Origin of the sequence: Paenibacillus sp. UNC217MF (genome assembly GCF_000686865.1) — a bacterium.
GTDB classification, from domain to species: Bacteria; Bacillota; Bacilli; order Paenibacillales; family Paenibacillaceae; genus Paenibacillus_B; species Paenibacillus_B suaedae.
The window spans coordinates 115344-230686 of the sequence record NZ_KK366027.1 but is presented as its reverse complement, the minus strand read 5'-3'; the positions used below and the strand labels follow the sequence as shown (position 1 = coordinate 230686).

The 115343-nt window shown below is 43.2% G+C and carries 97 protein-coding genes, 1 pseudogene and 1 riboswitch (1 of these 99 only partly in view); of the genes and pseudogenes, 23 read left to right on the top strand and 75 right to left on the bottom strand.

Features of this window, described 5'->3' with window-relative positions:
• Nucleotides 1-381 precede the first annotated feature (381 nt).
• From BP95_RS0117115 to BP95_RS0117090, 6 genes are all read right to left on the bottom strand, one after another.
• Complete coding sequence (locus BP95_RS0117115) at nt 382-1956, bottom strand: sigma-70 family RNA polymerase sigma factor (protein WP_028532810.1); 1575 nt, start codon at nt 1954-1956, stop codon at nt 382-384.
• Between the two features lie 306 nt (nt 1957-2262).
• A complete protein-coding gene (locus tag BP95_RS30710; RefSeq protein WP_051614118.1) occupies nt 2263-2529 on the bottom strand; it encodes a hypothetical protein in 267 nt (88 codons plus the stop codon).
• 17 nt (nt 2530-2546) lie between these two features.
• Nucleotides 2547-3755, bottom strand: a complete 1209-nt coding sequence (locus tag BP95_RS0117105; RefSeq protein WP_028532809.1) for a hypothetical protein — start codon at nt 3753-3755, stop codon at nt 2547-2549.
• A gap of 14 nt (nt 3756-3769) precedes the next feature.
• The gene (locus BP95_RS0117100) at nt 3770-4597 is read right to left on the bottom strand and encodes a hypothetical protein (protein ID WP_028532808.1); all 828 of its coding nucleotides are present in this window, start codon (nt 4595-4597) and stop codon (nt 3770-3772) included.
• On the bottom strand, nt 4594-5283 hold the full coding sequence (locus BP95_RS0117095; RefSeq protein ID WP_028532807.1) for an ATP-binding cassette domain-containing protein: 690 nt from the start codon (nt 5281-5283) through the stop codon (nt 4594-4596). Before BP95_RS0117095 ends, BP95_RS0117100 begins: the two co-directional genes overlap by 4 nt.
• The gene (locus BP95_RS0117090) at nt 5276-5698 is read right to left on the bottom strand and encodes a GntR family transcriptional regulator (protein ID WP_028532806.1); all 423 of its coding nucleotides are present in this window, start codon (nt 5696-5698) and stop codon (nt 5276-5278) included. Before BP95_RS0117090 ends, BP95_RS0117095 begins: the two co-directional genes overlap by 8 nt.
• 412 nt (nt 5699-6110) lie before the next feature.
• Between BP95_RS0117090 and BP95_RS0117085 the strand changes: the two genes are divergently transcribed.
• Nucleotides 6111-8027, top strand: coding sequence for an N-acetylmuramoyl-L-alanine amidase (locus BP95_RS0117085; protein WP_028532805.1), 1917 nt, complete (start codon nt 6111-6113; stop codon nt 8025-8027).
• Between the two features lie 652 nt (nt 8028-8679).
• On the opposite strand, the gene BP95_RS0117080 is transcribed toward BP95_RS0117085, so the two are convergent.
• The 4 genes from BP95_RS0117080 to BP95_RS0117065 all read right to left on the bottom strand — a co-directional run bounded on the left by BP95_RS0117080 (nt 8680) and on the right by BP95_RS0117065 (nt 14702).
• Nucleotides 8680-9024 (bottom strand): hypothetical protein, encoded by a 345-nt coding sequence (locus BP95_RS0117080; protein ID WP_028532804.1) that lies wholly within the window; start codon nt 9022-9024, stop codon nt 8680-8682.
• 140 nt (nt 9025-9164) lie between these two features.
• Nucleotides 9165-10757 carry a SagB family peptide dehydrogenase gene (locus BP95_RS0117075; RefSeq protein ID WP_036667245.1) on the bottom strand — a complete coding sequence of 531 codons (1593 nt, stop codon included), beginning with the start codon at nt 10755-10757 and terminating at the stop codon, nt 9165-9167.
• 43 nt (nt 10758-10800) lie between these two features.
• A complete protein-coding gene (locus BP95_RS0117070) occupies nt 10801-12750 on the bottom strand; it encodes a TOMM precursor leader peptide-binding protein (RefSeq protein WP_028532802.1) in 1950 nt (649 codons plus the stop codon).
• The gene (locus BP95_RS0117065) at nt 12747-14702 is read right to left on the bottom strand and encodes a putative thiazole-containing bacteriocin maturation protein (RefSeq protein WP_028532801.1); all 1956 of its coding nucleotides are present in this window, start codon (nt 14700-14702) and stop codon (nt 12747-12749) included. Before BP95_RS0117065 ends, BP95_RS0117070 begins: the two co-directional genes overlap by 4 nt.
• A gap of 101 nt (nt 14703-14803) precedes the next feature.
• On the opposite strand from BP95_RS0117065, the gene BP95_RS33165 reads away from it, so the two are divergent.
• From BP95_RS33165 to BP95_RS33985, 3 genes are all read left to right on the top strand, one after another.
• On the top strand, nt 14804-15013 hold the full coding sequence (locus BP95_RS33165) for a hypothetical protein (protein ID WP_139170683.1): 210 nt from the start codon (nt 14804-14806) through the stop codon (nt 15011-15013).
• A gap of 513 nt (nt 15014-15526) precedes the next feature.
• Nucleotides 15527-15748 (top strand): hypothetical protein, encoded by a 222-nt coding sequence (locus BP95_RS33990; RefSeq protein WP_231515133.1) that lies wholly within the window; start codon nt 15527-15529, stop codon nt 15746-15748.
• A gap of 92 nt (nt 15749-15840) precedes the next feature.
• A complete protein-coding gene (locus BP95_RS33985) occupies nt 15841-16203 on the top strand; it encodes a cytochrome P450 (RefSeq protein WP_231515132.1) in 363 nt (120 codons plus the stop codon).
• Nucleotides 16204-16379: 176 nt separating this feature from the next.
• Here BP95_RS33985 and BP95_RS0117050 read toward each other — a convergent pair whose 3' ends face one another.
• The 21 genes from BP95_RS0117050 to BP95_RS0116950 form a co-directional block, all read right to left on the bottom strand.
• Nucleotides 16380-16952 carry a uridine kinase family protein gene (locus BP95_RS0117050; protein WP_028532799.1) on the bottom strand — a complete coding sequence of 191 codons (573 nt, stop codon included), beginning with the start codon at nt 16950-16952 and terminating at the stop codon, nt 16380-16382.
• A 71-nt stretch (nt 16953-17023) separates the two neighbouring features.
• Nucleotides 17024-17839, bottom strand: a complete 816-nt coding sequence (locus BP95_RS0117045) for an ABC transporter permease (protein WP_021255639.1) — start codon at nt 17837-17839, stop codon at nt 17024-17026.
• Nucleotides 17840-17841: 2 nt separating this feature from the next.
• Complete coding sequence (locus BP95_RS0117040; protein WP_028532797.1) at nt 17842-18651, bottom strand: ABC transporter permease; 810 nt, start codon at nt 18649-18651, stop codon at nt 17842-17844.
• On the bottom strand, nt 18648-19637 hold the full coding sequence (locus BP95_RS0117035; protein ID WP_028532796.1) for an ABC transporter ATP-binding protein: 990 nt from the start codon (nt 19635-19637) through the stop codon (nt 18648-18650). The genes BP95_RS0117040 and BP95_RS0117035 overlap by 4 nt, the downstream gene beginning before the upstream one ends.
• A gap of 122 nt (nt 19638-19759) precedes the next feature.
• Nucleotides 19760-20902 (bottom strand): radical SAM/SPASM domain-containing protein, encoded by a 1143-nt coding sequence (locus BP95_RS0117030; RefSeq protein ID WP_021255637.1) that lies wholly within the window; start codon nt 20900-20902, stop codon nt 19760-19762.
• A 196-nt stretch (nt 20903-21098) separates the two neighbouring features.
• Complete coding sequence (locus BP95_RS0117025) at nt 21099-21353, bottom strand: acyl carrier protein (RefSeq protein WP_021255636.1); 255 nt, start codon at nt 21351-21353, stop codon at nt 21099-21101.
• A 19-nt stretch (nt 21354-21372) separates the two neighbouring features.
• Entirely contained in the window at nt 21373-22299 is a 927-nt protein-coding gene (locus tag BP95_RS0117020) for a Gfo/Idh/MocA family protein (protein WP_028532794.1), read from the bottom strand.
• Nucleotides 22300-22327: 28 nt separating this feature from the next.
• Entirely contained in the window at nt 22328-25624 is a 3297-nt protein-coding gene (locus BP95_RS30700; protein ID WP_051614117.1) for a beta-ketoacyl synthase N-terminal-like domain-containing protein, read from the bottom strand.
• Nucleotides 25617-29453, bottom strand: coding sequence for a type I polyketide synthase (locus tag BP95_RS32015; protein WP_051614116.1), 3837 nt, complete (start codon nt 29451-29453; stop codon nt 25617-25619). The genes BP95_RS30700 and BP95_RS32015 overlap by 8 nt, the downstream gene beginning before the upstream one ends.
• Nucleotides 29454-29483: 30 nt before the next feature.
• Nucleotides 29484-30743 (bottom strand): ACP S-malonyltransferase, encoded by a 1260-nt coding sequence (gene fabD, locus BP95_RS0117005; protein WP_021255632.1) that lies wholly within the window; start codon nt 30741-30743, stop codon nt 29484-29486.
• Nucleotides 30744-30756: 13 nt separating this feature from the next.
• The gene (locus tag BP95_RS0117000) at nt 30757-34497 is read right to left on the bottom strand and encodes a non-ribosomal peptide synthetase (RefSeq protein WP_028532793.1); all 3741 of its coding nucleotides are present in this window, start codon (nt 34495-34497) and stop codon (nt 30757-30759) included.
• 31 nt (nt 34498-34528) lie between these two features.
• A complete protein-coding gene (locus BP95_RS0116995) occupies nt 34529-37636 on the bottom strand; it encodes a cyclic peptide export ABC transporter (RefSeq protein ID WP_028532792.1) in 3108 nt (1035 codons plus the stop codon).
• 15 nt (nt 37637-37651) lie between these two features.
• Entirely contained in the window at nt 37652-38902 is a 1251-nt protein-coding gene (locus tag BP95_RS0116990; protein ID WP_028532791.1) for a macrolide family glycosyltransferase, read from the bottom strand.
• Nucleotides 38903-38925: 23 nt separating this feature from the next.
• A complete protein-coding gene (locus BP95_RS0116985; protein WP_051614115.1) occupies nt 38926-43440 on the bottom strand; it encodes a non-ribosomal peptide synthetase in 4515 nt (1504 codons plus the stop codon).
• Between the two features lie 114 nt (nt 43441-43554).
• Complete coding sequence (locus BP95_RS0116980; RefSeq protein WP_021255627.1) at nt 43555-44580, bottom strand: hypothetical protein; 1026 nt, start codon at nt 44578-44580, stop codon at nt 43555-43557.
• Between the two features lie 240 nt (nt 44581-44820).
• The gene (locus BP95_RS0116975) at nt 44821-47205 is read right to left on the bottom strand and encodes a polyprenyl synthetase family protein (protein WP_028532789.1); all 2385 of its coding nucleotides are present in this window, start codon (nt 47203-47205) and stop codon (nt 44821-44823) included.
• A gap of 328 nt (nt 47206-47533) precedes the next feature.
• On the bottom strand, nt 47534-48403 hold the full coding sequence (locus tag BP95_RS0116970) for an anti-sigma-V factor RsiV (protein WP_028532788.1): 870 nt from the start codon (nt 48401-48403) through the stop codon (nt 47534-47536).
• Nucleotides 48400-48906 (bottom strand): sigma-70 family RNA polymerase sigma factor, encoded by a 507-nt coding sequence (locus BP95_RS0116965; protein WP_028532787.1) that lies wholly within the window; start codon nt 48904-48906, stop codon nt 48400-48402. Before BP95_RS0116965 ends, BP95_RS0116970 begins: the two co-directional genes overlap by 4 nt.
• Nucleotides 48907-49262: 356 nt before the next feature.
• Nucleotides 49263-49823 carry a hypothetical protein gene (locus BP95_RS33600; RefSeq protein ID WP_197035301.1) on the bottom strand — a complete coding sequence of 187 codons (561 nt, stop codon included), beginning with the start codon at nt 49821-49823 and terminating at the stop codon, nt 49263-49265.
• A gap of 35 nt (nt 49824-49858) precedes the next feature.
• The gene (locus tag BP95_RS33595; RefSeq protein WP_197035300.1) at nt 49859-50224 is read right to left on the bottom strand and encodes a hypothetical protein; all 366 of its coding nucleotides are present in this window, start codon (nt 50222-50224) and stop codon (nt 49859-49861) included.
• Nucleotides 50225-50498: 274 nt separating this feature from the next.
• Nucleotides 50499-51626, bottom strand: a complete 1128-nt coding sequence (locus tag BP95_RS0116950) for an NAD(P)/FAD-dependent oxidoreductase (RefSeq protein ID WP_028532786.1) — start codon at nt 51624-51626, stop codon at nt 50499-50501.
• 314 nt (nt 51627-51940) lie between these two features.
• Between BP95_RS0116950 and BP95_RS0116945 the strand changes: the two genes are divergently transcribed.
• Entirely contained in the window at nt 51941-52747 is an 807-nt protein-coding gene (locus BP95_RS0116945; protein WP_414813107.1) for a DUF2935 domain-containing protein, read from the top strand.
• Between the two features lie 13 nt (nt 52748-52760).
• Here the strand turns inward: BP95_RS0116945 and BP95_RS0116940 are convergent, their stop codons facing one another.
• Both BP95_RS0116940 and BP95_RS0116935 read right to left on the bottom strand, forming a co-directional pair.
• Nucleotides 52761-53780, bottom strand: a complete 1020-nt coding sequence (locus tag BP95_RS0116940; protein ID WP_028532785.1) for a serine hydrolase domain-containing protein — start codon at nt 53778-53780, stop codon at nt 52761-52763.
• Between the two features lie 73 nt (nt 53781-53853).
• A complete protein-coding gene (locus BP95_RS0116935) occupies nt 53854-54678 on the bottom strand; it encodes a MerR family transcriptional regulator (protein ID WP_028532784.1) in 825 nt (274 codons plus the stop codon).
• Between the two features lie 272 nt (nt 54679-54950).
• On the opposite strand from BP95_RS0116935, the gene BP95_RS0116930 reads away from it, so the two are divergent.
• Entirely contained in the window at nt 54951-56495 is a 1545-nt protein-coding gene (locus BP95_RS0116930) for a flavocytochrome c (RefSeq protein WP_028532783.1), read from the top strand.
• Nucleotides 56496-56814: 319 nt separating this feature from the next.
• On the opposite strand, the gene BP95_RS0116925 is transcribed toward BP95_RS0116930, so the two are convergent.
• Complete coding sequence (locus tag BP95_RS0116925; protein WP_036667239.1) at nt 56815-57417, bottom strand: HD domain-containing protein; 603 nt, start codon at nt 57415-57417, stop codon at nt 56815-56817.
• Between the two features lie 317 nt (nt 57418-57734).
• On the opposite strand from BP95_RS0116925, the gene BP95_RS0116920 reads away from it, so the two are divergent.
• On the top strand, nt 57735-58049 hold the full coding sequence (locus BP95_RS0116920) for a DUF1904 family protein (protein ID WP_028532781.1): 315 nt from the start codon (nt 57735-57737) through the stop codon (nt 58047-58049).
• A gap of 75 nt (nt 58050-58124) precedes the next feature.
• The gene (locus BP95_RS0116915) at nt 58125-58310 is read left to right on the top strand and encodes a small acid-soluble spore protein H (protein WP_021255616.1); all 186 of its coding nucleotides are present in this window, start codon (nt 58125-58127) and stop codon (nt 58308-58310) included.
• Between the two features lie 204 nt (nt 58311-58514).
• Here the strand turns inward: BP95_RS0116915 and BP95_RS0116910 are convergent, their stop codons facing one another.
• The 3 genes from BP95_RS0116910 to BP95_RS0116900 form a co-directional block, all read right to left on the bottom strand.
• Nucleotides 58515-59015 (bottom strand): GNAT family N-acetyltransferase, encoded by a 501-nt coding sequence (locus tag BP95_RS0116910; RefSeq protein WP_021255615.1) that lies wholly within the window; start codon nt 59013-59015, stop codon nt 58515-58517.
• A 207-nt stretch (nt 59016-59222) separates the two neighbouring features.
• Nucleotides 59223-59774 (bottom strand): GNAT family N-acetyltransferase, encoded by a 552-nt coding sequence (locus tag BP95_RS0116905; RefSeq protein WP_021255614.1) that lies wholly within the window; start codon nt 59772-59774, stop codon nt 59223-59225.
• 312 nt (nt 59775-60086) lie between these two features.
• Nucleotides 60087-60353: a CD3324 family protein gene (locus BP95_RS0116900; RefSeq protein WP_028532780.1), complete on the bottom strand. Its 267-nt coding sequence runs from the start codon at nt 60351-60353 to the stop codon at nt 60087-60089.
• 443 nt (nt 60354-60796) lie between these two features.
• Here BP95_RS0116900 and BP95_RS0116895 point away from each other — a divergent pair, with 443 nt between their 5' ends.
• The gene (locus BP95_RS0116895) at nt 60797-61246 is read left to right on the top strand and encodes a MarR family winged helix-turn-helix transcriptional regulator (RefSeq protein ID WP_021255612.1); all 450 of its coding nucleotides are present in this window, start codon (nt 60797-60799) and stop codon (nt 61244-61246) included.
• A gap of 61 nt (nt 61247-61307) precedes the next feature.
• Entirely contained in the window at nt 61308-62516 is a 1209-nt protein-coding gene (locus tag BP95_RS0116890; protein ID WP_021255611.1) for an MFS transporter, read from the top strand.
• 173 nt (nt 62517-62689) lie between these two features.
• On the opposite strand, the gene BP95_RS0116885 is transcribed toward BP95_RS0116890, so the two are convergent.
• On the bottom strand, nt 62690-63862 hold the full coding sequence (locus BP95_RS0116885; protein ID WP_028532779.1) for a hypothetical protein: 1173 nt from the start codon (nt 63860-63862) through the stop codon (nt 62690-62692).
• Nucleotides 63863-63973: 111 nt separating this feature from the next.
• Nucleotides 63974-64849 carry a helix-turn-helix transcriptional regulator gene (locus tag BP95_RS30680; protein ID WP_051614114.1) on the bottom strand — a complete coding sequence of 292 codons (876 nt, stop codon included), beginning with the start codon at nt 64847-64849 and terminating at the stop codon, nt 63974-63976.
• Here BP95_RS30680 and BP95_RS30675 point away from each other — a divergent pair.
• The gene (locus BP95_RS30675; RefSeq protein ID WP_051614113.1) at nt 64843-65985 is read left to right on the top strand and encodes an MFS transporter; all 1143 of its coding nucleotides are present in this window, start codon (nt 64843-64845) and stop codon (nt 65983-65985) included. The two genes, BP95_RS30680 and BP95_RS30675, sit on opposite strands and share 7 nt — an antisense overlap.
• A 41-nt stretch (nt 65986-66026) precedes the next feature.
• Nucleotides 66027-66422, top strand: coding sequence for a carboxymuconolactone decarboxylase family protein (locus BP95_RS0116870; protein ID WP_028532778.1), 396 nt, complete (start codon nt 66027-66029; stop codon nt 66420-66422).
• A 91-nt stretch (nt 66423-66513) separates the two neighbouring features.
• On the opposite strand, the gene BP95_RS0116865 is transcribed toward BP95_RS0116870, so the two are convergent.
• Nucleotides 66514-67965 carry a 4-hydroxyphenylacetate 3-hydroxylase family protein gene (locus BP95_RS0116865; RefSeq protein WP_021255606.1) on the bottom strand — a complete coding sequence of 484 codons (1452 nt, stop codon included), beginning with the start codon at nt 67963-67965 and terminating at the stop codon, nt 66514-66516.
• A gap of 444 nt (nt 67966-68409) precedes the next feature.
• On the opposite strand from BP95_RS0116865, the gene BP95_RS0116860 reads away from it, so the two are divergent.
• Together BP95_RS0116860 and BP95_RS0116855 are read left to right on the top strand one after the other, a co-directional pair.
• Nucleotides 68410-69066, top strand: coding sequence for a class I SAM-dependent methyltransferase (locus BP95_RS0116860; RefSeq protein WP_028532777.1), 657 nt, complete (start codon nt 68410-68412; stop codon nt 69064-69066).
• A 179-nt stretch (nt 69067-69245) separates the two neighbouring features.
• Entirely contained in the window at nt 69246-70490 is a 1245-nt protein-coding gene (locus BP95_RS0116855) for a glycoside hydrolase family 19 protein (RefSeq protein WP_028532776.1), read from the top strand.
• Between the two features lie 136 nt (nt 70491-70626).
• Here BP95_RS0116855 and BP95_RS0116850 read toward each other — a convergent pair whose 3' ends face one another.
• On the bottom strand, nt 70627-72183 hold the full coding sequence (locus BP95_RS0116850; RefSeq protein WP_028532775.1) for an ABC-F family ATP-binding cassette domain-containing protein: 1557 nt from the start codon (nt 72181-72183) through the stop codon (nt 70627-70629).
• 249 nt (nt 72184-72432) lie between these two features.
• Here BP95_RS0116850 and BP95_RS0116845 point away from each other — a divergent pair, with 249 nt between their 5' ends.
• The 3 genes from BP95_RS0116845 to BP95_RS0116835 all read left to right on the top strand — a co-directional run bounded on the left by BP95_RS0116845 (nt 72433) and on the right by BP95_RS0116835 (nt 73744).
• A complete protein-coding gene (locus BP95_RS0116845) occupies nt 72433-73014 on the top strand; it encodes a TetR/AcrR family transcriptional regulator (RefSeq protein WP_028532774.1) in 582 nt (193 codons plus the stop codon).
• Between the two features lie 65 nt (nt 73015-73079).
• Nucleotides 73080-73427, top strand: a complete 348-nt coding sequence (locus BP95_RS0116840; protein WP_021255600.1) for a DMT family transporter — start codon at nt 73080-73082, stop codon at nt 73425-73427.
• Nucleotides 73428-73429: 2 nt separating this feature from the next.
• Nucleotides 73430-73744 (top strand): DMT family transporter, encoded by a 315-nt coding sequence (locus BP95_RS0116835; protein WP_021255599.1) that lies wholly within the window; start codon nt 73430-73432, stop codon nt 73742-73744.
• Between the two features lie 83 nt (nt 73745-73827).
• Here BP95_RS0116835 and BP95_RS0116830 read toward each other — a convergent pair whose 3' ends face one another.
• From BP95_RS0116830 to BP95_RS30670, 7 genes are all read right to left on the bottom strand, one after another.
• Complete coding sequence (locus tag BP95_RS0116830; RefSeq protein ID WP_028532772.1) at nt 73828-75282, bottom strand: Msr family ABC-F type ribosomal protection protein; 1455 nt, start codon at nt 75280-75282, stop codon at nt 73828-73830.
• 206 nt (nt 75283-75488) lie between these two features.
• Nucleotides 75489-76418: an aminoglycoside phosphotransferase family protein gene (locus BP95_RS0116825; RefSeq protein WP_028532771.1), complete on the bottom strand. Its 930-nt coding sequence runs from the start codon at nt 76416-76418 to the stop codon at nt 75489-75491.
• A gap of 108 nt (nt 76419-76526) precedes the next feature.
• Nucleotides 76527-77342 carry a membrane protein insertase YidC gene (gene yidC / locus BP95_RS0116820; RefSeq protein ID WP_021255596.1) on the bottom strand — a complete coding sequence of 272 codons (816 nt, stop codon included), beginning with the start codon at nt 77340-77342 and terminating at the stop codon, nt 76527-76529.
• On the bottom strand, nt 77297-77647 hold the full coding sequence (locus tag BP95_RS0116815) for a hypothetical protein (protein WP_021255595.1): 351 nt from the start codon (nt 77645-77647) through the stop codon (nt 77297-77299). Before BP95_RS0116815 ends, yidC begins: the two co-directional genes overlap by 46 nt.
• A gap of 276 nt (nt 77648-77923) precedes the next feature.
• Nucleotides 77924-78694, bottom strand: coding sequence for an ANT(4')-I family aminoglycoside nucleotidyltransferase (locus BP95_RS0116810; RefSeq protein ID WP_028532770.1), 771 nt, complete (start codon nt 78692-78694; stop codon nt 77924-77926).
• A gap of 303 nt (nt 78695-78997) precedes the next feature.
• Nucleotides 78998-79972: a phosphotransferase enzyme family protein gene (locus tag BP95_RS0116805; RefSeq protein WP_021255591.1), complete on the bottom strand. Its 975-nt coding sequence runs from the start codon at nt 79970-79972 to the stop codon at nt 78998-79000.
• A 369-nt stretch (nt 79973-80341) separates the two neighbouring features.
• Nucleotides 80342-81079, bottom strand: coding sequence for an RNA polymerase sigma factor (locus BP95_RS30670; RefSeq protein WP_021255590.1), 738 nt, complete (start codon nt 81077-81079; stop codon nt 80342-80344).
• 237 nt (nt 81080-81316) lie between these two features.
• Between BP95_RS30670 and clpP the strand changes: the two genes are divergently transcribed.
• Nucleotides 81317-81895: an ATP-dependent Clp endopeptidase proteolytic subunit ClpP gene (gene clpP / locus BP95_RS0116795; RefSeq protein ID WP_021255589.1), complete on the top strand. Its 579-nt coding sequence runs from the start codon at nt 81317-81319 to the stop codon at nt 81893-81895.
• 555 nt (nt 81896-82450) lie between these two features.
• On the top strand, nt 82451-82768 hold the full coding sequence (locus BP95_RS0116790; RefSeq protein WP_021255588.1) for a magnetosome magnetite crystal formation protein family: 318 nt from the start codon (nt 82451-82453) through the stop codon (nt 82766-82768).
• A gap of 141 nt (nt 82769-82909) precedes the next feature.
• On the opposite strand, the gene BP95_RS30665 is transcribed toward BP95_RS0116790, so the two are convergent.
• The gene (locus tag BP95_RS30665) at nt 82910-83527 is read right to left on the bottom strand and encodes a hypothetical protein (RefSeq protein ID WP_021255587.1); all 618 of its coding nucleotides are present in this window, start codon (nt 83525-83527) and stop codon (nt 82910-82912) included.
• Nucleotides 83528-83754: 227 nt separating this feature from the next.
• Here BP95_RS30665 and BP95_RS0116780 point away from each other — a divergent pair, with 227 nt between their 5' ends.
• The 3 genes from BP95_RS0116780 (at nt 83755) to BP95_RS0116770 (ending at nt 86657) form a co-directional block, all read left to right on the top strand.
• Nucleotides 83755-84153, top strand: a complete 399-nt coding sequence (locus BP95_RS0116780; protein WP_028532769.1) for a hypothetical protein — start codon at nt 83755-83757, stop codon at nt 84151-84153.
• A gap of 220 nt (nt 84154-84373) precedes the next feature.
• A riboswitch (purine riboswitch) is annotated at nt 84374-84475 on the top strand.
• A gap of 162 nt (nt 84476-84637) precedes the next feature.
• Nucleotides 84638-86389 (top strand): adenine deaminase, encoded by a 1752-nt coding sequence (gene ade, locus BP95_RS0116775; protein WP_021255585.1) that lies wholly within the window; start codon nt 84638-84640, stop codon nt 86387-86389.
• Between the two features lie 88 nt (nt 86390-86477).
• On the top strand, nt 86478-86657 hold the full coding sequence (locus tag BP95_RS0116770; protein WP_021255584.1) for a nucleoside/nucleotide kinase family protein: 180 nt from the start codon (nt 86478-86480) through the stop codon (nt 86655-86657).
• An 86-nt stretch (nt 86658-86743) separates the two neighbouring features.
• On the opposite strand, the gene BP95_RS0116765 is transcribed toward BP95_RS0116770, so the two are convergent.
• From BP95_RS0116765 to BP95_RS0116680, 19 genes and pseudogenes are all read right to left on the bottom strand, one after another.
• Nucleotides 86744-87532 carry a class I SAM-dependent methyltransferase gene (locus BP95_RS0116765; RefSeq protein ID WP_081819910.1) on the bottom strand — a complete coding sequence of 263 codons (789 nt, stop codon included), beginning with the start codon at nt 87530-87532 and terminating at the stop codon, nt 86744-86746.
• A gap of 3 nt (nt 87533-87535) precedes the next feature.
• Nucleotides 87536-88579, bottom strand: coding sequence for an AraC family transcriptional regulator (locus BP95_RS0116760; RefSeq protein ID WP_231515131.1), 1044 nt, complete (start codon nt 88577-88579; stop codon nt 87536-87538).
• 65 nt (nt 88580-88644) lie between these two features.
• Nucleotides 88645-89868 carry a cytochrome P450 family protein gene (locus BP95_RS0116755; RefSeq protein ID WP_021255581.1) on the bottom strand — a complete coding sequence of 408 codons (1224 nt, stop codon included), beginning with the start codon at nt 89866-89868 and terminating at the stop codon, nt 88645-88647.
• A 43-nt stretch (nt 89869-89911) separates the two neighbouring features.
• Complete coding sequence (locus BP95_RS0116750) at nt 89912-90544, bottom strand: TetR/AcrR family transcriptional regulator (protein ID WP_021255580.1); 633 nt, start codon at nt 90542-90544, stop codon at nt 89912-89914.
• 474 nt (nt 90545-91018) lie between these two features.
• The gene (locus tag BP95_RS0116745; RefSeq protein ID WP_028532766.1) at nt 91019-91549 is read right to left on the bottom strand and encodes a GNAT family N-acetyltransferase; all 531 of its coding nucleotides are present in this window, start codon (nt 91547-91549) and stop codon (nt 91019-91021) included.
• Nucleotides 91550-91569: 20 nt separating this feature from the next.
• Entirely contained in the window at nt 91570-92736 is a 1167-nt protein-coding gene (locus BP95_RS0116740; protein WP_021255578.1) for a bis-aminopropyl spermidine synthase family protein, read from the bottom strand.
• Nucleotides 92737-93146: 410 nt separating this feature from the next.
• A complete protein-coding gene (locus BP95_RS0116735) occupies nt 93147-94628 on the bottom strand; it encodes a protein adenylyltransferase SelO (protein WP_021255577.1) in 1482 nt (493 codons plus the stop codon).
• 175 nt (nt 94629-94803) lie between these two features.
• Nucleotides 94804-95337 carry a hypothetical protein gene (locus tag BP95_RS0116730; protein WP_028532765.1) on the bottom strand — a complete coding sequence of 178 codons (534 nt, stop codon included), beginning with the start codon at nt 95335-95337 and terminating at the stop codon, nt 94804-94806.
• Between the two features lie 66 nt (nt 95338-95403).
• Nucleotides 95404-95829 carry a hypothetical protein gene (locus BP95_RS0116725; protein ID WP_021255575.1) on the bottom strand — a complete coding sequence of 142 codons (426 nt, stop codon included), beginning with the start codon at nt 95827-95829 and terminating at the stop codon, nt 95404-95406.
• 53 nt (nt 95830-95882) lie between these two features.
• Nucleotides 95883-96380, bottom strand: a complete 498-nt coding sequence (locus BP95_RS0116720) for a hypothetical protein (RefSeq protein ID WP_021255574.1) — start codon at nt 96378-96380, stop codon at nt 95883-95885.
• Nucleotides 96381-96565: 185 nt separating this feature from the next.
• Entirely contained in the window at nt 96566-99754 is a 3189-nt protein-coding gene (locus BP95_RS0116715) for a bifunctional cytochrome P450/NADPH--P450 reductase (RefSeq protein ID WP_028532764.1), read from the bottom strand.
• A gap of 153 nt (nt 99755-99907) precedes the next feature.
• Nucleotides 99908-100474 carry a TetR/AcrR family transcriptional regulator gene (locus tag BP95_RS0116710; protein WP_021255959.1) on the bottom strand — a complete coding sequence of 189 codons (567 nt, stop codon included), beginning with the start codon at nt 100472-100474 and terminating at the stop codon, nt 99908-99910.
• Nucleotides 100475-100547: 73 nt separating this feature from the next.
• Complete coding sequence (locus tag BP95_RS0116705; protein WP_021255960.1) at nt 100548-101159, bottom strand: class I SAM-dependent methyltransferase; 612 nt, start codon at nt 101157-101159, stop codon at nt 100548-100550.
• A 53-nt stretch (nt 101160-101212) separates the two neighbouring features.
• Nucleotides 101213-102127, bottom strand: coding sequence for an NAD(P)/FAD-dependent oxidoreductase (locus BP95_RS0116700; RefSeq protein WP_021255961.1), 915 nt, complete (start codon nt 102125-102127; stop codon nt 101213-101215).
• Between the two features lie 219 nt (nt 102128-102346).
• A complete protein-coding gene (locus BP95_RS0116695) occupies nt 102347-102763 on the bottom strand; it encodes an SRPBCC family protein (RefSeq protein WP_021255962.1) in 417 nt (138 codons plus the stop codon).
• On the bottom strand, nt 102760-103089 hold the full coding sequence (locus tag BP95_RS0116690; protein WP_021255963.1) for an ArsR/SmtB family transcription factor: 330 nt from the start codon (nt 103087-103089) through the stop codon (nt 102760-102762). The genes BP95_RS0116695 and BP95_RS0116690 overlap by 4 nt, the downstream gene beginning before the upstream one ends.
• Nucleotides 103090-103173: 84 nt before the next feature.
• Nucleotides 103174-103320: pseudogene (locus tag BP95_RS33980) on the bottom strand (DoxX family protein); the annotation flags it as partial.
• A gap of 237 nt (nt 103321-103557) precedes the next feature.
• A complete protein-coding gene (locus BP95_RS0116685; RefSeq protein ID WP_028532763.1) occupies nt 103558-104151 on the bottom strand; it encodes a YdeI/OmpD-associated family protein in 594 nt (197 codons plus the stop codon).
• Nucleotides 104152-104328: 177 nt separating this feature from the next.
• Nucleotides 104329-104736: an RrF2 family transcriptional regulator gene (locus tag BP95_RS0116680; RefSeq protein ID WP_028532762.1), complete on the bottom strand. Its 408-nt coding sequence runs from the start codon at nt 104734-104736 to the stop codon at nt 104329-104331.
• 244 nt (nt 104737-104980) lie between these two features.
• On the opposite strand from BP95_RS0116680, the gene BP95_RS0116675 reads away from it, so the two are divergent.
• Entirely contained in the window at nt 104981-106525 is a 1545-nt protein-coding gene (locus tag BP95_RS0116675; protein WP_028532761.1) for an FAD-dependent oxidoreductase, read from the top strand.
• A gap of 96 nt (nt 106526-106621) precedes the next feature.
• Here the strand turns inward: BP95_RS0116675 and BP95_RS0116670 are convergent, their stop codons facing one another.
• The 7 genes from BP95_RS0116670 to BP95_RS0116640 all read right to left on the bottom strand — a co-directional run.
• Entirely contained in the window at nt 106622-108664 is a 2043-nt protein-coding gene (locus BP95_RS0116670) for a M56 family metallopeptidase (RefSeq protein ID WP_028532760.1), read from the bottom strand.
• Nucleotides 108657-109043 (bottom strand): BlaI/MecI/CopY family transcriptional regulator, encoded by a 387-nt coding sequence (locus tag BP95_RS0116665; protein ID WP_021255968.1) that lies wholly within the window; start codon nt 109041-109043, stop codon nt 108657-108659. Before BP95_RS0116665 ends, BP95_RS0116670 begins: the two co-directional genes overlap by 8 nt.
• A gap of 246 nt (nt 109044-109289) precedes the next feature.
• Nucleotides 109290-111164, bottom strand: a complete 1875-nt coding sequence (locus tag BP95_RS0116660; protein WP_021255969.1) for an ABC transporter ATP-binding protein — start codon at nt 111162-111164, stop codon at nt 109290-109292.
• Nucleotides 111161-112888 carry an ABC transporter ATP-binding protein gene (locus BP95_RS0116655; RefSeq protein WP_028532759.1) on the bottom strand — a complete coding sequence of 576 codons (1728 nt, stop codon included), beginning with the start codon at nt 112886-112888 and terminating at the stop codon, nt 111161-111163. The genes BP95_RS0116660 and BP95_RS0116655 overlap by 4 nt, the downstream gene beginning before the upstream one ends.
• Nucleotides 112885-113382, bottom strand: a complete 498-nt coding sequence (locus BP95_RS0116650; protein WP_021255971.1) for a MarR family winged helix-turn-helix transcriptional regulator — start codon at nt 113380-113382, stop codon at nt 112885-112887. The genes BP95_RS0116655 and BP95_RS0116650 overlap by 4 nt, the downstream gene beginning before the upstream one ends.
• A gap of 330 nt (nt 113383-113712) precedes the next feature.
• Nucleotides 113713-114498 (bottom strand): alpha/beta fold hydrolase, encoded by a 786-nt coding sequence (locus BP95_RS30660; RefSeq protein ID WP_081819909.1) that lies wholly within the window; start codon nt 114496-114498, stop codon nt 113713-113715.
• Between the two features lie 221 nt (nt 114499-114719).
• Nucleotides 114720-115343 carry the 3' portion of a CPBP family intramembrane glutamic endopeptidase gene (locus tag BP95_RS0116640; protein WP_021255973.1) on the bottom strand. Its footprint extends 78 nt past the window's final position, so the window shows 624 of its 702 coding nt (coding positions 79-702); its start codon lies off the right edge, out of view; the stop codon is at nt 114720-114722.

The following is a 115343-nucleotide window of genomic DNA, read 5'->3' as shown; positions in this document are numbered from 1 at the left end:
CCTCAATGCTGTTTATATCCATATAGTGTACATATACAATATATACACTGTTGCGATAAGTGTCAATAGAGTATTTAGTGTATATATATATTATACACACTGTTAAACCCAATGTGCCTATACCGATTCGGGTGCAGCATCTAATAACAAGCTACGTTTTTAATACTTTTAATACAACGGATGAGAATATCCCACTCCAATTAATCTCTGGATGCCTCGAGGAATTAATCAACTATTTAATGTGGTGAAATAATAAAACGGCCGAGCGTCAATATCGACTGCTCAGCCGTTTTTGTTATGAAAGGCATAATTTACGAGTTCAGTTGTTCAATGCAAGCAATAGGTCAAATAGGTCACCTTCGATGAATTTGCCCCGCTTTGCTACGCTCCCTGGTTATCGTTGACGAGTGTTCTCGCTTCAGTGTCCCACCGCCACGGTACAGTTTGTCCGGTCAGGTGCACACCACCCAGCCACGTATCGATCCCATTCAGTGATACCCAGTCTGCTTGGCCTTCCAGCACTCGTCGCCCCGTTTCCGTTAGTGACACCGTACATTCGCGGAATGAAGGCGGTGTGCCTTGGAAATTCGGGAAGGTCTCTACTCCTTTAACATGCAGAAGCGGATAGGTACCGCTAGTCAGGTTGGCCAACACATGCCAGTATTGCAAATCCCCCATTCCAAGTTCATGCAGCCTATTGCAGACATGCTTAAATAATTCATTCGGAGAAGCAATGCCAAAATCAATCTGCTCCAAAGTGAATTGCTCGACAATGCCGAGCCCATTGTGGACAGATGGGAAATGGGCAAGATGCTGCTGGAATGCTGCATTCGCATAGGGCAATGCCGACGTATCTTCTCGCAAAAGCTGTACGAGCTTGCTAGGATCAGGAGATGTATAAGCCTCCCATAATGCTGACCCTAGATCGAGCTGTTCACGACCGACAGTTTGCCACGTCCCTGATAGTGACGCTAGCTGCTCTTCATTTAATTGGCCGAGCCCACGGAATAATTCAATGCCGGGGAAGGATCCAACGCATAGCAAGCTTAGTTTCGTATGTCCAAGCGGCTGCTGTGCAAACCAATGGAGCAAGTAGCAGAGCATCGTCTGGTCAAATAAATCATGCTCGAACCACAACACAATCTCTTCGTATTCGGAAAAGCGAGTGAGCTGCTGTTCTTGTTCGCCAGAGAGACGTGTGAATTCTGCTGCGGGAATGCCGAGCGCCTGCTCCAAGTATTGAGCCCGTACCTGCCGATTGGAGGCTTCTGTGGGATTGGCGAAGTTCGGCCCTTCCGGGTACACTTCCCTCCACACGAGAATGTCCCCCTGAGGTATAACCTTACGCAATGTGTTCGCTACGTGATCTCCATTTACAATATGCAGCATATGCTTTCCCCCTTCATATAAGCCGTTGCATACATGGGCAAAATCAGCAACTGGCAGGATTCCTTTAAGTTTGCGTCGTGCGTCGAATAACCGTTTTTTCAATACAGGGATGGAAGTGCCTAAGTACGCAGAGATTTCCTGCAATGAATAGCCGTAGAAATAAAACAACTGTACCGCCACTCGCATATTCGATGACAATGTCGATACGGATTCATGAAGCAGCCTTCTCAGTTCTTTTTGCTCGACGATGTCGGAGATGCTCTTCCCACTTTCGGCTAAGCCGGTCATATCATCCAGTGGGACAGACGGATAACGTTTGCGCCGAAGAATACGGTTCGCTTGGCGAACGACAATCACCTTGAACCAGCCAGGAAATGCTTCGGTTTCTTTCAGGCGACTGAGGTTGATGAATGCTTCCGCAAATGCTTCCTGCACGGCATCCTCCGCCAACTGAACATCTTGCAGCCGTTCATAAGCTACAGCATAAGCCATTGAAGTGAACTGTCGGACGATGGGATCGAACGCTTCGCGGTCTCCTTGCCTTGCTGCCTCTATCCAATGGTGCACGCCCCCCAACTCCTTTCTTTCTATCCATCTATATAGTAGTGCCATGTAAATAGCAAAAGGTTACTTCAAATGATATTTTCTGTTAGGGTTTATTTGTGCTGATTGTGAAAAGACAGAAGGCCGCCGATTCAAGAGTGAATGAAAGCCACTGGAAAAATCAGCTGAGGAACGAAAAAGTAAAAGTCCCGTAATTAAAAATCCGCCTATCCTCAGACAGGCGGGAACCATAGACTTTCGTAGACATTATTAACTTCTTTTATCGAAGTATTTTAACCCTGATAATCAAGGGATAAAAAACTATCTAATTCAGTTTATAATGCCTTGTTCTTTTCTCAGACACTTTTGTTTCACAAGAAGTGCATGGCGTATAACAGTTCTGCAGAGTCTTGCTCTCTGCAATGAAGAATCTTCAGCGAAAAAATCATCATTTGAGCTCAACTCCAACAGGGCTGCTTTGGCCGCATCCAAAGCAAGTTCTTCCTCTTGCAGCAGATAATGCGCAACTTGATACCCGTACGTCTCTACCCCTCTTAAAACCTGTACTTTGTGCCCAAAGCTCACCGTTCGATTCATCGGGCTGTACCTCTTTTCTAAGAAGCCGTCTCTCGAATGTTCAGGCTATATAACCGCAAAAAATCCATCTCTTTATCACGTTCAGATTCAGGTCCTTCGTAGGTTACTTGACCCACGTAGCGTGTTTTTCCATTGGATGCATCCACAATCACTACGTGATGTGTTGAGCCTTTCTGACTCAAGATGTAGACACGATTGTGAGTGAGAACAAAAGATTGGATCTCATCAGCGCCAAGCTCCGAAGCTTCGATCTTTACATAATCTCGCTCTTCAAGACCTGTGTCTAAGTTATTGCGTGATAACTGAATTTCATTTTTATCGTAATTTGCGTAGACCAACGAATTGTTCTCTAAATAATAGGGCGTGTTAGGATTAAATTTCGGCTTTGAGTCTGGCAAGGCAAACAGCTTGCCAGTTTTATATGAATAAGCATATCTAAGCATGGCAAAGTTCGAATAATCTCCCCTCGATGTGACCTTATTCTCTAAAACTAGAAAGACCATATATTCATTCGGAGCAATGTCATTACTTAATGAGCGAACCTCAATTTTTATTTTTTTATCTGTGCTGTTCTTCCAATGGGTTACTTGCTTCCCCTCAATGAGTACGCCGCTCTTCAAATCCAGCACATAGTCAAAATATAGCGACGATTCATCCCTCTTACCCTGCATAATTAGTACATGCAGCTGATCATTGATGCGTTGTACATCGTCGACATAGATATAATCAAATGTGCTGTCAGTAGGGATTTCGGTGACATACTGCTTCTCCTCATTCGTCTTCACATTCAACAGGTCTACATGCAGCTGAAATTGCTTCTGTGGGGACTGACCTGAACTGGTATTTCCTTTCGCATAAAGCAACCATTCATTATCCTTATAAAATCCATTAGGATCACTACTCTTGCCCCTCATAAATTGGCGATAATCCCGAATGAGCTGCCCCATGCCTTCCGAAAAATTTCTCCATGTTGATACGGACGAGATCTGATCGCGAAACGTCTCCCGACTCCGATATTTGCTTCCTTCTATATTAATGGATAATGGTTCCCTTCCTATTCTACTGTAATTACCGTAAAGCTCGATACCCGCTCCCTCCTTCGGGTCGCCTTGAATCGTTACGAGCTTGTAAGCCGGCAGATGATCCGCCGCACCGTAAGTATAATAGGTACACAATATCCCTAACGTACAAAGTCCGAGAATGATCGATAATAAGTAACGTTTCATTGTAAATTCCTCCTTTACACCGTGATCTTCTTGCGAAGAAGCCAGCATCCGAGACAGCCGGAGATCGCAGCAACGAGCAAGCAGACACCAAGCTGCATTCCGTATATTTCATCCGGATACCAATACTCATTCAGGCGATCAAAGCCTACGAAAAACACGGGATACACAGTCAAGATCGCACAACATGCGAAATACGCAATCGCGTATAGAACACCGATCCTCCGATAGCTTCGCTCGAGTAGAACCGCAGTAAAGATAACCATTACAGCAACGATGCCTAAACCATAGGAATATATAAATTGCTCAAACTGTTTGGGCAGTAGCATTTTTAATGCATCATTCATCGAAATCGCTTCGACGAATGTCGAATCCGTCCGCAGTTCTGCCGGAACCATCGCCTTGAAGATCATATTCTCGCTGACGAGCAGCATCAATTGAAATGCAATCATACTAAATACAAACATAATAATAGCTGTAAGCTTCGATACGTATAACATCCATCTCTTTGATGGAAGGATCAGCAGCCGATAGATGAACGTCGATCGCCCGAACCAATCCCGATACCAGATGAGGATGGTATATAACACCAGAACCGTTATGCTAAGCAAAATCGGAAGAATGAACCATTCCTTTGTTTTGAGGATAACCCAGGGGAAGGTGAGGATTTTGGGTAAACCTATATCAACATAACCTAGCCCTTTTGCCGCTTTAATCGATAATGTACGCTTGATTGTCAGAATGAATGAACTAAACTGACAGACCATCGTCACCACCATTAAGGATGCCAAAATATATCGGAATCGATGGATTTCCATATGAACCAATTTCAAATAGCGATTCATCCCATATACACCTCCCTCATCACGTCAATAACGAATTTCCCTTCTGTCGTACGCATTTCCTCGCAGTCAAACGCAAGGTGAACCGCCCCATTCTGCAGTAGAATCGCCTTATCGATCAAATGCTCCATATCGTCTATTTCATGTGTCGTCAGCAGAACGCCCCGGTCCTCGATAAGATCCGACGAGAATACTTCAGCAATGATCTCACGGCTAAACATATCAATGCCTGAGAATGGTTCATCCATTAAGATATAATCCGAATCTTGCGATAAACCGAGCAGCAGACAATATTTCGCAGTTGTCCCTTTAGACATATTACCTACGCGCTCCGACCGATCCAACTTAAAAAAATCCAATAATTCCTTCGCTCGTGCCTCATTCCAATTCTGGTAGTAATCTTTCATAAATTGCATCCCGTCGGACAGCTTCATTCCCATTGGTACTGTCACATGATCTGGTACAAAAGCTACCTTCTCATATATCGCTGGCCCAACTGGCTTGCCATCAATGCGAATCGTGCCGCTCTTTGGTGGGGTAAGTCCCATAATTGATTTCAGAATCGTGGACTTCCCAGCTCCATTGATTCCGATCAGGCATGTAATCTGCCCTTTTTCGGCTGTGAAGGATATACCGTTCAGCACATTTCGCCCACGATAACGCTTATGTAAATCGACAACCTCAATCATCAGAGTTCACCCCTTCTACTTGGTTCGTACGCGTACGTTCCTCGATATACTTCGCCCGGACAAGATCCAGCAGTTCATCGACAGGTACATCAATTCTCCCTACTGACACGACAAAAGCCTCTACTGCATCTTCTATAAGTTCCGAACGAATTGCTCGCAGAATATCCGCTTCCTCCGTAATCCGACTCGGTGAGTTCCCTTCCGTTATAATCAACCGCTGCTCCTCCATTTCCTTGTAGGCTTTTTGCGCCGTATTTGGGTTTATTTTGAGCAATGCTCCGAGCTCTCTGCGGGAAGGAATAACCTGCCCTGCCTTTAATCGGCCTGTTGCGATCCGCTCCTTGAAATGCCTTACGACTTGCAAATAGACAGGGTCACGGTTATTAAGGACCACACTCGTCCACCCTTCATTCATCTCTATGATCACCCCTCGCATTTATCACCAAGTGTGTGTACTATGTGGTTCATACACTTCATGGGTGTATTATGCACGTAGTACACAACAACTGTCAATAGTTAGATTTTATCCCTTTCCCTAATTGTTAGCACGAACCTACCCACTTTTCGATTTGTTGCCAATGTTCGTCTCTCTTTTTACGTATATGGTACCTGTGAAATTGATAGGAGAAGCGTCCTTTTTTATTTGAAAAAATATTTCATCTTTTAAAAATATATTGAAAATTTTAATCGAAAGATAATATAATAGTTACCAATCCCCATATTATGGAATGAAGGTGATAAAGAAGGAAGCGCAAATGTGGATGCCAATTCTGTTTTGAAAGCGGTGTCATCTTGTCTTAGTGATTATCATTTTGGGAGGGAAATAATTGAAACGATTTCAAACAATCCAATGGAAAAAGCTATCGCTCACTCTCACTGTCGCCTCATTGGCGGCCGCGGGATTTGCGCCTGCGCTGCCTGCTCCATTCAACAGTGCACCGTCTGTCTATGCGGAGCAAGTCAAGTCGAATTCGCAGCATCTCCAGCAAGCCTTCGAATCTGCAGCGAAAGAGTTCGGAGTGCCTGTGAACATTCTGATGTCCGTCTCCTACAACCTGACACGGTGGGAGCATCATAATGGCGAACCAAGCACATCTGGTGGCTTCGGCGTTATGCATTTGACCGACATACCGATGCCGAAGCAGCAGCCAGAGGAACAGAATGCAACCGCTGACCAAATCAGCACATCGGATTCGCTTGATGATCCAAGCCATCATACTCTTGCTGCAGCATCTCAACTCCTGAAGGTAAATCCAATCTTTCTGAAGAAGGATCCAGTAGAGAACATTCGAGGCGGAGCTGCGCTGCTGGCAAAATATGTGAAGGACATTGCAGGCAAACTGCCGGTAACAGAATCCGATTGGTATGGTGCAGTTGCCAAATATAGCGGCTCTCAAGAATTGTATTATGCACAGGATTTCGCCGATCAAGTGTTCCACACGATACAGCAAGGGATCGCACGGCAAACTCCGGAAGGTCAGGCGCTGCGCCTCACATCCAAGGAAGTAAAGCCAAACCCAGCCACTTTACAGAGTCTGCAACTGCATTCAACCATTTCAAGCAGCGCTGATTGCCCTTCCCTACTACCTTGCAGGTCTATTCCTGCAGCCTATCAGCAGAACGGGGATGACCCGTCAGACTATTCCAACTATGATCTTGCAGACCGTCCTAAATTCGGGCCAGATATCCGCTTTATTGTCATTCATGATACGGAAGAAACATATCGAGACACCATTGGCATTTTTGCAAATCCGAAGAAGAGCGTGGCCGCCCACTATGTTGTTCGCTCATTTGATGGCGATGTAACGCAAATGGTTAACAACAAAGACGTGCCATGGCATGCAGGCAACTATTACTTCAATATGCACTCCATCGGCATCGAGCATGAAGGCTATGCGATGGAAGGAGCAACCTGGTACTCCGAACGGCTTTATCGCTCTTCTGCCGCACTCGTTAAGTATTTGGGAGAGAAGTATGATATTCCGCTGGATCGAGCGCATATCATTGGGCACAACGAAATTCCGGGGCTTACTCCGAAGCGAACACCGGCAATGCATCAGGATCCCGGTCCATTCTGGGATTGGGAGCATTATATGGAGCTGGTTGGAGCACCACTTGGCGCCACGCATAGCCTCAAGGACATCGTGACAATTAAGCCTAATTTTAAGAGTAATTTACCTGAAGTTCAGGATGCTCCGCTCCAACCGACGAACTTCGTTTATTTGTATAAGGAGCCGCAGTTTGATGCTGATTTAATTGATGACCCTGCCCTTGCCATTCAAAACAAGAAAGACGGACTGAGCATAGGCGCTAAAGCTACGACAGGGCAAACCTTCTCGCTCGCAGGAGAACTGGGGAACTGGACAGCAATCTGGTACGGTGGACAAAAGGCATGGTTCTATAATCCGGCAGGAAGCAATGCGGTTGCGGGTTCAGGAGAGCTCATTACTCCGAAAGCGGGCACAACCTCTATACCGGTTTATGGTGCGGCCTATCCAGAAGCGGCAGCATACCCTGCCGATGTAAAGCCGAACGAACTCGTACCGCTGCAGTACACAATTGCACAGGGACAATCGTATGTTGCCATCGAGAAGGTCAATGGCGATTATTACGAAGCCCCAGTATTCACGAAGGATCCTTATGCGACGAATAAGCACATTAAAGGCAAAGAGGCATTCTTTCGCATCTTCTTCAATCACCGCTTCGCCTTTGTGAAAGCTTCTGATGTCGAGAAGATGCGATAACATTCGCTAAATGAAGAAGAGTATGGTGACTGAATTGCACGTAAGGATAAGGATATCCCATACGTGTGCAATGCTCTTCTCTCAGATATTGATTGAAATGATATTGTATTAAAGAAGAGGCTCTCAGGCTTTCAACAGGCTCTCATATCATTATTGGTGCACAGAAATGTCTCTAAGTTGTTATTAAAAACGAATGTCCTCAAGTTCTTGTCAAATAAAAATGACAAGAACTTGGGGACATAAAATAAATTGACCCATTTATTCAGAATACGGATAGATAATCTGATGACTTGATTCATCTGAGAAAGTTTAGGGATCAAGGTATCACAATTTTATTTGCTATAACCTTATCATCACTGTCACACGCTCGATCTCCGTTTCGACACCAATTTCGTTCCTTGCTTCTCCTCCTCTTGGGTAGCTGCCCATTTTATAGGGGCAAGTGCCCTTTCCTCAATCTCAGCATATTGTGAATTATGCCTAGCGGTAGCTTCCAAGCGAGCTTTGCCAGAAGAGGATTCACGATGCAATGCCCCTCAAAAGATTAGGAGGAAAACGATGATATACCATCAACCTTACGTTCAGAACCCGGCCGGCGTGCAGAATTCCGATCCGTCCGAGCAAGCATTTGAGCAGCAAGCGAATAATCAAATTAGACCTCGCGATGACGGTTATCAAACGTCACACTATCCCTGGTGCCATATTCCTCATCATCACGGATACCACCCCATGATGTGTCATCCTTGTGGTAACGAGCAGCAAGCTGTAATGGCTCATCCCTGTGAGAATATGCACTTACCTGCGATGGTTCAGCCCCTGGAGCATGAGCAGCACCCCGATATGGTTCACCACTGGGAGCATGAGCACTGTTCTTGTATGATCCATCCCTGCATGCATCATCCATGGAATCCGTATATGGATGACCACCTTCATCCTTATCTGTATTCAGGGTGGGACTGTTGCGAGTTCGATTACCATCATGATTGGTTCCATCCATGGGATCATACTCACATGCATTGCCATCATCCGTGGGATAACTATCATTGCTAAGAGAAGTCCGGTCTCCCTTTCTTGAAAGGGTGGTTTCATCGCTGAGGACATGACCGTTCGCGTCAATGTCATTAGCGATGATTTTTTTTAACGGCTTAAGCTGCCTACCAATCGCAATCGTTGACGGTAGGGACCAACCGGTATAAAAATCAGTCCCGTTTCATCTCGGGAAGCCGTCCCGTAAAGCGCATCGCTGGAATTGGCGTCAAACCCGAGAAGGGGGCGCCCTCCCATCCCGAGAGCGGATGCTGCCAGCAATAATCGGTGCACGAGCATCCCGGCTTCCATTTGCTGTATGCGGTATCCCCGCTTGCCGAGCTGCGATTGATAGAAACTCCTCTTCCCTGCCACATGAAAGCTGAGCGGTACTTGAAACAAATTGATATTGGGAAGTGACATTCCCTCTTGCATCCGTTGCCGGTGATCTCCAAGGCCAACCGACTGCAGCGCATGCGCAGTGCTATCGTACCGATAAGCGCCATCCGGAACGTCTTCGACCCCGTAGAAGCAGCCGTAAAGACATACACGGGGTTCCGGCCTCTTCTGCGGGCCATCCAGGTCGTTGCGATAAGTGAAGGAAGCCGTCGCTTCCCGAAGCAGAGATGCAAGCCGCGAAATACCGATCGGCTTCCAGATAAATTCCGTCTCGGGTGAGAAACGGTTGCGGCAAACCGCCGCCAAATCATATGATAAGCGATCTACAGGCGGCAGAGGCAGTACGGGCGCTTGATTCGGAATTGCTTGCTCCTCCTGCCGGATCTGTTGAAACAATCGCGCCGAATCAAATCGGGACGCATCGCTCATCCGGAGCAGCATTGGATAATCGGCGCTCCTCCGCGACTTTACATAGTGATCATGATTGACCGGCGACAACTCCCGGCACAGCTCGGAGGCGGACACGATGTCCGTATCCTCGTTCCCACTTTCCATCCACCGGATTGCCGGATTCACCGATAACGGGATTACCGCATACACGCTCTCCTCTTGTTCTGATAGACCGAGCAGATGATTGATGGCTTGATCGAGAAATTGAAAATGCACGCCAGATGAAAATCTGAATCGTTTTGCGATTTCGAGCAGCTGTCCAATCAAAATACCGGCGTCCAGTCCCTGAAGCCGGTAGGCGAAATTATTGTATTTGTAAAAATTCTTCCAAAATACCGTAGATACGAACGCGGCTCCGAAGCAGCCGTTCGCGTCGCATCGATTACCGAGCGACCTCGCCAAATAATCGTCGAAATTCCCTTTGCGCAGCAACGCCAACCGATGATGTGCCGCATCGTAATGGTATACGCCTGCAGGCAACTCATCGAGCTTAAGATAGAGATACAGTTCACTCGGATAGAGCCCGCCTCCGGAAGGAACGAAGCGCCGGCACATCTGCAAGACGCCTCCCGATTCCTCCGACGCATCCCGTTCCATGACGGACTGGGTCAATTGTGCAAGCCCGTATACATAGTAGAGGAAATGTCCAATATTGCGAAGGGTTGGCACATCGGGTGTATCCATTCCTTCGAGCGTTATCGGCACTTCCCTAGATAGTGGAAACATTGGCAAGTCACGATAAAGCTTGTAAGGAAGCGGCGCGTACTCCCAATCCGTCTCCCAATCCAAGGGCTTGACCTTATCCGGATCATATTGCAAATGGTGAAGAAAAACGTCCAGATTCATTAGACTCATCGCTTTCCTCCCTGGTTTCATCCGTGCCGTTCCATAGCCGTATTTATGGGAACGGGTGCGGATATGGATTAAGCTGCTCGGGTGACAAGGGCTCCGGCGAATAAGACAGCTCTGCAGGAATCCTGAGCACTCTATCCAGTCCCGTCAACCGGATGAGATGCTGCCCGAACGTCATCGGCAACATGCCGGGAATGAGTACTTTCACACAATGCAGTCCGTTGCGAAGGGTCTCCGGAGTCGTCTGGTCGACCACGATCACTTCAAGATTCAATCGGCGAAAAACAAGCAGCATGACCTTTAGATCATCAGTCAGATCGGCGTTCCAGCTCGTCGGTTCAAATGCTTCTTCGAACGTTTGCATCGGACGATCGTCGTTCAGCAGAAAATCGAGCCTTTCCTCTGCCTGTTTCAACCCGTACAGCATGGAATGATCCTCCATCTGAACAACCTGGTACGGATCGTGAAGCATCCGTTCGTACAGCTCACGGTTTTCCTCGAATTTCTCGCTAACCGTGAGGAGCATGCCTGCCAGCTCGTGGATCGCGCTCTTTGCCGCACGAATCGGATCCGGATGGGCGCCCGCGGCGCAAATGAGGTTCACGCCCTGCTCTTTCTTATTCTTCGCGAGCGCCCACACGCTTGGTATGCCGTGCTCCATTGTCGATTTATACAAATACAGTTCATAGCCCGACACCGTCTCCAGTCGCTCCGTCATCCAATTCAATTCCCGATCCTGAACAGATCGGAGATCCAGGCGAGGCAGGGGCAGACGAGCATACCAAGTCATGAGGAAGGAGTCGCGCTCCACCACTTCCAGCATCCCATAGAAGATCGCTTCCTCCAGACTTCCGCCCAGCGCGCAGCCATTGGAGGTTTCATAGACGAATCCGTGACCGCAGCCCGAACTGTAATAAGCCAGCTGCTCCGGTACAAGAATCGGACGCTCCTGCAGAAACGAATAGCCCCATACCCAATCTATAGGCCTTTCGGGGTCGAATGACTTGAACGGGAAGTCAGAGCGTTCATACTGTTCCTTAGCATATAGTCCTACACGGAAGGGATCGAGCGCATGGTGCTGTACATTGAGGAAACTGTCATGAACGACGGATCGTTTCCCATGGGGCGACAGACCGCAATAACGCTCCAGTCCCTCCAGGATGGCTGTCATTTCGCTAACCGCATAGGAGTGGGTTCGACCTGCACAAGCCTCATCTCCGCCAAACAGGGGCAAATTGATGCTCGCATCAGCGAAAGGCGACACAAGATCCACCATTTTCCCATTCAAAAATCCGGTTCTGGCATCCAAGTATTCTTTGGCTAAAACATCTTTCAGTTCATCCATCGAGCGGCTGCGATACGTTTCGGTGCCGATTTTCATGCTTGGCTTCAGCGCAATGCGGGCCAGCTCCTCATCGTCTTCCGGCAATCGGCCGCAGATTGGACATAGCGGAACGGGCAGGAAGAAGTGCAATGAGGTTTTCAACGTACGCATATCGATCAAGTACATCCTGCTTTCCGTCTCCGGCTGCCCGCCCATCAGCATCTTCACTGCTTCAGCTGCAACAAGGCGCGCCACCTGCAATAATCCCGTGCGAGACGCCCAAGCGTCCCGGGCGATTCCCCCATTTGACGCCAGCTTCTGCTGCAGTTTCCACGATTCCCTACGGTCACTTCCCGCCATCAGGAGCCGGGTATCCGCACATTGTGAGCACCCTTGCCCCTCTGGACGAACCAGTGGACCGACAATCCCCTCTCCGAATGCAACAAATCCGCGCAGCCAAGGCATTCCCGACTGTCTGAACCGATCTTCTGCCGCAGAATGAGAGGAAGGATCCCAAGCATCGTTCAACACCAGCGCCAAGTCTCCCGTTGCTGCTTCTCCAGACTCTATGTTCTTCTGCCGGATTAGTCGATAGCGGTCATCGGCAGACAATTGCCTGGTTACCAAATCCGCGAGCTGTCCTCCCCCGATGACCGTTACAATCGCGCTCAATGCGTCTCCTCCTCTCGCAACGACACGCCGAACACGCCTGCCAGCTCTTCTTTCATGAACGGTTCTGTCGACAAATCAACGACCGCGATCCGCTTACGGTTCCAGTGCAGGATCTGCCGTACGGACTGCAGTATCATGCCGTATTCCGACTCATCGAAGCCGGGGATCGTCAGACTCTGCGCCAAGGCATCTTCCACCATGACCGAAGAGCGTTCTAGGATTTGGTCTTGGATGTCCGCCGGATCGTTTTGTATTTTCATCAGCGCTTGTCGGAGCGCTTCTCGCAGTGCCATCGTGCGGTTGACTCCGACCCCGCCGTACCAGTAACCGTTCGTACCGACCCAGAAGACGGGGAAGCCCGCCGCTTCTTGTCCCAATCCGATTACCGGGGTGTCCTGCATCGTACTCAATGCACGCAAGCAATAGCGGCAATATTCGTCTTCAACCTCGCTTAGCTTGATTGGATTAACGGAGGGTATGCTGGATTCGGAACGACTTTTCAGCTCCTCGAATAGACACTTCCGCAGTCCGCGAAGGACAGCTTCCGCAACGGTTTCTCCCGCTCCGACCCCTACATATGCATGGGACTGCGACTCGAGCGGGCTAGCAGAATCCGGCTGCGCAGGACTGGCAGCCTTCAGAACACCGGCCATTCGCGACACGTACGCCTCGATGCCTGCCAAGCCTGCTTCCTTCCTTGCTTCATGGTGCGTCATTCCCGAACAGACGATCTGCGGCAGAAGCTCAGCGGGGCCTTCCGACAGCGGGTCGACTGCCTGGACGCGACACTGTGAGAGCGGAAGCTGCTTCGAGTCCCCTTCCTCCCATCGGTGAAGAATGCCGGTCTCCGTCGAAGTCAAGCGATAGAAATAGGAGAAGAGTCGGTCTGATTCCTGCCGCTCCGCACATGGATCGATTGGAAGGTCAAACGGATCCGTTGGCTCGGTCTGACGAAGACCTGTGACTAGCGGATGAGGAAGTAACGAATGCCACTCGCCAACTAATGTTTCCGGATTCAGCAGAAACAGCTTTCCGTTCAATTCCGAAGCCGTTCCCGTAACGGTCTTAAACCATTCGAACACGAGCACATTCGCTAGCATGGCTTCCGGCGTGGTAGAGACGGCGGACGTCCGATTCGCATCGCCAAGGGCGGTTCGGTGTATCCTGCGCCATGCGGATTCGAAACAAACATCCGAATCCGGGTGCACCAATGGCCCTGCTATGCCCAACTGTGGCAAATAGATGGCTGGCAGCAGTGGCTTCTTCGCGTCCCTGCAGGCCGCATGCAATGCTCTAAGCTCTCGGGGATCGTCAACCTGAGCGACATATAGAACGGAATCCGCCAGCTGTACGACTTCTTGCCAATCGAGGAAGCCGTCATTAGAGGGTAAGATCTCCTCTACCTCGATCTCGCTGTCCGATAGACGTGCAGTCGCCGTCAGTTCGGAGATCCGCTGCCGATCCGTGGTCGTCTGGTTCGTGATCAGCACACGAAACCGGGGTAATCCGGATTCCAACAAGGCAGCAACGAGCGAGACAAATATCGGACCGGAACCGACCGCAATCGGATTAGCCTGGCGATAGGTTTGAAAGCGATGAGCGCCCGAACCGCCCAAGCTGTCCAGAAATTCGATCTGTGCGGCATATTTCCGTTCTACTGCTTCGGGTAGGTCGTGCGGTAGGTCTTGGCTGGAATCTCGGACAAAGCCGTTATTGAGCAGTACTTCCGCGATTTCATAAACCCGTACCCTGTATGGTTCCGGCAGCCCGTCCGTCAGTTCCGACATGGAATAATCCCCACTAAACATGGGCATCAATTTTTCGATCCACTGATCAACCATGTCGCCTTCCATTCGGAACGAACCTGTATTGTTGCGAAAGTAGACGCCTCCTTTCGAATCTGGAAGAAAGAACGTATCCCCTTTCACTTTCAGACGCATAGAAGGATTCAAGTTTTTATTCCTCCTTAAGGTTTTGCCGGAGGCAAAACCGCATTGTAAGCAGGCCTTCGGTTATCCGTCATTTATAAGTTATGTAGAGCATTTTGTCCGTCATGCCAGAAACTAAAAAAGGAACAGCCCCTACAGGAAGAGACACTGTAGGGGCATACCGTTTACGTATCGCTAAGGGAGCTTTTTGGTACTCAGCGGCAGCGAGCGCAGCTTCCGCAACGTGCGCAGCTACTGCAGCGGGCGCAATTGAAGCAGTTACTGCAACGTGCGCAGTTGAAGCAGTTGCTACAGCGAAAACAGTTGCTGCATGAACAAAACCCTACACAAAAAAAGCAAAAGCCAACACATAAGCGTGAATCCCCTGCTCCGTTCTGATTTTGCCCCGACGCAGACGTCATCCCCGTCGAATTGAACTTGCCGACATTCAAGTTTTGCAGATCCTTCTGAAAATCGTTCATTTTATACCCTCCTTATCATTCATTTCACTGTACATGCATGTGACTATCGTTAAACGAAAATGTTAGAGCTGGATCCGACCGGCATGCTGCCCATCATCCATCTCGACTAGATAATTTATGAAATTGGCTCCGCTAGTGTTCCTATGACACCCGCCCACCAAAATATGGTTAGGCAGGTATCCCTGCTGACCGAACTTCACTATGAGCTTTTGGGATTTCGATCCTTCGGATTGGGCGTGATTCCTAGATTCCCTCTTCGCTGGCATCGATTAAGGGAAACCATATAAAAAAGCCTAATTTCTCGTTTACAACACTGAGAAATTAGGCTTTTGCTAATTTATTCTTCGCCAAAGTGATTTTCACTAGTTGTCTCAACGAATCAATTTGAGCTCGTATCCCCCGCTGCACCACAAAAACCGCAGTCTGTTATCCGCGGTCTTTACATCTAGAAGCTTAAGCTTGTGGCCGATTATTAATATCGTCAGGAGCTTTACCAACGCGCTGCCGACGATCGATATTGCAGATTTGCTTGGTGTCCCATCGGAGGATCGCTTCCTCTTTAAGGAATGGGTGGATGTCATTTACTAGTGAACACGTTCTATTCCTTTTTGCATGATATCGATTAGATCTATGCTGAGATACAGGCCAATCGCGAACTTCTTCCGAATACAATCGAAGAAATGCTTCGTTACGGCTTCCATGTTACCATGATGGATAATAAAGTGCTTGGCGAAGAACTCAAAAAAGGCGATGTCGTCGTCGCCTGGATGAGCGCAGCCAATTTGGACAAGGTGGTATTTGTGGATCCGTTTACACTGAACATTCACCGTCCAAATAACAAGCAGCATTTAACCTTTGGATACGGCCCTCACTTCTGCCTTGGAGCTCCACTCGCACGGCTGGAGGCAAACATTGGTCTGAGGTTGTTTTTGTTTCATTTCCAACGTATTGAGCCGGTTCCCGGATTCAAATTGGAGGAAAATCTGACGCCTTTTGCCGCTGGGCAGACGCTGACTGATTTACCAATGCGTGTACAACGCTGATAGACGATTCAGCGATTAAATATCGGAATCCCCAAAAAAAAAATACCAATCTATGCGGTAACATCCCCTCTGAGCAGACAACGAAAAAAGACATCTGTAAAGATGGTCTTATACGCTGCTACCGGAGGGGATTTTTTTATGGGGCAAACGAGCCGTACGAATAATAGCTGCTCATTTTAGGAATGTTCTTTTGTTATGTTACTTCTTATCCAACAACTGATAATATGTTTCAAATTTCCATCTAGATGATTGCCATTAATAATTATATCGGCGAATTTTTTAGTAGGGAGCGCAAATTCTTGTTCTCTATGTTTTGCAGCATCTAGATAATAAGTTGCAACTTCCTCGAGCCCCATTCCCCAGCTCTTCATATTCCTACTGATTCTTCTATACATGCGCTCATCTGCATCAAGTTCAGTAAAGATCTTGACATCTAACAATCGCCTCAGCTCTTCAAAATAAAGTGTGAAAATGCCTTCTACGATAATTACATCAGGACGTTTTTTAGAATTCAGTATATTGTGTAAGTACGCCATCAACTTATTATAGTCCAATGCATCTGGATGGTTGTAATCGTCATATTCCACATTTGAAACAGGTGATATCATTTTGGGTAACACTTTTTTATAGAAATGGTCAGTAGAGACTACAGAAACTTGGCAATCACTCAACTCATCATGCAATAATTTACAAAAAGTGGACTTACCACTGCCCGTACCGCCGGCAATTCCCACAATAACAGGTTTCAATTCTATCAGCTCCTCTTTAATATTGGCAAAAAAGACCTTTGAGTATTTTGATGAGATTCATTTCAGACATTTTAGCTACTTGCACTGTTATATTTTTTTATTGCAAGGTTCCAAAAAATCCTTATTAGCAACAGAGATAGAATAGGTACAAAAATGCACCACCAGATGTAGAAATGGTTAAGTCGATCAAGAACAAACAAAGGTGCAAAATTAGTAATCAAAAAAATAGGGACAACAAAGGTACCTAATCTTTGCATCCATTTTTTATAAATCATCATCGGCATGACGTTAAAATTGGATAAGGCCGATGTAATTTCATTGATTGCTCTCGTTTTTGTGGTCCAAAAAGCAAGCAATTGAGGGAAAAGTAAAATACAATACATTATAATTACACCAATGAAGATAAATCCAATGTAACCCAATATGTTGAACCATTCTATAGGAATGTTCATTGCTTTCCAACCTTTCATCACTAGGATGATTCCCGCGGTCATATTGGGGATAAAGGCAGCAAAGTCTACCTTACTCATAGTGGCCATAAATTGAAGAGATACAGGCTTAGTCATATATAGATCCAGTTCTCCATCTGAAACAAGCCCCTGAAAGGTATAGAAATTATGCAAGAACAAACTTCCGTAAATAGCTGAGATAATAAAAAAAGTACCGGTAAACATAAGTATTGCATCGGGCGGCAGTCCGTCAATATCAACGCCAGTACGATAAATTACTACAACATATAGTAGTTTCGAGATTAGTATTAAAATCTCAAGTATCAAAAAGGAAAAGAAATTCCCTCTGTACTCCATCTGCGAGATAATATATCTACGAATAAACAAGAAGTATAATAAGATATGCTTATGTAATTCTTTAATCATAATTCTCAGCATACCTATCCCCCCACCGCGACATATTTTTTTAGCCCCGTTTTCCAAAGGAGGTTGGCTGCAATCAACATGACAATGATCCAAACAACCTGTATGGTTATGCCCCTCATAATTTCAAGAAAATTAATTTTCCCGCTGATAATATTGATAGGCAAATAAATAATATACTGAAAAGGGAAATATTGTAATATGTTTGTGATTGTCGAACCAAATACTTCAAGAGGAAAAACCCCACCTCCAAGAATACTAATCAAATATCGTATCCCAAAAAAAACACTGCCAACTTCTGTCATCCAGAATGCAAGTGTGCTAAAACAGAAAAAAACAAGGAAGTTGATGATCGTCGACAAAAAAATAGCACAGATAAAAAACAAAAAATGAACTGGATTTAATTTCATATCCGCTGATATTTGTAGGAATATCAGTAAACCAAATGTAATGATTAATATAATAATTGTTTGAAATGATTTACTGCCCAGGAATCCACATATTTTATGACTGAAGTAATTGATTGGTTGAACAAGAAATTTGCTTAAGCCGCCATTTTTAATTTCACTTGCAATTTCATATTCGAAACCTGCTGATGAAAGCTTGGATATGATCCCCGCCATTATGATATATATGATCATCTGGTTAAATGTATATCCAAACATTTCTGAATTTCCAGAGTTACTATAAATAGTACTCCAAAGAAAGAACTGTATCATTACTGGAAAAGATATGCTAAAAAGACTTAATAGAAAATCAGCTCTATATGCCATTGAACTCTGAAGACCAAGCCTGAAAGCCATAAAATATTTAAGCCACGGTTTCATGAAGGAACATCACCATCCATTTTGTAAAGCTTCGCTATCCCTTCTTCTATCGAAATGTCTTCAATGGTGAAATCAAATACTGGAAACCGATCTAGTATTGCCTTCATGGTCTGCTTTATCCCATTTTTATTAACTTCCAGCAAGACATTATAACCACTATATTCTCTAATAGTTCCATACTCTATTAAGCACGCCTGCTCAACAAATTCAGAGAACTGCAAATGAATTAATTTCCGATCCATGAAAACACTATTGACTTTATTCAATTGGCCATCATAGACTACTATTCCTTGATTAATTATTATTGATCTTTTACATAGATCCTCGATATCATTCATGTAGTGGCTTGTGAGTATTATGGTTGTTTTCTTTTGTTGGTTATAGTATTTTAAAAAATCTCTTATTTTTTTTTGTGAAATAATATCGAGTCCAATAGTCGGCTCATCTAAAAACATGACTTTAGGTCTATGTATCAAGGCAGCGATAAGTTCTAATTTCATTCTTTCACCAAGAGATAGCCTTCTAACCTGTACTTTGAGTAGATCAGCGACATCCAGTAACTCTGACATCTCGCTAAGCGAAGATTGATAATCCTTGTCAGGGATCTCATAAATGTATTTACTCAACAATAACGATTCGTTTGCCGGTAGATCCCACCAAAGTTGACTTTTTTGACCCATTACAATTGAAAAATTCATCTTGTATTGTTTTTTGCGTTGCCAGGGAATAAATCCCATTACAGATGCGGTTCCTTCTGATGGATAAAGGATGCCTGACAGCATTTTTAATGTAGTTGTCTTTCCTGCGCCATTTGGCCCTAAAAAGCCTACAATTTCACCTTCATCAATTGAAAATGACACTCCCTTTACCGCTTCCTTGGAAAGTTCATTTCGCTTGAACAAGTTCTTGAACGAATTTCGAAGACCAGTTTCTTTTTCGTAATATGTAAATGTTTTTGTCAGGTTGTTGGCTTCGATGATGGGCAACTAGTTCACTCTCCTTCTTTTTTAAATGATATGAAACTACGAAGAGAGTTCTTGAAATGACCTAATACTCGAGAAGCCCTTATTAATCAAGGGCTCTCTCCAAATGTAATCCGAGTCATCAATTAATAAGAATCTTTATCCGCAAACATGCGAGTACAACGATTACACATCATGAGATTATGCATTTTTAGATGTTCTCTAAACTTAGTCGCTCGTTCTCCCTCCCAAATTTCTTCAAACGTCGAACTATATATATTGCCCAGTTTATAATCTGGCAGGTCAACACAAGGATAAACATCTCCCGTTCTACGAATAATTAGTTCATGCCATGGAGCCACGCATTTTGAACGGCCAAAAAGATTTTCTATATCCGTGTAATAATCATGAATATCAATAAATTCCGAATAATCGACCCCCTCTGAACGCCAAATTTCTTCAAGGTCTCTTTTCAAAATATTTGTATCGATATCAATCGAATCTTCTACGAACCCATTCCATGCTGGAGACACGTCACAATCGAGATACTCCTTCATCTCATTAGCGTAAGCGAGTCCTCTTTCACGTGTAGTGTAGAGGAGAGGCGCGAAATTAACAGAAAGATCCCTTCGTTTCGTCCATGGATTTTTTGTGTCATGCAGAACAACTTTGGCATCTTTAAAACGCTCGCGCAATGCATGTAAAAAGTCTTTCGCACTTCTGTAATTATATTTGGAGAGCACCATTGTGATATTGATTATCGGAAACATCTTATTCTGTTTCTTTTTTTCTCTTATTAATGCTTCAATATTTTCACAAACCGTATTAAAGCTGTTTTTGCCTCTTATGGAATCATGGAACTCCTCTGGCCCATCGAGAGAGATATTCATTGCAACAATATTTTCTAAAATAAATGGGATTCTATTTTTTATTAATGAGCCATTCGTAAGTAGATATACGGAAGCCTTTTTCTTGCGAAGATGTTCCACCAGTTCAGTGAAATGCTTATAAAGCATTGGTTCTCCGCCAGTTATTATAACGCCAAGATTCTTGTTGACCGCAGTGACTTGATCAATGAAATTTTTGAGCACATCAATATCTAGCTGTTCCTTAATAACCCTTTGAGGTTCCTTTAAGGCCCAACCAGTTTCTCCCCATATATGGCAGAATGTGCAACGATAGTTGCACAGTTCAGATGGAAATAACGTTAGCTGTTTAATCTGAGGAGCTAAATTCTGTACATATTCCACCAACTTTTCATCTCTCAGTTCTCCGGCTCTTACTAACATAGTCTCCCTCTCTTTCAATGGATATGATGATTTCGATCGGGCGGAATCTACTTTCCATGTGTTGTACCGCTTCTATCTGATTGATACTGGAGCCATATCATTTCAATCTCTTGTTCTAAATATATCAGAGTGATTCGATATGGCTCTCTAGTATGGTAAGTGCATCACTTTACAAAGTTGTTGGACTCACATTTACCTAAGCAATTGCATTGGTTGAAGAAATATAATTTACAATGTTGTTGATTGTTGAGAAGTTGCTAAAATCTAAATCTTCGTCCTTCCATTTCAGTCCAAATTCCATTTCTGCTGCGATAACCAACTTAATGAAGGTGAGTGAATTCACACCGTAAATTGACAAATCCTGATCAGGATCGATTTGATCCATTTCATTGATATCCTCCAGATTTTCCCTGAGCAAGTTGACTACCTTCTCCTTAATATCGTTTACCATGATAACTCCTCCTTAAATACTAGAGTATTACTGCTTTGCCTGCTCGGGCAGATTCCATCCCCGCTAATGCAATTTCTATAGCTTTATAGGCATCTGATGTCGTAACTAATGCCTCACTATCATCACGAATACAATCAACAAAATTCTTAAGCTCACAATAATACGGATTATCAGTATAAGATTCGACATGGTTCTCGTCTACTGGTGAATCTGTACTGTCAAAACGTACCTTTCCTTGTGAACCAATCACCTCAGCTACATTTAAATAAGAACCAGGTGCCCCCCAATACGCTTCTAAATTTGCTGTTGCACCATTCTCAAACCTCAAAGTACTAGTCGCATATTCCAATTTTTCAGTGCGGCGCATTATGCATTGTATCGTTTTCACCTCCCCCAGCACCCAGCGCAAGTAATCGATATCGTGAATCATTAAATCAAAGATTACGTTTCCACCTTTGTCACTGTCTCGATACCAACTAGATTCCGGAAAAGCTACTGCTCGTCTCGTATTTGCTTTTTCAACGATTCCGATCATGTCAACTTTGATTTTTTCCTTCATTTCAGCATAAGCTGGAAAATAACGCAGTACATGTCCAACGAACAGACGAACCCCTTTCTTTTCACAATGCTCAATCATTTCTCTTGCGTCTTGAAGTGTGTGTGCAATTGGCTTCTCACAAATGAGGTGAGATCCATAATCAGCTGCCTTGACAACAAATGTTTTATGTAGATAAGTGGGCAAAGTGACACTAACTACATCAGGCTTAATCTTCGTCATCATTTCATCAAATGATTCAAATGCCTGGGTTCCAGTTGAATTTGCTAGCTCTTCAGCCAGAGGGAAATTAGAGTCGCAAACGCCAACAAGTTCAACATCGGTCATTTTCTGATAGCACATTGCATGTGTACGCCCCATTACTCCACAACCAACGACTACTGCTTTCATAGATTCTTCTCCTCCATTACAATTTTCTTTACAGTTGATTTTGCCTTGTGACATGATCCAATTTTGCAAACAATGTGATGTGAAATGATTTTTCATCAGCTTCAAGCTCAAGTAATTTCTCATAGGCTGGTTGAAACATATCAGTATGATAAATAGGCTGATACTTGAACCTAAGAACTGATTTTCTAATATGATCCCATTGTGCTATCAATTTAATTACATGAAGCACAACTTCGTCATCTTCACCAAACAATAATGTTAAACGATATTTCTCGATATACTTAGCATTTAAAACATCATTGAAAAAGCTGATCAAAGTATCGAGTTGGGATCGTAATTCTAGCTCATTGCTAGCTAATGTGATGAAATATTGATTGAATTGGTGCAAAGCGTTCATGCTTGATTGTAGTTTATCTCTATGATTTTCTATGTTTTCTGCAAAGATATCGACATAGTCAGGCTTTCGCCGCTCCCTTTTTTGATGACTGAAAATATAATGACTCGGTTTATTTTCACTCGAAAAATTTCTCTTGTACCCTTCCGAACCATTTATAATATCAGTGAACGGCATGATACATTTCTTGTAGGAAAGGTTTTCGCGTCGATCATGTTCAATTACGTGGAAAAGCTCATTTTTTTTATCGTAACCATATACAAGTATGGTGTGATCCAAATGTTGTTTGAGAAAGGTGTCTTTTCGAATTGATTCGTAATAGGAGTCGACCCACACAACTACCGGCCTATCCCCTGAGATGCCTTCAATAATGTCTTCAATTATTTTTTCATGATCCCATTTGCTCTCCACGACAAGATTCGAGTCTTCGAACAGGTCTTGCAATTCATGCGATGCGCAATATTCGACTGAATAGATTTTGCCGCCATCATCAGCTTCCATGAAAGTGAACAAGATGAAATCATCAAGTAGAAAAGGAAAAATATCTTCTTGAAAGTGTGAAATAATCGGAAAGACAGAGTTATAGAAGCAATTTTTGAAAAAAACATCATTAAACGGATTGAATCTTTCCAAAAGTCTACTGTCCTGCAACAGGGAATCCATAATGATCTCATCTGACAGGAAGTTGTTACTTACATTTTTTGAATCTAACTTTTCCAATTGTTCAACTATTGCATGAAGACTCCGATAGTTGTATATCATTTCTGAAGAAACGGAAATATTCAGTCGTTCCAAATCAACTTCCATTTTAACAGCTAAGATAGAATTCCCACCTAGGTCAAAAAAGTCAGCATAAACATCGATTTCAGTAAGTCCCAATGTCTCTCCCCATACAGTTGCTATTTGTTTTTCTAGCTCTGGATAATCATTATCTGTCCTTCCTGTCAGCCTAACCTCTGTATGGTTCAATTGTTCATGAACTGCATCATTCGTATCAATCCAGCATCTGACACGTTGAAATGGGTAGGTGGGGACTCGAACTTTTCTCCTGTTTTCTGTCTTATAATATAATTCCCAATTAATATTTGCCCCCTTGATATACAATTGGCAAATCGTATTTATGTTGACCCATTTATTATTGTTATCTATATCCAAAAGTTGTTCATTCGCTTCATCACTTAACTGTCTGCATTCTTCAGTTGTGATTATCCCCTGTGATCTGTCATTTCGAATCACAGTTACCGCGCGATGTTCGCCAAAGAAAATTCCGTTATTAGGCGGGATATTGAAATTTTGAACTAAGATTAAATTGAGCTTTTTTATCAGTTCTCTTCTGTCATCCGCAATGATAGCCAATCGAACATTGTAATGCCCTCGTCCTGTGTTGGCAGTGTAACAAATGTCATGTAAATTGACTTGGCTGTCCTCTAAAAACGGAATATATTTTTCGACTAATTCTTTCAAAGCCGAATTACTTTTAGCAGATAATGCAAGGACAATCTCGCCACTGGCATCAATAGATTGATTCTCATCTAGAAGGGGAGATTCTTCTAAAATCACGTGACAATTCGTACCGCTAAATCCAAAAGAACTTACACCACACCTTCTAGGGTTATATCCTGTCTCCCATGTCTGTAATCGATCATTCACATATACTGGAGAATCTTCAAACCCAATTTTACTGTTAGGCTTCGAAAAATTAATTGTCGGGAGAAGTTCTTTATACTTTAGTGATGCGATAGCTTTAACCAAACCTGCGACTCCAGAGGTGCCGTCTAGGTGCCCAATATTTGTTTTAACGGAACCAATTCCACAAAATTGTTTTTTATCCGTAAAATGACGAAACGCCCTTCTTATTCCATCAATTTCAATAGGATCACCCAACTTTGTTCCAGTCCCATGTGCTTCGATGTAAGAGATTGTTTCAGGGTCTATCCCAGCATCTTTCCACGCATTCATTAGTAATTTTTCTTGTGAAGCAGCATTCGGTGCAGTAATTCCTACGGAAGCCCCATCTTGATTCATGGCACTGCCTTTTATGACTGCGTAGATATAATCATTATCCGACAATGCTTTTTCCAGAGGCTTTAGTAATAATGCAATACTGCCTTCACCCCAAACAGTACCATCTGAGTCAGCATCAAAAGTCTTCGTCTTTCGGTTAGACGACTCGATTCCTATTTCGAACACGCCTTCGGCGGGTATAAGAGAAACCTTTACACCACCTGCGATAGCTTGTTCACATTCGTTATTCTTTAATGCCGTGCAAGCTAAATGGATCGCAACCAATGATGATGAACAAGCTGTATCAACAAGAAAGGCTGGCCCTTGGAAGTTAAGCAGAAAGGAGATTCGGCTTGCAATGATTGAAGGGGTGTTGCCAACGCTAGCTGTATTAATAAAGGTTGGACAATTCTTCGAAACATATTGACCGTAAACAGGCCAGTCGGCATAACCAAGATAAACTCCCGTTCTGCTTCCAATTAGTTTGTTGCCTCCGTAACCAGCATCTTCAATTGCCTCCCAACAGCTTTCGAGGAAGAGTCTCTGATTGGGATCCATATACGCTGCTTCATTTGGAGATAAATGAAAGAAACTATAATCAAAATGATCAACGTTATCTAAATACCCACCGTAACTGTACCTTATGCTTTTTTTGTCAAGATGTGTGAAGTTTAATATAAATGATTCGCTATCTTGCTTTCTAACATTAGATAGTTCTCGAATGAATTCACGTTTATTTCTAATATTCCTCCAAAATTCATCCAAGTTGCTAGCTCCTGGCAAATTAACGGAGAGGCCGATAACTGCAATATCTTGGTTGTTTGTTGTGTTGATCTCTTTTAATTCTTGTAATATATCCAAGCCAATTTCTTTCTCTAATTCACCTGAAGAAACTTTTTCAAATATTATCCGTGCAATTTTATCCATGCTTCACCCCAATTGCGCGATATAATGTTATAGCTTGTTCAATGGTTATTTCTTCTTGTGATACTCGCTCGAACAATGCTGAGATATTTGATCTGACATTATTGCTTACTTTAGGCTGACTACTGGATGTATAATCATCCTTACTGATATGCTCAGATAACTTGGCTACTGTAGGGTAAGAAAATAGATCTGCGATTGTTGCTTTATTAGGAAATTCCTTATCAATGATGGAATGGACTCGAGTGATCATAATCGAATCTCCACCAATATCAAAAAAGTTATCGTTTACATCCAACTCTTCATAACCAAGAACTTGACGCCACGCCTTTGCAATCTGTTTTTCTACATACGTATATGCACTGGATTTCCCTTTAAGTTTGACCTGTAATTGGTTTCCTGTAGGAACCATGTCCTGTGTGTTAACATTTCCTGTTACTATTTCCTCCCTCACCTTAGGAGATAAGCGGAATGGAAGAAAATCGCCTAGTTCAAATACATCACTATTTACATTTAAATTACCAATGAACATCTGTGCCGAGTCACTCTGGATCGCATTATAAAATGCCTTAACTGCATCTTCCGGAGATAGCATGCTAAATAATTCCTTCTTTTCATCAACAATGCTGCTATTATCAGCTAAACTTGTTTTCTGCCATGACGGCCAGTTGATCACCATTGTTTTTCCAATTTTGCTCCCCCGGTAAGAAGGAAATGCATCCATAAACGCATTTGCAGCTGTATATGGACCGGAACCTAGTCCCCCGATTAAAGTAATGGCTGAGGAGAATAACACAAAGAATTGCAAATCTTCTTCGTGCAGATATTTGTTAAGTAACCAGGTTCCTTGCACTTTAGGTGCCATCACCTTTTTGAACGTATGAAGTGATAAATTTCTTAACAAGTCTCCCTCAGCAATTCCTGCTGCATGTACGACACCGTTGATTTTCCCATATCGATTTTTTAGCAAAGCGATGGCAGTCTTCAATTGCTCTTCATCTGTAATATCTGCTTGGATATACTCTAGCTTGGTCCCCATTTGTTCAATATTTTTCATTGCGGTGAATTGTGCGAGTTGTCGATCCCTATCGCCTGTTGGAGAGATGGATCCCTTCGGCAACGGAGAGCGATTTAATAACGCCAACGTAATTTTTTCTTTTGCAGCCAAAAATGTAGCTATCTCTAATCCGATACCACCTGCTCCTCCAGTAATGATATACACACCATCAGTTTGCAATTTAAATCCTGCTTGGCTTGGGCTTGGAAAATTTTTACTGATAAGCCGTTCAACGTATCTTTTGTTATTTCGATATGCCACTTTGTATTCTTTATCTTGAGCACGGAATTCATTGATCACATTGTCCAAATCAGTTTTGTCATCGATGTCGATACAGTTCACATGCAAGGTTTTATTTTCCCATCCGATGACTTTGCCTAAACCAAATAAAGCAGAACGTTCAGGGCGTATTTCCGTTCTTTCATTACTTACTTGAACCGCATAAGTGGTTACAATTTTAATATTTATCCCATTACTTATTTGTTGAGCCGTTAAAGCTTTTATGAGATAGAACAGACTATATACGCCACGTTCTAAACCTTGCTCCAAATTGTCCAATGTATCTTCATACTCATTGCCAGATAATGAGCAAATATGAATAACTCTGGTCACCTTTGTCCAATCGATATCCTTAATCAACAGATTATAATCATTAATGTCTCCTGCGATAATATAAGCTTCTTCATTAATTTTTTTGAATGTTTCGCCTGCTTCTACTTTTATTACTGTTTCGCCATCTTTTCTAAGCTTTTCAGCGATTATAGTACCTACTCCATGACCATCATTAATTAGCAATGATACTATCGGTTTTTTCTCAACAACCTTTTGCAGATCTTTTATTTCCCATGTGCTTGTGTAAAATCTGTCCAGCTTATTTTCAACGGTTGATATGTTCTTACGCGGCTGAATATCCAACCAGCATCGATTCTTTTCAAATGAATAAGCCGGAAGATGTAACCTGTATCTTTTTTCCCTACGGTACAGACTTTCCCATTCAATATCGGCTCCTTGAACGTAAAGAGTGGCTACTTCTTGCAGTATTCTTGTTTCCTGCCTCTCAGTCGCCAAATAATTGATTATTTGTTCGTGTGCCAATAGAGTCTGTTCTTTATTAGCCACATGTTGTAATGAAAACTCATTATATTGCATCGTGCTTCCGTATTCTGTGTTCAGTCCATTTCGCTCAATCAGATTTAACTTTTCCAGAAGATCTTCTGTACTCTTTGCAATGATAGCCAGCCTGTAATTGTAATGACCTCTTCCTGTGCTAAGCGTGTAACATAAATCAGCAATATTGATTTCTTTATGTACATGTAAGTAAGATATAAATCTTCTAACCAGTTTATTGATAGAGGTCTCCGTTTTAGCTGAAATAAGGAATATTTCATTTCTTGGTACTGGCGCAGATGTTACTTGTTCTGGAGCTTCTTCCATTATTACATGACAGTTAGTTCCGCTTAATCCAAACGAACTTACGCCACATCGACGTTTGTCATTTCCAACTTCCCATTTTTTTAACTGATCGTTTACATATAAAGGTGATGACTCAAAGTTAATTTTACGGTTAGGTCTCTTGAAATGAAGAGTTGGAAATAATTCTTTGTATTTTAGAGAAATGACGGCCTTTAACAATCCCACGATTCCAGAGGTATTGTCTAAATGACCGATATTGCTCTTTACAGACCCTATGGCACAAAATTGTTTTCGATCTGTATACCGTTGAAAAGCTCGCTGAATGCCTTCTACTTCGATAGGGTCCCCCAATTTAGTTCCTGTCCCATGAGCCTCAATGTAAGATATCGTTTCAGGATGAATCCCAGCTTTGTTCCATGCGTCTACTATTAATTCTTCTTGCGCCTCAGCATTGGGTGCAGTGATTCCTGGTGAATTGCCGTCTTGGTTAACTGCAGTTGATTTAATTACAGAATAAATATTATCTCTGTCCTCTATTGCTTTGGTCAGCGGTTTTAACATAATGGCAATTACGCCTTCACCGGTTCCTGTCCCGTCCGAACTATCGTCAAATGCGCGCGTTCGAGAAGTTGACGATTCAATGCCTACCTCGAAATCCCTTACGGGCAATAAATGAATTTGTACGCCCCCAGCAATCGCCATATCACATTCTCCATTACGTAATGCCTGACAAGCGAGATGAACGGCCACAAGTGATGAGGAACAAGTCGTATCTACAATCATACTGGGGCCTTTTAGATCTGTAATATAAGAAATTCGGCTAGCGATGATCGGCCTTACATTCCCTGGCATAGACAACTGAAGGGATTCCGGATCAACTTCATGTATTATTTTTTTATAGTCCGAATCGGATCCGAATCCCAAATAAACCCCCGTATTGCTTCCTTCAAGCTTCTTGCCTCCATAACCTGAATCCTCAATTGCACTCCATGCAACTTGAAGAAAAAGGCGTTGGTTGGGATCAAGTAGACTTGCCTCCTTAGGGGATATTTTAAAAAAATTGTAATCAAACTTATCTATATCCTCTAAATATGCAGCCTGACCGTAACGGATTGCTTTTGATTCTTTGCCTAAACAAGCAAAATAGTTATCAACATCTTTTTTTCTCGAAGTCGGAATATCTCGAACACCATCAAAACCAGTGCGAAGGTTGTGCCAAAACTCTTCAACCGTATCCGCTCCAGGAAGGTTTACACCTATCCCAATTATTGCAATATCCGACACAATAGAATCGTCAACGTGTACGTCATATTCGCCTTTTACCGTAATATCTTTTAATTGAATTGAATTTAGATCTAACATGGTTACCTCCGAACTTCCTAAGGATAATGACTAAGATAAAATATCCGAGAATAAAGAAGTCGTCCCAGTTTGCTCTAAAATCTCTTTAAATCGTTCTTGTTGTTCTTGTAGAGGTACTTGCTTTGTTTCGAAGATCGTTTTCAACAGATATATTGCTTCCTTTAATTCTTCAACAGTTGGGAAATGATCATACAAGTCGATTTTCTGCTGTATTTGTTCGATTTTCTTGTATGATTCAATGACACCCGATCGGTAAGCTTCATTATCCCAATTATTATTTTTTGTGCACACAGCTGCAGCAAGGCATTTCGTTATCAAGTTCTTTTGTTCTCCATTAGAGGTATTACTCATCATTTCGATTTCGAATACTTTCTTTGCGAGCTCGACATCTTGTATTTTCCCAAAAGCTAGACTTACTATTTGCTCATTATCCTTTAGTAATTTCGTCAGTATGTTTTGTGGCCCTAACTCCACAAAGTGGTTTATCCCCATCTGAACAAGATACTGCATAGATTCATTCCATCGTACAGGTGAGGTCATTTGAGCGGTAAGCGTTTCAATGACCTCGCTATCATCACGGTATGGTCTTCCAGAAACATTGGATATAACCGGAAAATCAAACTGATTGTATTTATAAGTAAGCAATTCTTGATGTAGCTTACATGCAGCCGGTTCCATTAATGGGCTATGAAAAGGAGCACTGACTCGCAAGAACGAAACACGGGCACCTCGATCTTCAAGTTGTTTAGCAACTGAGTTAACAGCTTTCCTATGTCCAGAAATAACCGTTTGTTGTGGAGAATTGTAGTTAGATATTACAGCAATTCGATCTGATTCCGAGAATTTCTTGCATTCTTCCTCAACAATTTCTTGCCGCATACCAATGATCGCACACATCGCACCGATCTCTTCTGCAACTGCTTCCTGCATGAATATTCCTCTTTGCCTCACTATCTGCAATGCATCCGCAAATGTAATAACTCCTGCACATGTTAACGCAGAGAACTCTCCTAGGCTATGTCCGGCGGCATAAGCGGGTTGAAAGCCAATGAGCTCCATATATAGCTTGTACGCGGCAACACTCATTGTAAGTATTGCAGGTTGTGTATTTTCAGTGCGAGCAAGCTCATCTGAAGCACTGTCAAAACATAATTTTACAAAATCAAGCCCTAGTGTATCACTGGCCTCCTCAAAAACATCTTTCGCCACTTTATAGTTGTCATAGAACTGCTTACCCATGCCTACGAATTGAGATCCTTGCCCAGGAAACAAAAACGCTAAACGCTTCATATTTCTTCTCCCCTTATGAAAAAACATGATTGTCTGCAAGTTGTCCAACAACATCCAAATAGCCATTAATTAAGGAGGATATTTGTTGCGTTCCAAGTCGCCTATTGTTAAATTTGCATACGAATAAGAACTGTTCATCCTCGTAGTGTTCTTCTAGAATTAGAACAAGATCAAATATTTCTAATAACTTTGAATTAATAGCTAACTCATCACCAATCGAAACTAAAGGTAAGATTTCATCGAAACCTTTGTTTCTTCGAATCGTATAGGCTTGATCCAAGTGATACGTTTGGTTATAGAAATCATCATTTCTTTTCTCACTAATGTATTGAAATAGTCTAGGGAACTCTTGAAACTGTGATAAATCTATGAGCAGAGGAACAGCATATCCATTAGCTCTTGTAAATTGAAGGGTCACTGTCTTCTGCTTATTAATCTGAGAGAATAGAAATACATACATCGATAACAGTACATCTAAGAGTTCAATATTGTTGACTGTAGCTACTTGTTTCAATGTTTTGAAACGTTGATTTTTCAAGTAAAACTTGATTGTTCCCTCACCGTTTGCATTTGTATTATGTTGAAAGAAGTTAGAGGGGAGTTTTTCATAATTTAAGAACACTTCTTCACTGAGTTCTTGTTTTTTGGTCGCAACATATTTTGCAAGCTTGGAAATCGTAGAGTAGATAAATAAATCAGGTATAGAAACACCCCAACTATACTCTTTTTCTAATTTTGCGTGCAGCTGCATTAATAGAATTGAATTTCCTCCAATATCGAAGAAGTGGTCATGCAACCCAACATTTTCAAGCTGTAAAATATCCACCCACACTCGACGTATTAAACTTTCAATTTCATCGGGAGTGTCGCTACTTTCTTCCCCAGCATGTAAACTGCGGCCGCATTTGATCAAAGCTGACTTATCAATTTTTGCATTTGAGGTAAGTGGTACAGCATCAATTTCATAAAAGTGGGAGGGAATCATATAATAAGGCAATTTCCCTGCCAAATAATCTTTTATTTCACTAACCGTTAGTTGAACCTTTGACTTCAAATAAGCTGAAATCGATTTGTTGCCTGTGTGATCATTTACGATCAAAACGACTGCATCCTCGATACTTTCATAACTTGAAAGATGATGAGCAATTTCACCAAGTTCGATCCGAAATCCCCTGATTTTAACTTGCTCATCTTTCCGCCCCATAAAATGTATGGAACCGTCAGGGAGCCACTTTCCGAAATCTCCTGTCCTGTACATTCGTAGACGGGAATTGAAAGGATCTGAAATAAATTTTTCAGCAGACAAATTCGGATTATTTCGATATCCACGACCGACTCCTGCACCAGCAATGCATATTTCACCAGGTATACCAATAGGCAAAATCTGATTCTCTTGATTAAGTATATAGACGTTGTATCCTAATACTGGACCTCCAATAGGGATACTATTATCATCGGTTCGATTGCACCGATAATAGGTGGCACACACAGTTGTTTCAGTAGGGCCGTAAGTATTATAAACTTTCGAATGTCCAATCAGATTAGAGATATAGTTTGGCTTAAGAACATCTCCCCCACTGATAAAAGTATGAATAAAAACAAAGTTTGCTCTTCGATTCAACTCGTTCAATAGAAGAGGTGAACAAGATACAATACTGACCTGATGGGTGTGGAGCAAGTTTTCAAGCTTTTTTAAATCCAGAATATCTTCTTTATCCGCAATAAGCACAGTCCCGCCGTTAAGCAAAGCTGGGTAAACTTCCTCCACAAATACATCAAAAGAGCAAGAGGCTTGTTGAAGAATAACATCCTCCGTTGACAAGCTGAATTCCTGTTGAAATGCTCTTACATAGGCAAGTAAATTACGATGCTCAATCATTACCCCTTTGGGTATGCCAGTGGAACCTGACGTATAGATCATATAAACCAAATGTGATGAGCAGTTCAGATTACTGGGATTTGTGGCGTCAGCTTCACCAAAATCATCTTCTACGAAAACAGTGTGACCTGAAAAATGCATGTCTTTCATAAACTTTTGCTTCGTTACGAGAATGTTTGCCTCACAATCAGCTAAGATTCTTGAAATTCTGTCGGAAGTGTATTCACTGTCAATCGGAATATACGATCCACCAGCTTTTAGAACACCTAACATAGATATAATTAAGGTTTGCGATCGTTCCATCAAAATTGGTACAAAGCTCTCCTCGTGCACACCTTTTTGTCTCAACATTCGTGCTAGTGCATTCGCTTTTTCATTGATCTCACGATAACTATATTTTATCCCTTTATAGATAATTGCCGTTGCATCAGGAGTTCTATCTGCCTGCTTCTCAAAAGCCTGATGAACGACTTCACCATTATCAGGCAAATGCAAATCTTTATTAAATGCATATAAAATCTGATTTTTCTCAGTAGCTGTAACGATTTCTATTTCACTAAGTCTTATTTCTGGCTTGTTAATCACCTGTAACAAAATATTTTGAAAATGCCCATACATTCTTTCTACGAACTCCCTAGTAAATAAACTAGTATCGTATATGAATTCCAGTTCTAATTTTTCTTTCAAATTGATTCCAAGAGTTAGTGGATAATTCGTAGTTTCGTACATTTGGTAACTCTCTATATTTAAAAAACCTGCTTGTCTAAGCTTCGAGTCTACAGGGTAATTCTCGATCACAACAATGGAATTAAATAGTGGCGCGATCCCTTCATGATTGCAATATTTCTCTATTTCCACTAGCGGTGTTTGTTCAAATTCTTCCCTTATTCGCAAGGTTTCATCTACATAGCGAATGAAATCATGGGCCTGCATGCCGAAATCTGATTTTATACGCAATGGTACTGTGTTTATAAAAAGGCCCACCATTTCCTCAATTGCTTCAATTGAGGGAACTCTCCCAGATACTGTAGTTCCAAAAACAATATCACATTGAGAGTTATATTTGATTAACATCAACGCCCACACACTATATAAAAGCGAAGAAATGGTAAGTTGTTGCTGTCTTGCAAATTCAACTGCAAGGGAAGTGTCAGATAAAGACAACTCCGAAATAAACCTATCTACGACCCCTGATGGCTCCCCACTCCAGTCATATGGCAAACTGGATGATTCTTCAAAGTGACAAAGAAAGTTACTCCAGAATGTCTCTTGTTTAGATCTGTTCTGCCGTTGGTGCCACTTGATGAATTCCTTGTATTTTGTTTTATTTGTTTGTTTTGGATGATTACCAAGATAGTAGGAGTTGTACGCATCCAGTAATTCTTTTAGAATAATTGCATTACTCCACCCATCAAATAAGATGTGGTGCCAACGAACGATCATCTCGGAAGTGTTATTCGTTAATTTGCACACTGTTACTCGGATTGGTTCAACTTCAAGGTTTAATCGAACATTACGTTCTTGCTCTCTAACGTTTTGTACTAACTTTTCTCGCTCTTCTTCAGTAAGAACCGAAAAATCGTGAATCGTTACGGGAATTGTATGTTGTTTCAATATAATTTGAAGGGGATGATCTAGGTTTTCCCATCTAAAAACGGTTCGCAGCAACTCATTTGTTTCGGCTACAAAATTCCAAGCTCTTCTTATGGATGATAAGCAAAGCTGACCCGTAAGCGTTAGGTCGAGATGCTCAAAATAATAATCAAGTTCTCCATGTTTTAAATAATGATATAGCAATCCTTTTTGTATCGGTGATAGAGCTACTATGTCTTCTACATTAGATTTATCAATCTTTTTAGCATTGTCTCCTAACATATATGGTCACCGACTCTCCATAGATTTCATTTCAAACAACCTCATCTTGTACAAATTCAGAATCAGCCTTCAACTTCATTTGTACAATCTTTCCCATCTCCATCTTTATAAATTTGTCAGCAACATGATAGAATCGGTCATCATGAGTTACAGCAATGATGCACTTCCCTTGATTCTTCAGTTCAGGGAGTAACGTATAGTAGAAGAATTCTCTGAATTCAGGGTCTTGATCTGCTGCCCACTCGTCAAAAAGATATATAGGACGATCCTCTAGATAACTAATTAATAGAGCTAATCTTTTTCTTTGTCCCGTTGAGAGTTTTGTAGTACTTAATTTACCGTTTTGGATATGAACCTTTTCATTTAGAAGCAATATTTTTAAGAAATGTTTTATTTCATTTTCTTTTGCCGAGTAATCAACCCCGTACAATTTATCAAACAAATAAAAATCACTGAAAATTGCTGAATAATTCTGACTCAATTGATCGTACGTAATTTCCTTACCATTTACTGATATTTCTCCGCAATCCGGCTTATATAGACCAGTGAGCAACTTCGCCATCGTCGACTTGCCACTGCCGTTCCCGCCAGTGATAAACGTTATTTCACCTGATTGAAATACACAATTTATCGGTCCGATCGTAAAGAATTCTTGTTCTCTGTTTTTATAACTATATTCAACTGCTTTCAACTCTAACGTTATTGATTGAGGCTTGCTATTTTCATTATGAGTGAGTCCTTCATCCTCGTTTAACTGTTTGGAAAGCTGGTTGATTCGGCTCCAACTTATCCGAACTCTAAGAATGCTTGGAATCGTACGCAATATCCCATGGACAGGCCCCGTCATATACAAAAAAATGAATACATAATTTCGTAGAGAGTCTATTGTCAATTGTTTCTTAAATAGTAAAGGGAATGCGAATACAACAGCTCCTATTACAAATGTAAAGAGTAATTCCCCAATAACATTAATATTTGCAAATTTAAGGCTTCCTAATATTTGTTTATCACGATAGTTCTCACAACTAATCTGTAAATCTTGTTTGAAATCCAACTGTTTTTTTCGATGTAAACTAAGTTCTTTGAATCCACCGATCATATCATGAATAAATTTATAAAACGTATTCTGTATATCCCTTGTTTGCTCCCATAATTTGTTCGCTTGACGACCTATGATAAAGTGGAGACCAGCTGCTATAACAATGACCATGATAGACGCAAACATACCGTATGAACTAATCGATCCCATGTAGAGAAAACAACAAATGAGAGTGACGAGACTGGTCGCACCAGTAACGATAATATTAGAAAAGTCGCTGACTGTTTCCGCATCATTTATTAATGTTGTCTGAATATTTCCCTGTTCTAGAAGTTCTATTTTTTGATAAGGGGTACCAAGTATCTTACTGATTAATTTGGTTCTTTGGTCATAAATAATATTGTTCGTGATCGTTATCATCCGCGTTCTAACAAGTTTCTGCCCGACAACGTAGATAACAATGCCAAATATGAAATATAGAAGTAACCCAGATTGGAATTGGAGTTCATTATCGCTTCGGTTTAAGGTCTCATTGATAACAAAAATGATAAGTGAGTTTCCAAAACCGCTTGCAAGACTCAACATAATTAGTACTAAGAGAGATTTATCGCCTTCTTTAGGGAAAAGTGAAGTCAGCAAGTAGTAAATATTAAACAACAAAACGGAGATAAATAAACTAATTACAGCATATATCAGACTATCTGGTGCCCATACCCGAACGAAATCCCAATTTAAGTCGAAATACAATACATCCGGGATCTTGTACAGGAAAAACGCAAAAAATATGGTGAAAATCAGCAATAACATAAAACTCTTTATTACTCCACTAGGTTGCCCCATAAACTTACGTTTTTTTCGAAATGTTTGATTAATAGCGATGGATGTAAAAAACAATATGATAGGGATAAACGCAAAGGTAACAAAAATGACTACGGAAGCAGTGATATCAATGTTTTTATAGGTATCAGCAACGGATTCATGAGGCTCAATACCTCGCAATATATCCATTATCCCTTGTCCTATGATTTTCGTGTTAGCTGAGTTCGAATTTGCCAAGACAGCGACTCCAATCTGATCTTGGGGTCTGAATACAATGAACGACGAAAAGTTCGGATTACTCCCTTCATGGGAAATCTCCCCTGTCCCTGACTGGAATACTGACCATCCTGCAGCATAGGAGGATCCACTTTCACCTGGAGGAACAGTACGATCCGGCAAATGTGACTTTTCAACTAGTTGCATATTGAAGTTTTCGTTATTTCCACGACCGATTTGTATTTTTAACCATTTTGCGATATCTATAGCGTTTGTAATGACATATCCAGCCGGCACATTACCTCTGTATATTGGTGCATCATATTCTTCAAGTGTTAGTAAGTGAGGCTTATAGCCCTTGGCCATGCCATGAAGTTCAGCTTCATTTCGGAATAAATAGGTGTTGTTTAAATCTAGTGGTTTTAATATTTGATCACGTAAATAATTTTCAAAAGATTCACCCGTTACCTGTTGTATAATGAATCCTAATACATCGTAATTTATGGTTGCATAATGAAATTTTTCTCCTGGCATAAAATCTAAACTCTTATTCATTAATGTACGAACCGTTTCTTCTAATGCATGATTCCCACTTTGTATCGGGATGTCCCCTATTGTCTTAAAGGGGATTCCACTAGTATGATGCAATAGATGTTTTAACGTAATATCTACATTTTCCCCCTCATAATTCATTTGGAACCAAGGGATGTATTTCGTAACCGAATCGTCTAGATTGAGTTTTCCTTGATCTTCCAGTTGTAAAATAGCAAGTGCGGTAAATGCTTTACTTGTAGAACCGAGTTCAAACAAGGTGTCCGGTGTCACTAATTTTTCTGCCTTTATATCGGCGTATCCGAATCCTTTACTGTATATTGTCTCATCGCCCTTTACAATAACGGCGGAAAGCCCCGGAATTGTAGCATCGTTCATGGTGTCTCGAATAAAATTTTCAATTACAACTTCCTCGGAGTTAGGCAAGACAGTTGCAGCTATGACCTGTTCTTGATTAAGAGAGCAAATTAGAAGCATAAAGAGCATTAAAATAATTACTTTACTTCGTTTCATATTCTGCTCCTTTTTCTACTGTGAGATAATCGAAAACTTGGATGTATAGTTTATTATTTCATCAACAGCGTTCGCTATACCGCCAGTATCAACAAATGATTCATGTATTCTTTTGCAATTCAACTTATATTGGCTATCATTCAATATTCTCTTTACGCCCTCTCTCAACTGAACCTCATCAGCTTCACGATTGCGAATGTATATCCCAGCTCCGGCCTCCTCAACCATCATTGCACCCATAAATTCATCAAAAACTTGCGGAACAACGACTAAAGGTACATGAAAACATATCGATTCGTAGATACTGTTTGCTCCACCATGACTGATAAATACACTGGAACGTTTCAATATTTCGAGCTGCGGAACATAACTTCGGACAATGAAATGATTGGGAATTTCCCCTAAATCATTTAAATCAATTTTGTCTCCGACCGATAATACAACTTGTTGTTCGGAATTTTTAAAAGCTTCAAAACAAGATTTGTATATATGCAGCAGCTCATTATAAATAGTACCAAACGCTATATAAATCAATGGCTTATTTGGATCTAGTTTCTCATAGGGAAAATCAACATGTTCTACCCTTGGATATATGGAATATCCTGCAAACAAATACTGATCACTGAATGCATCAGCGTGAAGTTGAAAACACCTAGATGTAAAAAGGATATTTAATTCTTCTTTGCTGCAAAAGACATCATTTATTATGTTGATTTCTTGCATTCCATATTTATGCTCAATGATTCTAGCCAATTTATGCATGAGATTGGAGTATATTTCTTTTGGGTTGTTAAACCGTCGACATATAGGGTCATCCGATGCTCTCACAACATGCTGCATAAAAAACGTTGGGTCGATATCGGCCATTTCATCGATATATGGGAAATTGGCAATGACAGAGATGCCTGGAACGCCAAGCAGCTCCGCGAACACTTTCCCCCAATGGCAAAACGAATCGTGAATAATGTAATTCGGCTCTAAGTCTCTAATTTCTTCCATAAAATGAGTGACGATGATTTGACTTTTACTTAAAATAAAATCAGCAAATACAAGAAACGTATCAAGACCATGGCCATCATATGTTCCAAATCCAAGGAGGCCTTCATAACTCCTAAAAATAGCTCCTGTATCTTCAATTCTATGCCGAAATTTTTCACAAGAGTAATAATAGATTTCTACCCCTCTATCAACCAGTGATTTGATCAAGCCGAGTGTAGGATTGACATGACCATGCAAATCGACACTAAAATAAACAGCCCTTGGCATAATGACCCCTCCCAGCATCATTGTCAATTGAAGAGTTGATCAAGTTCCTCTTGTGAAATATCAATCGTTTCAAAATCAGAAGGTGTAAAGTCAATTCCACTTTTACTAGAACAATGATGGATGATCTCAGTAAGAAAACCAACAAAACTGTCAATAAAATGTACAATTGTATGTTCTTTAAACTGTTTTTGCCCAAAGGTCGTATGGATACACAAATGACTATCTACGATGAAAATATTAATATCGATTAGAGAAGTAAGATGATTGCTTGAATCATATTCAGAGCCTGTGTTCTCTTTTGCAAAACAAAATAAATCGTTATTAAATGCGGCCTGGAAATCTCCAAGATAATTAAAACGAATCCTTTTTTGTTGGCTAAATGCGGGAATTTCATCTAATAGGTGGGTAAGAACTCCAAAACTTCTGCCACCATTAGGATTATGCCGGAGAACTTCTTTAATTAATTTGATTTGATCTGCGATCCCCTTCGTTAACGCTTTGGTTAATTTAACAGGGTAAATACTCGTAAACCAACCAATAGTGCGTGAAAGATCATAGTTCTCGCCTAACTCTTCACGACCGTGGCTTTCCATTTCTATGACAACATCGTCTATTGAAAATACATTGAATATCGCCAACGCAAGTGCAGATACGATCAAATCTTCTGATTTCGTCGCATACGCAGTGTTTGCTTCAAATAACAACTGAGTTGTTTTCTCTTTCGATAATTGTCGAGTTAGCGTACATGAATTCAGAACCGTATCATCATTTTGATCAAAATCCAATGGGATCCTAGTCTCGTTTTTCAAAATTGAAAGCCAGTATTGTTTCTCCTTTAACGATTCAAAATGCAAATGTTCCAGTTCAAGCGCCCAACTTTGCATCGAACACGTTTTAAGTGGTAAATTCGAGTTGCCCCCATCTTCCAAGCATTTCATTAAAGTGACAAAGTCTTCTAGGAGGATTCTCCAGGATACCCCATCAATCACTAAATGATGAGCTGTCAATAACAATCGTTGACCGTTTCTGCCAAGGTTAAATATTGCGCTTTTGATCAAAACATCTGTATAAATATTAAAACTCGACTTCAATAATGCCCCATACATACTCATTTTATTTAGCTGCTCGTTCTCATCATCTTCCGATAAATCATAAACAATAACTTGACTTTGCTTATCATTCGTGTAAATTAATTGTGAGTTGTTCATGTCAACATTGAGGCGTAAAGAATCGTGGTGTTTCATTAGCTCATTCATAATAAATTCAATCTGTTGAGCCGTTATAGATCGCTTAAGTTGAAGTAATATTGATTGATTATAGTGATTTGGATTCTTAAAGTTTTGAACAAGAAACCAAGAAATCATAGGAGTCGATCTTACGCTGCCTTCACAAACTTTTTGATGAATGGATTGTTGCTTTACATAGGGCTTAATATTAGACGACATGTGTTCGATGACTGGATTGGCAAGGAGATCTTTAACTCTTACTGAATAACCTTCATCAATAAGTTTAGAGGCAACTTGAATAGCTTTTATTGAGTCACCACCAAGATCATAAAAATTATCCGAAAGGCTAATATCAAGACAGCCTAAAACAGCACTAAGTATCTGTAACAACTTTTCCTCTGTTTCATTTCTAAAAGGAAGGTTCTCATGTTTACTTGTGGTTCTTCTTAGTTCCGGAGCTGGAAGTAGATTCCTATCAAGTTTTCCATTTGAACTAAGAGGAATATCTTGAATTTCGACAAAATATGCAGGTATCATATGCTCTGGCAAGAAAGCTTTTAGATAATCTCTAAGCATATCGAATGATAATTCCGCAACTTTGTCCCGCTTCACAATGTAAGCGCATAAATATTTATCATTATTATCATTTTCGCGGTCAATGACTACTGTATTATCAATTGATTCATGCTGGATAAGGTACTTTTCTATCTCAGCTAATTCAATTCGAAACCCACGTATCTTAACTTGATGATCAATTCGTCCAAGATAAATGAACTCGTCATTTTTCATTTTTGCCAAGTCGCCACTTTTGTACATCATAAGACCCGGAACAAATGGATTCGGTATAAACCTTTCTTGAGTTAGCTTCGCCTGGTTTAGGTAACCTCTCGCTACTCCGTCGCCTGAAATATATAGTTCACCGATGGAGTTCTCCGGTACAGGTTTTAGATGTTTATCAAGGATATAAACTTTCACATTGTGAGCCGGAACCCCTATCGGGACAGATACTCTTGAATCCATGAATGGTTCGTACTTCCTAATCATGCACCCTACCACAGTTTCTGTAGGTCCGTACTCATTAAAAATTTCAACGTTACCTCGAAAATTATTATGGATTGCCATAGCAAGCGTAACCTTCAAGTCTTCTCCTCCAACAATAAATCTTTTGACAGAAGAATTACTGCAATCCATATCCCTTAATAACGACAAATGTGAGGGAGTTAACTTAATGACCGTTGCTTTGTTTTCCTTCATTATTCGGTACAATACAAACTGCTCTTGGTTATCCTGGTATACCATGATCGTGCCACCACAGATAAGAGGTGTGAAAATAGAGGTAACGGTTAGGTCAAATGCGAGTGATGTAAATAACGGAAATACTGCATTTTCGTTATTTGCGTACATCTCTTTTGCCCACCAAATGTAATTCATGAGCCCTTGATGTTCGATCATCACACCTTTAGGTCTACCTGTTGATCCGGATGTATAGATGACATAAACCAGATCTCTAGGCGTATTTATCATCCCAAGGTTAGTATCGTTTCCGGTATAGATTCTTGCATCATTAAGATCAATAACCACTCCAGGAAATGTTATTTTTTTCACATTTTCGTTTGTAAGTAATATTCCTGCCCTAGACTCATCCAATATGTACGTAATTCTATCATCTGGGTAGGAAGGATCGATAGGTAGGTAGGCACCCCCTGCTTTAAGGATTGCCAGTATACCTACAACTGTTTCGATTGAATGATGTGTCATGATAGCGACTATACTCTCAGATCCTATACCTTTATCTATAAGCAATCTTGCCAGTTGATTAGACTGTTGGTTAAGTTCCCTATAGGTTAAGCTATATTCATCCCTACAAATCGCAATATTGTTTGGTGTTTTTTCTACTTGTTGTTCAAAAAGTTGTTCTATCGTTTGATTTTTAGGATATTGGTAATTTGTAGCGTTAAATTCATATAGCTGTTTTTCCATTTCATAATTTGACAGAAAAGTAAGATCACAGATTGGGTGATTTGGATAATCGATAATTTGGCCAATGATGTTTTCAATTCTGTAATATAATTCATCAATTTGTTCATCTGTATACTCACTTAACTGGTAATCGATCTCCAATTTCAGACTTCCCGACTCAGACCAATCTTTAATAATCAATTGAAGCGAATAGGCTTGGTTCCCATTGTAAAACTCTATATTCTCAGTAGGGAAATTATCTATTTCAGTATGTAGTTTTGTGTTGTAATAATTTACACAAATATCGAATAACTTCCCTGCCCCTTTTTTTCTAAAATCTAATTCCTGCAATAGAAGATCATAGGGGAACCGTTGATGAAAGTAACAATTCGTTAACTCTTTATTCACAGCAACAATGATGTCGGCAAAAGTGCTCTGTTCATCAATGCAAAATCGAAATGGCATAGTACTTGTAAACATTCCAACCGTACTTTTTTCCTTTTGTCCAGTTCGGTTTAGAACAGGTATTCCTATGATCATTTCATTTTCCTGTCTAGATTTATACAAGTAAAGTAATGTTGTTACAACAAAGAAAGTGTTTAGCGAGCATTTATGATTCGCAGCAAAATTTTTAATTTTTGCTGAAAGCAATGAGCTGTATTCGTATGATTTTCTTTTACCAACGGTCTCTCCTGAATCGAAACATATTAATGAGTCAGGCGTGCTACTGAATTTATCGCACCAAAACCGTTTATTCTTTTGAAAACGGTCAGATTGTACATATTTCTTTTCCTGTTCAATGTAATCAAGATACGTTGGTTCAAGATCCACATTTATCTCGTCATTGTACAGCAGCCGCAAATAAATAGTTCTAATTTGTTCGGTAATAATACCAAATGACCAACCGTCACATATGATATGGTGCAGCTTGACAAAATACCCATTTTCATTATCAGAAATCTTAAATAGTGCAAAATAATATAGTGATTTTTCTCCCACTAGCAGTGATGGTTTGCTAGCCACGTGATTCACCCATTTATTAAATTCTGCTCGCGGATTATTGCTCAGAGAAAAATCCATGCGTTCTAATGGACTTCGTTCATAGTTATGTAAGTATTGATACGGTTCACTGTTGTATTCTATAAAACGCAATCTCATTGCTTCATGTTTTTGAATTACTACATGTATTGCTTCTTCAAGTAAGCTAAAGTTCACTAATCCTCTAACCGTAACTGTTCCGCCTATATTATGAAGAGACGTCTCGGTGTATATTTTTTCAATATACCAAATTCTTTTTTGAGGATGAGTCAAAGGAAAATATGTTTTTCCTTCAGACTGAATAATCCCACCCATATCCGGCCCTCCTTCACTTAACAAGGATGTAAGTTTAATATGAGAATTTCATACTCAATTATTACAATATTGCTAAATAAGCTATTGAGAGACTCAGAAGTCAATAAGTTGAGTTTATAAAACAATTGATTCAATCAAAGTTTCTAATGCGGAACGCTCAAAATCTTTGATTTCGTCAACGATGTATATCATTTTTTCTATATCATAGTGATCTTTGTTAAAAAGACTTTTTATCATCATCATTCTTAGTATGTTCGTTTTCTTCTCAAGAACACTATAATTATTATAGTTCTGTTCTGAATTCGTTAAATAATTGTGTCCCACCATATAGTTAATTCTTTCAAGCATTGTTCTCTTATGCTCCCAGAGCAGTTGGAATGAGTGTCGTTTGAACCGCCCCCCATTTATAACATTGTCCAGGTGTATCTTAAAATCATCATATATTTGAAGACCATACTTCCCCTTTAACGGGTTTCTAAACGCCCTATGCCTCTTTGAAGTATTTCTAGAATAATAATAATCTTGTAATTGTTCATGCACAGAATGAATATCAAAATCATACTTTCCATGTTTATTAAATGAATAAAAAAGTAGATGGTTCATAAAATCCTTTCCATCAATGCAACTTGAATCATGGCTGTAATATGCTTGCTCTACTTGTTCAAAACTTGCAGTGGAAACTGAGTATTTATTACCTCCGAAAAAACCAGCAGTGTTAAATATTTGTTTATCTTGGTCAAATCCATATATTAAAATCATATGGCGCCAATAATATTTTTGATATGCTGGAGAACCTGGGATGTATTGCTCATTCACAAAAGCGAAGAAATAATAATCTTGTTCAATTGACTCTATTATGAAATCAATTATATTAATGTTTAACTTATCAATCGTCATTTTAGGTAGACGTTGGATCTTGATAAATGGTGTATGGTCATACTCAATATCAGTAGTATAAAAATCGATGAGTAGATTGTTTGAATCAGGATCTTTCGTCACCTCATTTTTACTTTGTAATTGAATATATCCACTATAGAAAAAAGAAGAAAATTGTTCGTACGCTGTACAACCCGAAAGAATAAATGCATGATTTGGATACGTAGTCACAGTGGGATAATGAAAAGGAAGGATTTTATTCATGTTATAGTTCCTCTATTCACTAATAGAAGTTATTATTTTAAAGATTTAGTTAAAGTATAGATAGTAAAAGGTTTCTTTGCCATATACTGATTTTTACAATCATATACACTTCTTTACATAGGGCAATCATTGTCTTATACCTTATCCTCAACAAACACACCAACCGATATGCAAATATCGATTGGTGTGCTAATACTGCGAGATGAACTCAATCGCAAGGATCTAAGTTCAATGTCCGAATTAGTGATCTCGGGTAACGATATAATTCAATAAGTGCTTCAAAAATGCAATTGTCCGGGGTAACTCCTTCAAGGCTTCAATGGCCAAGCAGTAGTGCTCCCACATCATCTTCCTCGCTTCATTCACACCTAGGATGGACACGAAATTCGAATTATTGTTCTCCTTATCTTGCCCAACTGGTTTACCAAGCACGTGCATATCCCCTTCTTGATCAAGTAAATCATCCTTAATCTGAAAGGCAATACCAGCGTGATAGGCGAATTTCTTTAATATCATTATCTCAGCTTCAGAAGCCTTGGCTAGAATTGCAGGCATGACCAGGGATGCCTCGAAGGCAGCCCCTGTTTTGTAGAAGCAGATTGCATTCAATTGCTCTAACGTCAGCTGCTTACCTTTTGCCTGCAAGTCCATGGCCTGACCTCTGCACAATTCCTCTGTCTTGCATGCCGAATACCGAATTAAGTCCAGAACAATAGCAGCATCGAATTCATCTAGAGATGATTGCTCTTGAATCGATCTCTGAATTAGCAATAGAGCCGTAAGTTCCGCAGTGGCACTATTATATATATGATGTAGCGTAGGTCTTCCTCTGCGCGTATCTGCATTGTCTTGAGACGGAAGATCGTCGAAGATTAAGGAAGCCGTATGCATATATTCCAGTGATCGAAGCAGCGGTCCAATTGCTGCCGGCTGCAATCCATACTCGTTCACACCTATGATCCAAGTTAATATAGGGCGTAATCGTTTTCCGTCACCTGTTAGACTGTAATTGGCTGCGTCGAAGAGTGAGTCTTCAATCGGAAGCGAGCTAGGCTTGGTGATGTGCAGAATGCTGTTAATCTCTTGTCGAATTGCCGCAATCGAAGCATGGAAGTGTTCCTTCTCCTTCCGATTATTCGCGAGTTGGATAACGAGCTGATCGCGAAGCAGCTTATCGAAGAAATCCACGTTGTCCGCCTTCTGCACCATTTGTTGCACAAGAGAATGAAAGGCCGGTTCATTGAAATCGAATATATCCATGATTTCTTCATACTTCGCTTCCCCTACCCGTTCTCTGCAGCGCTTCAAGCCATTGATTGCCCGATCCAATATGACCTCGCGCGTCGCGGCATCTGAATGATGGATCTGATGGATAATATGGGAGATCACTGACCAGTACAACTCGAACGGATTCAGCAAATCAGGCCGTTGTTGATGATACTTCAAATAATACGTATAGGGCGTTACGGCTCCTTCCTGCATATCGTCGAACATATCCGCGAAATCATCCGCCAGCTGATTATAGATTCCGTAATAGAATGCCCGGTGTTCGAACCCGGAATCTTCAGGTGCACGGATAACCGAACGGACGATTAAGCGGGAAGATGATGATTTTAGGATGATTGGGATATAGAGCTCTTCATTCGTAAAATTTGCATTTGCTAGATCTTTGACACGATCAATGTCCTGAGAATGAAAAAACACATAGGATTGCTCGAAAAAAGTGTTCTCAGACCGTGGATTTTGGTAACCCTTAATATAGGTGAACGCCTCGCTCAGCTCAGAGTGGATAAAGCGGAACATATCTGTATGCTTTCCCGTCCACGCTCCGAGATCTGGAACGATTCCTGTTAGCAGAGCCTCTCGAATCATATGTGTATATTGTATTTGTTCCTCTGCCGTTAATGCTCCAGAATCCAGTAAGTCGTCAACGAACGGATAAGTCAGACCATAGCTATAACCCAATCTGATTGCATCACCGAGCCGCTTGGCGCGGTCTGCTGGGGGCGCATTATCATCTATTTCTTCCTTCATATTCAGAACTACCCCGAGAATGATCTTAATCAGCTTGCGCTGGGCATGCTCTGCATTCATCTCTTTCGGAATATGAGAGGATACGGCATTCAGCTTGTTGATTACCCAGATGACGTCCTCTTCAATTCCCTCCTTCTGGGCCCACCGATACAATCCCGATAAGCTCATCAATTCTGGAGGTTGGTTCCGATTCCTTATTTCCTGAGAGGCAACAAGCTGTTGCTTGATATCGGCAGCCAGACGTTTCACTCGAGCGCGTATGTCAGGAGAATCTAGGGACTTGCCCAGATCTCTCATGTACATGTAGGATACGCTTCGATCCAAGTAATCATCTAGCTTGCCAGTTTGATTCAGCCATTGAATATACCTGTAGTACTCTTTCGTAGATGGCTTTTTCCTAATTTTTGAAAAAAAAGAGAACCATGAATGACGAGGAAGATGACTCTTCTTCCATAATCGAAAATCCTCTGTTAACTTCGTCACGTAAGTCTTCTTAGTTGTCTGTTCATACAACGCTGCAAAATATTGCGCTGCTCGCTGCTCAGCATGCCGGTATGCGGTATGGGCATGATCGATAAGTGCTTCATTCATCTGGTGGCTTCCCTCGACTTCGATTAAGATTATTCATTGTGCATGCGTCAACTCGTCAACAATTATTATCATTATACGTACAAGAATATTTTGGGTTACGTATTTTAGGCGCATCACCTCTTAACTCGAAGAAGCTGCCTTCCCAGACGAAGGCAGCTACGTGAGAACTTATGAATGTTATTGCTAACGAGCCAGTCACAACGACGGTAATGTATTCTCGAATTATCGCGTTCGGCCAAATAGTACAGCGCTCATACAGCACGTCCTAAACTTAAAGAGAGCACAACAAGCAGACGTAATGTTGCTTGGAGTACATCTTGAACATCCCTTACTTGACATAAACATTGCTTACTAGTACATCCGCAATTACTTTTGTCGGTATGATAAATTCAACCACGCCCATATAGCCAGGTGCGACATCATATTTATTGAAGGAAATGACGAGTTTTCCATTATTGTTTATATAGAAGCTCTGATCATGAGTTATGGTTTTGAAGCCCATTTCACCATCTAACCAATAGGTCTTATCGGAATCCGACTTCATTTGCTGTTTCATCTGTTCTTTAATATTTTCGCTGATAAGCTGTATATAGCTATTATCTTTAAATAAACTTGGTAAAGTAATTAATAGTTGATTTTGTTTGTCTATCGTATTGTACGTAAATGTAGTAGATGATGTACCGACCGTATTTGCAACATATCTGCCAATGGCAAGTATCTGATTGTTGTCAGTTTTGACCTCATAGCCGCTTTCTACACCTATATGTCCCCCGCCGCTTTTCTTTACTTCTTCCATTTCATCTTTAAAATCATTGTACAGTTTTTTATTTTCTTCGAGATATTTATTGTTTATGGCAGTTTCTAGTGCTTTATTATCCATATTCGTGATGGCAGGCACCTTGATATTGGCTTTGGCGGTCTCTTCATTCACAGTAAATTCAGTAAACGTGAGCACCTTGACGAGCGAACCAACCAAGGGCACATTCGATATGGCTTTTGCAAAGGCGGGGCTAGTGTTGATCCCAGCTATCATCAGAATAGCTGCAGCTGCGCCTGCTCCAATCAGCTTCTTCGTCCAGTTCACTCGTTTCCGTTTCTTTTTCCCTTGTTTTATCGCATTCTTTACAATAGAATCTAATTCTTTAGGGATGGGTATATCTTTATATTTTCTTTTTAGATGGTCAAGTTGCTCGCTCATTTCTTTACCTCCTCTAACAATTCATTACTCAATTTAATTCGGAGTTTGCGGAGTCCTTGATATAACCGTGTTTTTATCGTATTGACGTTTTCATTCATGACTTCCGAAATTTTTTCTATTTTCATATCTTCAAAATATCGAAGTACAATGACAGTCCGGTATGCAGGAGGCAATTCATCCAATGCGTTTTCGAGATCAATGTCGTGGTAGACATCTTCTCCTGCTGGGCTGTGTAATTCCAATGTCTTATCATCTACAATCTGTATTTTTTTTTGCCTTCTTAGGAAATCGATCGCTGTATTGACTAATATTCTGTAAAACCAGCTCTTTATCGAGCCTTCGGATTTCAACGATTCTGATGATGACAGTGCTTTATGAATGGTATCCTGGATAATATCCAGTGCGTTTTCAGCATTTTTAACGTAACTGTAAGCCAATCGATATATATCCTCTTTATGTTCCGTAATGAAACGAATAAGTAACTTTTCGAACTTGTGATTCATGCAGAGATTCTCCCTTTGATATGCGCATATCTTTTTGTTGCTATAGAATAAGACGAAGACAGCAACTCAAAAAGTTTGTACTTGAGTAGTGAAAAGTAGATGTAAAATTTTCATTTTTTTCGAGCTCATTGGGCAACTTTTATTTAATCACAAAAGTAAGATCATTCTGTGATGTAAATATAGGTACTGTCATCATCGTTTAACATTTTACGTTGTTAATGAAATCAAAAAAACTCGATCTCCTCTTCAAAAGGAAAATCGAGTTTTCGTGTCCTGCAGCTTCATTGATATTTATTTCTAATCTGCAGATGTATTGATAACCTTTCTATATCTCTTAGATGTATGAACTAAAAAACCTATTTAATCAGCACGAAAGATTTATTCAAATTTAGATCTTGATAGAGTTGATCGAACATTTTGCCATCTTTGGACTTCGGATCAAATGGATTGGATTGTGGCGTTGTAGATACATATACCATACCGTCGGCCTCCGCAATTACACTCCCTACAGGCGGGCCATCTTCATTGGAGAGGCTGCTCCAATCAGTCTTGGTAAAAACGGAGATCATCATCATTATTTCCGAATCTTTGTTATCTTTCGTCACGTATTCGAACTGCACGACATGCTTTGCGAATGGCATGACTTTATCTGCCTCTGCGCCTGAAATCGGGTTTACCTTGTAATGCCCATTCCATGAAGCAGGCAGTTTAACGCTGAATTTTGCCTGAGAATTCTCGTATAGTGCTTGATTATCCGCCATAACATCTTTGAGGTTAAGGTTTTCCCCAGTTAAGATAAGATGATCCACGAATCCGCCATTTCCGCCTTGAGGGGCCGTTACGATAATATCGTTCACTTTATTGCCCGTATAGTCGCCAATAATCAAATTCGGTTCTCTTCCGATTTCTCGATACATTTTTCCGTCCGATCCTTTGAATATCCAATCGTATTTCACGTATTTTTTGTTTTTCCGTCCTGAATGATAATGGACAAGTCTCTCGCATAAGTATCCAGTTTTCCATTTAACTTTTCTTTTGTCCCGACCAATATCACGTTGTCTTGAATGTTATCCCCAGTAATTTCGGATTGCTTATAATCAAGGACATACGTATTTTCCTTTAGTTTTAGTTCTGGGATTCTACATTTTTGGCCAATCTCTACTTTTGATGACTGATTATTTTTTGTCGGTTGAGTTACTGCTTTTGGAGTTGAGGATGCCTGTTTTGCAAATAATACTTGCGGTGTTCCGATGCTGACAGCACAAATGAGACCCGCCATCGCCAATAAAGGAATTTTTTTTGCTTGTTGGTTTTTCATTATGTTACCTCCATGTATTCTTGCTTGCTGTACATAAGAAAGACGAATAAGCTATCTGAAAAAGTTTGATTTCGATAAAAAGAACAAGGGGGAATGCTGGATTGTATATGGTGAAGTGTGTTAATGGAACGAAATCATCGGTATAGAAAAACGCCGCTATACTTCGAGGCGGAAGCTAGCGGCGTTTTTGTACTCATGAACCTATGACGATCCTGAATCTTGTTATCATTGCTAAAAATTATAAGTATGATGCTGCTTATCGATGGTCAGAGTTTCAGCTTTCCTCCATAGCATTTCGAATATCATAGTCCGTCGGATCGATATCAAGCTCCATATTCAGTGCCATTTTGGCAAGTTGGCTACCCAAATAAGGCCCTGCCGTCAATCCAGATGATCCTAGCCCATTGGCTGCAATAAGCCCCTCCCAGCCGGGAACAGCGCCGATAACGGGAAGGAAGCCTGGTGTGAAAGGGCGGAATCCGACTCTAATCTCCTCCATTGTGCTGTCCGCCAACGGTGGTGCTAAGTGCAATCCTTTATTCAGAACCTCTTGTACTCCCCCTGCTGTTACTCTCGTATCATAACCTTCGACATCATTTTCATGTGTGGCTCCAATCACGATCTTCTGTTGGTCAAAGGTAAGCAGATATTGATCAGAAGGCGGAATAATTAATGGCCAGCTGCCAGTGTCGTGTTCCCCCTGAACTCGCAAGTGCATAATTTGCGCCTTCTGATAGCCTACCTGAAAGTCAAGCCCTAATGGCTGAAGAAGTGGGTTAGCCCATGCTCCTGCACATACAATTACAAGCTCAGATGTGTAGCTCTGTTCATCTACGGTTACACCTGTAACACGATTCGACTCATATTGAAGCGTAGCATCACCATTTATAAAGACAGCGCCATTTCTTTGAGCGGATCGGAGCAGAGCATCACGCAGTGCACGACCGTCTACTCGAGCGGCACCACTTATATGTACGGATCGATATCCCTCAGCCAACAGAGGAAATCGTTCCTGCGTTTCTGATTCATCAAGCTGTGTGATCTCCCCGATTTCTGGTGCATCTGCTTTACGTACGTATGCGCGCTCTTCCATTTTGATGAGTTTCTCAACATCTTCATGTATACAGAGAGCTCCCACTTGCGCATAACCCGTATCCGTCTCCCCTTCACTCTGGAGATCCTGGATTAACTGCGGATAGAAATGGGCTCCGGCCTTCGCTAATCGGTACCAAGCTTTATTGCGTCGCTGTGACAGCCATGGACATATAATCCCTGCTGCAGCGTCTGTAGCTTGTCCTTGATCCTTACGGTCTACAATCAGGACATCCGCTCCGAACTTAGCCAACTGGTAAGCGGTCGATGCCCCAAGAATTCCTGCTCCTACAACGATGACTTTTTTCATACTTGATTTCCTTTCTTCAATTCCTGAGTCTATTATAACGAACTTTTCTTGAAAGGATAACATTAGCGATAGGTTCCAGTTTCTTTTTTCAGCGAAGAACCAATTCCTGAGCTGTAAGTTCAACAAAAGAAGAGCTTGATGGTTCAAGCTCTTCCTGACACTTTAGCTTATTTCTTGTTTATTTACATACACGTTCATTCAACAATACCTGAAAAATAAGACTTGGGCTAATTTTCATTCCCTATGTTTGAAATATTACATAATCTGAATGCCAGAGAATACGATGAACTAAAGACGTTGTTGACCCATTGGAGGTGTGCCTCGTGTCGAACTTATTTGTCTCGCGCTCGCTAGACGAAATACGTTTTTGGTCGCGCATTATGAAAGAGCATTCCCTGTTCTTAAAGTTAGGATTTAGATGTGAGGATACACAGCTTATCAATGAAGCGAATCAGTTCTATACCTTGTTTGAGCAGATAGAAAATCAATCGCATGCTTATACGGTTGATACAGATCCTCAACAAATTGTTCGTTTTAACACGGAAGTGCGCAACGCAGCGGCGTACATATGGGCCTTTAAACGTAAAATACTCGGCTTTGTGCTCACTTGTCAAATGCCAGGCGCGAATAACTTCCCCTTACTTATTGATCATACGAGCAGGGAAGCCAACTATTTCAGAAATCGTATGGAACAGCTGAACAGTGGTCAGTTGGATCCACTCCCCGATGCAATCATTAATGAAAATGTATTCTTCTTGAAAATCATGGCCGATCACGCGAAGTTTATTGGACATTTGCTTGATCCATCTGAACGCCAATTAGTTGAGCAGGCCCGCAATTTTAGTCATGACTTTGACCAGCTGCTCTATCAAGCGATTGATTTAGATCACATGCGACCACAATCGCAGACGAAGCCGCTATTGGAACAATTTTTGGATCAGAACCGCGTCTCGGTAACCTCCCTGCGTGATTTCAAAAAGACGGCGAGAGACTTGATTGATGCATGTAAAATCAAGAGCATTATTCATCCATTGTTAGCCGACCATGTATTTCGTGAAGCTGAACGCTTCCTTGAAATCATTGATATGTTCGAGAATAGCTTGGAGCATGTGAAACCGTAAGTTGCAAACTTACTTAGTCTATTACTGCTGAAATAATCTTCTTCATCAGTGGCCATCTATCCCGAGGATCCGGCATGAATTCAGATGCAATGGTGATGACTAGATCTTGATCTGGAACGCAGCAAATAACGTTGCCGCCATCGCCTAGTGCCATGTAAGCAAGGATCCCATCCTCCTCACGCAGCCACCATAGGTAACCGTAATGATTAGGGTTCTTCGCTGTTGATTCATCAATCCATGAGCTTGATAGGATTTGATGATTGTCCCACATGCCACGATTCAAATACAGAACACCGAACCGAGCCATATCACGGGGACTTAGTGTAAGTCCCCACCCTCCTGTAGAGTTGCCGTCTGGGTCTTGCACCCACCCTCTTACCTTCTTCCCGAATAAATGGTCAAAGTCATATTCCTTCATCTCATAATCAGGGATTATGCTCATGCCGATGGGGGCAAATAATCGTTCGTTGGCAAACGATTGAGCATTCAGTCCTGTGCTGCGTGTAATTATGGCCGATAGTAAATGTGCCCCTGCTGTTGAATATTTAAAAGTCCCAATACTTCCATTCTGCCCTAACATATCTAGCGTATAAATCATCCAGTTAGGCTGCATACACATCTTGTCCAGCGGCTCCCGCCAGTCCTCAAATGCATAAGGAGCTGTCATCGTAAGAAGATGGCGAAGGGTGATTTCTTGCATCAGCCTGTCAGCCTTATCAGGCACATATTCAGGAAAGAAATCAATCACCCTCTGGTCTATATGTTGAATGTAGCCTGCATCTATAGCAATTCCAATCAGCGCGGAGAGCACACTTTTCGTCACCGAGGCTACATGGTGCGTATCATCTGGGCCGAAGCTATTAAAATACCTTTCGTAAGCAATGTATCCATGTCTCGCAATGACAATCCCGTTTATATTGCGATACTCTGATTGTATGATAGGTTCAAGCGTTGATAGTTTATTAGCGTCCATTCGCAAGACAGATGGGACTTCAACTTGCCATTCTGTAGTTGTTAAGTTATTTCTATTCATATCGCAACTCCTTCGAGAGTACTGTCCTAGTTAATTTGTTTAACCTAATTAAGGATGATGGCAGTCTCAGGTTCTATCTTTTCTTGACAGGAAAATATACCTCAGTAACCATTGCCTCAGGCTCAGCGGCTTGATTTGGATCCGTTACGTAGACTTCATAGGGGGAGTTTACTAGTGCATAACCTTCTTTTTCTGCCCACTCCCTTAACTTGGCATATACCGAGGTTAATTCCGCATATGGCCCCCTCACGACAGACTTTGCACATAGTCCTTCCGGCAAATCTCTTGTCCCCTTAACCGCTTCCCGAATCGGAATAGCAAACTCTGTATCGTTGCCTGCAGGGTTGTATTCTGGACTGTGATAAATCGTCATTGGTGTGCCCGTCATTGTGAGATGATCGGCGGCAATTTTTTCATAGAGCGCACCAAAATACTTGCCATATCCAGCAGCGTAGTCAACGCTGCTCATCATCCGACGCATATACAAAATATTCATAGGCTGAGTCTCAACAAGTTGCACTTCAATATGATCAAGGTATGACATGATCGATACGCCCTCTTCTACATTTGAAATATCATGATTCATTTGTGCAAGCGTAAGTTCTAATGCATGGATTTTGAGTTGTAATTCCTCTCGCTTGCGGTTCAGGGAATCGCACAATTTTTCTTCCGAATCATTCTCCTCCCACACGAGCATGTCTTTAATCTCCTCCAACGGGAAGTGATAAGATTTCAAACGGTTAATGAAAAGCATTTTTGTAAGCTGCTTAATGGAATAATACCGATATCCATTTTCAGGGTTAATCTCACTAGGATTAATTAATCCGATTTCACCATAATATCGAAGTGTTTTGGTCGATACTCCGCATATTTTCGAGAATTCTCCGATTGACAACAAGTGATGCCCTCCGTTCTTTATCATTTATCCAGTCATCAGTATGGATCGTATATCGTTCTGTGTTCAACTCCACTGTACCTCTTCCCCTAAGGGCAAAGTCAACTTCTACCGTTCATGTCTCCCCATCCAGGTTACAGATGTTCATAAATAATATAAAGCTGAAAATGACATGATAAATGTGATGAAACGCTTAGTTCAATTTAGGGTGATTTGTATACATCCTAGCGACAAGAACATATAAGAACAGATTCCATCGTGGAGGATTGCGCATCATGCAAAAAAAATCAACCATCGTCATGATTCTCTTGCTCTCTATGCTGCTTATGATTTCGGGCTGTGGGAATGCAAGCAAGAAGCCCGAGACAAATGCGGGCGAGAACAAAAATGTACAAAAAGAGAAGGATAAAGGGGAAAAAGATGCCACATCAGGTGCTTCAGTGGCAAAGTATACCCCGCTTGAGGAATTGAAGGAAAGCTACGATATTGTTATCGTTGGCGCGGGCGGTGCTGGCATGACTGCCGCGCTTGAGGCGAAGGCAGCGGGGATGAATCCTGTCATTCTTGAGAAAATGCCGGTTGCAGGCGGCAATACAAGCAAAGCATCTTCGGGTATGAATGCATCAGAAACGAAGTTCCAGAAGGAACAAGGCATTTCGGATAAAAATGACTTGTTCTATGAAGAGACGCTCAAAGGCGGACATAACACGAACAACAAAGATATGCTTCACTTCTTCGTAGACAATTCGGCCAAAGCAATCGACTGGCTCGATTCTATAGGGATCACGCTCAACAATATAACCATTACCGGGGGCATGAGCGAGAAGCGTACCCACCGTCCCAAAGACGGTTCAGCCGTGGGCCAGTATCTCGTGACTGGATTGCTTAAAAATGTACAAGAAAAAGGCATTCCGGTATTTGTAAATGCGGATGTTAAAGAAATTACAAGTTCAAATGGCAAAGCAACGGGAGTGAAGGTTGGTTTCAGCCAGCATGGAGAAAAAACGATTGCAGCAAAATCGGTTGTCATTACAGCTGGTGGTTTTGGAGCCAACATGAATCGCATTGCTGAAGTTCGTCCCGACCTGAAAGGCTATGTCACAACGAACCAACCGGGAAGCACAGGTGATGGCATCTCTATGGTTGAGAAAATGGGCGGAACTACGGTTGATTTGAAGCAAATTCAGGTGCATCCTACTGTACAGCAGGAAAACTCCTACCTGATTGGTGAAGTTGTGCGCGGCGAAGGTGCGATTCTCGTTACGAGCAAAGGGAAGCGATTCGTTAACGAGATGGCGGCCCGAGACAGTGTAACGGCTGCGATTACAAAGCTGCCAGAGAAAAACGCGTTCCTTATATTTGACGCGGGTGTCCGCTCACGAGCAAAAGCCATCGAACAGTACGAAAAGATGGGTTTTGTCAAAACAAAAGACTCTATCAAGGCGCTGGCAGAAGAAATTAAGGTACCGGCTGAAGAGCTGCAAAAAACGCTCGATGCGTGGAACAGTGCGGTGAAAAATAAGAAAGACGCGGAGTTCGACAGAAAAACGGGGATGGATCATGAATTGTCAGCTGCCCCATTCTATGCGATCAAAATCGGCCCAGGGATTCACTACACCATGGGTGGCGTAAAAATCAACACGAATACAGAAGTGCTGGACAAGGACGGCAAGCCTATCCCAGGATTGTTCGCTGCAGGTGAAGTGACAGGTGGATTGCATGGCGAGAATCGAATTGGAGGCAACTCCGTTGCGGAAATTATTATCTTCGGTCGCCAAGCCGGTACGAAGTCAGCAGAATATGCAAAATCGATCAAGTAAGCGATAAAGCTTTTATGAGGAATATCAAATTAGCCTACCCAAGGATTGAATAGTAAATTGCTGCATCACAGAATGACCCCACCGACGCATTGGCGTTCTGGCGGGGTCATTGTCATTTTTAGATGATGTGTATCTGTACCCCATTAAAATAGCTTGTAGCCTTAGTCCCCGAAGATATGCGATATATTCATATTGCCGCGCTCTCTATTTGATTCGGGGTGTAGATAGCAATTCCTGTACGGCCTTATTCGCAACCTGGATCATCGCTTGCGTTAAGACTTTCGCTTTAATTTCCAATTGGCTAGAAATTGGCCGCCGTTCATTTCTTACTCTTGCGATTGTCTACATCAATACCTGCACGTTGTAGTTTATCCTCTGCTTCCTCTTCAATGAGTTCTTTCAGCTGGGTCAATACAGGGCTAAAGTCGGTATGCTTCCCCATCATAAAGCTCATCTCGTATTCGATTTCAATCCATGTGCTTATATCCGCCTCATTGTGTTGGATTTGAGCTTCGAGTTTATCCAAAGCATTTGCAACCTTGGCTTCATACGATTGCTTATGTTCAAATTCGATCCACAGGTCATATACGTCTCGCCCTAGATCCCCTTTCAATGTTTCCCGAATTCGTTGTATGGCCTTCATTTCGTTTTGAGCCTTTTGTTCTCGCAATTGTTCGTTGTTCATCGTATCGAATGCAGGGATATCTTTCGCTTCTGCTTCCACTAAATCATGAATAATGATCATTTTCAGCATTTTGGCGGTATCGATCTCTTGATCTAAATACGGCTCAATCAGCATGGCCATGAGCGATACTCTCCACGTGTGCTCCGCCACGCTCTCCTGTCTGCCGTTTGACAGCCAGCTGTGCCGCAGTTCAGACTTTAGCTTCTCACCAAGATTAACCACATTAAGTATATTCATCAATTGAGTCCTCATCGATTGTCTCTCCATCATTTCTTCACTCCCAGTGAGTCATTCTCTACTCTGTTTTATGCTATGAATCTCTTAAGTGTAATAAAAAGATCCTGTTTGTTCAAACAGGATCGAAGCGAGTCATGTTTTTTTGTTAATATGATTAAATAAATGAGTCTTTACTCTTCAAGGAAAGAAAAAGGATTTACGCCCCCGCTGCTGAATATAGGTATTGTGCATTGTTTCGATACAAGGGAATTGACTTTTCCATCGATTTGCGCCTAAAATCACAATATTGAACAATAGAACAGATTGAAGGGATTTATATGCCATACATTCGATTTAAAGCTTTTCCAGATGCCTTCGTGGAAGAGATTACACCAGACATTGTAGAGGAGTTTGCCTCGATTGTTCGCGTGGAGCCGGAGAAGGTCAAGATTGAAGTACTGAACGTTCATATTATAACGAACACTCCGCTTTCGGTCGAGATTATGATGTTCCAACGGGACAAAGAAACACATGACGCCGTTGCCGCCAGCATCGACCATATGTTGCGAGAGCGAGGATATCCAGGCGTTCACATTTTCTTCATCATCCTCGATCCGCACTATTATTATAAAGAAGGCAAGCCATTGAGATGATTAGCTTCATGCCGATTATTTTCCATTTCATTTACACACACTAGTGTATAGATGATGATTGCAGGAGGTATCGGCATGAATGCACAACGCGCACAAGAGATCGCAGGCTCTCCAATGCTGGCTAACGTAACCTACAACGGTAGACAAGTTTATATTCAGCATGTAGATTCCGACAACGAATCTGCTCGAATTTATCCACTTGACGATCCAGAGCAGGAGCAAGAGGTTCCGCTCGCAAACTTGATTGAGCATCTGGGTTAAATGGAACTCGACGGATTGTCAGCTGCATGACAAAAAGTGCCTTCGTCAAGAGGGCACTTTTTTTCTATAACTGTTTTGTATGATTGAACTCACTTAAAAACTTACCTGGGCATTGGTCATTCTATCCCCGATTGGGATGAGTAGTGATTCTACGTAGATAGGTAACATTTCTTTCTTAGAGATCCTGTTCTACTAAGGATTCTGTTATTTTCCTATTAGATTTTTAATCGCCAACATCGAATTATCCTGAATGATACCTGTATCTACGAAACCAAATGAAGCGTATAATGTTTTAGCTATGACATTACTTGTCCGATAAAAGAGGGTTACATATTCTGCTTCCCCATATGGCATATTTTTAATATCCATCAACATTTTTTCAAAAGCAAGTTTTCCATATCCTTTCCCCTGATAACTCTTTTCAATCATAATATGCCAAATAAAATAGCTCTTCTTCCCATAAAAAACTTCATTTTCAAATAATTCATGATCCAACGTATCATAAATATACATCAAAAATCCAACCGCAACTCCATCGGCATAAATAGCAATGGGAGTCGCTGGTATCCCGTCTGCGTTCAACATATGAGCGTCTGCAAAGCTTCTAAGGTTAGTAGTTTGTATATAGTCTTTCTGGTTTTCTCTTACTTCAAGTGCTATTACTTCATCTATGTTATCTCCGGTAATTTTTCGTAATTCGATCATTTATTTATCTCCTCTCCTAAGACAAGCCACTTTCACACATGGCCTCAAGCATCCCGAATATCTTTTCCATAATTCTCAAAATAGGATACACAAAATATTCAACAAAGCTAACTCTTTTTCCCCTGTGATTTCTAACCCTTGTTCCGCAAAATGGCCCGTTTGTTGAATTGTCATAATCCATCTTGTTAATGCAATTTATATTTAAATCTACAGTTGGATCGTGATGTTCGCTTTTTTTATGTACTCGGTATCGAGTATCGCATAAAAATATTGGTCAACCCATTGGTTCTTCCACAATAATTCCTCTTTGAAAATCCCTTCTCTTCTCATACCCAACTTCTCCATCAGGTTCATGGATTTCACATTGTGACCATTACACATGCCCACGACTTTATGGGCTCCTAACTGATGGAATGAGAAATCAAGTAATAGATTTATGGCTTCGTAACCATAACCGTGTCCTTGGAATTCTGGAATTATCGCAAATCCGAGTTCCCAACTCTTTCGGTGTTCGGAGTAACTCCAAATTTGAGCTAAGCCAACTGGATTTTCCTTTCCATCGACTTCATTAGTTATGACAAAATCATATTGGGATGTTGAATTCATCTGCTCAAGATACTTGTTCCTAACTTTCTCTTTATCAGATTCAACTTGTTCTTCATACAACCAGATGCCGGTGTTCGTCTCAAGTCCACAAATAAAATCTAAGTCATCTGCAGTAACCCTTGAAAGACGAACACGCTTTCCATCTATCTTCATTTGAACCCTCTCCGTTTCTATGAATCTGCATCAATTCCCGATCACATATGGATGGGCGAACCTAGTGGTGATAAAGTTAGCTGATGCATTGTGCAGCTTTCTACGGTGTTATTCTCCTTGTCTATAATCAAGTCGGGCTGCAGCGGTTCATCGTAATGGACATCCATTAGCAGCATGCAAGAACGATACTGCTGTAAATGATTGTAGCAATGTGATAATCGAGTCGATAGACAGCAAATGAATCTAAACCGTTCTTTGCACATAAAAAGCCACGTCAGATCGAAATCTGATGTGGCTTGCGCATTGAATCATCTATTTTAACTTGGTATATACGATTTTCTTAATACTGTCGTAGGACAGGAAATAATGCTCCATAAGCTGCTCGATTGTTGCACCTTCGGCAAATCTGTTGCGAATCTCATGATTTCGAAAGGCCAGCAGCTTCCTGCTTCCGGTTTTTGTACCCCATGCCTTGCGTTCTTCCTCGCGTTTCGGAATGTACAGCATGACACCGTTCGTATATTTTTGAACTTCCTTTAGCAGTTCTTGTGGTAAAATGTCCGCGTTGACATATTTCATGATAACTCTACCCCTTATATTAGTTAGATAGTAAGGTGGCAAAGTCTCAATATAAACATATCTCACCGTCACGGATGAAGGCGGTTCAAGCATGCTTGGCTCTATACAAACAACCGCCGTTGTTTATAGGTAAGACTTTGCACAGAGCGATGTCCCGAGTTCGTTTTTTAACATGGTTTAACCTCCTTATCTGAAGTAACGAATTCAGTATAGCATGAATCTATTTCCACAAAAACCCTCAATCTTATGTTGGTATCGCAAGCTTACTCCATGAATCGACGTTTAACCTCATTAATTATCCCTATTAATGAATTGACAATAGCGTATTCTATCTATATAGTTAAGTGAACTTAACTAAACTAAACTAAAAGGAACTTATCCTAACGTAACGGAATTGTTTCTGGTTGAGGAAAGTGAATACTACCGCTATGGAGGGAATTGATATGATTGCGGAATACCGGAGAGTTATGAACGAGCTCAATGATGCTTTTCAAGATTATTTCACGGTCTATAACAAGGGAGCTAAACAAATAGATGATTATCATTTAACCGTGCAACAAGAAAATATGATGCTATTTATTATGCGAAACGAGCGGACGACCGCTCATGAGATTGCAAAAGCATTTTCGATTTCCAAAAGCGCGGTTAGTCAGGTGCTGTCTAAATTGGAGGCTGGGCACTTTATTATCCGTGAGAGCAATCCAGAAAATCTGCGCGAATCCTTTATTCTTCTTGGAAAGGAAGGAACAAACTATGCGGAGCTCATTAACAAAGCAGATGAGTCGATTGTACAAAAGTTCTCATCTCATATTGAGCTTGAGGAGTTGGAACAGATGCTTCACACGATGAAGAAGATCAACCAGGTGATATCGGGGTCTGATGAAGAACAATAACGGTTATGAAACATCATCACACAACATGAATAGACAGAAAATTGAATAAGTGAGGAATAACATGAGTACAGTTACAAAGGAAAAAATGTCATTAGCACTCGTATTGTTTAATTTATTTATTGCTTACGTCGGTATTGGTCTTGCCGTACCTGTCATGCCGTCCATTGCGAAGGAGATGCACTTAAGCGGACAAATGGTCGGGTATATGATTTCGGCCTTTGCTTTTGCTCAGCTGCTCGCCTCCCCGTTTACAGGGGTTTGGGTAGAGACGCTGGGGAGAAAGAAAATGATCGTATTCGGGTTATGTCTGTTCTCGTTCTCAGAGATCTTGTTCGGCATTGGAACGCAGGCTTGGGTTCTATTTGCGTCACGAATATTAGGCGGTATTAGTGATGCATTCATTATGCCTGCCGTTATTACGTACATTGCAGATCGAACGTCAATTGAGAATAGAGCCAAGGTATTAGGTTATCAAGCTGCGGCTATTAGTGCAGGTTTCATTATCGGGCCGGGACTAGGCGGTTTCATTGCCGAATTAGGCATACGTGCCCCCTTCTTCTTCGCTGCAGCCTTTGCATTCATCGCGTCGATCTTCTCCATCTTCCTGCTTCAAGAATCGCTATCTCAGGAGCAAATGGAGAATAACCGTGCACAACATATTCGCGTCAACTTCTTTGCTGAAATGAAAAAATCAGTGCAGTCCGTCTATTTTGTACCGTTCCTCATCGTGTTTGTGCTCGCGTTTGGATTGGCAGCATACGAGATGATGTTCAGCCTGTTCGTTGATGCAAAGTTTGGATTTACGGCCAAAGATATTGCATTCATTATTACGATCGGCTCAATTCTAGGAGTTGTTGCGCAAATTCTGTTCTTTGAGAAGATGGTGGCGAAATTTGGGGAGAAGAATATCATTCACGCTTCCCTCGTTATAGCGGCACTATTCATTATGGCCACGGTATTCGTAAGCAGTTATTTAGCCATAATGGTCGTGACGAGCATTGTCTTCTTCGCTTGTGATATTCTTCGTCCAGCCGTCACTTCCTTACTGTCGAAAATGGCTGGAGAAAATCAAGGCTTCGTCGCAGGAATGAACTCCACCTACACAAGCTTAGGCATTATTGCTGGGCCTGCCATAGGCGGCTTCTTATTCGACCTGAACATTAATGCGCCATACATGTTCGCAGCAGTAATCCTGCTTGCTGCACTTGTGATGTCAACCTTATGGAATCGCAAATCGCAATTGAAGCTCAATGGACAAAGCAATGATTAATTGGGACAGTCTCATAGGCCAATATTAGATTTGAAGCCTCCACATTGATAGGAGCATGCACGAAAAAAGACGCTTTCATCCCCACATATTCAGTGGTTTTGGAAGCGTCTTTGCACATCTTATGGGACTGACTCATTTAATCCTATCCTTTTGAGACAACCCTATTCATTGTGTTATTTTTGCAATTTATATTGGGCTAGCTGATTCCCTTGGCTAATCGAGTACAGATATCCATTGCCTGCATAATGATACTTCTGTCTGTCTTGATCATTAGGATACTCATACATCGTTTGCAGGGTCTTGGCATTCAGCACCTTTTTCGCATTCTCTGTATGTATCTCGATTTGCTGATCTGATGTTTCGTAAATAATGGCTATCGGGAGATCCACTTTCACTTCGGCTTTCGTGACAAGTCCTTGGGCATTGAACAAGCTCATTACCCCATCCGCGTACACAACATAGTTCTGTCCGATGGATTGAACTCTTGCATTTCCTGGAATGCTGCGTCCCCATAATGTTTTCCCTTTATCGTTCATCGCGATTAACTTATTTCCGCTCTTCGGCACATTCACACGAAGCAGAATATCGCCGTTGTTAATGACCCAAGTCGCCTCATTCACATAGGTAACCGCGCCGCTAGGGAGGTTATAAGTGAATAGCTTGTTTAATTTCGAACCATACACCGCTAAATTGGACTTGCCGATCTCTCCTATTTGGGACACAACATATTGACCGCCAATTACGGAATACATTTGTCCCAGTGATAGCTCAGCAAGTTTTTTGCCGTTTGCACTATAGGCATATGCACGAGGTTTGCTTTTCGCTGTAGGTGTAACCTTTCTATCCGGGTCGATTAATAGAATCGTACCATCATTCATCACTTGCACGTCTTCGGCATTTGGAACAGGGATGATCCAATTGCTTTTGCCAGAGGCATTCACGGAGAATAATTTCGTTCCTTGACCATCTTTTACGAGGGCATACACCGAGCCTAACTTGCTATAAGCAATCTTCGTATTCCATGGATAAGGTGTTCCTTTTTGATAGAATGTGAAGGACCATTTCGGCTTGCCGCTGCTCTCATCTACGGCAGTGACAACACCTGCTTCCCATACTTTCGTTTGTGAGGCGATATAAGTATTTGAAGCCAAATACACGGTCTTCGTGCTCGGAATATGAAATGGAGCCTCAATAAATTGATTTACCTCAGACAAGTCTTTTTGCCAACTTGGCTTTGGCAGCGGTTTGCTTGTACGACTAGCTGAGACACTAGTTACAGCACTCAAGCACAATACAACTGCCAACAAAGCACTGCTCCATCTTTTGATCCTTTTGTTCGACAACATGATGTTTCATCACTCCTGTAATGTATGTAACTGCATGAATATATGAACATGTAATATTTTAACACGGACGCTTCAAATTTTCAGGAAAAATAAAGTCTGTCAGGTAAATGTTCAACTGCTATTTGCAGTCAGGCTATTTGTATCCTGATATTCCTCAAGTAGTTTGGCGAGTGTCACCACTGTGTTGTTGTCAGGAAGCGGCCGATACAATGTCACCTTCAGATCCGGAGCATCATATACCTGGAACGTGATATGTTCCATCATCATTAGCCCTGCCTTTGGGTGGAGCAATGCTTTGGTGCCAATTGGGGTTCCCATGATGTCATGGCAAAGCCACCATTGCTGGAACTCCTTACTATGCTCGATTAATTCTTGGACAAGCTCCTGGTACCAATCCTCCCCTACGTAACATGTGCTGGTAGATCGGAATGAAGCAAGCAGCCGCTTCGCGTGACCTTCCCAATCGACCAGCAGCTCTCGGTAAGAAGCTGAGCGAAAACAACGCCATACCGCATTGCGCTCTTTCCCATTCATGGCGGGAAAATCGCCAAATACCGCACATGCAGCGCGGTTCCAAGCCAACACATCCCATTTATGATCGGTTACGTATGCAGGACAATCCGCCCAATGATCTAGAAAATGCTGCACAACAGTTTGAAGATCCGCACGAATCGTTTCCGGCTTGTTCGCTGCCGGAGGCTGCTGAAGAGCAAGTAGAAACAGATGATTCTTCTCTTCCGCGCTTAATTGCATAACCCGAGCCAATCTCTCTAATACGTCTTGGGAGACATTGATTTCTCTTCCCTGCTCCAACCATGTATACCACGATAGGCCGATGCCAGCTAATTGTGCTAGCTCTTCCCTGCGAAGACCCTTCGCTTTGCGTCTCGTTCCGATCGGCAGACCATAATCGGCAGGCTGCAGGCGATTGCGCCGTGACTTCAGAAAGTCCCCTAATTCTTGGCGTCGCCCCTGTTTTAATGGCATTAACATGCGGCTTTACGGTCGCCAATGTGTATGTGAACCAAACCTTGCTTGCCAGTATGGCCCAGACATTCGGAGGGACGATTACTCAAATTGGCTGGGTTGCAACATTGGCGCAAGTAGGCTATGCACTGGGCAATCTGTTCTTAGTTCCGCTTGCTGATATGGTAGAGAGACGGCGTCTTATGATTGTCCTTCTCGGGATCGTGAGTATCTCCATAGCGGCAGCTGCGGTATCCCCGAATATGAACTGGTTAATAAGCATTCATTTGGTTATCGGAATAACCACTGTTATCCCACAAGTTGTCGTTCCGATGGCGGCTTCTCTGGTCATAGCGGAACAGCGAGGGAGAGTACTCGGAAATGTGGCAATCGGGTTAGTGTGCGGAATATTGGGTGCCAGGTTCGTTAGTGGATGGATAGACGCTATCTATGGCTGGAGAGTCATGTACTGGATATCATTTGGCTGCATGATCGGTCTGATGATCCTTGTTCGCAGCTTGTTCCCACGCAGCTATGGCCGAGCAGAGATGACTTATCGAGCGTTAATCGCCTCTCTTCTTCCGTTGATTCGGAAGGAGCAAGTACTACGGAAGACATGTATAAGTCAAGCATTCGTATTTGGAGCATTTAGTGTATTTTGGACGACGTTAGCCTTGCTGCTTGCCTCGCCTGCCTACTCCTTAGGTTCTGGTGCAGTAGGCATGGTTGGACTGGTTGGGATTGGAGGCGCGTTCGCAACTCCCCTCGTCGGGAGAGTGATCGATCGCATGGGAGCTGTGTTTGCTGGAAGAGTATGTACGGCTGCTGCTCTGTTCTCTTACTTGCTGCTTCTGCTATGGGGAGAAAGACTGATGGTACTCGTGTTCGCCGCTTTCTTGATTACGGTTGGTACGCAAGCAAATCAAGTGGCTTGTCAGGCGCGTCTTTTCGAACAGTCTTCCGAAGCTCGCAATCGTCTGAATGGACTATATATGGTTGCAACGTTTTTGGGAGGGGCTCTAGGCTCTTACTTGGGTTTGCTTGCATGGAGCCATTGGCAATGGGGAGGAGTCTGTGTCACAGGACTTTCTATGCTTCTCATCTCTTCCATCGGTCTGATTGACAGAGGGAACTCATTTGGAACATCTAACGGTTGAGCAAATGGAAAGTGAATTTTTTACAAAGGGGAAATTTCATCATGTCACGCTGTGAAGACCACTATCAAAAAGGCTTGGACATCTTGGCACGTATCGACAAAGATCATGTTGAGGCCATTGTAAACAGCTTCAAGGATTCGCCTGCTCCGGACTTAGGACGACTTGCAGTAGAATTTAATTATGGACAGATCTTTTCACGACCAGGGCTCGATTTGAAATCGCGACTGCTTGCTGCGGTGGCAGGTTTGACTGCAATAGGCAACACTACGCAGCTCAAATTTTATATCAATGGAGCGCTCAACGTTGGATGGACAGAGGAAGAGATCGTTGAAGTAATTATGCAGATGATCATTTATGCCGGATTTCCACATGCCCTGAACACGATCTTTAAGGTAGCAGCGGAAGTCTTTGAAGAGCGAAGAGCAGCTGCTAAGTAGGAATTTGTAGGAATTCAATATGAAATCTATATCTTCCCTGGGTACTTTGGCTGGTGATGGCAAGGTACTCAGGGTTCATTCACATTCAAGGTTATGTCAAAAAGCGGTTGACCCGATCTGCATACTTCGCCCGACTATCTTGGTATTCGGCATAAAGCCGGTTGTTCACAACTGTGCTGTTGCCGAAGAAGAAGCGCTCATAGACAGACTGCCTCCCACCGAATGAGCTGACGCTCAGCTCCCATGCCAATCGCGCCAATTGCACGCTCTTCTTGGCATCCAGATCAATACCCTTCATATAACGATCTAGCTGATCGCGAATATCGGTGTTGAAGTCCCTCTCATTTGGAATCATGATTAAATTGCTGGCGCCAATCAATTGGATGATTTCAATGATACGAGGATACATCTTCTGATAATATACATTGGCGGCAATAAGCGGCTTGCGATTAGGAAGCATACTGCCCCATCTGTCCTTAGCTGCTCCCTTCTCGGCTGCAAGTTGGAAAGCCTTGAGCGTCTCCACGGCTACAATAACTTCTGTAACCTTTTCAATAATATGTTCATGGTTATTAATCCCAGTGGCTTCGACCAGCATTTCGATCGTACCGAGCATGAACTCCGTTTTTGCAATATTTTTGCAAATGATTTGAGTGCCGGCATAAACGTGGAATTGACTTTCCGTCATGAGCCGAGACGCCATCCTCTCGTCCCCGCATACAAATACCCGATCCCATGGGACAGTAACATCATCGAACACGACAAGCGTATCCATCTCTTCAAATCGGGAACTAAGCGGGTAATCATAGGAAGAATCGCCTGCTGAGAAGCTTTCTCTGCATATAAAACGGATGCCCTCTAGGTTGCTAGGAACCGCAAATACGAATGAATAAGGATTGTCTTCCGTTTCAGTCCAAGAGAAAGGAGTTGGATATACGAGTATTTCATCTGAGGTTGCTCCCTGTGTATCTAATAGAAACGCCCCGCGAACAACGATCCCATCCTTATTTTTATCCATGATACGGGCAGCTTCCGGTTCTCTGAAAGTCCGGAGAAAGGTAGATATTCTAGCTGCCTTAGGCTGAATGAATACATGAGAGAGCGTGATATCGTTCTCGCGGCAATACTCATAATACCGTTTCAAGTTGGATGCATACGCAGGGTAATCATCTTCAAGTATCCCGGCAGCTGAAGCATACGCCATAATGGCTGTGTTCATATAATCGGGAGCACGACCAAGAAATCCATGATGGACATTCGCCCATGTCTCCATCATAGTTCTTCGTTGTACGAGATCCTTCATCGTCTTCGGCTGCATGTAGGACAGACCTACTGGATCGCCTGTTAAGGGCGAAGAATACACGAGGCGTGCCTTCACTTTCCCGGCAACCTGCATGTCATACATGTTCGCTTGTGTAGCCATAAGTCCCTTGAAGGCTTTGTGTTCGGAAATTTCCCCTCTTATCTTCCCCCCTGCGATTCTAACATCGGGGAGATTGTTGTTAATCCGTTCTATATATTCCTTGCCACTCTTCACGGGCATTGAATCCGCCTCCATCGCCGCTGCGTTGTTATGGATACATTATTCCATACAGGGCGAATTGGAAATGGGCGAATACCCGAAGCGCAAGCCATATTGGCAAGTATTCAATAACAATCCCAATTCAAATACCACTCATCGTCTGTCGTGGATCGGTATATACATGTTCCGTTGTCACCGATCATGAAGCTAGGCTTCTCTTCAGATGCGATCTGCATGACGGATTCAAATTCTTCCATGGATTCAGGACATTGGATAAAAGCGGATAACTGTGTCGTACCAGGTCATATATATGAACTTTTCACTGGAGGTTAATACTAATGTACTGACATATTTACCCTTATATGTTAGTATAGTACAGAGATAAGAATAACATATGAATAATCCCACATTACACATCTTACATACTTCTGCATTCGAACTAAGGAGTAAAGGGGCTGTGCATTCATGACACAAAAAGGGTATATTCCGGCTATGAAGTTCCATTGGTTAACCCCTATATATGATCCGGTGTTAAAATGGGGGATGAAAGAGAACAAGTTCAAGACCCATTTGGTTCAGCAAGGGAATGTGAAGCCAGGTCAACGTATTCTCGATTTGGCTTGTGGAACGGGCACATTGACGTTAATGTTGAAGCAAGCGCAGGGGGAGGCTGAATTTGTAGGGCTTGATGCTGATCCAGAAATATTGACGATTGCGAAGAATAAGGCAGTACAGAATAAGGTGGATATTGAGTTTCAGCAAGGCATGTCCACGGATCTCCCTTTTCCAGATGCCCATTTGGATCACGTTTTTTCAAGTCTCTTTTTCCATCATTTGACCCTCGATATGAAGCGTCGAACGATAGAAGAGCTGCATCGCACCTTGCGTCCTGGCGGGACGATTAACATCATTGATTTTGATAAACCGCAAAACAGTTTGATGCGTCTTGCCTTTTACCCGATTCAATGGCTGGATGGCTTCACAACGACCCGGGATCATGTCCACGGTATTCTTCCTGAATTGTACCAGGAATGTGGATTTGAGAATGTGGAGCAAACCGGTCAGTTTGCGACCATATTCGGTACGCTGCGCTCCTATCGTGCACAGAAGCCGTCAGTTTAATGGCCTCAACTTATTTCCACAACATGTATGAAAATTGTTCTAATCTCCTCTATTGAAAAAGAAGTATTCATTCTATCACATTCCCATGTTAAGACGACTCCATCGAATCAGAGGCTATGTACAAGGATGACCAATTGTTTGATTCTATTTCTTCTAGCTTTACTATAAGGAGGCTTTCTATGAAAAGGATGATTGATAAGAGAATATTCATTCTAGCAATTGTGATAATAACCGTTCTTGTATCTCCTCTTACTGCCTTTGCTGCTTTATCTTCCCCATCGTTAACGGTTAGTTCTTCGAATGCAGCTTGTGCCTTGAGCTGGAATGCGATTAGCGGAGCTACAGGGTATGATATCTATCGCAACGGCAATTGGTATAAATGGACAAATACGTTGTCCTACTCTGATACGGGATTGACCAATGGATCAACCTATACGTATGCGGTTGCTGCGCAAAATGACAAGACTAGTCCGGTAGAGACATCCCCGCATAGCGCCAGCAAAGCTTGCACGCCAACTGCCTCAGGCGGCAGCACATTGCCAGCCCCTACTTTATCGGTAAGTGCATCGAATGGAACCTGCAGCTTAAGCTGGAATGCAATCAATGGCGCTACAGGCTACGACGTCTATCGCAACGGCGATTGGTATAAATGGATCAGCGCTTTGTCCTTTTCCGATACGGGATTGGCGAACGGAACAACCTATACGTATACGGTTGCCGCGCAGAATGACACGACAACTCCCGTTACTACTTCCCCGCAAAGCTCCAGTAAAACTTGCAAACCTGTTTCTGGCGGTACTGGTGGGGGCTTTGTCGTTACCGAGGCTCAATTCAATCAAATGTTCCCTAACCGCAATCCATTCTATACTTATTCCGGTTTAGTATCCGCTCTGTCCTCCTACCCTGCCTTTGCCAATACAGGAAGCGACACACTCAAAAAACAAGAGGCAGCAGCTTTTCTAGGAAATGTAGCCCAAGAATCGGGACATTTAAAATACATCGTCGAACTGGATACGGCAAATTACCCGTTTTATTGTGATAACACGAGTGTTCTCTACCCATGCGCACCTGGTAAGCAGTACTATGGAAGAGGCCCGATCCAATTAAGCTGGAACGTCAATTATGGAGCCGCTGGCGCTGCATTGGGACTTCCGCTTTTGACCAATCCAGATTTGGTCGCGCAGGATTCCTCAGTAGCATGGAAAACAGCCTTGTGGTTCTGGAACACACAGAACGGAGCAGGGACTATGACACCGCATAATGCAATCGTCAACGGCTCAGGCTTCGGGGAGACTATCCGTTCGATCAATGGGGCGAAGGAATGTAACGGCTTAAATCCAGCCGCAGTAGAGAATCGGGTCAATTTCTTCACGATTTTCGCTAATTTGCTCGGTATCTCAACGGGAAACAATCTCAGGTGTTAGATTTGGAACTGATGTGCATAACAAACTTTTCTTCGAGCAGGTACGGAATGGCCATATTAAATGAACTTAGTCAGTCTGTGTTCATGTACAAAAAAACGACTCCGTGGTAACAGAGTCGTTTTTTTTACATATTCAATTAAAATACTTTTGTCGTCCAAGATTCACAGTTCCATGTCTCTGTCACGATATCGCGATAGAATTCAGGTTCGTGGGAAATAAGCAGGACGCTGCCTTTGTACGCTTTAAGGGCACGCTTCAGCTCTTCCTTCGCATCGACATCCAAGTGGTTCGTCGGCTCATCGAGTACGAGCAAGTTTGTCTCCACGTTAATGAGCTTGCACAAGCGAACTTTCGCCTTTTCCCCACCACTTAGCACCGCAATTTTACTTTCGATATGCTTCGTTGTCAGTCCGCATTTCGCCAGTGCTGCACGAACTTCGAATTGTGTAAAGGAAGGGAACTCCTTCCAGATCTCTTCGATACATGTATTGTAATTCGCGTCTTTGACTTCCTGTTCGAAGTACCCGATGTCCAGGTTGTCACCTTTCTCTACAGAGCCCGAAATTGCAGGAATTTCGCCCAAGATGCTGCGAAGCAATGTCGTCTTACCGATGCCGTTCGCGCCGACGAAGGCGATCTTCTGGCCGCGCTCCATACGGAGGTTCAATGGACGGGACAATGGCTCATTGTAACCAATTACCAAGTCTTTCGTCTCGAATACAAGCTTGCTGGAAGCGCGGGAATCCTTGAAATTGAACTGCGGCTTCGGCTTCTCCTTCGCTAGTTCAATCACTTCCATCTTGTCGAGCTTCTTCTGACGGGACATCGCCATGTTGCGTGTCGCGACGCTCGCTTTGTTGCGTGCAACGAAGTCTTTCAGGTCAGCAATTTCCTGCTGTTGGCGCTTATACGCAGATTCCAGCTGCTGCTTCTTCATTTCATAGACTTCCTGGAACTTGTCATAGTCGCCCACGTAGCGGTTAAGCTCCTGATTCTCCATATGGTAGATCAGGTTAATAACGCTATTCAAAAACGGAATATCGTGTGAGATGAGGATGAATGCATTCTCGTACGCTTGCAGATAACGCTTCAGCCATTCGATATGCTGTTCATCCAAATAGTTCGTAGGCTCGTCCAAGAGCAGGATGTCTGGCTTCTCAAGCAATAGCTTTGCGAGCAGCACCTTCGTACGCTGACCGCCACTCAAGTCATGTACGTCTTTGTCCAGGCCAATATCAACCAAGCCAAGTCCTCGAGCAGTCTCCTCGACCTTCGCATCGATCAAGTAGAAGTCTTGATTCGTAAGTGTGTCTTGAATCGTACCGACTTCCTCTAGAAGCTTCTCTAGTTCCTCTGGCGTTACGTCACCCATTTTGCCATACATGTCGTTCATTTCTTGTTCCATATCAAATAAATATTGGAACGCGCTTCTCAATACATCACGAATAGTTAGACCCTTGCTAAGTACGGCATGCTGATCGAGGTAGCCGACGCGCACGCGCTTGGACCATTCAACTTTGCCTTCATCCGGCTGTAGTTTGCCAGTAATAATATTCATAAAAGTGGACTTGCCTTCTCCATTGGCGCCAATCAGTCCAATGTGCTCGCCCTTGAGCAGGCGGAAGGATACGTCCTTGAAGATCGCACGGTCTCCAAAGCCGTGGCTGAGTCGTTCTACGTTTAATATGCTCATTCATGACACCTTTTCTTATAGTCTTTGTACTCGATATATTATAAACGTTATCGAGCTTAAAAGTAAGCGTAAAATAGGTTTCTTCAATTTTAAAGAATGTATTGTGCCTTTTTGCCGATATTTGCATGAAATTGATTGTTGCTAGCGTATATTGTATAAGCATGTTTGTTCATTTGACAACAGTTCGTCTTCTCCTATAAAATGAATGATAGTCAGTCATTTGTGATCGAGTTAGAGGAGGTCATACTCATCGAAGACAAAAAGGAACGTATTGTTCGTGCGGCTATCGAAGTATTGTGCAGCAAAGGCATCGAAAAGACGAAGGTATCTGATATCGTGAAGGGAGCCGGGATTGCACAGGGCACATTTTATCTTTACTTCCCTTCTAAGCTGGCTGTCATGCCTTCTATTGCAGAAGTCATGGTGCAGAAGATTATAGAAGCGCTTCAGAGCTCAGTAGATCAGAACGCCCCATTTCAGGGTCAGATCAAGTCTTTTATTGCAACGGTGTTCCAACTTCACCATGATAGCCGAGAGCAACTAGCGCTGCTGTATGCAGGATTAGCCTCCAGTGAGCATCTTAAGGAATGGGAATCCATTTATAAGCCTTATTATGACTGGGTTACTGCACTGCTCGATAGAGCTCAAGCTAACGGATCAATCCGGAAATCGCTCAACACTGCTAGAACGGCGCGAATTGTGATTGGGGCCATTGAATCCGCAGCTGAGCAAGTGTATCTGTTCGATCAAGCGGATGAATCAGAAATACAAGCGCAAGCGGAGGAAGTATACGCCTTCGTCACTCACGCACTAGGGATTCAGGTCCTGTAGTTCAAGGGCCTATCTTTTTGTCTACAAAATGACTGAATGTCATTCATATTAAGAGAGGTGTTATCATGAATCGTTCATGGATGTATGTGATGCTCACTTGCCTGTTCGAGCTGCTGTGGGTATTCGGCTTTAATATGGCCTCATCGTGGTGGCATTGGGCCATTATTCTCGGAATCATTACTGTTGATTTTCATTTCTTGGCTAAGGCTTGTGAGAAGCTTCCTACCGGTACCGTATATGCGATCTTCGCAGGTGCAGGGACAGTCGGTACGGCACTAATGGATGTATTGTTTTTCGGCGGAAGTCTTAGCATAGGCAAAATTGGTTTTATGATTGTGCTTGTTGCAGGCGTAATTGGACTTAAATTGGCAGATCAAGCTGCCACGGATCATAAACAGAAAGGAGTTGCGTAACGATGGGATGGCTGTTTGTTTTCCTAGCGGCAATGTGTGAAATGGTCGGTGTAGTCGGACTTAAAAAGTATTCCCAGCATAAAACGCTGCAAAATGGAGTGATCTTCTTAGGTGGATTCGGAGCTTCTTTTGCCCTACTCTATACTTCATTCCTATATCTTCAGGTTAGTGTCAGCTATGCAGTATGGGTCGGAATTGGTACTGCTGGAGCCGTTCTTCTCAATATGATTTTCTTCGGTGAAAGCAAAAGCCCAGCGCGTATCGTGAGCCTCATCGCCATTATTATTGGGGTTACGGGTCTGAAAGCTTTGTCCTAAAGAACTTCTGAGAACACAACTGAACAAATAACAGAAAGCCGCCAAGTCGAACTTGGCGGCTTATTTTGGATGCTTAACTACGTTTACATTACATGCAATTTGCGATCCGAGAGATGGAAGTGGACATCTGCGGCATGCTCCACGAACTTCTTGTCATGAGACACGAAGATGATCGTTCCCTCGTATGCGGCAATGAACCGCTCCAATGCTTCTATAGCAAGAATATCTAAAAAGTTGGTCGGCTCGTCCAACAATAGTATGTTATATTCCCCTAGGAATAGCTGGCACAGCTGGAGACGAATCGCTTCCCCACCACTTAAGGATCGGACACTCTTCTGAATGTCAGTCCCGACGAACTGCATAGCATGCAGCACACCTCGCAAAAAACCTTCCTCATAGTCGGAACGGTTTTTGACGAATTGCAGTACGGACTCATTGCTTGTATATTGATAACTCATTTGACGGAACCAGCCTATTTTCGCTTTTGGGGAAATGGTTAAGCCTGCCCCCGCATTTGCTATTTGTGCTAATAGAGAGCTTTTCCCGCTTCCATTTGCACCCGTAATCGCTATTTTCTTCCCCTGAGGGAGCTGGAAATTTACATCTTTAAGTAATACAGTGTCACCCAATTGGAGCGTGAGTCTGTCCGCCATAATGGGAAACTTATTGTGCAATTCTACTGTTTTCGCTTGGCGAAACACGATCTGTCTCTCTTCCTGTACGGCCTCTACTTCTTGAAGCTTTTCCATACGATGTTCAATAGCGCGAGCGGCACGATGGACTGCTTTTTGACTGGTGCCTTTCGATTTGGTTTCGAACATGCGGTTTGCCAATGCCTTCGACTCTTTCTTAGACATACTGCCTGCTTGCGCAATCTTTTCGGCTTTCTTCATTTTCTCTTGTACAGCTTTTTCTAGGCGGGTTTTCTCCTTGATAAACTGCTCGTGTGCTTGCATCTGCTGTTCGCGCTCCAGACGCTTCGCCTCGACGTAATCGCTGTAGTTCCCTGAATATACACGCACCTTGCCTTCATGCACTTCCCAAATCGTCGTGACGAGCTCATCCAGTACTTCACGATCATGACTGATCAGGACAAGCGCTCCGTAGTAATAGCGAAGCTCATCGAGCAGGAACGCAATGCCCGCTTGATCTAAATGGGTTGTTGGCTCATCGATGAGCAGCGCTTCATAATAATGAGTCAGCATGTGCGCCAGTTTCAGCCTTGTCTGCTCCCCGCCGCTTAAACCCTCAGTATGATTCGGAATCGCCAATCTGCCTAGTAACGCTGGATCTGCTTCAGCATCTGCAGGCGCCTCCATTTGCTCAAACAAGCCATACTCGACATGCCGCTTCACGTTCCCGCTCGTGGGTTGAACAGTACCTGCAATCAACCTCAGAAGCGTGCTCTTCCCTGCCCCGTTCTTGCCAACGATGCCAATGCGGTCAAACTGATGTACAGCTAACCGGTCAATCTTGAGTATCTCTTTATCTAAATACGTCATTTCGACGTTTTCGAGTTCAAAACAAATGTGTTCCATCTATTTGCTACCTCCGAAATATCATCATTTCGTATCGATAGCCATAGGAATGGTTACGATACGAGCTTCTATCTGGTTAAGAAGAAGCCCGTATTAATAGAACAATAAAAACTGCATGTATCTTACCTCCTGCGTCGCGTAAAAGCATGGGAGCCTATTTGACTCCATTCCAACATATAGCATTTGGTTTGATGCGTCAATCATTCTTACCAGGTACCTTGCTCGTTCATGATTGCCTCGGCAAAGGCTACCTTTTGGAAAAGGGCAGTATATTCCTCAGGTGTCGAACCGTCTTCTACACACCAACACATTCCCATTGTCGTTTCTACATATAAGCACTTCCTAATCATAGGATGCGGAATCGATAGCCTGCGTGCCAGCGTGATCATGATACCATCTATCTTCTCATAGGATGCTGCAGTTATTTCGTTGTCGAACTCATTTAAAATAAATCGAGGAATATCGAATATAGGATCACCGATCACACCCTTCGGGTCGATGATCACGTATTCCCCATCGCTGCTGAGCAGCATATTATCATGATGAAGATCGCCGTGCAGCAGCAGATTTTGGGAATAGGACGAAGCAATGGTCAAGCATATATCTCTTGCTCGTTGCATGTGTCTAGTTAATTCAGGGCAATCGTGACGCTGACTCATGTAAACTGATATTCGTTCTACCCAACCGATATAGGTTGGGTACTTTTCTTCCTCAACAGCCGATATATGTAAATTCGAATATAAGGAACAGAATACTTCCAATCGTCGCTGTATGGAACTCTCATCCCGCAAGGTAGTCCCCGGCTGCAAACGTTCTAATAGGATTACGCCATTCTCTATATCCGCCTCATATACCTTGCAGAATCGCTGCCCCTTATATTGACGCAATGTCGAAACTTCCGTCCAAATCGTTTCCGATGGTTGTCCTATTTTAAGTATCGCATGCCCAAATTGTTCCGAGAAGCAAGTGAACACTACGTTTGCTGAGAAGGATGGAATCAGCTGCAATGAGGACAACGACCACTTCTCGGCATAATCATCGAGATGGAGCAGCATCTGTTCATAAAATGTATTTCCAAATCGCTTCACGATAGTTTCGATTTGCTCCTGCGTAAATATGCTAGATTGGCACTCCATACCCATTCCCTCCATTGTTTAAATATCTTTTTATCCATTTTCAAGTAAATAAAAAGCTGCCCCACTAATTCATTCAGGACAGCTTTGATTGCCTTGTTGTTACGCTATTTAATTGTTGCTGATCGTTGCGGCAGGTTCTATCTTCGTCTGATACAACTTTTTCGCAAGCAGTGTTTGCAGAATAACGAACACGCCGCCTACACACCAATACATCGGTATGACTGCGGGAGTGGTCAGGGAAAACACGGTCATCATAATGGGAGATAAGTATCCCATAAATGCAAACTGCTTGCTCTGCATCGGATCCATGCCGATTTGTGTAGCCTTATATTGAAAGAAGTAGATGATCCCAACGAGCAGTGGGAGCACAATGTCTGGTCGTCCGAGCTGGAACCATAGGAACGAGTGTGCAGCTACTTCCGGTGTGAACTTAATGGCATAATACAATCCGGACAAGATAGGCAGCTGGATAAGCAGCGGCAAGCAGCCCATTGCCAGCGGATTCACCTGATGCTTCTGATACAATTGCATCATCTCTTGCTGCATCTTTGCTTTTGATTCCGCATCCTTCTTATCCTTATATGCGTCTTGAAGAAGCTTCAACTCTGGCTGCAAAACGTCCATCTTCTGTTTCATCTTCTGCTGATTGCGATACTGTCTCATCATGAGCGGCATCAGCGCTAATCGTACGAGCAGTGTGAGCAAAATCAATGCCAGACCATAGCTTCCTCCGAAAAATGCCGCGAAATGTTGGATCAGATACACAAACGGGTACACAATATAATGGTTAAAAAATCCTGGCGTATTAGCATCAACGGTGGCATTAGCCCCGCTTATCCCGCATCCGCTTAATAGCACGAGGAGCACCAGTGCCCCGATTAAAATGAACTTTCGCTTGTAGGTGAATACATTGAACTGCTCCATAATCGTCCTCCTTGATTGGGTAACGTTCTGATTCCAATCAAGGAACGGCAGTCTCCAGAATCTCCATCCGGCGCTTCTTTTCGCTTCACGCTTCTGGTTAGCCAGTGATGTATCTCTGTCCGACCGACGATCCGTTCCTGATGAGGAACAATCGCGACTCGGCCTCTGTATGCAGGGACTAAGAAGCGATCGACTGCGACATACAGATGTGCAACGTAAGCATACGTCAGTGAGCATATTAGACCGATCGAGATCAAATACGGAATCAAATCAGAAGACATCAGATCCTGGAGTTCCAACAGCAATGCATTCACCTCCCTTTTATGCAGATGACTACAGTATCTCATATGGTAAGACAAGTTTCAATTCGGGGAAAAACGAACAGTTGGATACAAACTCGAAAAACAAGTATGGATCTCGAAAATAGGAAGAATCGTCTTCTATCTATTGAAAGAACCATCGGTTCATTGGCCGCCACCAGTTGAAAAATAAAAAAGCCCTGCTTAGAGCAGAGCTTGTGTACATAAAGTCCATATTGTGATTTGATGAAAGGTCAGCAATCGCCATTTAACCAGGAATTCTTAGAATGGAATACGTTCCGAATGAATCTTGTAACCATACTCTGCAGCCCATGAGACGAGTCCATTCCAGAACTGTTCGCACGCATCAATAATTCGATCCGGTTCAGACAACTGACCAGACATGACCATATTGGCGACCGCGTCATAGCCATCTGGGCGCTCTGGCAGCTCCAATGATTCTGGAAGTACCCTAGCTCCTGTCGAGTACAGCTTCCGATTGTGAAGACCGATTAACATGGCGCCGTATTTGGCAAATTGCATAGCTAAGTAAGGAAGATAGCTTTGTGTGCCGGTTCGATTTGCATTCCGGAGCTTTCCAATGAACTCATACATTTCTCCCACGAGCACTTCATTAATTGAATTAGAGAAATCAACACTTGAGGGTGAATGTGCCGCTTCCTTCAGCTTAGAAAAAAATCCATCCGGATCGTACAGACTTAGCGGTGAGAAGAATGGCCCGTGTGTTAATGGCCAGTCCCCTTCCACTGTGGCAGCATCGTTTAGAACCACACTCGCACTTCGAACATTCACTTCGGCCTTCCAAGGCCCCGATGACCATTCGTAACTGAAGTCTACCTCATCGTCAGCGTCTTTCAGCACACAGAACATCTCAATGTCCGAGTAAGGGCCGTCCGTGCCTCGGGATACGGAGCCGTACACCCCGATTGCAATAATTTGCTCGCCGTATACCTCCTGCAAACGGTCGGCGATCTCATAACAGGTTGCCAGTCTTTCTTGTCTTGAAATTTCAACAGGTCCATTCATGTTCATTTGCGTATCTCTCCCTTGGACTGTGTAATTGCAATGAGTGGATACAGTTCATGAATGGCGGGCCACGGGCTTAACGAGGTACTTTCTTCGCGTGCATAGGAACCCCTCCTCTTAATCCTACCGATTGTCCACGGAATAAATGTTCTTCCCCTATCTTATCAAACCTCTAGGCTGACTAATTGGATGTAGATATGCAACAAAACACAATAGCGCCTCAATCTTCACGTATTTATCTTAGGATGGAGGTGCTTTTAGCTATCATATCTAGCTATTGTCATTGCTTTAAGCCTTTCTAACCTACTCCTATACCTGATAAAATATTCGCTCCCCTGCTAAGAATGGCAAACAATGATCAACACAAAACTTCGGCATTTTCTCCCGCATCCAATTATGTACGGACTCGTTCCCCATTTGAAACGCGTAATATCCGATAATCGAAATCAGCATCATGCCTTCGATGAGAACAAGCTCGTCCGCAGCTTTGTTCGCAGTTCCGTAATATCCCTCTAGGAATATATCTCTGTGTGCTGCGGGAGCCATCATCGCCCCCATGGCGATGTCTGTCCAATCGTATCCTGGGCCGAAGAATCCGAAGTCAATGAAGCTTAATTGTCCTTTAGGAGAAATAATCATATTACCAAAACCTAAATCACCGTGAATAAGTCCCCATCTATCCTCGGTTCCGAATTGCTCAAGTTTATCGTTGATAAGATGAATGCATTTCTCGATGATCGCGACATCTGAAGGCACAAATAAACCGAGTTCCAACCCTTTATGTATTGTTGAAATTAAGCCAACATTATATGCAATCCCTTGCTCTGGTCGATTCTTTACCCGATCGCGCGGATACTGACGGTAAAATCCATGGAGTTCAGCAACTTGAGATCCGAGCAGCTTGACCAATTCTGGCTTCTGAACGTCTTCTTTCTGAAGATCCCTGCCTTCCAGCCATGTTAGAACCGAACAGTTCAATCGCTGCCCTTCATGTTCGATGACGGTAATCAATTCCCCATCTCGATTGCGCAGCGGCGATTGCACCAGCAGGCTGCTCTCCTTCGCCAAGGCTTCCAGCATGAGCAGTTCACCTAGCAAACCTTCATAAGTATGTTGCAAGCCTGTCATACTTTCTTTAAACGGCTGATGAACACGTAGGACATAAGTTCTGCCGTCAGCGTCGCTCACTTTATATGTCCGATTCTCATTATGCCTCAGGAAAATGATCTCAGGCTTTTGGAAGCGAAAACAGTGTAAAATGTGATGTAATTGTTCATCTGTCATCTTCAATATTTCCTCTCATTGTTAAAAATGTAGACATGTCTGAAATACTATATAGTTAGTCTACTTCCTAATGTTGGGATTGTCTACGACAGGGGTGAAATGGATCGATTCAAAAGCGGCCATGCTCGAAATTGGTACGAACAGCAATTAGAAAGAATGAGCAAAGGGAAACGTCCATCCCGATTATCGTGTTTGGTTATCATTATTGAAGTATTTTATGGAAGAGGAACACGGACAATCGCCTTCAGCACCAACCAAGTGACACATGCTGAAGACGTTTGCCCATATCGACGTGTATGCATGAGGCGGGCAAAGCGATTCACAGATTATCCAGAAACAGCATGCTGCATTGCTCCATACGAGCTTATTTTATGCAGCTAGTAAGGCTTCGAAATGATGGAACATCTGCTTATAAGCCCGCTGCTTCTGTTTATAACGCATCTGATTCGACCTAGAGTACATATTTAATACAGGAACGAGATCCTGTTCTCCCTGCACAAGTCTCAATACCTCATTGACTTCTCCATTGACAAATGCAATAGCGAGTGCCCGTATGTGGCTTTGAGCTTCCACATTATCTGGCAGGGCCGCTTCTTCCATGTATTCATCTCCCTTCACATCAAGCAGCACCTTCCGTGCTCGATGATATGCAGCCTTCACCGCCCCTTCCGTTGTCTTCAGCTTATTTGCAGTGTCAGCAACAGAATACCCGAGTACGCTGCGCATAAGGAGGACGGTTCTTTGCAGAGGAGACAAGTGTGTCATCATATATTGGAAGGCGGCTTCGATGTCAATTGTACTATTCTCTTGTATAGGATCATTGTGTTCTTGAGATTGAAGCTGCTGCTTTACCAGAATTTGATCCAATCGATGTCTTCGGCGCACTTGGTCAATCCAAGCGTTCTTGGCTGTACGCAGCAGCAGCGCTTCAGGATTGTTGTGTTCTATCTCCTTGTTACGGGCTAGAATCTTGACCCACGTATCCTGTACGAGATCCTCAGAATCCCATTTGGAATGTGTGAGAGAGAGGCAATATCTGTTCAGTACGTCGTTCAACTGCTCCAGATTAGGTTGTTCGACGCTCTGCACTTGATCTAGATTGGTCATCCTTCACAGTCAACTCCTTCATTCGCTCGTTCTCGCTTTCTCTTCATCAGCCTTCTTCATCCCTAACATGAATCGTTCATGGCGGCAATTATTTATCTTCTAATCAGTAAACGAACGAAGCATGCATTGCGTTACGCAACCTTGTGAAAAAAACTTTTGTCCTCTGAAGCGTATCTTCTGCTGCGATCCATTCGTTTTCTGAATATTCCACAGTGGAAAAACAGAGGAGGTATTACCATGTCCAACTATATCCCATATGTTGTTGAGCAAACGAGTCGAGGCGAACGCTCCTACGACATCTATTCCCGATTGTTGAAGGATCGAATTGTTTTTGTCGGTTATGAAATTAATGATAGTCTGGCCAATAGTGTTGTTGCGCAACTCCTTCTTCTTGCAGCAGAGGATTCAGACAAAGACATTTATATGTACATCAATAGTCCAGGAGGCTCGGTCACTGCAGGATTTGGCATCTATGACACAATGCAATACATTAAGCCGCAGGTTCATACCATCTGTACAGGATTAGCCGCCTCCTATGGCTCGATTCTGCTGTTAGCTGGAGCCAAGGGCAAGCGCTTTGCACTACCCAATAGCGAAATCATGATTCATCAACCCCATGGAGGCGCTCAAGGACAGGCAAGCGACATTGCCATCAGCGCCAAACGCATTCTCAAGATGCGTGAGAGACTTGTGCAATTAATGGCTGGCCATACTGGTCAGCCCGTCGAACGAATTGAGAAAGACATGGATCGCGACTACTTTATGACTGCAGAAGAAGCGCTGGAATATGGGATTATTGACAAGATACTCAAGTAGTACGTGACATAAAGCGATCAAGCTGCTATCCATGTGCATTAGTCAGCTTGATCGCTTATGATCTGCTTTCTTTATTAAATCTAGCCAATCGACATGCTTGTAATTCCTCCAATTGCACTTTATCAATAATTTCCTTAGCAGCGAGTCAGCTGATAAGCGAAGCTAATATGATGGCGGAATGCATGACGGCAAGATACAACCCCTTCTTAGATTCGTGATATCCGATTATCGGATACCCATCCCCAGGCAGGCCTCAAGCTAACCTCGATGCTTCTCAGATGAAGCTCTTCCCCACCTTTTATCGTATGGCGATGCGTCTCATAAGCGCGATGGACAAGTTTCGTTGGAAATGAATTCCCTTGAACTTATTATAGGAATCATGCATGTAAGCAGTCAACGGATGGACTACGAGGCGATTCGAATGATGAAACTTGCCCCAGGCTTACAAATTCGTAATGATATTGAAAGCTTGATCGATAGGTAGAGCCAAGTTCTTATTGTATGATTTATGTATCAGAACAAGACAAGAACAATAACTACTAGAGGTGAACATAAATGAAAGAAAATAAAGTAATATCGGCATTATCGTACTGGAGCGTTCTCTTTGCGCCTATCTTATTCCCTGTTTTAGCCTGGATTGTTGGAGATTCGGTAACAAGAAGCCATGCCAAACGTGCGCTATGGACTCACCTTATTCCAAGTATCGCGGTCATTATTGCGGTAATGTTGTTTGGCTTAATTGGGGTTAGTGTACGCGACATTGGCGTCGCATGGGGAATCGGTGCAATTATCGCATTTTGTATATGCGGAGTGATAAGTGTGTACTACTTTGTATGGAATATTATCAAAGGGATTCAGGTTATCAATTCTTAATTCATTTCGAATAAGATTCTTCTTCCCTGCATGACTTGAAATTATATACGCCACACAAAGGTACCTCTTTCGAAATGGGATAGAGGTACTTTTTGTGGCGTATCCTATTTATATTCAAATGATAGCATTTCCCTTAATTCTCTACAAATTTCCCCGACATTCATATTGGAACGAAGGCTCAGTCTGTATAAAATAACCATTTCTAACCCTAGCGACCCAGTTCTGGAACAACTCTTTCCATTCTACAGTTCCGAAGAAATCATTGAGCGGCTTCGTCGAATCCCATTCGATAATAAAATAAGGTTGAACTAAGGGATTCCAGATTCCGATACTGTTTACTCCCTTTTCCTTAATCAACAGCATAGGCAATCCGTATAGATACGCCATAGAAGGTTCAATTTGCAAGAACGGTGCTCCCTCCCAAGACGGCGCTGGTGGTTGTGAGCCAGTATTGGTCTGCGTATACATTGCGAACACCTGCTGCAAATTAGTGGCGATGAAACCGTAGCTGGATAGGATCATACGGCGTACACTCGTTAAAGTTTTCTCCGGGTACTGTTCTGTATCGGGCAGCGTACGAGGAAAGAGAAGCGCGTTCTGAATCTCTGTAATTAAGCGACTTAAAAATCTCAACTGTGTATTATTTAGTGTGCTAGGATGGCTGAGAAATACAGGAACACGGAATGCCATATCAGCAGTACTTTGCAATATTTCCATCGAGCTGTTGCAGTGGTCATCTTCAAACCCATGATTGCACAAAATTACCCCCCCTATCATTACAATTATATGAAATGATCATGAAAGATGACGCGGTCAACCAGCTAGAAATAGAGGTGAAATACGCCTGTTTTGCATGTGCTGTCCAGGTTCAAGACATAATTTCATTATTCTTTTTTCAAAATTATTAAGCAATAAGCCGTTATTTTCCGATAGATAACATGAAAGCAAATTACTAATTACATGCAAAATGATGGAGGGTTACATAGATGCGTATTGAATCTTATTATCGAATCCCGCCTACCGCGAAGCGATCCAAAGCACAATCTGAGCCGTTATTTGCGGACACAATGAAGGAAATTCAAAAGCAGGAATCAGATGAAAAAGAGAACAAAAAAGGAAAACTCGTAACGGCCCGTGAAGACGGCTATATTCGGCAATATCTCGTCAGACCAGACGGCAGCAAAGTATTGTTAGGCGAAACAAAACAGACTTTTGGTGAATTCATTGGCAATGCTGAGTCGTCCGTAGCTCAACAGCCGGTTAACAATCTATCCAGCAATTCCAGTCAAAGTACGCAAGATATGATGGCATTATTGAATTTCTATGCTGGAGCAGTAATTACGTCACCAGTGAATCAACAGCAGCTAAATGCTTTGAAGGATTAGAAGTGAATTCACAAACGAACAGAGGGATACTCACTCCCTCTGTTCAACTACTTCCCCATTTTCCATATGGACCTACAATGATGGTTTCATCACTCATTTCCACTTTACCCTATATTGCTTCCCATTCCTGTGTTTTCTCTTCCTCTTATTACAAACAATTGATCTGCTAGGAACAAGCTCCCGGGTTGACGGGAATAATGGCGCCCTATACAATGTAGAGAATTACAACCGTATACTTCTTCGTATAACTTTGGAAATATGGTCCAATCGTCTCTACCGAGCTGCCGTAAACAGTTTGACTACGAGGAAAAGAATGCTTGCTATGTGGAATCGGATTGAGCGCTAACTCTTCTATCTATCATGGACAGGCTGTTCTTGCTCCTTACCGTCAAACTTTAGTTATCAGAACTAAAGTTTTTTTGTATTTATATGGGTGCTTTATCCCCACACTATTCATACAACGAGAAAAGGAATGTGATTTCGAATGAATTGGAGCAAGCAGCATTGGAACAATCGAATTGCCGCAGCGGGCAGAATGAAGTCTGCTGATCTTGTCATTACGAACGGAAAGATCGTTGACGTCTTCAATCTAGAAATTATGGAAGGTGATGTCGCGATTGTAGATGGCATTATCGTAGGAATTGGCGGCAGCTATGAAGGAGATCGCGTCATCGATGCGAAAGGCCGCTATATTGCACCCTCTTTCATCGATACGCACGTTCACATTGAATCTGCTATGGTTACGCCATCCGAATTCGCTCGTGTTGTACTTCCGCATGGAGTTACGACGGTCATTACAGATCCCCACGAGATTGCAAATGTTGCGGGAGCGGATGGCATTCAATATATGCTCGATGCCTCTGAAAATCTGCCGCTGGACGTCTTTGTCATGCTCCCATCGTGTGTTCCTTGTACGCCATTCGAGCATGCCGGAGCGAAGCTGGATGCTGCCAGTCTGGAACCCTTCTACACTCACCCACGCGTCCTAGGATTGGCGGAAGTGATGGATTACCCTTCTGTACGCCGTGGTGATGCGGATATGGTGGACAAGTTGTTATCATCGCATCGGCACGGCAAGCTGATTGACGGCCATGGTGCTGGATTAGATGAAGAAGCTATCAATGTGTACCGAGCTGTAGGCATTCGCAATGACCATGAATGTGTGACAGCTGAGGAAGCAAAGGCAAGACTGCGCAGAGGCATGTATGTCATGCTGCGCGAGGGATCGGTTGCGAAGGATGTTGAGGCGCTCATCCCGGCTGTTACAGCGAGCAATGCCCGCCGCTGTGTGTTCTGTACCGACGATAAGCACTTGGATGAGCTGCTCCATGAGGGCAGCGTTGATCATAATGCACGCCTTGCTATTCGATACGGTCTTGATCCGCTGCAAGCGATTCAGATGGCTTCTCTGAATGCAGCTGAATGCTTCGGCTTGCATGCGAAGGGTGCGATTGCCCCAGGGTACGAGGCAGATCTGTTATTGTTGGATGACCTGCAGGAACTGACGATTGCTCAGGTGTACAAAGGCGGAAGCTTAGTCGGCGAGAATGGCCAGTATACAGGGCCGAAGATCCAAGCAGCTGATATCCCTGCCCCTTTATTGAGGACCGTACATCTGTCTGAGATTACGGAGCATGATCTGCAAATTGAACTGGGTGAAACAGAACGACACTGCCACATTATCGGTATTAATCCGAATAGTCTAATCACGACACATCTTATCGAGGAAGTAGACGTAGCGAATGGGTACTTCTGCCCTTCTACCAAGAAGGATCAATTGAAGATCGCCGTGTTCGAGCGACATCACCATACTGGCTGTGTTGGACTAGGCATTGTGAAGGGATTTGGCATACAATCCGGAGCGATTGCCTCTACCGTAGCACATGATTCGCACAATTTAGTTGTAGCCGGAAGCAATGATCAGGATATGCTGACAGCTGTTCAGGCGCTGCGTGACATAGAGGGCGGCTTGGTTGTAGTAAGCCAGGGCGAAGTTCTCGCATCCATCGAGCTTCCACTGGCAGGATTGATGGCGAAGGGCGAATATACGGAGGTACTTGATCGGATGGAGCGTCTCAATGATGCATTGGCACACATTGGAGCTTCTCAGGAGTTCAATCCTTTTGTCACCTTGTCATTCCTCTGCTTGCCGGTTATTCCGGAACTGAAGCTGACCGATATGGGCTTGTTTGATTTTACTAGCTTTACGCATATTCCAGTGTCCGCTCATTCATAAATCAATCTGATATTACCATCCCATTCCTACACGTTTTGACCTGCAAATAAGAGAATGGATGCTGCTCTATCACATAAGGAGGAGCAATATGTTGCGAAGAAAGTTAATCGCTGAAATCGCGGATCGAATCGTAGATTTGAGATTAGACCATCCGATTCGTGTGGGGATTAGTGGAATCACTGCATCTGGGAAGACAACACTTGCAAATGAGCTAGCTGAGGAACTTCAATGTAGGCAGAGGCGCGTGATTACGCGGATATCATTGTGATCAATAACGATACTAGCAATCCTTACGTGGTTGCATGAACCGAAGAGGGCGGCTCTCGTGTGTAGAATGAGGCCGCCCTCTTCGATTTATTTATGAAGCTCGTAATAGATCTCTTCTGCCTGCTGGAAATCAACATTATTTTTATCAAAATCGGCATATTTATGAGCGATCACGAACCCGCATTGCTCAACGATGCTATCGAATTCATTCGGTTGATAAAGTCTTAAATGAAAATCCTCGTATTCGGTACGTACAGATCTATTATCGATATACAACTCATAGGAAATCATCGAGTACAAAATTTGTTGATCCGTATCGTAAGCATGCTTGCTTCGCAGTGCTACTTCTACGGAGTCCTTCCCTACCCTCCTGCCTTCCTCGAACGCTGCCAATTCGAATTGCTGTTGATTCATGCTAGTTTCTCCAATTCCACGATAAGGAAGGTCGGATTCAACACTTAACACGATGCGACCTGTCGGAGTTAGACAATTCTTCATAACTTGGAGAGCCTTGATTACCTCGTCCCGATCCGTTAATAAGGAAAATGATCCGGCTGCAATAAAGATTAAATCATACTTCGCAATCGACGTATCAAAGTTGTTGAAATCACATATATCAATGCGTGTACTGAAGCCTAATGATGTGAGCTTCTCTATACATCTATGTATCATATCCGCAGACAAATCGAATCCATCGATCTGATAACCTTGTTCAAGAAATGGGACTAGAAAACGGCCTGACCCGCACATAGGCTCTAATATTCTCATAGTCTTATCGGCATAAGACATCCAGAAGTCCATTTGTTCCTTCGGTGCCTCTGGCTTATCCAAATCGTAAAATAAGGAGCATAACTCTCCATAATATTGCTTCTCCATACTCTATTCCCCCTGAGCAGTTGATTTTTGGACTGGGACATAAATATCCATGACGACATTGCGATGTCCGTGGCAGCGTTCATCATAAAATTCAAAATCGAGCTTGGATTCATCGTATACATATTCACTGTTCGGGAACCATTCCTCGAAAATGTAGGTCCAGGTTGCTTGAACGGCCGCAGCTAGCGGATCTGCATCATAAGCTGCATCGCTTCCGAAATAATCGACTGGCGGTGTTGTGAAGACGGCATAATGTGCCTCAGGAACTTCGACAGTTATCATGTCGGGAGTAACCTTGCTATAATCTTTAACGATAACGCCAAATAAATAGACAATATTCCCTTCATCTGATGCGGGGATACAGATTCCTACCTCGCCGTGCTCCGGCGGAGTTAATTGCTCATACATCTTACTTTCCAAATTGTCTCCGATATACATATCCCAATAGGCTGCGATGTCTTTCGTATACCCGTTCGCCAGATTCGTGTAAATGCCATAGCCAGCTACTTTGAATTCGGATTTCGTTACAAAAATAGGGTGCATTCTGTCTCCCTCCAAATGAATGTATAGATTGCTTGAATGCCATGCTTTGAACTTAGTAAGATAGACGGTCGGACTGTAGCCAAATTCTTTGCGGAAGGCTTTGGAAAAACCGCTTGCTGTTTCGAACCCGTAATCTAGGGCAATATCAATAATTTTACGGTTCGTGAGCAGCGCTCTCCTTGCCTGAATCAATCTTTTCTTACGCACAAAATCCATCAGAGGCATACCTTGGTGGACGCTGAATACTCTGCAAAAATGATATACCGAGTATCCGATATGCTCTGCAATTTCAATGGCAGTAAGCTCTCTGGTTAGATTTGTTTCGATATACTCGATACTGCGCTGAATATCGTCCTTGTAATCCAATGCAAAATCTGTCCTTTCCTCTAGCAGTGGTTCGTTGTTACCTTTATTGTATCTGTTCTGTGGGATAGATGCTGTTCCAATCTTGCTAAAGGCTTGTATGTTTGCAAAAAAAGAAATGTCCTCAAGCTTGCGTATCATTGATACGACAAAACCTGAAGACATGTGAACGTCGAATTACAGTCAAGTGAACCGTGATGAAGAGCCTAAAACAATACAGGCAAGCTCGCAAGTGAACGCATTGAGTCCTTGTTATAGGTCAGATGCTCGGGATCAATTGCCAGGCGCAGATTAGGCAGTCGTCGCAGCAGTGTGCGGAAAGCAACCTGACCTTCCAATCGGGCCAATGGGGCGCCTAAGCAGTGATGAATTCCCTTGCCAAAGGTTAAGTGCTCATTCTCTTCACGCGTAATGTTCAGAGTACCGGGATTTGCAAACTTATGCGGATCAAAATTGGCTCCGTTCAGCGTAATCACAATCATTTCGCCTTTGCGGATCGTCTGGCCGTGAAGCACTATATCTTCGCCCGCAATTCGGCTGCCAAGCAAGACTGGACCAGCGAAACGCAATAATTCCTCCACTGCGGAAGGCACCAAAGAGGAATCGTTCTGGAGCAGACGCATCTGATCAGGGTGCTGAAGCAGAGCCAGCGTGCCGTTGGCGATCAGATTGAATGTCGTCTCATGTCCGGCGGAGATAAGCAGCCATATGGTCGATAGGAGCTCATTCTCGCTTAAATGATCACCTTCGTCATAGGCCTGAACGAGACTGCTGATTACATCGTTCCCAGGATGTTTGCGTTTCTCGACTAGAAGTAATTGAATATATTGAATAAATTCATTCAGTGTGGCAACAACCGCCTCACTTTCCTTCGGATCCAGTGAGGCTTGCCCAAGTGTACGCGTCCATTCTCGAAATTGACTTCGCTCAGCGACGGGAATGCCAAGCATTTCCGAAATGACGGTGATAGGAAGCGGATAGGCAAAATCCGATACAAGATCCATCTTTCCCTGCTCCTGCACAGCATCCAGCAATTCATCGGCAATCTGCTGAATACGGGGATGTAGCTCCTCAATCATGTTGGGGGTGAAGGCTCTGGATACCAGCCTGCGCAGCCTGGTATGATCGGGCGGATCAACAGTGAGCATATTCGGCATGTTGATCACCCATTCCATCAAGGCATTCACGGATGCGTTCTCCTCTATGGGTTGTTCCCTTGGTGTCAGCTTGCGGATGTCTTTGATGAAGCGCGGGTCTTTCAATATTGCAACAACATCATCGTGGCGAAATGCGAGCCATGCTTCCCCCATGCCAAAAAAATTATCAAGGCGGTACAGCGGTTCCTGCTGCTCATAAAATTTCGCATAAAATGAGACGACATCGTGCATTGGTTCCGTAGAGATAAAATCGTCACTCGTTAATCTCTTCATATTTTCGCTCCTTTTCACATTCGCCGTTTCCATAATCATTGGGTCATGCATTCGTGTCAGTCGTGTCCGATGCAATTCCATGACGGATCATGCAGCAGAAGCTTTTCATCTCATCAAGCAAGACATCAAGGCATTCTTCCTCAATGTTATCAATATCCTTGAGCTCCTCAATAAACTTCCTTTGGAAATGCTCTAGCGTAATCTTGATTAGCTCAAAAGCTTGCTTGCGCGGAACGCCTTCTCGCAGCTGAACTTTTTCAAATAATCGTTCCCACTCTTGATACCTGAGGGCAATTGCGTGCCCATACTTCAGCTCAATGTCTTCTTTCAGTTCATCAGGCATCAAATAGAAAGCCTCGTACACCAATTTGTACTCATTCGCGTGTTTACGAAAGTAATTGAGTTTTAAGCGGCTTATCGTATCTATAGCCTCAAAAAAATCCTCGTTATCGAGTATGTAGTCCGCTCGAATTTTGCTTGATAACTTTTCAATGCAATGATCCAATAAGCTGAAATACAGCTTCTTCTTGCTGGTGAAATGATGAAATATTAAAGCCTTCGATGTGCCGGCTGCTTCAGCCAGCATCCCGGTCGAAGTGTTTTTATAACCATTGCTCGCGAATACGGATATGCAGGCCCTCAACACTTTTTCTCTTTCGTAGAGCCTTACAGGCAAAGCTTCTCCTCCTTCACTTTTTACTAACCTTTCGGTCAGTATCGATCATATGATGAAACGATCCAAATATGCCGCCCTCATCCTTTTTCATTATGAAATTAATCTCAAGACAAAAAGAGTTCAAGCCAATCCCCTCTAGGGAGACTGGCTTGAACATCTAAACATAAAATACGAGTGTAAACACCCGATTACTTCGTTTATTATTTCAGCAGAAATAGAATTACATGATTGTACTCGAAATCGATATAAAAGCTTAACCCGATGGATCATTTTTTAGTTCTAGATGCAGCAATGGAAAAGGTCGGCCTGTTCCATCGAGAGCTGAACGCCCTATCTATACGTACGAAGCCATATGTCTACTAATTGTTCATGGCATTTCGCATCATACGCGACAATTGGGTACCTCATTATCGACTCTCCCATGTATGGCTCGCTACCTGGCCTGATCATCTGCATACCGGCCAGAACGACCATTTATTCAAAAAATTCACTTGGATACTGCACAACCCCGGAAGCGTGATTCAGAGCGTGCTCTTGCAGCTCCAATGCCATAAATACCTCGTCAGGCACTTCAAAAGGTGGTTGTATCCCCCATATTGAGGCTTTCTTGAAGCCGAACTTCGGATAATACTGAGGATGACCCAATACGATCACAGAACTGTATTCCAACTGTACAGCTAGTTGCAGTGCATCGCGGATCAGCTTCTCTCCAATTCCGAGAGCTTGGTATTCCGGTAACACGGATACGGGAGCCAAGACGAGTGAATCTACGGTGTGCTGATCTCCACGAATTGTTATTCGAGATAACAGGATGTGACCGACGATACGATCACTGAGAACAGCGACTAAGGATAACTCCGGAATGAATGCGTCGGATTGCCGGATACGGGATACTAATTCATGTTCCTTTTGATCACTGAATTCCAATGAGTCGAATGCCTGTTTCACAACGGATTCAGTCACTTGGTAGTCTGCTTGTGTTTCTTTTCGAATGATGATGTTCATGTTTTCTCCTTCTTGATATATCATAATGTTTTCTTATTCATGAAATCAAATGTATCGTTGCCGCATGAGTGGCAGCCTCGGTGCTTGAGCTGCTCTATCGTTGCGATATCACATTGGCAGCCAACCGTGATCTTGTTCCCGCACTGTTTACATTTGTACGTACGCATCGTCTGCCTCACTTCACCTGTGTATAATGCATCCTCAAATGTCCCTGAGCAATCCGGTATGGTACGCTCAGTCGTTTTGAGAATGATCATCTGGCTCCGATTCGCGATAATCTCTGCTCCTTCGTATTCATTAAATCGCGGCATTGTTGCACTGGTCGTCACCCCCATTCTTAGGAACTCACGCTGCATCGTAAACATGTAATCAGGTGACTTATGTGCGAAGGATAAGAAAATTGGCAAGCCTTTTCTCTTCCGCAGTGCGCTAATACCTCGAGATACGAAGAGGCTCATCCCCTGCAGCGTATACGGGGGATCTGTGAAGAAACAATCGAACTTCCCTTGCAAGTTTGCCGGCAGTGGTTCTCTTAAATCGTGATAGATGCATTGAATCGGCAATCGTTTTTGCTGTGCCACATCATGAATGTAATGTAAAAATCGCTCATCCATGTCAACGACATGCACTGCTGTTTTGGAATGTCTCCTATTAGGGAATAGAGCTTGAAGCAGCAGTCCAATTGATACGCTAACCAAATCGTCGTCGCCCACACACATAATCTGTTTCCCAATTAAGAATTGCTGCTTCAAACAAAGCACTGCTCTGCGTAAGCTAGTCTCCGGTGTACATTTGGATTGATCGATCCGAGTATCGGCCTGTGGACGATACTTCATGATTTCCCGCAAATCGGCTAATACATGATCCAGATCGGGATGAATCCCATTTTCGAGAGACATCAGCTCTTGATAAAGGTTTCTTTGGATTCCACGATACCCCCATTGTTCCTCAACCCATGCTTTCCCTTTCACGGTACAGCGTGCTCCTTTATCCTGAACAATGGCTCCGACCTTGATAAGTTCCCGTTTAACGGCAGCAGCAGTTGGTATCGGAATAAGAGCTTTCCGGGCCAATTCTTTGGTAGAGATTCCAGGGTTCAAATAACATTCCAACAAGAGCTGCTCAATGACAGTGATCCCTTCTTCCAAGCGTACGCCTTCATTTGCGATATCGATAAAATTGCGCATTCGGTAATTCCTCCTTGTTGGCGGAATGACGCTCATTCATGTCACATAAAAAAGGCGCAGAATGAACAAACGTCATTCTACGCCCTTCTTGATTGATGCCTAAATAAGCCCCCAAATAAAGCAAAAATCCGTGCTTCAAGAAGCACGGATGCGGGTTCAATAAATAGGCATACTTATGACCTAAGGCAAGTATGATATCCGTTGTTCTTAACTAATTCCGAGGGTACGCAAAGCCACAGCAAATAAATATTGCTAAGCAGCAACACTTCTCACTGGCATTACATATTCCTCACTATGGAATTTGATTAGTTAAGAACGACCGCCAACATCAACATCTCTCCCTAGAAAATTTATGCATTTATCGTAACACCTTGTAATTGTACATGTCAAGTTACTGATTGTACTCTCTATCACGTCCCGCAATAAGTTCGGTAAGGACGGGAAGGCGTAGGCGGCAATTCGCAGTATTCATCCTGATCCGCAGAGTACGCAAATGGATTAGCGAGAACATCCAACAGCCGCTTCATCACGCTGAAATCCCCTTCTTGCGACGCTGCATCCAAAGCTTCTTCAACTCGATGATTGCGCGGTATGACGGCTGGATTGCTGCTGCGCATAAGCTGAAGTGACTGTTCCTTGGATTGCGGTTGTTTGGCTAGTCTTGCTTGCCATTGCTTATGCCATTGTCCATACTCGGTGCTAGCGAATAAAGATGACTCTTTCTCGCCCGTATTGAGGGTCAATGCACGGAACGTATTGGTATAATCAGCATGATGCTTCTGCATCAGATTCAGCAGGTCGTTAATCAAGGCTTCATCGTGCTCTTCTTCATTGAATATGCCTAACTTTGCTCTCATTCCAGCCAGCCAGTGACTATGATACAGCTCAAAGTATTCATTCAGGGCATCCTCGGCCACTTCCACGGCCTTCAACTCGTTGTCATGCAGCAGCGGCAAGATGGATTCCGCGAACCGGGCAAGGTTCCACCCGCCAATATTCGGCTGATTGCCATATGCATAGCGGCCTTCTCGATCAATAGAACTGAAGACGGTATCTGGATTGTACGCATCCATGAAGGCGCAAGGGCCATAATCAATCGTTTCACCGCTAATCGCCATATTGTCCGTATTCATGACTCCGTGAATGAATCCGACAAGCTGCCATTTAGCGATGAGCGATGCCTGGCGCTTTATAACCTCTTTGAGCAGGATCAAATATCGGTTGTCACTGTTGTCTGCTGCTCCTGGGAAGTGCCTGTTCAGCGTATAATCAGCCAAAGTATGCAAATCCTCGGCACCGCACCAATTGGATACGTATTGAAATGTCCCGACTCGTATATGACTCGCAGCGATACGAGTGAGTATCGCGCCCGGTAGCTCTGATTCACGTATGACTCCTTGACCGGTGGACACTACCGCTAAGCTGCGTGTCGTTGGAATGCCAAGACCGTACATCGCTTCACTGATGATGTATTCTCGCAGCATCGGCCCGAGGGCGGCTCGACCATCACCACCTCGTGAATATGGGGTTCTGCCGGGGCCTTTCAATTGAATATCGAATCGTTCATCCGTAGGCGTAATATGTTCGCCAAGCAGAATTGCTCTTCCGTCCCCCAGCATATTGAAATACCCGAATTGATGTCCAGCATAAGCTTGGGCGAGCGGCAGCGCCCCTTCTGGAATCGTATTGCCGGCAAGCGTAGCTACGCCATACTCGCTTCTTAATGCTTCTGCACTCAATCCGAGGGAGGCTGCGAGTGATTCATTCAAAACACGAAGTTCCGGCGCTCGGACAGGAGTTGGATTCAGCTTGGAGTAAAATGAATGTGGAAGACGGGAGTAACTGTTGTCAAAGTTCCATCCTGCGTCTAAATTAGAAGGTTTCTCGTCCATTGTATCTCCTTTTCATTCCTGCTATTTCGTATGTATCGTGCTGTTAGGGTTTGCTAACGTATATTTATTATACCTGTTCAGGTAAGCATGCGGCCAAGGTAAAGATAGATAAATCACCGAAATTACGCATTACCCTTCTCTATTCTTCTATTGATGGTGATAAGTTCTGTATAAATTAGCTTGCAAATAACTGAAGAATCTCAGCAATAGTGGGAGCAAGCTGGCGATTGCCATTCTTGATTGCAGTGAAAGTAGGCACTGCCTGCTTCAATAAGTTATAGCTATAGTAATAATAACTAAAGAACGGAATTGGATCATATCCAGGCGGTTCACCTTCCTCCCACTGTTCCTCATCCTCTTCCTCGCTCTCCGGCCATAAGTACTTTTCTTCTAGTAAGTCTTCCATCTTGTCAACCGCTTGCCCCACCTCCATGTCTTGAAAGGCTAATGCGGAGGCAACAGCCGGGTAAGGCGTCATTTCGTTTTCCGTAATTTGTTCTGGTTGGCTAGCTCGATCCGCCAGCTTCTGCAGCAACACAAGCAGTACCCATGGCGTTACCTGCCACAATGTCCCCTGATGCTCGATTAAATTAGCCAATTCATGATATTGTCCTTCTTCAATCAGTTGAGGAATGTCCGTTCCCCTTCCATAAGCGGTTGTCATTCGCTGCCATGGAATACAGTCTAATGAGGCAAGCTTGCTATTCATCGCATTCTCTCCAATCAAGTGTATGTATTTCCCTCGATATACCCTTGGTTCGCCTTCACGCTTTGCTTATTTCTCTTGATTGTTCAAGTATTCTCGATATAACCATAGTGCTTCATCCAATTGATCTTCGCTTTCCAATAATACCATCACTGCATACGAGATCATGTCTACCCATTCATCCATTTTTTGAACTTGTTCTTGGGAAAGCAGGCCATTGCTCTGCAGCATGCCGTCAGGATATAAAGCCCATGCTCGGGATAGCTGACAGATGCTCCAGAAGCACGATATCAAGATTCTGTTTACTTGCGGCTTCGCGAACTCATCAGCCAGAACTTCAATGATCTTCATCAGCTCGTGGAAATTATCTTCAATCAATTCACCGCGAAAAGGTCTCAGCATGCCCAAAAATCCATTCGACATTTTTTCGTGTTCGAAATCGTCATGATGGAAAGCATGGCATTTAAGAAGAAATAGCGCCTCGTCTTTCGTCATCTCATCTCCTCCTTTCTGAAAAAAGTTAGGTTCAATAGAAGCACTGTTACTACCTACAAAGAGTTTTCTCCCGTTATCTTACAGTTCTCGATAACCAGCCATAAATTGATCTCGTCGTAGTCTACGACGAACCCTTCTATACAGTAGCTTGGATATAAATATTGTGCAGGCGTTAGTTCTCTTAGTTTATTATAATCTGTTACGGCATAAGCATCATCGCTCAAACGGATGATCGCTCCTTGCGGATAAAACATCGCAATTTCCCCGCTTACCGGACTCCCTGGGGGATACTGCTTCTTCGTTATCTTCCATGCCGCTAGGTTAGGCTCAATCGCTTGCTGCCACTCGATTTCAAATTGTTCCTTCGTAATGATACGATCACCCGCCTCAATAACTACTTCTTGATCGCACAACACAAAATCGGGCGCAGTGGAGACCTCGCTATGTAAATCGCCATGTTTGCTTATTTGTCGATAAGCTGTTCCGTTCTCGTCAATCTCAAAATAGTACATTTCGTCTTCCTCGACCCCGGCAGCTTCAATATATATCATTGTTATTCCCTCCTACTAGTCTGCGATGCTAGAAAGTCTACCGTGCTGTCAACCTCCAATCAAGTATATAAAGCCTGTTCTTGCAACACAATCACACGAATGACCTAGTTAGCTGTCTAAATGGTAAAGGACGCCCATCTAGGGCGCCCTTGTCCTGCAACTCGTTTACAACTTGTTTTGGCTAATTATACTTTCCTGCCTGCCCATACATCCTTCACATATCTCCCGTCGGATCCAAGCTGCTCCAGCCATCTGTCTGCTTTCGTCTCGCTAACACCATGAACGTCTTGATACATTTGCTTAAGTGTTGCCTCCACATCTGGTGACATAGCGCTCCCGTCTCCGCACACATAGAACTGTCCCCCTTGATCAAGGAGACCGATCACTTCTTGCTGACGCTGCTTGATCAGGTGCTGGACATAGGTTTTTGATTGACCCTCGATACGAGAGAATGCGGTGTGTACCGTAACAATCCCCTCTTGTTGATAATGCTCCAGTTCTTCTTCATAGATGTGATCCGTCGCATCTCGACAGCCGAAATAAAGATATGCGCTGCCGAGCGGAATCCCTTGCTCCTTCATGGCTTGCCGAGCTTGAAGAAATCCACGGAATGGCGCAATTCCTACCCCCGGGCCTACCATAATAATAGGTGTGCTTGGATCCTCTGGCAGCCGGAAATTGGACTGCGGTGGCTGAATAAACATCCTGATGGATTCGCCTGGTTGTCTGTCGGCAAGATAGTTAGAAGCAACTCCACGATATTCATGGCGTCCATCCCAAGCCGGACTCTGTACGACCCCTACCGTAAGACTAATCTGATTCGGCTGTACACGAGGAGAGCTGGATATCGAATAGTATCGTATTTTTAGTGGCGGGAGCAGCTCTAGAAAGCGCTCGAATGTCATTGAGCAAGCTTCATATTTCTCAAGTAAATCTAACATTGATATTCGCTTCTCTAGGATATTCCGCCTATAGTCTTCTGCCTCAAGCAATGCTTCTAATTCAATTCGATGCGGAGGACATACCATCAATGCGGCAAGCTCGCGAATTTGCGCTCGGCTGGCAGGCTCCTGAAGTTCGACGCTCCGGCTTAGAAGATCATGTATCAACACAGGTCGATGTAACGGCAAATGGGAAAAACGGTTCTCTATTGTTCGCAACACCACGTGATCGCTTCCATTTAAGTCAAATCTGCTTATTACCCGTTCGACTAGATTATCCGAATTGATAGGGAACACACCTAAATGATCCCCTTCAAGATAAGACACTCCTTCAGGTAGTTCAATCTCGATATGACGTGTACTACGCCCGTTTCCTCCCCTTTGCAGCTCGTGATTGTCTATGACCGTTGCACAATGGACATGGTATGATTCGGCAAACGGTGATTCAACCGATATGTTTACAACCTCTACAGTTAACGAAGAAGCTGTCGATTCCTCTGTTCCATCAATTCCATCAAATTCTAATTCCAGTGAACGCATAACTGCTGGCCACAGCATAGCGCGCCACTCCTCCACTTCGGTTTCGAAGTCACCGCTGGCATCGCCATGGCCGACATGCAGCAGTCGAGTTGCTCCTTTAGCCGCGAGTTGTTCATCCATGAACATGGGAATGCTCTGATAGGTACTAGGCCAGTTATGATCGCCGCAACCGAAGACGCAATAGCGAATTCCTGTCAATGCTTCCGGCCCCACTTCCTTCAGCCACTTCATGAAGCGTCGTGCATTGCTGGGCGGTTGACCGTTATATGATGCTGTTATGATATAGGTGATGCCTTCCTTGGGAAGACCATCTGCATAATCGTTAAGGGGTGCGACTTTACTTAGGAAGCCTAGTTCACGTCCTTTCTCTGCCAGTTCGCGGGCAACGCCCTCTGCTGTGCCGAAATTAGAGCCGTATAATACGAGGAGCGGCGTATTGTGAAGGGATCGTTGAGGCTCTCGGCTTAAGGCGACTCCTTCATTAGACGGGTCACGATTTTCAATGTGAATGGCTGCGGCTCCGATTTTAGTGCGTCGCGGACGGACTTGCATGGTAAACCCTTCGGGCTTGATGGTCAGCGACTCCATAAGCTTCAATTGATAATTGGTGTGATCGATGAGTTCGAAATGTTTCAAGATTAAACCAAGCATTAGTGTCGCCTCTTGAAGAGCAAATTGCTGACCGATACAAGCGCGTTGACCGATTCCGAAAGGCTTATAAGCATCATGAGGGATTTGGCTTGGATCCTCGAATCGCTCTGGACGAAATTCGTTCGCATCAGATCCCCATACTGCAGCATCTCGGTGCAATTGAGGAAGCAGCAGGAGCAAGCGATCTCCCTTCTTCATCTCATATCGATCCGCGAGCAGCGTATCTTGCTTCACATGCAAGTTGAACGCGGGTGCTGTTGGCCATAATCGCAGCGATTCATCGAGAATCATGCGGATGTATTTCAAATTCTTGATCTGTGTGTAGGTGGGAACGGGATCTTTCAGTACACGATCTACTTCCTCATAGCCTTTTTGCAGCTTATCGCGATTGTTCAGCAGAAAATACAGGGCGAAGGACAATAATCCGCTTGTTGTCTCATGTCCGGCTACTAAAAACGTAATAATTTGATACCGAATGTTGGCGTCGTCCAGAGCTTCACCTGTGTCTGGATCCTTGCCTTGCAGCATGTAGGCTAACAAGTCATCTGCCTCTTCGTGTCCGTGCGCTTTGCGTTCAGCGATCATTTTATCGACTAAGGAGAACATGACATCAATGTCCTGCTGGAATTGCCGCCGGGTTTTGACCATAAGCTTATCCTGAATGCCAAGCCGCTGCGCTTGATTCAAGGATTCATCCAATGCCCGAACCATACTTGTTACAAATGGGTGGGGCTGATCACGGTAGAAGCTGTTAAAGCGGTAATTGAAGCCGCATAGCCCGATCGTATCCATCGCCAGTCTTGTCATATCCTCCGGCACCTCGATATGATCATCGGGATTTAGGCGCCACCACTTCTGGATTAACTGCATGGCGAGATCCAGCATCTTGTCAAAATAGCCCCGCATTGCTGTTCGGCTGAAGCTCGGGAGCAAAATATTATGGGCCTTCTTCCAATTGGGCTCCTCCGTCTCAGAAGTAAATAAACCATCCCCTGCAAATGCTCGCACATTGTTTAATACGGTTTTATCTACGATTTTGCCGAAGCGAGCAGTGTCGCTAAATTCCTTGGCCAACTCGTACCCGGAGACGACATGAAGCGTTCCAAATGGCAGCTTCATGCGGTAGATTTCACCGTATTCATCAGCAAGATTCATGAAAGATAAGATGGGGGTATTCGGATTCAGTTGAGGAATGTTGCCAAGAGGGCCGTAGGTTTTGGGTTGTGGAATCGCAATAGACATATGATATTGCCTCCTCTATATGGAATACAGATTCGTTCGTAAGAGGTAGCTCATGGATGTCAGTGTTACATTGCAGCAATAAACGATTGAAGTCAACAGTAGACAGGTAGGAATGAATATTCATTCCGTGTTGCAGAAGGGAACACAATCGAGTTAATGAACTCGGATTGCATTCCAGCAGCATTCCTCCACTCCTACAAGGAGTTCGTGCGTTTCATCGAGCACTTCTGCCCGGATTGTTTCGAACAATTTGACAAGCGCCCCGTAGAAGATAGAGATTAACGCATTTGGCGGCAATGGAGAGATAACGTTCTGCTGCTGGCCGTTGAATAAGAAGTGGCGAATAAAATCCATGCCTATTTCAAATGTTTTGAGGCTTTTCTCGTCCAATAATCGAGGATTCAAGTGAGAGTCAATGAACGAGAAGGCTTCCCTGTTCTCTTTCGCGAAATGAATGGTCTGAACAAAAATGTGATGAAATTGTTCGCGGACGGTTGCAGAATCAGGAAAGCCTTGTTTAACGGCACGGAAGAACTGCTCGGTGCATTCTTGAAACAAAGAATTCAGCAGCTCCTCCTTGTTCTCAAAGTAACGATAGATGGTGCCTGTGCCAACCTTGGCTCGTTCAGCGATCATCGGTACGGTAGTCGCGTCGAAACCGCGGTCAGTAAATAAATGCAATGCTGCGAGTAAAATATCGTCTCTTTTGTTCGTGGTCACTAGCTATCACCCTTTTCGCAGAATGAACGTTCATTCCCTTACATAATATCCCATCAAAAAGGGCGGTTCAAGATCAAATTGTGGCGGATCGATGTCTAGCGATCACTTGAATCACATGAGCTAATCCGGTATGGCCCTTTCCTTCCACTCGGTTCTGTTCCCCATAATAGAAGTGCAGAACCTCAAGCTCCTTGCACCAAGCTAGCATCCCAGCTGGGTCATATAGCATATCAATATCCGGGGGGCCGCCTGTTCCATAACGCAGCTGCTCCTTCGAATATACTTCAAGCATAATGATGCCCCCTGGCTTCACGGCCTGCTTCAGCTTATTCACAATTAAGCCTTGCTCACGTTGGTGAAAGTGGCCGAAAACCATAATTGCAGCATCGTATTCTTGTTGAGCGATATGATCCGTAAGGAGATTTGCCTGCTTGGTATGCACTCGAACATTGTATTTATGAGCCAACTTCTCCGTTTTGTTGAGACCGTTCTCGGAGTAATCAATCGCTGTCACTTGATGTCCAGCACGAGCTAAATAGATGGCATTTCTGCCCTCCCCCTCCGCAAAAGCAATGATAGTTCGGCAATTCTCAAGATGATGAGCTTGTTCTCGGATAAATGCATTTGGCTCTTCTCCGTAGTAATATTCTGCTGAACCGTAACGCTCATTCCATGGAATGTTCATGTGTTACCCCTCCAATAAAGGTTTGAATGACTACCAAAGTGATTTCGTCCTATCTAGTGCTCCCCCTGTTCGAATTCCTCCTCGGTCAATTCTCGATTAATTTGCATTGCGATTCGACTGCCGTCTGCTGCAGCGAATACAACTTGGGAGGGAGAAAAGGAAGCCGCATCCCCTGCTGCGTAAACACCCGCTATCGTAGTTCGCCCTGAATCATCTGTTTTAATCCCTCCAGTCGCGGTCAATTCACAGCCCAACTGTGCAGCAAATGGTGCACTTTGTTCAAACTTGGGAGTGACGAAGCCACCTGATCTTGCAAGCTCTGTTCCATCTGCAAATCGGAGATGTTGTAGTTTGTCATTATGTCCGATAAAAGCGGCTATCGGTTGTTCCATGACCTTCACCCCTTTGGATTGAAGCTGCATCTTCTGCTCGTGTGTAAGGGTTGAGTGCCCGTTCGTACATAGGGCCAAATCCTTGCTCCATTGATAGAGCAATTTGACGGTGTGAAATCCAGCAGCATGCTCAGACACGACCACAAGTGGTTGATCGCGCAATTCCCAGCCATCGCAGTATACGCAGTTGAACAAGCTTTTTCCGTATAGTGGAGTGAATCCTTCTATTTCCAGGAATATCTCCTTGACCCCTGTCGCAAGTATCAATTTCTTCGCTTGAATGCAATGCCCCAATGTATCGTGTACGTGAAAGACACCATCCACTTTGGCAACTTTCGTAACTTCAACATGCATCAGACGAATGGATGGATAGCGCCCCAGCTCTTCGTGCGCGATGCGCCGGAATTCGGGAATGGTAACCCCGTCCCTCGTAATAAAACCATGGGATGCATGTGTCACCGCATTTCTAGGGCGATTGTGGTCGAACAAGACAATGCTTCTTCTTGCTCTTCCTAGGACGAGAGCAGCATTCAGTCCTGCGGGTCCTCCCCCAATGATGGCGCAATCGTAAATCATAATACTCATCTCCTTATTAAATAGGATATTACAGACTGATAATATCTATGATAACATATTCTTCTCCGATTTATGAAGCAGATAATACTCGCGTTATGGCGGTGAGGTTGTATCATCGAAAATATACAGAAAGAACCCTCCTAACTTGGAGAGTTCTTCTTATAAGTGGTACCTGTGCCCATCATGCTGATTGCTGCATTAACGTGTACTTGTTTATAACTAAGCGAATACCTTCTCAAGCTCACTGCACCACTTCGTCCAGCCATACTTAGCGCCTGCGAGTGCTTGTTCATTGGAGATTCCGGTTTGTTCGAGATGAAGGTTAACGCTTCCGTTCCCTAAGTCTTGCAGTGTCCACGTGATCGTGTGCTTCTCCCCGCTTTCCCATGTATAGGACAGCTTGTTGGGTTCGTCTACAATCAGTACTTCTCCATCAATAATTCCATTCCACCATTCGTTCGGCTGCGTGCGGAACTGAAAATGGTGTCCAACGACGGCTTTAAAATCATTTTCCATTGCTTCACCAGTGTGGATGTTGTGAACCCACTTGGCAAGCTTGCTGGAATCGGTTAATGCGGACCACAACTTCTCAATTGTAGTCTTGTATTGAAAATCCAGTGTTAATGTTACACTCATTCTTCTTCCTCCTCTAATAAATGTTGCAAGCGCAACATATTCAAACCCCAGAACTTGCTGTAGAAAGCCACCCAGTCTTGGACTTCTCTCAGTGGTGCAGCATTCAGCCTAAATCGTGTCTCTCGGCCGACTTTGCGGTCATATACCAGTCCGGCTTCTTTAAGAATTGTCAAATGCTTGGATACCGCTGTACGTCCCATTTGAAATTGTGCCGTTAATTCATGAAGCGGTATCTCCTCTTTCTCTGCTAACAAACGAATGAGTCTCCGCCTAGTTGGATCTGCAATCGCGTCAAACACATCCCGCAACTGATTATTCTCACCCACAACAACCTCTCCAATATCTTACATTCTGTAGTAGAAATCTGTTGGTGATATGAGGGATCAGCTATGACTACTTCTATCACCTCCTTAGAGTTTAAGGCTATTTTGACACAGTGTCCATGAGGCGATGTTCAGTGCTGCATAAGAAAGCGGGAGGATCGCATAAAAACCGTAATCACCATAATCATTAGCAAACGCATGAGAGAGAGCTGCACCAGTCATGACAAAGAATATTTCAGGTGAAACATAATCAGGTTCGCAAATTTCGCTATGACTGTCTTCAAAAGAGACACCTTTTGGTGTCGGTTTGATTATAAGACACCAAAAGGTGTCCTGTCAACGGTTGATTTTCATGCGCCCGATCCACCCCCTATTGTTTGTATTGGCATGCATATAAATAAAAAAAACCGCGCAATGCGCGGATCTACATGAAGGTATGTTCTTGTCCACCTACGATTATCGTCAAATAATCTAATCTTTTAATCCCTTTCCATCAAGAATTTGCTGTGTATATTTCTCTACCCTTGATGTTCGCGTTTTGGATTGTTTGGGTTCTGAGAAATAATACAGGTATTGTCGTTGACGCCCTGGCGTTAACGCCTCAAATGCTTCTTTCAAGGCAGGGTTTTCATCGAGTTTAACTTGAAATTCTTCGGGAACTGTGTACTCTGCCGTTTGCTTAAAGTTCACTTCCAACCCCGCTTTTTCAACGTCAATGGCCTCCTTAATATAGGCCTTCAAGATATCTTCCATCTCAACGATTTCTTGAACATTGGTGAACCGAATCTGACGGGCTGCTTGTACATTCTCCGTCTGTTGGATGAGAATTCCGCTTGGATCTTTTAACAGGGCCCCTTTATGAAACAGAAGTGCACAGTACTCTTTAAACCCATGTATTAAAACGATGTTTTTGTTCTCATAGGTGTAGCATGGGTGCATCCACTTATAATCTTCGGTCAGCTCGCAGTCAAGAACGATATGTCTAAGCTTCTCATATTCTTCTTTCCACGTTTTCGCTTTCCGTAAAAATTCATCGACCTTCGGATTCAATTGACGATTTGACATCAAGACACACACCTCTTCACTTTTCGTTCAGCGGACAGTTCAAATCCCTTGAGATTTATTCTATCCCCCTGCATGAACACTTCATATTTATTTGTAGTTTGGAACATTCGACATTTCGAGATACACATATTAACAACAACATTAGGTACTAGACTAAATGATCTCCATTTCAGTAGATTACGAATGCGATTTTTTATGGAGTTGTTGAGCGATATCGACTAATTTCTTATTCTTCAGATGATTCTCCATCTTCTCTTCTGCTTCCTTCATCACGGCTTGAATCAGGCATTCTTCGCCGTGGACGAAGTTACATTCGAATAACGAGGTCGAGCCTTCGATAGCATGGATAATATCCAGAAATGTGATATCGTCTCGATGACGAGTCAGGCGATATCCCCCATTGGCTCCCGAGATCGATTCAATCATGCCGGCTTTCACAAGTCTCGTTAATATTTTGGACAAGTACGTTGGGGACACGCCCTGGGATTCTGCTAACTGTTGTACGCCAACTGGCTTAACGGTAGAAGCCTCAATCAGCATGAGCATAGTATGGAGCGCATAATTCGTTGCTTTTGTAAATTTCATGGACAACCCTTCTTAATCATAGATTTATGATATCGATAATATCCGCGAATGGCTAGCATGTCAATTAGACTGCAAGGCATCGAACGATTCGAATTATACCCTAGAAGCGCTGATATTTCCTTTCTTCGTCATACGATGTTTGTATTCCCTAGTCTGTATGTATGATTTCAATCAGATACTGATTAAACACGGATTCCCAAGGAAATGAATAGACAAAGACAATCTATATAGGAGGTTCGCTACTATGCACAATGATTCATCGTCCATTCAAGATCTCCCCCAATTTCCTGAATCCTATTGGCGGGACTCCGCAACGATTCCCTCCTTCCCGAAACTTGCTAAACATACGGAAGCAGAAGTTGTAGTAGTTGGAGGCGGAATTTCCGGCATAACAACGGCCTACCTCTTGGCACGGGAAGGACTCCGCGTCGTGCTTGTTGAAGCAGGTCAGCTGCTGAATGGCACGACTGGTCATACGACGGCCAAAATAACAGCGCAGCATGACCTTATTTACGACGAGTTCATTCAGCATTTCGGTCAAGAACAGGCAAAGCTGTACTATCAAGCGAATATCGAGGCAAAGCAATTTATTAAGCATATGGTTCATGAACATAAGATCCCATGTGATTATGAGGAACGGGACGCTTATATTTATACAAATTCGGATGAGTACCTGCCGAAGCTTCAAACGGAGCTCGCTGCCTATGAGAAGCTCGGGATTGACGGTGAATTGGTCACTCAAATCGATCTGCCTGTGCCGATCAAGGCGGCCCTCGTAATGCGGAATCAAGCCCAATTTCACCCGGTTAAGTATTTGGACAAGTTAGTTCAGCTGTTTGTGGAATTAGGCGGGCAGATCTATGAACATACCACTGTAGAAACCATCGATAAGGGTACGCTGCCGACCGTAATTACGCAAGATGGCTTCAAGTTAACCTGCAAGCATGCCGTTTCATGCTCCCACTTTCCTTGTTATGACGGGATGGGATTTTATTTTGCAAGAATGCATGCTGAACGCTCCTATGTTGTGGGCATCCCCAATAAAAATGTTCAATTGTCAGGCATGTATATTAGCGCAGAGAACCCAAAACGCTCGATCCGTACAGCGGCATTGGATTCCGGTGAAAGACTGATACTTATTGGTGGTGAAGGTCATAAGACCGGACAGGGCATTTGCACCATTAAGCACTATGAAGCACTGCAAGCATACGCGAATGATGTATTTGGGGCAGCAGAAATATCGTATCGATGGTCGGCTCAGGATTTAGTTACTTTGGATAAAATGCCGTATATCGGACAAATATCTTCTTCAGTACCGAATGTTTACGTTGCAACCGGATACCGGAAATGGGGCATGACCAATGGCACGGCTGCTGCGCTCCTGTTGAGGGATATGATTATGGGCAGAGAGAATGCCTATCAGGAACTATATACACCGTCGCGCTTTCATATCGATCCTGATGTGAAAACATTTTTCGCTCAGAACGCGGATGTAGCCAAGCATCTCATTAGCGGCAAATTGGAGCGTGTTCACAACAAACCTGAGAATCTAACGAATGATGAAGGCGCTGTTGTATCGATTGACGGTAGAAGAGCTGGAGCTTATCGAGATGATCAGGGCATGCTTCATATCGTTGATACCACTTGTACACACATGGGTTGTGAGCTGGAATGGAATCACGGCGAACGAAGCTGGGATTGTCCTTGCCATGGGTCAAGGTTCTCCTATGAAGGCGATGTATTAGAGGGCCCGGCAGCCAAACCATTGACCAAAATACAGGAATCCTGAATCTTGATGATTCAGGACTCCTGTCATGGATTTATATAATACTTGTTATGCACGACTATGTCTGAGGTCGTCGTTATTTGGATATGAAGGTCTGCTTCAATTCGTGTAGTCGTTGATCATCCATATATCACCGTTCTCGTTAAACTCTATCGCAAATATACGCTCTCCATCTTTGACAAATTGAGCACTGCCGGGAGCCTTTGGATTTCTCTGCATTTCATATTCATGTAGATTATATCCGAGCAATTCAGCAACAAGAGGGAAAGCAGCTGTTTGTAATTGCTCATCCGTGATTTCAAGCTTTTTCTGCTTTTGGCTCGCGCTTGTTTTAGGATTGCTCGAATAGGTAGATAATGAAGAATCATAAATTTGACGAATCTTATAGGTTTTCGGATCGAAGCTGACACCGCCGTCAGAACCATAAGACAAATACACGGTATTGTAGCTGTCAGAGAAAAGTTTGGATGCAGCGGTGAGCTGATCAGCTTTTTTGCCGCGCAGTACAGCAAGCATGTATTGACCTTTTTTATTTTCATCATCCGAAATTTGGTCAGGACCTACATCATAGGACGTAGTGATTGTGTCATTCGAAAATCGCACTTCAACTCGATGATCGTTCTGATTATCTATCAATTTCGTTTGAACCGTATATTCATTCGTGTTTGGATCATTGAAAATGGTACGACTGATTTTAAAATATGGATTCCCTTTGTATCCACTGTCTTGCAGCGCTTGCGCAGCCTTCTTCAACAATTCAGAGCCGGCTGCTTCTGGCGTCAGATCCAACCCTAGTTGTACTCTCGATAGCTTGCCGGTGTCTGCGTTTACCCATATGTAACGCTGACCGGGTCCGTCATTTGGAGAGCTTTTGAATGCAAGGAACAAATCCTTCGTGTCTTCTGTGGGCACGATCTCTTGGAGCGGAAGCGGCTTGCCCAACTGCTGCATGACATCACTAACCGTTTGCTTAACCGTAGTGCGGATTTTTTCATTAACCTGATTAAATAATGGTTCATTTGCATACAGCTCAAGGATTTCGGATTTCTTCGGCCCTGGTTTATCCGCTGCCGCGTTCGTTAGGGCAATGCAGGCAAAAATGGAAATGATCGCGATCCCGAGAATGGTCCATTTATACGAACCTCGTTTGAACAAAGCAATCATGTTGATTCTCCTTTTAATGAGGGATTTGTCGGTTGAGAAGCTTGTCGCACTGACAGAACGAAAGCCGCTTGTCATATTCGCTTCCACCAGCTTGACAATGGTGTATCCGTATTGCTTGACCTCATCTTCTTCCAAACAAGAAATGACGCGATCGTCACAAGACAGCTCCTGGTCTTCCCTCATTTTCCTGGATGCGTACCATAGAATCGGATTGAACCAATTCAGGATAAGCAGGATGGAGAATAACCAGTTTGTCACAATATCCTTGCGTATGTAATGAACAAATTCATGAAGCAAAATATGTCTTAGTTCTTCATTGCGAAACTGCGCAAAATACTTGCCAGGCAGCAATATCTTCGGTTGTAATACCCCATACAGTGTAGGACTGCTCACTCCTTTCGATATCAGCAGCGGCAGCGATCTCTTTATCTTCAAATCCTCGCGACATTGCTGAAGTACGCGCAAGCTATCTTCATCGGATACAACATAGGCTTCCTTCACCATCCTTCGCGACAATTTGCGGTTCGATACAAGCACATAGGCTGTGATTGCCAGTACGCCAAGTAACCAGCTAAGTGACAATGCGGAATGAATGAATGCAGGACTAACGTTATTCGTGACATCTGACCGCTCAGCACCAGACATGCTATTGTCCAGAATACGGCTGGATTCGTTTATTCCTGATGCATGTTCCACCGATAATCTGCTCATATCATCATCCATTGACGAGATAGGAAGCGTAATTGGTTTATCTGCAATTGAAAATAGATTATATAAGCTGAACGAGCTTTCAGGTACCCAAGGCAGCAGCATCCTGGCAAGCAGAACGAACCAGAGCATGTACTGCCATTTGATCGGGAGACGATCCTTCAATGCGGCCCTCACAAGCAAGATAAGGACAACAATGATTGATGCCATTAAGGAAGTCTTTGTAACCCAATCAAAAATTATAGTTAACCATGTTAATAAGTTATTCATCTCTACGCTGCCCCTCGTCGAGTATTTTCTTCAGCTCCTCTACTTCTTCTGTGGATAGCTTCTCTTGCTTCAGGAAATTAACAAACATCGGCTTCAAGGAGCCTCCATATAGACGCTGCAAGAAGGAATTACTCTCTGCCCTGACGCACTCTTCTTCACTGACTACAGGATAATATAGATAGGTTTTTCCTTCCTGTTCATAGCCGAGTGCATTTTTGTTGAGCAATCGATTAATTAACGATTTAATCGTAGCTGGCTTCCAGTCGCTATTCTCACTTAGCTTCTCGATTACATCGTTCGCTGACAGCTTATGGTTTGTCCCCCAGAATACCTTCATGACTTCCCATTCAGCATCCGAGATTCGCGGAATATCTGGCATATTTTCAACCTTCTTTCTATTGATTACATATGTAATTAACATCCTGAGGTATAGATTACACTCGTAATCGGAAATTGTCAAATTTTATTTATAACTGTACCTCGTATTTTACTCTGTAATAGAGATCTTGCGATTAAATCATAGTAACGTAATATATATTATGTAAACCAGTTGCTAGTTTCATTTGCAAATAAAAAGCCCAAGTATGCTGATCCAGCATGGAACGACATACTTAGGCTATAAATATTAAATTGCTTCTGGTGTTGATTCCTCGAATTGACTATTATATAGATCCGCGTAGAAGCCTTTTTGTTCGAGCAACTCATCATGGGTTCCTTGCTCAATTACAGTACCTTTGTTCATTACAAGAATCAGGTCAGCGTTACGTATTGTCGACAAACGATGAGCGATAACGAAGCTCGTTCTTCCCTTCATCAATTCGTTCATCGCGCGCTGGATATGAACCTCGGTACGTGTATCGACACTGCTCGTTGCTTCATCCAAGATAAGAATGGATGGATTCGCAAGAATCGCGCGCGCGATCGTAAGGAGCTGCTTCTGGCCTTGTGAAATGTTGGAGGCCTCTTCATTCAGAACCGTATCATATCCCTTCGGAAGCGTACGGATAAAATGATCGGCGTGCGCTGCCTTCGCTGCGCGTACAATCTCCGCTTCCGAAGCTCCTTCCCGGCCATATGCGATATTTTCACGAATGGTACCATTGAAGAGCCATGTATCCTGAAGCACCATACCGAACATCGACCGCAGACTGCTGCGTTCCATGTCGGTTATATCCACGCCATCGATTTTGATGGCGCCGCCATTAATTTCATAGAAGCGCATCAGCAGGTTAATAAGCGTCGTCTTCCCTGCTCCTGTAGGGCCTACAATCGCGATCATTTGTCCTGGTTTTACGTGGATGTTCATATCTGTAATGAGCAACTCGTCTTCTTTATATCCGAATTGTACATGCTCGAATTCCACTTGACCGACTGGATGTGCGATTTCAATTGCCTTCGCTGCTTCTGGAACCTCTTCTACCTCATCAAGCACCTCGAACACCCGCTCTGCCGATGCAATCGTTGATTGAATGACGTTCGCAATGTTGGCTGTCTGAGCAATTGGCTGCGTGAATTGCCGAGCGTATTGAATGAATGCTTGAATATCACCGATCTCAATCGATTTCTTCGTTACGAGCAATCCGCCTACCACGCAGATAAGAACATATCCGATATTGCCGATGAAGTTCATTAGCGGCATAATCATGCCGGAAATAAATTGTGCCTTCCAACCCGATTCGTACAAGCGTTCATTAACCTCGTTAAATTCTTCGAGTGATTTTTCTTCATGACCGAACGCTTTGACAATATTATGCCCCGTATACATTTCTTCTACATGACCGTTTAGCTCACCAAGTGATTTTTGCTGTCCCATAAAGTGTTTTTGTGACCGAGATGCCACCATCTTAATGACGATCGCACTAAGCGGCAATGTCAGCATACAGATGAGGGTTAACAGCGGGCTGATGGTCAGCATCATCACGATGACGCCAATAATCGTAATGATCGATGTAATTAACTGCGTTAAGCTTTGTTGTAATGTTGTACTTATGTTATCTACATCGTTCGTAACTCTGCTTAGAATCTCGCCATGCGTGCGTCCGTCAAAGTACTTGAGTGGCAAATGATTCAGCTTATCATTGACTTGCTGGCGCATGTCATACACAATTTTCTGCGCTACACCTGCCATCAAATATTGCTGTATATAACTGAAAAACGCACTGAACAGGTATAAGCCAACAAGAAGCAGTAGAATATTAGTAATAAAGTCAAAGTCCATGGCAGCTGGGAGTCCGTTGAACTTCGCCATTGTGAATTCAAACAGCTTGGTTGTTGCTTTACCCATAATTTTAGGACTGACGATTGAAAATATGGTACTGAGTATAGCCATCAAAAAGATGATGAAGAGCTTGGTTCGGCTCGGTTTCAAATAACCGAGAAGCCTGCGTAAGGTACCCTTGAAGTCCTTGGCCTTCTCACCCGGCATCATCATCCCCGGCCCCATCGGTCCACCGCCACCATGCTTACGGCCGGAATTCGCTGCTTTATTTTTTTCACTCATGCGATCTCCTCCTCCGACAGCTGCGAGGATACAATCTCACGATACACTTCACTAGATTTCAGCAGTTCTTGATGCGTGCCAATATCTGCGATTCGTCCTTCCTCCAGCACAATAATCTGATCAGCGTCCTTCACCGTACTTACACGTTGTGCGACGATAATTACAGTTGCGTTAGTTGTTTCTCCTCTTAATGCTGTCCGCAGCTTGGCATCTGTTTTGAAGTCTAGAGCGGAGAAGCTGTCATCAAAGAGATAAATCTCAGGCTTGCGCACAAGTGCCCGCGCAATGGACAAGCGCTGCTTCTGGCCGCCTGATACGTTCGTTCCCCCTTGGGAAATAGCTGAATCGTATCCTTCCGGCATAGCTGCAATGAAATCAGCAGCTTGTGCAACTACTGCTGCATGCTGCAATTCCTCATCGGTCGCATCCTGCTTGCCATAGCGAATATTATCTGCAATTGTGCCTGAGAATAGTACGGCCTTCTGCGGCACGTACCCAATCTTCTCCCGCAAGCCCTCCTGAGATAACTCTCTGGCATCTACACCATCAATCAGGATGCGCCCACTGTCAATGTCATAGAATCGCGGAATGAGATTCAGCATCGTAGATTTACCGGAACCTGTACCGCCGATAATGGCAGTCGTCTCTCCAGGGCGGGCGCTAAATGAGATATTGGACAATGCTGGATTCTCTGCACCCGGATAGCTGAACGTCACGCGATCGAACTCAATGTATCCGCGAAGTCCTTCCGCTTTCTTTACATGATCCTGATCACGAATGACTGGTTCCATGTCAAGCACCTCGTTAATTCGTGTGGCAGATGCGGAGGCGCGCGGTATCATAACGAAAATGATCGATACCATAACAAGAGAGAACATAATCTGAGCCGCATATTGGATAAATGCCATCAGATCACCAACCTGCATGCTGCCTGCATTAATTCGATCCGTTCCGAACCAAATAATCGCAAGAGTCGAGAAGTTAAAGGCAAACATAATGACTGGCATTAGCGATGCCATAATGCGGTTTACCTTTACCGCTGTCTGTGTTAGGTCTGTATTGGCTTCGTTGAAACGATCCTTCTCATGCTCGGTGCGATTGAAGGAACGAATTACCCGAATACCAATCAAGCTTTCGCGAAGCACTTGGTTCAGCTTATCGAGCTTCTTCTGCTGCGCCTTGAACAAGGGAATCCCTTTACTAGCTACGAGAAAGATTGCAAGTGCCAAGATTGGGATAACAACGGCTAGCACTAACGTTAGCTTGGCATCTTTATTAACGGCCATAATAATCCCGCCGATACACATCATCGGAGCGCTGATCATCATGCGAAGAATCATGACAAGCACCTGTTGTACTTGTGTAATGTCATTGGTCGTACGCGTAATAAGCGAAGCAGTACCAATGTTGTCGAACTCCTGCAGGGAAAAATGCTGAACGTGGTTAAATACCTTGCCGCGCATTAATTTTCCATACCCCATTGCAACCTTGGCTGACAAATAACTGCTCACAATCGCACAGATTGTTCCTCCGATTGCTACCGCCAGCATGAGACCGCCAATTTTCCAAATGTACGGGACATCTCCTTTTGAAATCCCGAAGTTTACAATATCAGACATGAGTGTCGGCAAATATAGCTCCGACAGCGATTGTACAAAGACAAGCGCTAATATGACGCCTATCGGCACTCGGTATGGTTTCAAATACCGAAACAACTTTATCATGCTTCCTCAACTCCATCTCCATCATCATGTGTCTTTTCTTGTTCTCGTTGTTGGCTGCGGATGTCATAGTATTCGTATACTTTCTTTAACAAATCCGCGAGATGAAGGCTATCCTCCTCACCTAGATGCTGAATCAGCCCGTTAATCTGTTCCTCGAATTGTTTCTGACCTTCTTCTGTTGTCTTCAATCCCTCTTCGGTCAGTTGTACTCGAACGGCACGCCTGTCTTCCTTATCCATAAACCTCTCCACAAGTCCCTTCTTCTCCAACACATTCAAGGTCTGAGTAACCGTCGGAGAAGTGAGCCGCAGATGGTTGCTGATGTCGGATACCCGCATAGCCGGCTCTCCCTCTTGCGCATGGCGCTTGATGCAGAACAGCATCATCATCTCACTGCGCTTCTTGCCTGCTGACATCCGTTGATTCCACTCGGCCCGATTGAATCGCATGAACGATTGGACGAGCTTATACGCCGTTGTATCTGGATCGAACATTTCCGCATCACCTCATAGATTCTAGAACACGTTTCATCTCTATATTAGGTTAGCTAACTATTAGATAATCAAATAATTAGGTTACCTATTATTTTACTACTGAATTATATACCTCTAAAATAGTTGATGTCAAATTCAGATCCTCCCATGTTCTCAATCATTCTGTTAACAGGTAAAGCACGATTAACTCCATTCCCCCTTCTTAGAGTCGGTAATCACTGTTAGGAAGTATAGAAAAACCCCGCCCAAAGATGGACGAGGTTCGTCAGAATAATCATCTGTATGGAAAGATAACAGGCTCACATATGCCCACTTTCTCAGCGTACATGGCTATGTGTGGCATACTGCACTTGCTTGTTCATTCGCACGTTCTACCTCTTCCAAGAACGCCAAAATAGTATCGTTAACCAAGATAGGCTGTTCACGAATCATATGGGGGCGGTGACTTGCTCCCTCTATAATGAGGTATCGTGAATTGGGAATAAGAGAAGTCACTTTCATTACATCTTCTTCTGGTGCATAAGGATCATGCTGACCAGCAATGAACAAGGTAGGACAACTTATGCCTCTGAATTGTTCTTCACTTAGCTGTGGATATGTTCGCCAATCTTTAAGCTTTTGGCGCAAAAATTCCTGCCAGTTACCCTTATGTGCTTCTCTATGCCTATCTTCCATTAACCGGATAAATGCATGGCCATCATTCTCAAGCAGCCACTCCGGTTCAAATTCCTCAGATCCATACGAAGCAACATACCCGCTCTGACCAATAGAAGTTAACGAAGTTACACGATCAGGATGGTGAATCGCACAATACAAGCCGACCCCTCCTCCCATGCCGTAGCCGATCAGATGCGCCTGTTGAATCCCTAATCGATTCATGAGTGCAATGATGTCATCAGCATGCTGCGGCGTACTCCATTCCAAGCTGCCACTTCTTGTTCTGCCATGCCCACGGAAGTCGGGGAAATAACAAGCATACTTACTTTGAAAATCAAGAATCTGGCTGGCAAATGCGAGAATCCCTCTTGAAAATCCGCTATGCAGAAAAATAACGGGAAATCCAACGCCTAGCTGCTCGACAAACATGTCCATATTATTGCAAGTAATATGCGGCATATTGCTCCATCTCCTCTTTTTATTTTTTATTTGGTGAGATCCTCCCTAATTCCCGGTTGAATGATACATGGTGTTGAAATTCGCTCATTTTTATAAGTAAGTATAGAATAGTACGACAGAGTTAGATGATCAATACATTTCCTTCCATATAAAAAGACAACCGCGTGATTAGACACTGTTGTCTTTGTCGTTGAAAAAATGATGATAACAATAAATCAGATTCAGCCTGCCACCGTTAATAGAACACCAATCGTATTCGTTATGCCATGGACAAGGATTCCAGGCCATACTGAACCCGTACGCTCATACGCCCATGCGAATATGACTCCGCCAACAAAATTAACGGGCATCGCATTTGTCGTCGGGTAGTGCGCTGCAGTAAAGATCAGCGCGCTTAGAAGGATTGCTCCTCCCATTCCAACACGTGTCCGCAGCCAGCGATAGATGAAGCCGCGATAGAAGATTTCTTCATATACTGGCGAAATGATCCCTGCCGATATGACACCAAGCAGCAAGGTAAATAACGTAACATGCTGTTTTAGGCTCTCTGTTTTACTATTCTCCACCGTAGTCCCTAGAAAGCTGGTAAGATAAACGGTTGCCAAACTGAGTATAATAAGTGCAAGTATCCAGAGTATGATTCTCCACCAATCTTTAGCCGAAAATGACTTTACTCCAACTTCTGCCCAGCTCAATTTCTGTGGCCGTAAGGCAACGAAATATATGCCCAGCATTAGCGTTATGGCTATAGTAAGTCCCGTCATCGTGCCTGCATATAGTGTGTTCTGCATCCAATCAGCGTACAATTGCTGCAGTGGATATTTAATCACACAAATCACAAATAC

Excerpts from the sequence above, each read along its gene's own strand:
- BP95_RS0116650 (WP_021255971.1), bottom strand. The coding sequence starts at position 113,382 with ATGTTCGATCCAGATACAACGGCGTATAAGCTCGTCCAATCGTTCATG.
- BP95_RS0116770 (WP_021255584.1), top strand. The coding sequence starts at position 86,478 with ATGTTGCGAAGAAAGTTAATCGCTGAAATCGCGGATCGAATCGTAGAT.
- BP95_RS0116970 (WP_028532788.1), bottom strand. The coding sequence starts at position 48,403 with ATGAGCGAGCAACTTGACCATCTAAAAAGAAAATATAAAGATATACCC.
- BP95_RS0116985 (WP_051614115.1), bottom strand. The coding sequence starts at position 43,440 with ATGGGTGGGATTATTCAGTCTGAAGGAAAAACATATTTTCCTTTGACT.
- BP95_RS0117105 (WP_028532809.1), bottom strand. The coding sequence starts at position 3,755 with ATGAAACGTTACTTATTATCGATCATTCTCGGACTTTGTACGTTAGGG.
- BP95_RS0116715 (WP_028532764.1), bottom strand. The coding sequence starts at position 99,754 with ATGTCTATTGCGATTCCACAACCCAAAACCTACGGCCCTCTTGGCAAC.
- BP95_RS0117095 (WP_028532807.1), bottom strand. The coding sequence starts at position 5,283 with ATGATTGAGGTTGTCGATTTACATAAGCGTTATCGTGGGCGAAATGTG.
- BP95_RS0117040 (WP_028532797.1), bottom strand. The coding sequence starts at position 18,651 with ATGAAACCGTGGCTTAAATATTTTATGGCTTTCAGGCTTGGTCTTCAG.
- BP95_RS30710 (WP_051614118.1), bottom strand. The coding sequence starts at position 2,529 with ATGAATCGAACGGTGAGCTTTGGGCACAAAGTACAGGTTTTAAGAGGG.
- BP95_RS0117075 (WP_036667245.1), bottom strand. The coding sequence starts at position 10,757 with ATGAGTCTAATGAATCTGGACGTTTTTCTTCACCATTTGCAATATGAT.
- BP95_RS0116900 (WP_028532780.1), bottom strand. The coding sequence starts at position 60,353 with ATGAAATATGTCAACGCGGACATTTTACCACAAGAACTGCTAAAGGAA.
- BP95_RS30670 (WP_021255590.1), bottom strand. The coding sequence starts at position 81,079 with ATGACCAATCTAGATCAAGTGCAGAGCGTCGAACAACCTAATCTGGAG.
- BP95_RS0116835 (WP_021255599.1), top strand. The coding sequence starts at position 73,430 with ATGGGATGGCTGTTTGTTTTCCTAGCGGCAATGTGTGAAATGGTCGGT.
- ade (WP_021255585.1), top strand. The coding sequence starts at position 84,638 with ATGAATTGGAGCAAGCAGCATTGGAACAATCGAATTGCCGCAGCGGGC.
- BP95_RS0116855 (WP_028532776.1), top strand. The coding sequence starts at position 69,246 with ATGAAAAGGATGATTGATAAGAGAATATTCATTCTAGCAATTGTGATA.
- BP95_RS0117030 (WP_021255637.1), bottom strand. The coding sequence starts at position 20,902 with ATGTTAGTAAGAGCCGGAGAACTGAGAGATGAAAAGTTGGTGGAATAT.
- yidC (WP_021255596.1), bottom strand. The coding sequence starts at position 77,342 with ATGGAGCAGTTCAATGTATTCACCTACAAGCGAAAGTTCATTTTAATC.
- BP95_RS0116720 (WP_021255574.1), bottom strand. The coding sequence starts at position 96,380 with ATGATATATATTGAAGCTGCCGGGGTCGAGGAAGACGAAATGTACTAT.
- BP95_RS0116675 (WP_028532761.1), top strand. The coding sequence starts at position 104,981 with ATGCACAATGATTCATCGTCCATTCAAGATCTCCCCCAATTTCCTGAA.
- BP95_RS0116925 (WP_036667239.1), bottom strand. The coding sequence starts at position 57,417 with ATGAATATACTTAATGTGGTTAATCTTGGTGAGAAGCTAAAGTCTGAA.
- BP95_RS0117100 (WP_028532808.1), bottom strand. The coding sequence starts at position 4,597 with ATGAATCGCTATTTGAAATTGGTTCATATGGAAATCCATCGATTCCGA.
- BP95_RS0116915 (WP_021255616.1), top strand. The coding sequence starts at position 58,125 with ATGAATGCACAACGCGCACAAGAGATCGCAGGCTCTCCAATGCTGGCT.
- BP95_RS0116885 (WP_028532779.1), bottom strand. The coding sequence starts at position 63,862 with ATGTTGTCGAACAAAAGGATCAAAAGATGGAGCAGTGCTTTGTTGGCA.
- BP95_RS0116810 (WP_028532770.1), bottom strand. The coding sequence starts at position 78,694 with ATGAACATGAATGGACCTGTTGAAATTTCAAGACAAGAAAGACTGGCA.
- BP95_RS0116700 (WP_021255961.1), bottom strand. The coding sequence starts at position 102,127 with ATGATTTACGATTGCGCCATCATTGGGGGAGGACCCGCAGGACTGAAT.
- BP95_RS0116670 (WP_028532760.1), bottom strand. The coding sequence starts at position 108,664 with ATGAATAACTTATTAACATGGTTAACTATAATTTTTGATTGGGTTACA.
- BP95_RS0116745 (WP_028532766.1), bottom strand. The coding sequence starts at position 91,549 with ATGAACATCATCATTCGAAAAGAAACACAAGCAGACTACCAAGTGACT.
- BP95_RS0116735 (WP_021255577.1), bottom strand. The coding sequence starts at position 94,628 with ATGGACGAGAAACCTTCTAATTTAGACGCAGGATGGAACTTTGACAAC.
- BP95_RS0116755 (WP_021255581.1), bottom strand. The coding sequence starts at position 89,868 with ATGAAGAGATTAACGAGTGACGATTTTATCTCTACGGAACCAATGCAC.
- BP95_RS0116920 (WP_028532781.1), top strand. The coding sequence starts at position 57,735 with ATGCCATACATTCGATTTAAAGCTTTTCCAGATGCCTTCGTGGAAGAG.
- BP95_RS0116905 (WP_021255614.1), bottom strand. The coding sequence starts at position 59,774 with ATGAAGATAGATGGAAAGCGTGTTCGTCTTTCAAGGGTTACTGCAGAT.
- BP95_RS0116990 (WP_028532791.1), bottom strand. The coding sequence starts at position 38,902 with ATGCCAAGGGCTGTTTATTTTAGTGTCGATTTGCATGGTCATGTCAAT.
- BP95_RS0116890 (WP_021255611.1), top strand. The coding sequence starts at position 61,308 with ATGAGTACAGTTACAAAGGAAAAAATGTCATTAGCACTCGTATTGTTT.
- BP95_RS0117025 (WP_021255636.1), bottom strand. The coding sequence starts at position 21,353 with ATGGTAAACGATATTAAGGAGAAGGTAGTCAACTTGCTCAGGGAAAAT.
- BP95_RS0116730 (WP_028532765.1), bottom strand. The coding sequence starts at position 95,337 with ATGAATAGCAAGCTTGCCTCATTAGACTGTATTCCATGGCAGCGAATG.
- BP95_RS30660 (WP_081819909.1), bottom strand. The coding sequence starts at position 114,498 with ATGCCGCATATTACTTGCAATAATATGGACATGTTTGTCGAGCAGCTA.
- BP95_RS0116725 (WP_021255575.1), bottom strand. The coding sequence starts at position 95,829 with ATGACGAAAGACGAGGCGCTATTTCTTCTTAAATGCCATGCTTTCCAT.
- BP95_RS0116980 (WP_021255627.1), bottom strand. The coding sequence starts at position 44,580 with ATGAATAAAATCCTTCCTTTTCATTATCCCACTGTGACTACGTATCCA.
- BP95_RS0116660 (WP_021255969.1), bottom strand. The coding sequence starts at position 111,164 with ATGAGTGAAAAAAATAAAGCAGCGAATTCCGGCCGTAAGCATGGTGGC.
- BP95_RS0116805 (WP_021255591.1), bottom strand. The coding sequence starts at position 79,972 with ATGACAGATGAACAATTACATCACATTTTACACTGTTTTCGCTTCCAA.
- BP95_RS0116790 (WP_021255588.1), top strand. The coding sequence starts at position 82,451 with ATGAAAGAAAATAAAGTAATATCGGCATTATCGTACTGGAGCGTTCTC.
- BP95_RS0116850 (WP_028532775.1), bottom strand. The coding sequence starts at position 72,183 with ATGAGCATATTAAACGTAGAACGACTCAGCCACGGCTTTGGAGACCGT.
- BP95_RS0116680 (WP_028532762.1), bottom strand. The coding sequence starts at position 104,736 with ATGAAATTTACAAAAGCAACGAATTATGCGCTCCATACTATGCTCATG.
- BP95_RS0116740 (WP_021255578.1), bottom strand. The coding sequence starts at position 92,736 with ATGCGCAATTTTATCGATATCGCAAATGAAGGCGTACGCTTGGAAGAA.
- BP95_RS0116975 (WP_028532789.1), bottom strand. The coding sequence starts at position 47,205 with ATGAATGAAGCACTTATCGATCATGCCCATACCGCATACCGGCATGCT.
- fabD (WP_021255632.1), bottom strand. The coding sequence starts at position 30,743 with ATGAAGCGTTTAGCGTTTTTGTTTCCTGGGCAAGGATCTCAATTCGTA.
- BP95_RS0116995 (WP_028532792.1), bottom strand. The coding sequence starts at position 37,636 with ATGAAACGAAGTAAAGTAATTATTTTAATGCTCTTTATGCTTCTAATT.
- clpP (WP_021255589.1), top strand. The coding sequence starts at position 81,317 with ATGTCCAACTATATCCCATATGTTGTTGAGCAAACGAGTCGAGGCGAA.
- BP95_RS33595 (WP_197035300.1), bottom strand. The coding sequence starts at position 50,224 with ATGAAAAACCAACAAGCAAAAAAAATTCCTTTATTGGCGATGGCGGGT.
- BP95_RS0116780 (WP_028532769.1), top strand. The coding sequence starts at position 83,755 with ATGCGTATTGAATCTTATTATCGAATCCCGCCTACCGCGAAGCGATCC.
- BP95_RS0116895 (WP_021255612.1), top strand. The coding sequence starts at position 60,797 with ATGATTGCGGAATACCGGAGAGTTATGAACGAGCTCAATGATGCTTTT.
- BP95_RS32015 (WP_051614116.1), bottom strand. The coding sequence starts at position 29,453 with ATGTTAGATCTAAATTCAATTCAATTAAAAGATATTACGGTAAAAGGC.
- BP95_RS30700 (WP_051614117.1), bottom strand. The coding sequence starts at position 25,624 with ATGGATAAAATTGCACGGATAATATTTGAAAAAGTTTCTTCAGGTGAA.
- BP95_RS0116830 (WP_028532772.1), bottom strand. The coding sequence starts at position 75,282 with ATGGAACACATTTGTTTTGAACTCGAAAACGTCGAAATGACGTATTTA.
- BP95_RS0116840 (WP_021255600.1), top strand. The coding sequence starts at position 73,080 with ATGAATCGTTCATGGATGTATGTGATGCTCACTTGCCTGTTCGAGCTG.
- BP95_RS0117090 (WP_028532806.1), bottom strand. The coding sequence starts at position 5,698 with ATGAATGAAGGGTGGACGAGTGTGGTCCTTAATAACCGTGACCCTGTC.
- BP95_RS0116760 (WP_231515131.1), bottom strand. The coding sequence starts at position 88,579 with ATGATACGCAAGCTTGAGGACATTTCTTTTTTTGCAAACATACAAGCC.
- BP95_RS0116705 (WP_021255960.1), bottom strand. The coding sequence starts at position 101,159 with ATGAACATTCCATGGAATGAGCGTTACGGTTCAGCAGAATATTACTAC.
- BP95_RS0116685 (WP_028532763.1), bottom strand. The coding sequence starts at position 104,151 with ATGTCAAATCGTCAATTGAATCCGAAGGTCGATGAATTTTTACGGAAA.
- BP95_RS0116870 (WP_028532778.1), top strand. The coding sequence starts at position 66,027 with ATGTCACGCTGTGAAGACCACTATCAAAAAGGCTTGGACATCTTGGCA.
- BP95_RS0116765 (WP_081819910.1), bottom strand. The coding sequence starts at position 87,532 with ATGGAGAAGCAATATTATGGAGAGTTATGCTCCTTATTTTACGATTTG.
- BP95_RS0116825 (WP_028532771.1), bottom strand. The coding sequence starts at position 76,418 with ATGGAGTGCCAATCTAGCATATTTACGCAGGAGCAAATCGAAACTATC.
- BP95_RS0116860 (WP_028532777.1), top strand. The coding sequence starts at position 68,410 with ATGACACAAAAAGGGTATATTCCGGCTATGAAGTTCCATTGGTTAACC.
- BP95_RS0117000 (WP_028532793.1), bottom strand. The coding sequence starts at position 34,497 with ATGTTAGGAGACAATGCTAAAAAGATTGATAAATCTAATGTAGAAGAC.
- BP95_RS0116665 (WP_021255968.1), bottom strand. The coding sequence starts at position 109,043 with ATGCCAGATATTCCGCGAATCTCGGATGCTGAATGGGAAGTCATGAAG.
- BP95_RS0116965 (WP_028532787.1), bottom strand. The coding sequence starts at position 48,906 with ATGAATCACAAGTTCGAAAAGTTACTTATTCGTTTCATTACGGAACAT.
- BP95_RS0117080 (WP_028532804.1), bottom strand. The coding sequence starts at position 9,024 with ATGGATGGAACCAATCATGATGGTAATCGAACTCGCAACAGTCCCACC.
- BP95_RS0116940 (WP_028532785.1), bottom strand. The coding sequence starts at position 53,780 with ATGAATAGAAATAACTTAACAACTACAGAATGGCAAGTTGAAGTCCCA.
- BP95_RS30680 (WP_051614114.1), bottom strand. The coding sequence starts at position 64,849 with ATGCCATTAAAACAGGGGCGACGCCAAGAATTAGGGGACTTTCTGAAG.
- BP95_RS0116930 (WP_028532783.1), top strand. The coding sequence starts at position 54,951 with ATGCAAAAAAAATCAACCATCGTCATGATTCTCTTGCTCTCTATGCTG.
- BP95_RS0116865 (WP_021255606.1), bottom strand. The coding sequence starts at position 67,965 with ATGCCCGTGAAGAGTGGCAAGGAATATATAGAACGGATTAACAACAAT.
- BP95_RS33165 (WP_139170683.1), top strand. The coding sequence starts at position 14,804 with ATGCCAGAAACTAAAAAAGGAACAGCCCCTACAGGAAGAGACACTGTA.
- BP95_RS0117045 (WP_021255639.1), bottom strand. The coding sequence starts at position 17,839 with ATGCTGAGAATTATGATTAAAGAATTACATAAGCATATCTTATTATAC.
- BP95_RS0117020 (WP_028532794.1), bottom strand. The coding sequence starts at position 22,299 with ATGAAAGCAGTAGTCGTTGGTTGTGGAGTAATGGGGCGTACACATGCA.
- BP95_RS33985 (WP_231515132.1), top strand. The coding sequence starts at position 15,841 with ATGCTTCGTTACGGCTTCCATGTTACCATGATGGATAATAAAGTGCTT.
- BP95_RS30675 (WP_051614113.1), top strand. The coding sequence starts at position 64,843 with ATGGCATTAACATGCGGCTTTACGGTCGCCAATGTGTATGTGAACCAA.
- BP95_RS0116910 (WP_021255615.1), bottom strand. The coding sequence starts at position 59,015 with ATGATCGAATTACGAAAAATTACCGGAGATAACATAGATGAAGTAATA.
- BP95_RS0116655 (WP_028532759.1), bottom strand. The coding sequence starts at position 112,888 with ATGATAAAGTTGTTTCGGTATTTGAAACCATACCGAGTGCCGATAGGC.
- BP95_RS33600 (WP_197035301.1), bottom strand. The coding sequence starts at position 49,823 with ATGTATCGAGAAATCGGAAGAGAACCGAATTTGATTATTGGCGACTAT.
- BP95_RS0116950 (WP_028532786.1), bottom strand. The coding sequence starts at position 51,626 with ATGAAAAAAGTCATCGTTGTAGGAGCAGGAATTCTTGGGGCATCGACC.
- BP95_RS0116695 (WP_021255962.1), bottom strand. The coding sequence starts at position 102,763 with ATGAGTGTAACATTAACACTGGATTTTCAATACAAGACTACAATTGAG.